Below are 113,839 nucleotides of genomic sequence, written 5' to 3'. Positions count from 1 at the left end.
GCGGCGTTCATGAGGCCCTCCTCAGGCAGGAAGCGCTTGAGCGCGCCGAGCATGCCGTTCTCCGTCACGGCGTCCGCGTACTTGTGCGCGTACGGCATGCACGGTTGGAACGTGAAGTCGGCGTACCGCGTCGGGTCGAGCCGTACCCGCTCCGCGACCTCGGCGATCCGGTCGTGCGTGGTGCACATGAACGAGGTGATGCCCTCGTCGTACGCGACGTCGAGCACGTCCATGATCGCGCCGGTGTCCTGGAAGCGCATGGCCTGGGCGCGCGCCTTCTCCTCCGACATGTGGTTGACGCCGAAGAACTGGTTGTCTCCGAACAGGAGCCGGGGAAGCTTCGGGGCAGCGGTCGCGGCCGCGCCGGTCTGGGTCTCTACGCTCGTCGCCATGGGAGGAGGCCTTTCTTCTTCGCGACGGGAGCGGGTGCGGCCGTCGCGGCTCGGGTGGACGGGCCTGCCGCCGCGTCGATGGTGAGGAGTTCGAGGACGTGGTCGGTGGCGGCCGCGCTGGTGAAGGAGTTCGTCCCCAGCACGGCGCCCTCGACGACCCGGGTGACGAAGTGGTCCAGCTGTGCGCTGTACTCCTCGCCGCGCAGGTAGTACCAGACCTCGTCGGTGAGCTCGGTGGTGTACTTGACGTTCCAGCCGGTCTCGTAGCCCTCGATCTCGGGCGCGGTGTCGCGCAGGTAGACCTGGCATTCCTGCCGGTCCGCGTGGATACGACCGGCGGTCCCGGTGATGGTGATCTGCGTGGTCATCTTGCGGTAGGACTCGTCCGACCAGTTGACGGAGAGCTGCGCGCTGACGCCGGCGTCGAAGAACAGGGTCGAGAAGACCTCGTCCTCGGTGTGCTCGGAGAACACGCTGCCGAGGACCGTGCCGCCGACGCCGATCGGCTCGCCGGCGTACCAGGTGAGGAGGTCGACCGGGTGGGCGGCGTAGTCGTACAGGCAGCCACCACCCTCGTTGCGGTTGCTCCGCCAGGTGGAGCCGCGCGACTTCAACACGACGGGACCATAGGCCTCCGCCTGGATGTGCGTGACGCGACCGATGGCACCGAGGTCGAGCAGACGCTTGACCTCGCGGAACGCACCCACGAAGCGGTTGTGGTACCCGACCTGGGTCACGACGCCGCGACGCTCGGCGAGTGCGGCGAGTTCATCGGAGTCGGCCGCGCTCAGGCTGAGCGGCTTCTCGCAGAAGATGTGGAGACCGCGCTCGAGCACCGACTTCACCATGGGTGCGTGGAACTTCGTCGGCGTCGCGATGATGACCGCGTCGAGCTCGACCGAGGCCAGCATCTCGTCCACCGAGGTGAAGGTCTTGAGGCCGGTGTACTTGCCGAGGACGTCGAGGATGTAGCCGGTCGAGTCGACGACCGCGTCGACGCTCACCCACGGGTGGGCCTTGATCATGGCGAGGTGGGAGAGGCCCATCTTGCCGAGACCGATCACGCCGACCCGCACGCGGGCCGTCTCGATGGGCACTTCCGCGGCCGGGGCGTTCGTTTCAGACACGTGCGACACGTGCACCTCCAAGGTAGGTCTGCAGGACGGTTTCGTATTGGCCGGCGACGTGCTCCCAGGTGAACTCCTCGGCGTGCCGCGCGGACGCGGCGGAGGACAGGGCGGCACGGCGGGCGGGGTTCTGGAGCAGCTCGCCGATCCGTGCGGCGGCATCACGGGCGGTGGTGAAGTAGAGGGCGCCGTCGCCGGCGACCCATCGGTTGTACGGGTTGTCGTGGGCGATCACGGCGTTCCCGGCGGCCATCGCCTCGACGAGCGAGGGGTTCGTGCCGCCCACGGTGTGCCCGTGGAGGTAGCCGAGCGCGTGGAATCGGAGGGCGGCGAGCTCCTCTGGGTCGTAGACCGACCCGACGAACGCGACCTCGTCACTCGCGGCGTCGAGGACGGCGCGGTGGTACGGGTCCGTCTCCGGGGTGTAGGTGCCGAAGACGGCGAGGGTGACGCCACGTCGTTCGGCCGAGAACGCCTGCACGAGCTCCAGGATCGTGTTCTCCGGGATCGGGCGGCAGATCAGCGTCAGGTACTCCCCCGGCGTCAGCCCGTGGGCCGTCAGCGGTGCGACCGGTGCCGAGTCGACACGGTGTGCGCCGTAGGTGATCGTCGTCAGCTTCGACCGCTTCGCCTTCTTCGCGAGGTAGGTCTCGATCTCGGGGTGGTCGGCGATGAGCGTGTTCCCGACCCAGCACGCGATGCGTTCGTTCACGTAGAGGATCGCCTGCTTCATGAACCCCCAGCGCGCCCGTGACCATTCGATGCCGTCCATGTTGATGACGTTCGGGATGCCCTTGAGGCGCTGCAGGACGTTGAAGACGGCGGTGTTGTAGCCGAACGTGAGGCAGACGTCGTCGAACCGCGAGGCGTGTCTGATCGACTTCAGGTCGAACAGGGAGGTGCCCTTCCACCCATCGGGGCCGACGGGGATCGTCACGCGTTCGATGCCGCGCCACTCGTCCTCGACGATCGGTCCGTCGCCGTCGGACTGGCAGTAGACGATGACGCGCCACCCCTGATCCCGGAGGAAGACGGCGATGTTCTCGGCTGCCGTCTCGAACCCGCCGTAGGCCGCCGGGATCCCGTGCGTGCCGAGGATGCGAACCGTCGGCTGCCCCTGACGCCGTGCAGCGTTGTCCCCCATCGAGCTTCTCCTCATCGCTCCAGGCGCCGTTCGGGCGGCGCGGACACGAAGCGTGTCTCGGCTGGAATGCTGAAGAGCCTACCGCCCAACATTCGTCGGAAAACGGGAAAATCGCGCCCTGCGTACCCCCAAAGACAGGGGTAGTGATGACCCTCGAACCGCTACCGCGTGAGGGCTTCCACGGCGGCGCCGAACCGCTCGACCGAGCGCTGGACGGACCGCAGGGTCGTCCGGTGCGCCCGCTTGCCGAGGTTGTGTCCGTCGGCGATGTCGAGCGGGTCGACGTCGCTCCCGAATCGCGCGAACAGCCCGGTGCGCTCCGGCTTCGGCGCAGGAGCGAGACCTCGACGGGCGTTGAGCAGGGCCGCCAGGTCGGACAGACGCTGGTCGGCCGTCGTGCCGGCACCGGGGCGCCAGGTGGCGATCGCCTGGTCGGGCGCTTCGGCCAGCGCTGCCGCCTCGCGGAGGGTGAAGACCTTCGAACGGGCCTCGGGAGAGAGTTTGGCGAGGGCGGAGCGCTCGGCGCGGCTCGCGGTCAGCACGAGCCCAGCACCACCGATCATCGACTTGGTGACGCGGCGTGCACGATGAGCTGGCGCCTTCGGTCCCTCCGACGGCAGGCCGAGGACCTCGGCCGCGTCAGCGCACATCTCGTGCCCGCGACTGACCTCGATGCCGGCGCTCGAACAGACGAGGCGGTCGAAGCCGGGAATGGTCGAGAGTCGGGCTTGGAGGAGCTGTTCCGCGAGCGGGGAGCGACAGACGTTGGCACTGCACACTACGAGGATCCGCGCCATGACGTCCTTCGGTTTTCGCTCGGGGGAAGAATTCCGACAATCGTAGCGTGAGCGCCACACCCCCTTGACCGACACCGAAGGAGACCGTCCTGAACCCCGTCGAACGGGGGTCATCCGCGGGGGTGGACACCCTCGGACTGGGGGTCATCAAACAGCCCGTACCCCCCTGAGTGGGGGCGTCTTTCCCCTGATAAACCCGAAAATCGTCGGTACGCTGAGGTGTTGGGTGTCAACAAACCAGGGGGAGTCAGATGGATCTCGGCGACTACATCGCAACGCTGCGCAAGCAGTGGATCGTCATCGTGGTGCTCGCACTCGTCGGCGCGACCGGAGCCTACGTGTTCGCACAGACGATGGCACCGCAGTACCGTTCCACGACGAGCGTGTTCGTGACCACCGAGGCCGGCAACTCCACGACCGAACTGGTCCAGGGATCCACGTACGTGCAGAACCTCGTGCAGTCCTACGCCGTCCTCGCGTCCTCCCCGATCGTGCTCGAGCCGGTCATCAACGAGCTCGGCCTCGACATGAGTGTCCAGGACCTCGCGGAGTCGGTCAGCGCCGATGCGCCCCTCAACACCGTGATCGTCGAGATCTCCGCGGTGTCGACCAGTGCCGAGCAGGCGCAGAGCATCGCGGCGGCCGTAGCGAACTCCCTGTCCTCCGCGGTGGACGGCATCTCCCCGAGGGACGATCAGGACCGCCCCGCCGTCCAGCTCACGATCATCGCACCGGCCAAGCTCCCCATCTTCGCCTTCGCGCCCAACACCAAACTCCTCGTCGCCGGCGGCGGACTCGGCGGCCTGCTGATCGGCGTGCTGTACGCCTTCGGCCGGGAGCTCCTCGACACGAGGATCCGGTCGCTGCGCGAGCTGCAGCAGGTCTCCGACACCCCCGTCCTCACGACGGTCGCCCGCACGCGGAAGGGTGAGCTGCCGACGCAGGCGATGATGCGGAACCCGAACGGCATGATCGCCGAGGGCTTCCGGAGTCTCGCGACGAACCTCAGTTTCGCCGACGTCGACGAACGGATCACCTCCGTCATCGTCACCTCCGCACTCCCCGGTGAGGGCAAGAGCACCGTCGCGCTCGGCCTCGCCCTCGCGATGACCGAACGCGCACCGCGCGTCCTCCTCATCGACGCCGACCTCCGCCGCCCCTCGATCGCCGGCTACACGCAGATCGAAGGCGAAGTCGGCCTGACCAGTGTCCTCGTCGGCGACATCACCCTCGAGGAGGCCGTGCAGCCCTGGGGTCGGGGCAACCTCGACGTCCTCGCCTCCGGTGGGGTGCCGCCGAACCCGAGCCAGCTCCTCGCCTCCGACGCGATGCGCCAGCTGGTTGACCGCGCCAAGGAGTCGTACGACTTCGTCATCATCGACACCGCGCCGATCATCCCGGTCACCGACCCGCTCTGGCTCACGCACATGACCGACGGTGCGATCGTCGTGTCCCGGTACAAGTCCACCCGCCGCCAGCAGCTCCACCGCGCGCTCGAGACGCTCGACGGCGCGAACGCCCGCACCATCGGGCTGGTCCTCAACGGCCTCAAGCAGGACGAGACGAGTTCCTACTACCGCTACAACTCGTACCGGTCGGCTCCCGACGCCGTCCCGCTCGGCCCCGCCGCGACGGGAACGGCCGTCCCCGCGGCGAACGACTCGGCGCGCACGCCCTCCATGGCCGGCCGCTGAGCCGCTGCCCGACGACGCGCCCGAAGGGACCGACGAACGATGCCAACACCCGCTCGCCTGAGCCATCCCCGCGCCAGGCTGTACGAGGTCGTCCGCACCGCGCACCTCGAACGCGCCCGTGAACTGGCGCCTGCGAGCATCGTCTACCGTCGTCGCCGCTACGACTTCGATCCGAGCGTCGCTCCGGGCGTCGAGCTCGTCCAGGCCGAGCCGATGGCCGCAGCACGGCTGCTCGTCCGCTCCGGCGTGACCGCGCTCGAGGTCAACGAGCCGCTCCAGCTGTCCTCCGCCATCGCCACCCTCAGCACCCTGGTCGCCCTCGACCTGCGAGGACGCCTCCGGGGAACACGGCCGCTCGTGGTGACGTACGCCATCGAGAACCTCGACCCGATGGTCGCGCGTCCCGCCCGCCTGCGGTCCCGCGTCAAACTCCGGGCGCAGCGATGGGCCGCCGGTCGCGTGTGGCGTCGTCTCGACCGCATCGTCTACGGGACGACCGGGGCCCGCGACCTGCACGCCCGGGTCCTTCCGGCGCGACGCGACCTCGAGTCCACGGTCATCGAAGCCCTGCCCGCGCCCATGCCGGCTCGGAGCGACGTCGTCCGGGACCCCGTGCAGATCGTCTTCCTCGGAGCCCTCGTCGGGCGAAAGGGCTTCCCCCTGCTCGTCGAAGCCTGGTCGACCGTCCTGCAGCGCGAACCGCGCGCCTCCCTCGTCATCCTCGGCTCCGGCGAGCTCGAGCCCGCAGCGACCGCGCTCAGCGACCGCCACCCGTCGGTCACCTTCCACCGCGACCCGGCACGCTCCGTGATCTTCGACACCCTCGCCGCGAGCCGCACGCTCGTCCTGCCGTCCCAGCCGCGTCCCGACTGGCGCGAGCAGGTCGGCCTGCCGATCGTCGAGGGCCTCGCCGCCGGCTGCCTCGTGGTGACCACGACGGAGACCGGCATCGCCGGCTGGCTGGACGAGCACGGCCACCGGGTCGTCGAGCCGGGGGACGACGCGGTGGCACTCGCCGAGGCCATCCTCGCGACGATCGCCAGCACCCGGACCCCGGAGGACGTGCTCGCGGACCTTCCCGCCCGTGACGGCCGTCTTGCCGCCGACACCTGGCTGTTCCGTGACGCCGGCGGTGATCGCTGATGGCGCGCGGCAGGGGCGGCATCTGGGCCTCCGTCAGCCAGACGGCCATCGCGAAGATCTTCGTGATGGGGCTCTCCGGCGTCCTCGGCATCTTCACGAGCCGGATGATCATCGAACACTTCGGCTCCGGCGCCTACGCCCAGTACGGGCTGCTGACGAGCCTGCCGGCCCTGCTGCCGTTCGCCGACCTCGGCATCGCCGCCGTCGTCATCAACGCCATCGCCGGATCCGACGACCCGAAGCGCGACCTGCAGGTGCGGCGTTCGATCGTGACGGCGTTCCGGATCCTCACCGTGTCGGGCGCGGTCATCATGCTCGTCGCCATCCTCATCACCGTCCTCGACCTGTGGCCGGCGATCCTCGGCAACGGCCTCGCACCCGACGGCGGCAGCGTCGCGGCGTTCCTCTGCCTCGCGACGTTCGGACTCGTCCTGCCGATGACCGTCGGTCAACGCATCCTCATCGGGGTCGGCAAGACGAGCACCCAGGTCGCGACGCAGGCGATCGCCGCTCCGGCGATCTTCCTCGGCGTGTGGCTCTTCGTCGTCACCGGGTTCGACGGCGGCTCCTTCGTCGCCGTCCTCTCCTACGCCGCGAGCGGGATCGTCGCCGCCGTCTGCCTGGTACTTGCCGCGCGCTCGATCAGCCCGCAGGTCTGGCAGGCGATGAAGGAGGTGCCGAGGCTCCGCAGCGCTCCGGGCGTCCCCGCGTTCGCCCTCGCCTGGCCGATGGTCGTCCAGATGATCGCGTTGCCCATCGCCATGCAGACCGACCGGTTGCTGCTCAGCCACCTGACGACCGGACCGGAACTCGCCCAGTACAACCTCGCGACCCAGCTCTTCGGCCTCGTCATCCAGACGATCGGTGCGGCCGGGCTGGCGCTGTGGCCGATCTATGCGAAGGCGCGGTCCGCGAAGCGCGTCGAATCGCCACTCGTCCCGACGCTGTGGTTCCTCGGCGGCGGGCTCGCCCTCGCGGTCGTCCTCGCGGCGATCTCCCCGTGGATCGCCGGGTTCGTCTCCGACGGCGAGATCACCCTCGGTTGGCCGATCCTCGTCTCCTACGTCGTCTTCGTCGCCCTCCAGGCCGCGAAGTACCCGGTCGGGATGTACATGACGGACGCGAAGGGCCTCCAGTTCCAGGTCCTCCCCATCCTGTTCATGGTGCCGCTCAACCTCGGCCTCTCCTGGGTGCTCATCCCCGTCCTCGGGGCCGCAGGTCCCATCGTCGGATCCGCGGTCGCCGTCGCGATCTGCCAGGTCGTCCCGAACCTCTGGTACGTCCAGCGCGACCTCGCGAAGCGACGCCGGCTCGCTGCGGAAGCGGAGCCCGTCGATGTCGCTCAGTGACCCGAAGACGAACCTGGACCCGAAGACGAACCTGGACCCGAAGACGAACGCGGGCCCGAAGGCCGCCGCCGTCCCGCGGTGGCGCGCGGCGCGGCCCCGTCCCGCATCACCCGGCGTCGTCGGAGCACCCGCGGACGAGCGGCTCGAACCGCTCCCCGTCCTCCGACCACCGACCGATCCGACCATGGCGACGGTCCACCGCATCATCGCCATCGTGTTCCTCGTGCTCCTCGGCGCTCGCCTCCAGGTCTTCCAGGGCTTCACCGTGGGCTTCGGTGTGGCCCTGATCCTGCTCCCCCTCTGGGTGGGCGAGCTCCGGAGGTACCGCGGCGGGGTGGTCCTGCTCCTCGGAGGGATCGCTGCAGCGGTGTCGGGGCTCTGGCTCACGGCCGCCATGGCCGACGACCACCAGACCGGCCAGGGCGTCGCCATCGGCGCGACCATCGTGCTCCTCGGCCCGCTCGTGTCGGTCGCGTGCATCGTCTGGACCCGGACGGTGCTGACGCCGTCGCACATCATCGTGTTCTACGGCCTCGGGCTGCTCGTCCGTGCCGTCATCGCCGGCCCTGGCGGTACCGCCTACATGTCGAACGTGTGGAAGTTCCAGTACTCGGTGCCGTTGACCGTGATCCTGCTCGGACTGGCCCTGGCCACCCGCCGCCGTTGGATCGAGGTCGCCGTCGTGGCCGCGCTCGCAGCCGTGTCGATCCTCAACGACTCGCGGTCGCTGTTCGCGATCCTGCTCCTGACCCTCTGCCTCGTCGCCTGGCAGATGCGCTCCGCCGGCAAGAGCCGCAAGGCGTCGACCGCCCGGGTCATCATCGGCATCGGCATCGCCGCGGCGTTCGTGTTCAACATCGGCCAGGCCCTCCTCCTCGACGGGGTGTTCGGCGCGGAGACCCAGAGCCGCACGGTCGCGCAACTCGACCAGTCGGGATCCATCCTCCTCGGCGGACGACCGGAGCTCGCCGCGACCGCCACCCTCTTCCTCCACCAGCCGACTGGGTACGGGAGCGGCACCTACGCCTCCCTGAGCGACGTGCTGGTCGCCAAGACCGGCATGGCCTCCATCGGGTACGACCCGAACAACGGCTACGTCGAACGCTTCATGTTCGGGACCGGGTTCGAGGTCCACTCCACCATCGGCGACCTCTGGGTCCGCTTCGGCCTCATCGGGCTCGCCCTGGCCGTGCTGATCGCCTGGCTGACCATCTACGGCCTCGGGCACGGCATCGCACGACGCAACGCGAGCGCTGTCGTCATCTTCCTGGGGGTGCGGACCTGTTGGGACCTCTTCTTCAGTCCGCTCTACAGTTCCGTCCCGACGCTCACCCTGTTCCTGGGGCTCGCCCTCATCCTGAAGGTCGGCACCGACGGCCCGACGGCGGGACGACCCCCGGTCCTCGCGTCCGAGCACCGCCGGGGAGACACAGCATGACCGGACCCGTGCGTTCACCCGAGCGGATCGGCATCGTCGTCGTGAACTACGGCGACCCCGCACTCCTCGAGCAGAACCTCGCGACCCTGACCCGCGCCGTACCCGGCCTCCGGACCGTCGTCGTCGACAACTACTCCTCCCCTGCCGCACGCGACGCCGTCACGCGGCTCGCCGACGCGGAGCGCTGGGATCTCCTCCTGCCCGACGACAACCTCGGGTTCGGTGCCGGTATGAACCTCGGCGTCGCCCGGGCGATCGGACTCGGCGTCGAGCAGGTGCTGCTCCTCAACCCGGACGCATCCCTCACGCCCGAGGCGCTCGACGTGCTCTCGCATCGTTGCGCTGAGCAGCCGATGACGATGCTCGCTCCGCGGATCGAGCGACCGGACGGCAGCCTCTGGTTCGACGGGGTGGATCTGTACCTGCACGACGGGACGATCCGATCGCGGAGACGACGCGAGGACCACCCAGGGGCAGCCGTGGCGCCCTGGTTGAGCGGCGCCTGTCTCATGCTGAGCGTGGAACTCTGGGCGCGCACCGGCGGCTTCCACGACGCCTACTTCCTCTACTGGGAGGACGTCGACCTGTCGCACCGAGTGGTCGCCGTCGGCGGTTCGCTGGCCGTCGTCGAGGAGGCCACCGCGGTCCACGACGAAGGCGGCACCCACGACCGCTCGGACGCCGCCTCGGCGCGTGCCAAGTCGACGACCTACTACTACTTCAACATCCGGAACCGACTCCTCTACGCGGCCGAGCACCTCCCACCGGCCGAGGTGCGGGCCTGGAGACGCTCGACCATCCCCGTGGCCTGGTCCGTGCTCCTGCAGGGAGGTCGTCGGCAGTTCCTCAGCACCCGCAGCCCGCTCCGTGCGGGTGTCCGCGGGGTCGTCGACGGGCTCCGGCTCTCGAAGGCCGCCGCGCGCGGTCGCTGACGTACACCGTCACGCACGCAGGCCGTCGCCTCGGCGTCGCCGCTGCGATGAACGCCTCCCCGCACGTCGAACGGCCGGTCATCCCGAAGGACGACCGGCCGTTCGTTCGCGGTGGACTAGACCGTCGGCTGGACGAGGTACTCGTCGAACCGGGCGATGATCGGTCCGTTGGTCGCGGTGCCCGAGATGTACTGGCTCAGTCCGACGGTGCCGGCAGCCTGCAGCGCCGCCGTCGAGTCGACACTCGTCAGCTGCCAGTTCGTCGGTTCCGTCGTCCCGGCGGCCCAGACCTTCGCGCGCACCGTGGTGGGCGAGGTGCCGAACACCTGCAGCCGGACCTGCAGCTGCTGGCCGGGGACGTACACGAGGTCGGCGATGTTGACCGCGGACAGCGTGGTCCCGCCCTGCAGGAGCTGCAGCTGCACCCCGCTGTTCGAGCGGATCCAGACCCGCGCCGCGTAGTTCGCCGAACCGACCTGACGGCCGATCACCGAGACGTAGTTGCCGCCGCCGGTCGGTCCCTGATCGAACGAGACCTTCACGCTGCTGTCGGAACTCGTCTGGCTCACGCCGTTGAGCGTGGTGGCCCGGGTCTGGCCGGCCGGGGTCGTGATCACGGCCTTGCCGTCGGCGAGGCTGAACGCGGACGGGTTGTTCGCCGGTGTCCAGGCGCCACCCGCCTCGGCCGTCCCCCAACCGGCACCGGCCGGACGCTCGAAGGCGTCCTGCGCGGTGGCCGGGGTGACCGGGGGCACGACGACCGTTCCGGCCACGGTGACCTGCTTCTCGGTCATCGCGGTGGCACCGGCGTTGTCGGTCACGGTCAGCGTCACCGTGAAGGTGCCGTCGGCCGCGTACGTGTGGCTCGCGGTCGCTCCGGTGGCGGTGGCCCCGTCTCCGAAGTCCCAGGCGTACGCGGTGACGGTGCCGTCGGTGTCGGTGGATCCCGACCCGTCGGTCGTCAGGGCGAGGCCGGTCACGCTCGTCGTGAAGGCGGCGGTCGGTGCGACGTTCGGCGGCGGCGCCTGCACCGTGACCGTGCTGGTCTTGGTGGCGGAGGCTCCCGCGTTGTCGGTCACGGTGAGCTTCACCGGGTAAGCCCCGGCGGCCGCGTAGGCGTGGCTCGTGGTGACACCCGTCCCCGAGGCGCCGTCTCCGAAGTCCCAGACGAAGGACGCGATGGAGCCGTCCGAGTCGGTCGAGGTCGAAGCATCGAAGGAGGCGCTCAGGAACGTCGCCGCCTGCGTGAACGCCGCGGTGGGCGGCACGTTCGCCGGCGGGGCCGTGACCGAGCCGGAGGGCTGCGCGATCAGGTTGCCGAAGCGCGTCACGACGGTGCCGCCGGTGGCAGTCCCCGAGATGTACGAGCGGAGGCTCACCGAGCCGGCCGCCTGCAGCGATGCGGTGCTGTCCGTGGCCGTGAGCTGCCAGGCCGCGGGCTCCGTGGATCCGATCGCCCAGACCTTCGCCTTGAGCTCGGTCGGCGAGGTCCCGACGGCCTGGAAGCGGACCTGCAGCTGGGTGCCGGGCAGGTAGTTCAAGCCGTCGATGTTCACCGCCTTGAGGATCGTGTTGCCGTTCATCAGCTGCAGCTGCACGCCCTGGTTGTTCCGGATCCAGATCCGCGCGGCGTAGTTGTCGGCTCCGACGACGCGGCCCATGACCGAGGCGTAGTTTCCGCCACCGGTGGAGCTCTTGTCGAAGGACAGGCGGACCTGCGTCTCGGTGTCCGTGGCGCCGACCGTGGTCAGCTTGGCGGTCCGGGTCAGGCCGACCGCGGTCGAGATGAGACCGCTGCCACCTGCGACGGAGTAGTTGGACGCCGCATCGAGGGTCCAGGCCCCTCCCACATCGGCGGAACCCCATCCGCCGGTGACCGAGCGGGCGAAGGTGTCCTTCGCCAGCACGGTCGCCGCGGGCGGAGCGACGACGGTCACGGACTGCGAGGTCGTCGTGCTGGCCCCACCGTTGTCGGTGACCGTCAGCGCGAGCGTGTACGTCCCGCCGGCGGCGTAGGCGTGAGCGGCCGTCGCACCGGTGTTGGTCGCGCCGTCACCGAAGTTCCAGGCGTACGCGGCGATGGTGCCGTCGGGGTCGCTCGACGCCGAGCCGTCGACCGTGACCGTGAGGCCCGTCGCGGTCGGCGTGAACGCGGCCACCGGCGGCTGGTTCACGGGGACGGTCGTGACGACCGCCTGGCTCGCCTCTCCGAGGAGCCCCTTGTCGTCGGTCACCGTCAGGTGCACGGTGAACGAGCCGGCGGCGGCGTACGTGTGGCTCGGGTTGACGCCGGTCCCGTTCGTGCCGTCGCCGAAGTCCCAGGCGTACGAGGCGATCGTGCCGTCCGTGTCGACGGAGGCGCCGGCGTCGAACTGGACGCCCAGCGCGTTGACCGCTGCGGTGAACGACGCCGTGGGGGCGACGTTCGGTGCGACGACGGTCGCCGGGTGCTGCAGTGTCCCCGTGCCGCCGCGGTTGTCGGTCACGGTGAGGGTCACCGTGTAGGTTCCGGCTGCCGCGTAGGCGTGGTCGGCCGTCACCCCGGTGCCGGTGGTGCCGTCGCCGAAGTCCCAGGCGTAGGTCGCGATGGTCCCATCGGTGTCGACCGAGCTCGAAGCGTCGAAGTGCGCGGTGAGGTCGGTGTTCGTGACGGCGAAACCGGCGGTCGGAGCGACGTTCGGCAGGATGCCCAGGCCGAGGTCGTGGTGCTGGGTGACCTGCGCCGACGTGAGCGGCTGTGCGTAGACGGCCACCTCGTCGATGCGTCCGCTGAACGTGCCGGCGGTCCCGCCCCACGTCGTGTCGGAGCCCACACGCCAATACCCGGTGTAGTCCTGGGCGCTCGTCTGCGGGTTGGTGCCCTGGAGCACACCGTCGACGTAGAGCTTCATGCCCGCCGAGGACTGCTCGGCCACCACGTGGTGCCAGGCGCCGTCGTTGAACGCGGCGGGCGTCGTGATCGTGTTGGTCTGGCCCGTCCAGGTCCCGAAGGTCAACTGACCGCCGTTCTCCATGTAGACGTGTCGGTCGTAGCCGCCCGATCCGCCCTGCTGGTTGGCGCCGAAACCGATGATCTTCCCACCGTTGGTGGTCGTGGTGTTGAACCACGCCTCGAGCGCGTAGCTCGTCGGGTTGGAGTAAGCGGTGTCGCTGGCGACACCCGAACCATCGGGACCGAACTGCGCGGAGCGGTTCCCGGCGACGCCGGCGAGCGCACCGTTCTGGTCCTTCGCGACGGCACCGTAGTAGGTCGCGGGGCCGTCGTTCCGGCCCGAGTCCTTCGCCGTGGTGCCGGTCGTCTCATCGAAGCGCCAGTAGGACGTCGGATCGAGGTTGAACACCGCGGCACCGTACGCGTCGGTCGGAGCGGCCGGGACTGGCGAGGTCCGGCCGGAGGCCACGTAGTGGTTCACGATCGTGTCGCGGTCGAGGACCGTCGGGTAGATCGCGGTGTCGTCGATGGCGCCGGCGAAGTAGTCGCTCGAGCGCGAGCCCGGCCAACCACCGAGGTTGTCGCCGCCGACCCGCCAGTAGCCGGTGAAGTCCTGGCCGCTCGTCGTGTCCGTGCGGCTGTCGAGCTTCTTGCCGTCCACGAACAGCTGCATGCCGTTCGCACCGAGCGTTGCGACGACGTGGTGCCACTCGCCGTCGTTGTAGGCCTTCGAGGACTGCACGGTCCGGACGGAGCCCGGGTAGACGCCGAACATCAGGCGCCCGTCGTTGTTCATGAAGATCATGCGGTCGTAGTTGCCGGAGGTCCCGGTCGACGACCCACCGAACCCGAGGATCTTGCCACCGCGGTCGGTGGTCGTCTTGATCCACGTCTCAGCGGTGAAGGTGTTCGGCGCCTTCTGCGCCGTCGTCGTCGAGGCGGCGCTGTCGCTCGTGCCGGCGAACGTCGTCGCGGTCGTGTTCGAGCCGATGATCGCGCCCGCCGTCCCTCGCGTCGTGTTGCTCGTGAGCGTCAGGTCGTCGCCCGTGGCCCAGTCGTAGCCGGCGGTGCCGCTGGCTTCGCCGAGCGGCCAGAACGACGTGGGACCGGACGCGAGGACCGCCTGCGCGTACGCGGACGTCGAGCCGTCGGCGGACACGGTCACCGGGACGTTGTCGCTCATCGTCGAGTTGCCGAGCGGGTCGGTCACCTTGACGCGGTAGTTGACGGTCGTCCCCGGTGCGAGGCCGCTGTCGGTGTACATGAGGTTGCTGACCTTCCAGAAGGTCGAGCGGACGGACTTCGTCATGATCGGCGTGGCCGTCTGGTTGTTGCGGATCAGCTCGTACTTCAGGAGTTCGTTGTCGCGGTCGTTGTTCGTCTTCCAGGAGACGCGCACGGTGCCGCTGGCGAGGGAGATCGCGGTGATGGGGAAGGCGCTCCCCTTGAGCTTCGGACCCTCGAGGTTCGGTGCGACCGCCTTCGTCGCGAACCGGACCAGTCCCTGCTGCGACTTGTTGTTGACGGCGAGGAACTCTCCGCCGTAGACGACGTAGTTCGTGCTCGCGGCGACGCTCCACGGACCCTGGTTCTGGTTGGTCGCGGTACCCGGGGTGAAGTCCGGGAACCAGCTCAGGATGCTCGGCGTCGGCTGACCGGCGTAGTTGTAGTAGCCGTACGGGTCTGCCGTGGCCGTGCCGGTGGTGGTCTTCGAGAACGCCAGTGCGTTCTGGAAGGTCCACGGCTGCGTCTGCGGGAATCCGCCGATGTTCCCGCAGTAGTGCGGGTGGCCGGCGATGTAGACGGCGTCGCCGTGAGAGGCGACCGAGTAGGAGTCGCCGTGGCAGTCCTCGACCCAGTTCATGTCGCCGTTCGCCCAGCCGGCGTTGAAGGCACCCTCGAGGTTGCCGCCCGAACCGAAGACGTAGCCGGTCCCGTAGACGTTGTTCGCGTCGCTCGTGAGCGAGTAGATCGCGGCGTTCGCGCCACCGTTGCGGATGAGGCCGTTGACGTTCCACGGGAGGAGCGCGCCGGCGGTCGCGTCCACGGCGCCGAGGCCGTAACCGGGATTGCTGCTGCCGTTGAGTGTCGTGAAGGCGCCACCGAGGATCACCTTGGACTGGTCGGGCGCGATCGCGAGGGCGCGGACGACGCCACCCTCGGTGACGGGAGCCCAGGGCAGGAGAGCACCGGCGTTGGTGAACGCAGCCGCTCCCTTGCGGGTCTGGCCGGCCGCGTTGGTGAAGCCTCCACCGACGTACACGGTGCTGTTCGTGGCCGCGACGCTGTAGCCGATGTAGTTGAGGATCGGAGCGAAGGACTTGAGGGCGCCCGTCGCCGTGTCGAACGCGGCGATGCGCGAGCGGTCCTGCCCGTTGACCTTCGTGAAACTACCGACGACGTAGAGGGTCTTACCGTCCGGCGAGGCCGTCACGGCCTTGACCTCTGCGTTGAGGACCGGAGCGAAGGAGTTGATGAGCACGCCGGTGGTGAGGTCGTAGGCGAGCAGGTAGGTGCGGTCGACCTCGCCGACGCCGGCCGCGTTGCCGGCCGGACGGGCCTTGGTGAAGGTTCCACCCGCGTAGACGGTGTTCCCGACGACGACCTGCGACCACACGGTCTTGTTGATCTGCACCGTGGGAAGCGCGTCCGCCGAGACGGTCGACGCCTCGCCTGCACCCTGGGGGACCGTGTCGGCCACCGCCGGAGCCGCCGTGGCGGTGAACGTGAGGAGCGCGGCGAACACCGCACCGATCACGCCGAGTGCCAGGGGCTTCTTCAGCTTGGACGGGACGCCGCGGGCGTCGTTGCGGCTCGGCGCGTGCGCGCTCGGTCGATCCTGGGATCGCAGAAATCTGGACACGGGTTCTCGGGTTTCGCTGGAGGCGGGCTCGGGGCGCGACAGGGCTCCGCGGACGGGCCGAGGGATGCGATCGTGTTTCGGATCCACGATCGCCGGCCAGGTGCAGGGGTGCCTCGCTCGTGAACCATAACGCGGGGGGCATCAGGGGCGTCACCCCCAAAACAGGTCCGATTTCCCGGGGATCCTGCGGGGGTCAGCGTGGATCCGGATCGGGTCAGCGGGGAGCGGTGACCTGGAACACGGCGGCGGGGACGCCGGCCTGGTAGTCGACGATGATCGTGACGTCGTCCCGCTGCTCGACGGGCACCGTGTACACGAACGTCGCGGTGGCGGTGTCCCCCGCCGCGACCTCCGACTCGAAGGGCACAGCACCGGGTTCGGTGAGGGGCTCCGCGGGCACGCGGTCGGCGCCGGAGTACGCGGTGACCACGACGGTGCTGAGGTCGATGCTCGCATCACTGTCGTTCACGATCGTGACCGTGAACCGGACCGCCGGTCCCGCGGTCTCACCGGGTGCGTTCGCCTCACCGTCGACGGCCTCGAGCGCGCCAAGGCTGACGGTCACGCCGCTGACGATCTCGACCGGTGCGTCGCCGGCGACCGGGTCGCGCTCGGGAAGTGCTTCGGCCGGGTCGGTGATGATCGGACTCGGCGTAGGAGTGCCCGTGATGGCCGGCGGATTCACGACGTCGCCGGTGCCGACACGGTTGGCGTTTACCGCGAACACCACGACCACGGCCACCACCGCGACGACGACCGCTGCGAGCACCGAGATGACGACCGCCCGGCGTCGGCGCCTCGGGTCGGGCGTGCTCGACGTGGGGATCTGCTGCTCTGCTGCCGGCTCGCTCACGCCCGTACCTCTCCTCGACGACGGCCACCCGGCGCTCGATGCCCCGAGTGTACTGCCTCGGCTCCATGCGCAGCCTCGTCCGGCTCGCGACCTCGGCCGCCGCTCATGTCACAATGGCTCACACCACCCGACGCCTCCCCGATCTCGCAGCGGACCCTCGGACGCCGGAAGGCTCCGACGAACGCCGAGCGCGACCGATGCACCCGAGCACCGACCCCTGGAGGGTTCATGAGCGGACACCTGACCGTCCTGCAGCAGTTCCCCGTGCCACGCCCGACGACGAACCCCTATCTCGTGATGCTGGCCGACCACCTCCGCGCGGTCCCCGGGGTCTCGGTGCAGAACTTCAGCTGGAGGGGCGCGCTCCTCGGGCGGTACGACGCGTTCCACATCCACTGGCCCGAGATCCTCGTGTCGGGACACACCCCGCTGAAGCAGTTCCTCCGTCAGTGCCTCACCGTGCTGCTCGTCATCCGGCTCGCGATCACCCGGACCCCGATCGTCAGGACGGTACACAACGTCGAACTCCCGCAGGGCATCTCCCGGGTCGAGGTCGCGCTGCTCCGCTTCATCGACCGACGCACGGACTTCCGGATCACGCTCAACGAGACGACGACCCTGCCCGAGAACCAACCCTCCCTCCTGATCCCCCACGGCCACTACCGTGAATGGTTCGCCCGTCACCCGCGCGCGGCACAGCAGGGCGGTCGGTTCGGCTACTTCGGCCTCATCCGCCGCTACAAGGGTGTCGAGACCCTCATCGAGGCGTTCCGATCCGCGGCGGCCACGACCCGAGGACTCTCGCTCCGCGTCGGCGGCAAACCGTCGACCACCGAACTCGCCGACACCCTGACAGCGCTCGCGGGCGAGGGAGACGACGTCCTCCTCGACCTCCACTTCCTCGGTGACGACGAGCTCGTGGACATCGCGACCTCGTCGGAGCTCGTGGTCCTCCCGTACCGGTTCATGCACAACTCCGGCAGCACCCTCGCCGCCCTGTCACTGGACCGCCCGGTGCTCGTGCCGGACAACGCCGTGAACCGGCTCCTCGAAGCCGAGGTCGGGCCCGGCTGGGTGCATCGGTTCTCCGGTGAGCTCGACGCCGAGGCACTGCTCTCGGCGATGGAGCACGTCCGCGCCTCAGCGCGCGGCCAGGTGACGTTCATCGACCGCGATTGGGACCTCGGAGCCGCACGGCACGTCGAGGCCTACCGACGAGCGATCGCCGCGCGACGCGGAACTCCGGCGCCCACGGTCGGGGCCGCGCGATGACCGAGTCGTCCGCCGGCAGACCCGACGCCCGCACGGCCGAGGTCCGCCTCGTCGTCGGCATCCTCACCTTCCGACGCCCGGCGACCCTCGCCGCGAGCCTGCCGAAGGTGCTGGAGCAGACCCGGTGGCTCCGCGACGCCGACGCGTCCGTCGTGAGCACCGAGGTCCTCGTGATCGACAACGACCCCGCGGCGAGCGCCCGGGAGGTCGCCGGTTCGACGCCCGGCGTCCGCTACGTGGTGGAACCCACACCGGGCATCGCGGCGGCACGGAACCGCGCGCTCTCGGAGGCGGACCAGGCGGAGCTCCTCGTCTTCATCGACGACGACGAGGAACCGGGCGAGCACTGGCTGCTCCCGATCGTCGAGACGTGGCGGGCGACGGGCGCTGCGGCGGTCATGGGCCGCGTGCAGTCGCACCTGCCGGAGGGCACCGACCCGTGGGTCGTCGCGGGTGGGTTCTTCGACCGCGTGCAGCGCACGACGGGCACCGTCATCGGCGAGGCCGCGGCGGGCAACCTGCTCCTGGACCTCGACCAGGTGCGGGCACTCGGCGTGCGGTTCGAGTCGAAGCTCGAACTGGGCGGTGGTGAGGACACGCTCTTCAGCAAGCACCTCGTCCGGCGGGGTGGGCGGATCGTCTGGTGCAACGAGTCCGTCACCCACGACTTCGTCGAACGGGACCGCGCGACGAAGCGCTGGGCGTTGCAGCGCGCGTGGAGCCATGGCAACACCAGGATCACGGTGGAGCGGTACTTCGCGGCAGGACGTCGTGACCGGACACGGATCCGCGTCGTCGCGGCGGTCGGCGGTGCCGCTCGGGCCGCGGTCGGTGTGGCACGTTCCGTGTTCGGAACGCTCACCGGCTCGCTCCATCACCGGGCGCGTGGCGCGCGAGCCATCCGGAAGGGCGGCGGCATGTTCGTCGGCGCCTTCGGCGTGGTCTTCCGGGAGTATGCGCGGGACGAGCGGTCATGAGCAGTCTCGGAGCACGGCTCAAGGATCGCGTGAAGCGGTCACTGCCGGTCCTGGGCTCGATCATCGAGGTCGAGACGGCCACCCCGACCGTCGTGTTGACCTACGACGACGGGCCGCATCCGGTCGGCACGGACGGCGTCCTCCGATCCCTCGCCGACGCCGGGGCGACCGCCACGTTCTTCGTCCTGCTGAGCAGCGCTCGCCGTCACCCGGAGCTCATCCCGCGGATCACCGCGGAGGGGCACGAGATCGCGTTGCACGGTGTCGACCACCGTCGTCTCACGGCGTTCACCGCCGAGGAGGTCACCCGTCGCACCGTCGACGCGAAGCACGAGCTCGAGGACCTCGCCGGCACGCCCGTCCGATGGTTCCGGCCGCCGTACGGCGCGCAACATCTCGCGACCTGGCGCGCCATCCGTCGGGCCGGTCTCGAATCCGTCCTCTGGTCGGCGACCACCTGGGACGCACGTGCGGTGGCCTCCGAGAAGCGCGTCGCCCACGCCCTGTCCGACTGCCGCCCCGGCACGATCCTGCTGGCGCACGACGCCTTCGCCGGCCCGGCCGACGGTGTCGACGACGGAGCCGAGCCCGAGGTCGACCGTGGGGCGCTCATCGCGACCCTGCTCACCGAGTTCCGGGCGCGCGGCTGGGTCGGTCGGTCCCTCGCCGATGCGCTCGTGCAGGGGCGCCCGGTGAAGAGCGCCGTCTTCTCCTCCTGACACTCGGCAGAGCTGCGCGGGGATCGCCCCTGCGCCCCGTCCGGGTGGCACTCGAAAGTGGACTCGGCAAGCGCTGATGACCCTCATAGGCTCGCAAGAGGCCCGATGGATGTGCCGAATGCCGGAGTCGATCCCGACGGCCCCGTGCGCACACCACCACGAGCATGCCAGGGGGCAGACCATGACGGATCGCAGTGCAGTCGGACGCGTCGGCTACGCAGCAGGCGCCTTCGACCTCTTCCACGTCGGGCACCTGAACATCCTCCGTCACGCCAAGAGCGCGTGCGACTACCTCATCGCCGGGGTCGTCTCGGACGAGCTGCTGCGCACCCGAAAGCGCATCGAGCCCATCGTCCCGCTGACCGAGCGTCTCGAGATCGTCCGCCACATCGGCTTCGTCGACGAGGCCGTCGAGGAGACCTGGGAGGACAAGCTCCAGGCGTGGGAAGCGCTCCGGTTCGACATCTTCTTCAAGGGCGACGACTGGCGCGGGACCGCCGAGGGCCTCCGGCTCGAGGCGGAGTTCGCCAAGGTCGGCGTCGAGGTCGTCTACTTCCCGTACACGATGAGCACCTCGAGCACGGCACTCCGCCGTGCACTCGCCCAGCTCGAGGAGCAGCGCGAGCTCGACACGACGCTCGTCCAGGCCTGACACCCGAGCTCCCCGCCGTCCGTCCCGCCGCCGCGGCCGCGCTCCCGTTCGCCACGACAGCGAGGTACTGTTGGACGGATCGACTCACAGGGCGGTGGACACATGACGAAGGCTCGGCAGGCGCTGCTCGCACGCCTCACCGGTTCACTCCCCGTCCACGGTTCGATCGTCGGTGTCGCCACCGAGGAGCGCACGGTCGTCATGACCTACGGCGACGGCCCGAGCCCCGACGGCACGCCAGGGGTCCTCGACGCCCTCGCCGAGGCCGGCGCGACCGCCACGTTCTTCGTCCTCGTCGGCCGCGCGCGGAAGTACCCGGAGCTCCTCGAACGCATCGTCGCAGGTGGGCATGAGCTCGCCCTGCACGGCGACGACCACGTACGCCTCACCGACTTCTCCGAGGAGGTCGCCTACCGGCGCACCCTCGCGGCGAAACAGGAGCTGGAGCAGTTGAGCGGCCAGTCGATCGAGTGGTTCCGGCCGCCCTACGGCTCACAGAGCATCGAGACGTGGCAGGCCGTCAAACGAGCCGGTCTGCAGACGGTGCTCTGGACGGCGACCGCCTGGGACGTCAAGGACGTCGGCGAGCACGAGCGCGTCGCCCACGCCGTTCGGCACTGCCACCAGGGCTCGATCCTGCTCGCCCACGACGGCTTCGCCGGCCCGGCCGACGGCGTCGACGACGGTCCGGAGCCCGAGGTCGACCGCGGCGCGCTCGCAGCCGAGCTGCTGAGCGGCTTCGCCCGCGAGGGTCTCGTCGGCCGGTCGCTCGGCGAGGCCCTGCGCGTGGGCAAGGCCGTCCGCCGGGCACGCTTCACGGAGTGATCACCCCCGGTCCCTGAACCGACTCCGGTCCCTGAGCCGACCCCGGTCCCTGAGCCTGTCGAAGGGCGTCGTCAGGGACCGGAGCAGCCCCTCAGTCCTTCGCGAAGCGGTCCGTCGCATCGATGAGTGCCGACAGGATGCCCGGCTCGTCGAATGCGTGCCCCGCGTCGGGGACGATCGTGAAGTCCGCTTCCGGCCAGGCCCGGTGCAGGTCCCACGCGGTGAAGACCGGGGTGCACATGTCGTAGCGGCCCTGGACAATCACGCCGGGGACCCCGGCGAGCTTGCCGGCATCGCGGATGAGCTGCTCGGGTTCGAACCAGCCCTTGTTCGTGAAGAAGTGGTTCTCGATGCGCGCGAACGCCACCGCGAAGTGCGGGTCGGTGAACCGGGCGACGGTCTCCTCCTGCGGGAGCAGGGTGATCGTCGAGGACTCCCACCGCGACCAGGCGACGGCCGCCGGACCGTGGACGGCCGGGTCCTCGTCGAACAGGCGGCGGTGGTAGGCCTCGATGAGGTGGCGGCGCTCGCCGACCGGGATCGGCTCGAGGTAGCCCTCCCACAGGTCGGGGAAGACCGCGGAGGCACCACCCTCGTAGAACCAGTCGAGCTCGGCGTCGCGCAGCGTGAAGATGCCCCGGAGCACGAGCTCGGTGACACGCTTCGTGTGTTTCTGCGCATACGCGAGCGCGAGCGTCGAACCCCAAGAGCCACCGAACACCATCCACCGCTTGATCTTCAGCGCTTTCCGGAGGACCTCGAGGTCGGCGACGAGGTGCCAGGTGGTGTTGGTCGACAAGTCGGCCGCCGGATCGCTCGCGTGCGGGGTGCTCCTGCCGCAGCCGCGCTGGTCGACGAGGACGATGCGGTACCGCTTCGGGTCGAAGAGTCGACGGTGGATGGGGCTCGTCGCGCCACCCGGGCCACCATGGAGGAACACGACGGGCTTGCCGTCGGGGTTGCCGGAGGTCTCCCAGTACAGCGACTGCCCGTCGCCGACGTCGAGCATGCCGGTCTCGTACGGCTCGATCTCGGGATACGGCTCACCCATACGGTCCACTTCCTCCTGTGTTCACGACACGTGTCTCATCTAGCATGCCGCACCCGGCACGCCGGTCAGAGCTGGTCGGCCGACACCGAGAAGGTGTCGCACGCGGACGGACCGGACTGGTAGCCGGTCATGAACCAGCGCTGCCGCTGCTCGGCCGAGCCGTGGGTCCACGCCTCGGGGTTCACCTGGCCGGTCGCGGCCTCCTGGATACGGTCGTCACCGACGGCGGCCGCAGCGCTCAGGGCGTCGTCGATCTCCTGCTGGGTCACGGGCTTCAGGAAGGCGACCCCCTTCGCATCCTCGGTGTCCGATGCCGCGGCGACCCAGGCACCGGCGAAGCAGTCGGCCTGGACCTCGATACGCACGGAGTCGGAGGCCGGACCCGTGCCGCTGCGGTCGGCGCGGTCCATGATGCCGGTGAGCGCCTGGATGTGGTGCCCCCACTCGTGGGCGACGACGTACATCTCGGCGAGCGGTCCGCCCGAGGCGCCGAAGCGGTCGCGCAGTTCGGCGTAGAAGCTGGTGTCGATGTAGATGGTCTGGTCCGGCGGGCAGTAGAACGGGCCCGTGGCGCTCGTGGCGGCACCGCAACCCGTGTTCGTCTGCTGGTCGAAGATGATGAAGTCCGCCGGCGAGGTGTAGTCGGCGCCGAGCGCGGGCAGCTCCTCGGCCCAGTAGGCGTCGAGCGACGAGTAGGCACCGCCCATGCGGCAGTCGACGTTCGCGTTCGCGTCGGCACCTGTCTGGCATTCGTCGGAGAGCTGGCTCTCCTCCTGCTGGCCCCCGCCGATGCCGCCGCCGCCGAGGATGCCCGAGACGTCGACCCCGAGGAACTGCGAGATGAGCGCGATCACGATGACGCCGACCGCACCGCCACCGACGGCGATGCCGGTCGTGCGGCCCCGTCGCTTGACCTTGTTCCCGCTGATGTCGGCGTTGTCGTTGAACGTCATGTCGGCACCCTATCGCGCGGCGCGAGGTGAGGCATATCGTCGCCGGACCCTTGCGCGGACGACGATGTGCCTCCCGTCAACCGCGCGTGGTCAGCGGGACTTCTTCGTGAGCGTCTTCTCGTCGACGGGTGCGTCGCCCGAGGCACGGAGCTCGGCGAAGTAGTCGGCGGCCTCCTGCTGGCGCTGCGCCTCCTGGCCGGTCGCGATGGGTGCGCGCACATGCTCGGGGGCGAAGCCGAACGCTTCGACGAGGTCGAGGGCGTGCGGACGCAAGCGGGCGATGAGGCGGTCGACGTAGGCGCTGACGGCCTGGCCGCGCTGCGGGGAGAGGCGCCCGTGGATGAGGTACCAGGCAAGGTGCTTCTCGATGAGCGAGAGCCCGAAGAGGTCGTGCACCCAGGTCAGCACCTGCTTGGTGCCGGGGTCCTGGATCTGCTCGACACCCTCGGTGAACGCCTCCCACTGGAGGAGCTCGCCATGAGCGCGCGCCGCCTCGATGAGCTCGTTCTGGTGCGCGTTGAACAGGTCGGACGCGGCTTGCTTGGAGAGCTTGTTCGCTCCGCGCAGCTTCGTCGCGACCTCGGCGATCATCGACTCGACGCGCTCGGTCAGCAGCTCGCGCTGGACGTTCGTGTCGCGCAGCTGGCTCACCGAGCGTGCGGTGGACCCGAAGTCCTTCACGGTCTGCGCGAGGCTCCGGAGTCCACTGCTGTGCACGGCGCGGTCGGTCGCCTGCTCGACGACGTAGCGGGCGAGCGCACCGGCGTCGACCTTCGCGAACTTCCGGCTGTAGTCGGTGAGGAGGCGCTTGGCGACGAGCTGCAGCAGCACGTTGTTGTCGCCCTCGAACGTCGCGTAGACGTCGAGGTCGGCGCGCAGGCCGGTGAGGCGGTTCTCTGCGAGGAAGCCGTTGCCACCGCACGCCTCGCGCGCCTCCTGGAGCGTGTCGAGCGCGTGCCAGGTCGACAGCGGCTTGAGGGCCGCCGCGAGGGTCTCGAGGTCCTGACGGTCGTCGTCCGAGTCGGCCTTGCCGCTGAAGACCTCGTCGAACTTCACGAGCAGCCGGTCGTGGGCGAAGATCTGCGCGTAGGTCGTCGCGAGGCGCGGCAGGAGCCGGCGCTGGTGGCGCTGGTAGTCGAGGATGACCTCCTCCTGGGTGTCGCTGCCCGCGTTGAACTGCCGACGCTCACTGCCGTAGGTGATCGCGATCTGCAGGGCGAGGGCGGAGGCCGACGTCGCGGCTCCGTCGAGGGACACCCGGCCCTGGACGAGTGTGCCGAGCATGGTGAAGAAGCGACGCCCGGGGCTCGTGATGGGCGAGGAGTAGGTGCCGTCCTCGGCGACGTCGCCGTAGCGGTTGAGGAGGTTGGTGCGCGGCACGCGGACGCCGGTGAAGTGCAGCCGGCCGTTGTCGATGCCGTTGAGCCCGCCCTTCAGGCCGTCGTCCTCGCCGCCGATCCCGGGCAGGAATGCGCCCTCGTCGTCGCGGATGGGCACGTAGAAGCAGTGCACGCCGTGGTTCACGCCGTTCGTGATGAGCTGCGCGAACAGGGTCGCCGCCTTGCCGTGCACGGCCGCGTTGCCGAGGTAGTCCTTCCACGCCGCGCGGAACGGGGTGTCGATGACGAACTCCTGGGTCTCCGGGTCGTACGTCGCGGTCGTCGCGATCGAGGCGACGTCGGAGCCGTGACCGGACTCCGTCATCGCGAATGCGCCGGGGACGTCGAGGTTCATCGCGCCGGGCAGGAACGCGTCGTGGTGCGGCTCGGTGCCGAGGTGCAGGATCGCCGCACCGAAGAGGCCCCACTGGACACCGGACTTGATCTGAAGGGACGGGTCGGCGAGGACGAGCTCCTCGAACCCGGCGATGTTGCCGCCGTGGTCGTCGGCGCCGCCGAGGCGCTTCGGGAAGGCCTTAAGCACCTGACCGTTCTCGACGAGGAGCTTCAGCTGGTGGAAGACGCGGTCGCGGTGGTCGTCCATCGACTGGCCCTCGATGCGCTGCATCTCGGGCTTGGCTGCGAGTGCGCGCGACGCGAGACGGGCCTCCGGCCAGGTGCCGAGCAGCTGGTGCGCGAGCGCCGGGACGTCGATCCGCGCGTCGGACGGCGCCACCTCGACCGTCGCTGCCGTGGTACCGCTGACGCTCGTCCGGATCGCTGTGTCGACCATCGCTGTGTCCTGCCTTTCACCCATGAAAACCTCCCACAATGGTAGGACTGTCATAACGATGGGTGAAAGCGCCTGTGGGATGTGGACAAGGGCCCGCCCCATCGTCGTCGATCGACTTGGTCCTCCCCCACAGCTGTCGCAGGAAGCTCCCAGGGGCGGGTCACCCGTTGGCTGCGACGACCTCGATGAGGGCCGAACCGTAGGCGTCGAGCTTCTTCGCACCGATGCCGCTGATGCCGTCGAGCGCACCGAGCGAGTCGGGCTTCGCCGTCGCGACCTCGCGCAGCGTCGCGTCGCCGAAGACGATGTAGGCGGGGACGCCCTGCTCCTTCGCGACCCCGGCCCGCCAGGCACGCAGGGCCTGGAACAGCTCGGCCGCGGCCGGCTCGAGCTCGGCGTTCGCACTCGACGAGCGCGAGGACGACCTCGACGAGGAGCGGGCGGCACGTTCCGGCTCGCGACGCATGGCCACCGGTCGGTTCCCTGCGAGCACCTCGGCGCTCCCGTCGGTGAGGCCGAGCGTGCCGTACTCGCCGACGGTGGCCAGGAGGTCGCGTGCGAGCAGCTGACGGACCACGCCGCGCCACTCCTGGTCGCTGAGGTCCTCGCCGATGCCGAAGGTCGCGAGTTCGTCGTGCCGCTGCTGGGCGACGCGGTCGGTCCGCTTGCCGCGGAGGATGTCGATGATCTGCCCCGCGCCGAAGGACTGGTTGCGCTCGCGCTTCAGGCGCACGATCGTCGAGAGGAGTTTCTGCGCCGGCACGGTGCCGTCCCAGGTGACCGGTGGTTCGAGGCAGGTGTCGCAGTTGCCGCACGGCGTGGAGGGCTGACCGAAGTAGCGCAGCAGGTTGACCCGGCGGCAGTCAACGGTCTCGCAGAGGGCCAGCATCGCGTCGAGGTGGGCGCTGAGGTTGCGCTGGTGCGCGAGGTCGCCCGGTGATTCCGCGATCATGCGCCGCTGCTGGACGACGTCCTGCAGGCCGTAGGCGAGCCAGGCGATGGACGGCTCGCCGTCGCGCCCCGCACGGCCGGTCTCCTGGTAGTAGCCCTCGACGCTCTTCGGGAGGTCGACGTGGGCGACGAACCGGACGTCGGGCTTGTCGATGCCCATCCCGAAGGCGATGGTCGCGACGACCACGACACCGTCCTCGCGGAGGAAGCGGGACTGCGCAGCCGCTCGCACGGAGGCATCGAGTCCGGCGTGGTACGCCACGGCGTCCACCCCGTTGTCGCGCAGGAGCTGCGCCGTCTGCTCCACCGTCTTGCGGCTGAGGCAGTAGACGATCCCGGCGGTGCCGGCCGGCTGTTCCTTCACGAACGCGACGAGCTGCTTGCGGACCTCGTTCTTGCCGACGATCCGGTACTGGATGTTCGGGCGGTCGAAGCTCGAGACGAAGTGCTTCGCCTCGCCGAGGTGGAGCCGCTGCGTGATCTCCTGGTGCGTCGCCTCGGTGGCGGTCGCGGTCAGCGCGATACGCGGGACGTCGGGCCAGCGTTCGGCGAGCTCGCCGAGCATGAGGTAGTCGGGGCGGAAGTCGTGCCCCCACTGCGACACACAGTGCGCCTCGTCGATCGCGAGCAGGGCGATGGTGCCCTGGCCGAGGAACCGCCGGGTCGCCTCGGAGCTCAGGCGCTCGGGCGCGACGTAGAGGAGGTCGAGCTCGCCGGCGAGGTAGGCCTGTTCGACCCGCGAACGCTCAGCGGGATCCTGCGTCGAGTTGAGGAACGCGGCACGGACGCCGACGGCGAGGAGTGCGTCGACCTGGTCCTGCATGAGGGCGATGAGCGGGGAGACGACGATGCCGGTGCCCGGTCGGAGCAGGGCGGGGATCTGGTAGCAGAGGCTCTTGCCCCCACCCGTCGGCATGAGGACGACCGCGTCGCCGCCACCGGCGACCTGCTCGATGATCTGCTGCTGCTCGCCGCGGAACGCGTCGTACCCGAAGACGGTGTGGAGTGCCTCCTGCGCCGTGGCGAACTTCTGGCCGGCCGCACGGGCGGCCACCGGAGCCGCTGCGGGCGGAGCGCCTGGAGCGGACGCGACCGCTCCACTCCCCCACGCGACACCACCGCCGAGGTACGCGTCGTCGGGCGGTGGGGCGTCGAAGTCGTCGGGAGCGTCCGCGTCGTCCGGGATCCAGTCGGGTTCGGTGCTCCAGCTCATCCGTCGATCGTAGCCGCAGCAGCTGACACCCCGGTGCCCCTCCACAGGAACGGATCCGAAGAATTTCGCTCCTCTTAATGCGCGACCCCGTCCGACACGCGATCGGATCTTTTTCCAAACCACCCCCGTGGGGGCTCCGAAGTGTCATCGAGGGCCGGTTCTGAGAGGCACTCGACAACCGGTCCAAACCTCATCAAAGGAGAATCACATGCGTACCATCAAGCGAAACCACATGGCAGTGCTCGCACTCGCCGCCGTCGCGACCTTCGGCCTCGCAGCCTGTTCCAGCGGCTCCAGCTCCGACAGCGGTTCCTCGATGGAGCCGAGCTCCGCTCCCACCGAGTCGATGGCTGCAGACCCCGCAGCGGACCTCGTCGGCTCGGGCTGCGCCGCCTACGCTGACGCCGTCCCGGACGGTGCTGGCTCCGTCGCCGGCATGTCGGCCGACCCGGTCGCCGTCGCCGCGTCCAACAACCCGCTGCTGACCACGCTCACCGCTGCGGTCTCCGGCCAGCTGAACCCCGACGTCAACCTCGTCGACACGCTGAACGGCTCCGAGTTCACCGTCTTCGCCCCGGTCGACGACGCGTTCAAGAAGATCGACGCCGCGACGATCGACAGCCTCAAGACGCCTGAGGGCGCTGCGACGCTGACCTCGATCCTCACGTACCACGTGATCCCCGGCCAGATCGCTCCGTCCGACATCGACGGTGAGCAGACCACCGTCGAGGGTGGAACCGTCAAGGTCGAGGGCTCGGGTGACAACATCACCGTCAACGGTGCCAAGGTCATCTGCGGTGGCGTCAAGACCGCCAACGCGACCGTGTACCTCATCGACTCGGTGCTGATGCCGCCGGCAAAGTAGCCGACCGCGGGTTCACCCGCACGCTACACCGGTAACAACGGAACAGCCCCGTCATCCTCTCCAGGATGGCGGGGCTGTTCCGTTGTGTCGGGACCGGAACCCGCTCGCCCGATCCTCCCCCGGTCACTGAGCCTGTCGAAGTGCCCACGAAGCACATCGCCATCCGAGGACACCATCGACCGGAGCGCCCTTCGACAAGCTCAGGGACCGAAGCGTGTCACCTCCCCCGGTCACTGAGCCTGTCGAAGTGCCCACGAAGCACATCGCCATCCGAGGACACCATCGACCGGACCGCCCTTCGACAAGCTCAGGGACCGGACGGGGTGCGGCTCAGGGACCGGAACGGGTGCGGCTCAGGGACCGGAACGGGCGCGGCTCAGGGCGCGGAGGTGTCCGTGCCCTGGTCGTCCGAGGTCGGCTCCGGCTTCCGCCGGGTCACGAGCAGCACGCCGATGCCGGCGATCAGGACGACGCCGATCGCGCCGACGATCCACCACACATCGCCACTGAGCCCGCCAGCGGACGACTCCGGCTCGACGCCACCCGCCTCCGACGAGGGCTCGACCGTGGAGGCACCGCTCGTCGCGCACGCGGGCTTCGCACTCCCCACGGCGAGTTCCTGGCCCTCGGCCGGCGCCCACTCGAAGGTGTAGCTGCCCGACAGCGGGTGGCCGTCGGTCGAGACGAGCTGCCAGACGACGGTGTACTCACCCGCTTCACCGAGCTGCAGCGGCATGACGAGCGCAGGGCCGTTCACGGCTGCGCACGCGGTGCCGTAGTAGAGCCGCTCGTCGCCGGGACCGGTCACCTGGATCTGGTTGGACTGGCCGGCTTCCCCGAGGTCGAGCAGGTTGTCGTTCGTCGTGATGACGAGTTGCTCCGGCTGTTCGGTGATCGTCGAGCCCTCGGCCGGCGTCGTCGAGATGATGCTGTTGTGCGCTGAGGCCGGCTGGGCCACGGCGAGCACCGCCGCGACCGCGAGGAACGCGGTCGCGGCGGTGCCGACGAGACGGCGACGACGGGAGACCGTCATCAGGCCTGGCGCTTCGCGTCGGACGCTGCGCGGCGTGCGGAGGCAGCGATGACGATGCCGGCGGCACCGACGACGAGACCGGCGATGCCGAGCACGCGGCCCAGCACGTCGGTGGTGCCGGCGTCGGTCGAGGCAGCGGCCTCCGTGTGGTCGCCGTCACCGTCGTCGTCCATGGCAGCACCACCGTGGTGGTCGCCGGCCTCGGCAGCGGTCACGACCACGACCGGCGCCGGTGACTCGAGGTCGTCCTCGGTCTGACCGTCCTTCGCGACGTCGGTCCAGTCGGTCTGGCCGACCTCGCACGTCTGCGTCACGGGGAAGACGAGCGTCTTGCCTTCGGCGTCGGCCGGCAGCTGGACCTGGAAGGAGACGGTGTCGCGGTAGCCGTCGGCGAGCGGCGTCTTGGCCGTGTAGACGACCGTGCCGACGCGCTCGGCGAGCTGCTCACCGTGACTGTCGGTGATGGGCTTCGCGAGCGGGGCCATCTGCTTGTCGATGGTCCAGTTCGGGTTGACCGTCGGCGTCACGGCGTTGATCTCCTCGGGGATCTCGAAGGAGAGGCTCGTCGTGGGCGAGCCGTCGCAGCCGTGACCGACGGCGAAGCTCAGCACCGTGTAGGAGCCGGCGGCCGTGGAGGTCGGCGTGACGCTGACGTGGGCGCTGGCGGCGAGCGGTGCACCGACCGCGAGGAGCGCTCCGGCGCCGATGGCGATGGCACCGAGCACGGCGGGCTTGCGGAAGGTGGGGCGGGGGGTGGTTGCGTTCATGATCGTCCTGTCGACTGCTCCGCACGGCGTCGAGCGTGCGGAAAGGGGATGGTCACGCCGGATGGCGCGCCGAAGGGTGCTGCTGCGTCGGGGCCGACCGGCCACGCACTGCACCCGTCCCGGTCGGAGGGTGGTGCGTCGGTCAGGCGGCGGCGAACGCCGGCGGACCGCGGTGTCGCAGGTGGAGCAGGACCACCCCGAGGTTGCGGGGACGACGGTTGACGCGGACCCAGCGCACCCGGCGGGGCGCGGGGACGAGGTGCGTCGGTGCGGCACGGCGGGCGAGGATCCGGACGGTCAGGGCGGCGAGCGCGGCGAGCGTCGCGCGTTCGGCGAACAGGATGGCTGCGATGGTCGCGACGGCCGCGACGAGGTGCGCCGCCCACATCGTGGTGTCGCCGTGGGTGTGCGCCGCGGTGACGCCGCCGGACGCGAGTTCGACGACCCCGTGCCGGTGCCAGTTCGCGGGGCCGGTCGCACCGCCGGATGCGACCGTGGCACTGACGGTGCTCGGGACGAGGGTGAAGAGCGCGTGGTAGCCGAGCTGGCTCACGAGCACGGAGGCGACGACCCCGAGTGCGGTGATGCGGCGGCCGGCGAGGAGGACGCAGACCAGGACGGCGAAGGTGCCGCCGACCAGGAGGACGAACGCGGACGGTGCGGCGGCCCCGCCGATCGTGTGCGAGAGGGCTGCGGCGAAGGTGGCGAACGCGGCTGCGGCGGTGCCGCGGGCGACACGGGCCCACCGTTCCGTCATGCGATGCCTCCGGGAGAGCGAGCGGACCAGGTGTCGACGCTCGTGCACACAGCCTACCCGAGCATCGCCCTTCGACAGGCTCAGGGACCGGGGAGGGGGTGGTCAGGGACCAGGGAGCGGGCGCTCAGGCCCCGGTGTCGGCGACGAACAGCAGCACGATCGAGGCGATGGAGCAGACGACGCCGATGCCGAAGGTCACGCCGAACAGCAGCCGGAGCGCCCTCGTGTGATCGGCCGTCCGGCGGAAGCGTGCGCGCGACGGTTCCCGGCGGGCGTAGAAGACGTTCGGCTCCTCGGGGTCGCGGAGGGAGTCGAACTCCGCATCCGTGACGGGTCGTGAGTACAGCTCGGCCGCCTCGGTCATCCAGCGGACCTCGCGCCCCGGACCTCGATCGACGTCCTCGCCGCCCGCGTCGTCCGGCAGGTCCACGATGACCCCGTGCGTCTCCACCCAGCTGCCGTCCGCGGCCCGCGCGATGAGCATGACGAGCAGCACGACGACGGCGCTGCCGAAGCCGATCCAGGTGAAGACCTCGAAGACGAGGCCGAGGAGATCGTGGGGGTCCACGATCACATGCTATCCGGCGGGCGGACCCACGACCCGGACGGCCTCCCTCAGACGGACTCGGGTCGCTTCTGCCGCATGGGCTCGGCCGGCTGGTCCGGACCGTTCCAGACGCCGATGATGCCCCACGCGACCGCGGCGATCGGGACGGCGAGGACCGCGCCGACGATGCCGCCGAGGATGGTGCCGGCGGTCAGGGCGAGGAGGACGACGAGGGCGTGCAGCTTGAGCGAGCGTGCCATGACGACGGGCTGGAGGAAGTTGCCCTCGAGCTGGTTCACGAGCACGACGATGCCGACGACGATGAGGGCGGCGACCGGACCGTTGGCGACGAGCGCGACGAGGGCCGCGAGGATGCCGGCGGCGGTCGCTCCGACGATCGGGATGAAGGCGGTCAGGAACACGATGACGCTGAGCGGCAGCGCGAGCGGGACCCCGATGATCGCGAGGCCGATGCCGATGCCGATCGCGTCGACGGCCGCGATCGTGGCGGTGCCGCGCACGTACCCGCCGAGGGTGTCCACCGTCTTGCCGCCGATGCGCTTGGCGCGGTCGTACGCGGTTCCGGTGAAGGGACGGAGCAGGAACTCCCAGAGCCGCGGTCCGTCCTTGAGGAAGAAGAACAGGACGACGACCATGAGCACCAGGCCGGTGAGGAAGCTCGCCGTCGCGGAGACGCCGGCGAGCGCCCCGCTGCCGAACTGGCTCGAGGTGAGGAAGTCGACCGCGGTCTGCTTGGCGTCCTCGATCTGCTTCTCGTCGATGTCGAACGGCAGGGTGCCGAGCCAGTCCTGCAGCTGCCCGAAGCCCTTCGAGGCGGAGTCGACGAGGTCGTCCCACTGGCTGCGAACGGCCCAGACGATGAGCCATCCGATGCCGCCGAGGACGACGAGGATCGAGACGAGGGCGATCCAGGTGGCGAGGATCGACGGGAGCCCCTTCGACCGCATCCACCGCATGAGTGGGTAGATCGCCGAGGCGAGGATGAGTGCGATGACGACGGGGATCATCACGAGGGAGAGCTGGGTCAGCGCGAAGACGATCAGCGCGGCGACCGCGACGATGGCGAGCGTCTGGATGCTCCGGGTCGCGAACGTGCCGATGCGGTCGTGCCAGAGGCCGCGGGCGAGCGGTTCCGGTGCGTCCTCATGCTTGTCGAACAGGCCCATGGGATCCCCAATCTCGGCAGCGGCGGAGCCGGACGGGCCCCGCGCCCAGTCAACCACGTCGGTGCGGGCCGAGGTCAGGCCGAGCGGGAGTAGCGTTGTCCGTGATAAGGAGGCGCTCATGACGAGACTCGACGCCGACCCGGTCCCCAGCGTCTGCCACGCACCTGACGGATCCGGGACGAGACTCCTCGAGGCCCGCGAGGTCCCCCTCGGCGGTGTCCGCGGCCTGAGCGTCCATCGCACCCTCCCGCAGCGCGAGCTGCCGATGATCGGCGCCTGGTGCTTCCTCGACCGCTTCGACGAGGACCGCTCACTGATGCGCGTGCTGCCGCATCCGCACACCGGCCTGCAGACCGTGACGTGGCCGCTCGTCGGCGACATCCGCCACCGCGACAGCGTGGGCAGCGACGTGGTCGTCCGCCCGGGCGAGCTCAACCTCATGACGAGCGGTCGAGGCGTGTCGCACTCCGAGTTCTCGGTGGGCGAGGAGGCGGCCGCCATGCACGGCCTCCAGCTGTGGGTGGCGCTCCCGGAGGCCGCCGCCCAGGTGCCGGCCGCGTTCGAGCAGCACACGGACCTGCCCGTCCACCGCGCTCCAGGATTGGAGGCGACCGTCCTCGTCGGCACGCTGGGCGGCGTGACGTCGACCGCGACCGTCCACTCGCCCCTGCTCGGTGCCGACGTGACGCTCGAGGCCGACACCGTCGTCGAGGTGCCGGTGGATCCGTCCTTCGAGCACGGCGTCCTGGTGATCGACGGGGCGCTCGAGGTCGGCGGCGTCGAACTCGGCTCCGGCCCGTTGCTCTACCTGGCGCCCGGGAGCGATCGCCTCGAGCTCCGGAGCGCGACCGGTGCCCGCTTCGTGCTCCTCGGAGGGACGCCGTTCCCGGAGGAGCTGGTCATGTGGTGGAACTTCGTCGGTCGCAGCCACGAGGACATCGCGTCCGCCCGGGAGGACTGGGAGGCGGGGTCGCCGCGCTTCGGGTCGGTCGCCGGCCACGGCACGGACCGCATCCCTGCGCCGCCCTTGCCGAACGTCCGTTTGACCCCGCGCCGACGCTCGATCTGATCGCCCGGACGGGGCGCTCGGGACCCCGTTCCGAGCGGTGTCGGTCGGCGTCTCGACGGGCTGATAAAGGATAGGCTGTCCTCAGGAGATCGGCTGCTCGTGAAGGTGGGCTCATGCAACGTCTGAGTACGCGACTGCTGCTGACCTGCGCCGCCATCGGCGTCGGCGGCGGCCTCGTCTTCGTCGTCTCCGGGTACGTCGGCGGCACGATCTCCGCGACCGCCCCCGTGCTCTACGGCCTCATCATCGGCGTGTACTTCCTGCCGGGCGTCGTCTCGCAGGCGCTCCTCCGACGTGGTGGCGTGGCCCTCATGACCGGGCTCACCGCCGGCCTCGTCTCAGCGGCGTTCAGCCCGCAGTGGTTCTTCCGGTACTTCGGCACCGGCCTCGCGATCGGGCTCCTGCAGGAGATACCCTTCGCCGTGTCGCGTTACCGCGTCTGGAGGGCCTGGGTCTTCTACCTGGCAGCGGGCATCGCCGGACTCGTCTTCGGCGGCTCCGTGCTCGTCGTCCTCGGGATCGAGCACTTCGCGCCCCTCGCCCAGACGGTCTACATCGCGCTCTTCGTCCTCAGCCCGATCGCCTTCACCGCGCTCGGGCGGGCGGTCGCAGCGGCCCTCGCGAGAGCCGGTGTGGGGCGGTCCATCGCGAAACCCCTGCAGCGCGACCGCGGCTCGGCCGGCACGCGGGCCTGAGTGGACCCCGTACCGCCGACGCACCCCGCCACCGTCGTCCGGCGGATGCGCATCCGTCACGACGACCGCGAGGAGTGGACCCCGGACGACGTGTCGTTCCAGGTCGCACCCGGTGAAGTGGTCCTCCTGCTCGGGCCGAGCGGCTCGGGGAAGTCGACGCTCGCGCTTGCCCTCAACGGCCTCGTCCCCCATGCAGTCCCGGCCGAGTTCGAGGGTGCTGTGGTCACCGGCGGGCTCGACACGGCCACCTCGACGGTCGCGCAGTTGAGCGAGCACGTGGCGATGGTGTTCCAGGACCCCGACGCCCAGATCGTCACCGGAACGGTCCTCGACGAGGTGTGCTTCGGCCCGGAGAACCTCCTGCTCCCCGTCGAGGAGGTGCTGTCCCGCGCCGAACGCGCGCTCCGGCAGGTAGCGCTCTGGGAGCGCCGGGCCGAGAACCCCGACCGGCTCTCAGGCGGAGGCCGACAGCGACTCGCGATCGCCTGCGCCCTGGCCATGGGGAGCGACCTCCTCGTCCTCGACGAGCCGACGGCGAACCTCGATCCGGCCGGGATCGAGGAGGTCTACGCCGCCCTCCGCTCACTCGCCTCCGGACCCGACGGCGCCGGGAAGCGGCATGCGATCCTGCTCGTCGAGCACAACCTCGACGCCGCCATCGACCTCGTCGACCGGGTCGTCGTCCTCGATCGTGACGGGCGGCTCGCCTTCGACGGCCCGACCCGCGACGTCCTGCTCGGCCACCTCGACGAACTGCTCGCGATGGGTGTCTGGCTCCCGGTCGCGACGCTCGCGGCCCTGCGACTGCGGGAGGGCGGTGTCCTGCTGCCGGCCCTCCCCCTGACACCTGCCGAGCTGACCGCCGCACTCGACGCGACCGCACTGCCGGCGCTGCCGACAGCACCCGCCGCCCCGGTCACCGCCGAGCGGTCGGTGGCGGTCCGCGTCGACCGGCTCAGTGTCGAACGCGGTCGCGGCCGCCGGCGCACCCCGATCCTCCACGAGGTGAGCCTCGAGGTCGGGACGGGCGACTTCCTCGCGGTGATCGGGACGAACGGTGCCGGCAAGACGACCCTGCTCCAGGCGATCGCCGGGGTGGTCCGTCCTCCACGAGGGCGCATCGACGTCGGCGGGATCGACCCGGGGCGCAGCGACGTCCGGACGATCGCGGCGCACATCGGCTTCGTCTTCCAGAACCCCGAGCACCAGTTCATCACCCACACCGTCCACGATGAACTCGCGCACGGCCTGCGGATCCGGGGCGTCGACGACACCGAGATCGAGCGGCGCGTCGACGACCTGCTGCGGCGGTTCGGCCTGGAATCCGCACGCGACGTGCATCCGTTCCTGCTGTCCGGCGGCCAGAAGCGCCGGCTGTCCGTCGGGAGCGCCCTCATCGCCGGAGCTCCGGTGCTCGCGCTCGACGAGCCGACCTTCGGTCAGGACCGGGCGCGGGCGAACGAGCTCCTGGACCTCCTCGCCGGACTCAACGCGCAGGGCACCACGGTCGTCGTCGTGACCCACGACCTCCAGCTCGTCGCCGATCACGCGAGTCACGTCGCGGTGATGGCCGGTGGTCGCCTACTCGCCCACGACACGACCGCCGCGGTCCTCGACGACGACGAGCTCCTGCGCCGCGCGGGGCTCCGCCCACCACCGCTCGCCCAGGCGATGCGCTCGCTGGAGAACCACCCCGACTGGCGCCACCTGTCGAGACTCGACGACCTGCCCGGGGCGGCCGCCCGATGAGCGCCTCGACGATCGACCCGTACGCCTCGGGCACGGCACCGGCCGGTCGATTCCTGTACCGGTTGAACCCGCTCGCGAAGCTCGGCGCTCCGCTCCCGGTGATGATCCTGCTCGCGTTCACGAGGGACCCCGTCACGCCGGCGCTCTTCATCGCCCTCGCGGTCGTGGTCATCCTCGTCGGGGCCCGACTCACGCGGACGGTCGCCCTCCTGCTCTTCGTGGCGCTGCCGCTGCTCGTCTCGATCATGTCGTTCAGCTTCGGCCTGTGGACCGACCCGAGCCGCGTCGACCAGTCCGTCCTGCTGTTCCAGGTCGGCGACTACCGGTTCTTCCTCGGGGCGCTGCTCGTCGGCCTCGCAACGGCACTGCGACTCGCGGCCCTCCTCCTCCTCGCCTGCATCGGCGGCCTCACCTCGACCGGTCCTGAGTTCGTGCGCGCGATGATCCAGCAGCTGCACGTGCCCTACCGGATCGGGTACACGGCGCTCGCCGCCTACCGGTTCGTGCCGCGGTTCGGGCACGAGCTGGAGGTCATCCGTTCCGCCCACCGGGTCCGCGGCATGGCCGAGGGTCGCGGACCGATCGCCGCCGTCCGCCGGGCCGCCGGCACCGTCGTGCCGCTGCTGGCCGGTGCCATCCGTCACGCGGAGCGGGTCGCGCTCGCCATGGACTCCCGCGCGTTCGGCGCCCATCCGCAGCGGACGGAGCGGACCCGCATCCCGTTCCGCACCCGAGACTGGTGCTTCATGGTCGCCTTCTGGCTCGTGAGCGCCGCTCTCCTGTGGTGGAGCCTCACCGCCGGTCCGGGTCCCGTCATCCGGAACTGATCGTCCTGAGTCACCCGCAGCACTCGAACGTATGTTCTAATGGAGGCATGCGGTGGAGCGGACAGGAACTCGGGGTTGAGACGACGTCGGCGCTGCCGGGCCTCGCGAAGCTGAACAACCTCGTGCGCAGCGTCCAGACGCCCGAGTTCGCCGGGATCACCTTCCACGAGGTGCTCGCGAAGTCCGCACTCAACCGCGTGCCCGGCCAGTCCGTGATGCCGTTCGGGTGGACCATCAACCCCTATCGGGGCTGCTCCCATGCCTGCGTGTACTGCTTCGCCCGACCGACGCATTCGTACCTGGACCTCGATGCCGGGAAGGACTTCGACTCGCAGCTCATCGTCAAGGTGAACGTCGCCGAGGTCCTCGAGAAGGAGCTCGCGAAGGCGAGCTGGGGCAGGCACCCGGTGGCACTCGGCACGAACACCGACCCGTACCAGCGCGCCGAGGGCAAGTACCGCCTCATGCCGGGGATCATCAAGGCCCTCGCCGACTCGGGAACCCCGTTCTCGATCCTGACGAAGGGCACGCTGCTCCGGCGCGACCTACCCCTCCTGGCCGAGGTCGCTGAGCGCGTGCCGGTCGACCTCGCCATGTCGATCGCCATCTACGACGACGAGCTGCAGCAGTCGATCGAGCCCGGCACCCCGACGGCGGCGGCCAGACTCGCGACCGTCCGCGCCGCTGCCGACCTCGGCTTCGACGTCGGGGTCTTCATGATGCCGATCCTCCCCTACCTGACCGACACCGTCGACCACCTCGACCTCGCCCTGTCGCGCATCCGCGAGGCCGGCGCGAGCACCGTCCTCTTCTCGACCCTGTACCTGAAGGCCGGCGTCAAACCCTGGTTCATGCAGTGGCTGTCGCGGGAGCACCCCGAGCTCGTCGAGCGGTATACCTCGATGTACGCCGACGGCGCCTACGCCCCGAAGGAGTACCGGAAGTGGCTGGCCGCGCGCATCCGCCCGATGATCCGCGACCACGGGCTCGAGCGCGGCACCGAGGACCCGGCCACCGGGGGTGTCCGCTCGTCGGCGCTCGGCATGTTGCGCGACGGGTACGGCGAGCGGGCCGAGCTGCGGAAGCGCGTCCCGGAGTTCGTCACGACCGGCCTACAGGTCCAGCCGACCCTCTTCTGACCCGGAGCCTCAGGCGTCGGGGATGAGCCGCTTGCTGAGCAGCGCGACCTCGTCGGTGCCGTACCCGAGCGCCTCGTAGAACCCGATCACGCGGTCGTTGCCCGTCCGGACCATGAGGTTGATCTTCGGGCACCCGAGTCCGATGAGCAGGCACTCGGCCTCGGCCATGAGCCCCCGACCGAGTCCACCACCCTGCTGCGCCGGTGACACGGCCAGGTAGTGCACCCATCCGCGGTGGCCGTCGTACCCCACCATCGCCGTGCCGATGAGGGCGCCATCGGCATCCACCGCGACGAGGAACAGCTCGGGCTGCGTCGTCGACTTGCGCTCGATGTCTTTCGCCGGGTCGTTCCACGGTCGTGTGAGCCCCACGGTGTGCCAGAGGGCGATGACGGCGTCGGTGTCGGCTGGGGTGAACGGACGGATCTGCATCGTTCCAGTCTTCCGCAGCCGTCTCCCGTCCGATGCACAGGCACGCGTACGACCGCCGTCGATACAGTTGGTCACCCGAGCATCGACGAACGGACGCGTATGAGCATCGACCCTGGGCTGGAACCGGCCGACGACGACACCCGGTCGGACGACCAGCCCACGCCGATCACCGTCGACACCGGCAGCGGCCCGGTCACCGGACGCAGTGCGGGCGGTGTCTCCAGCTTCCTCGGCATCCCGTATGCGGCGGCGCCGTTCGGCGACGACCGGTTCCGCCTCCCCCAGCCGGTCGACCCCTGGGACGAGCCGCGCGACGCGACCCGGCCCGGCGCCACCGCACCGCAGGCCCCGTATGCCGGCGCGGTCGGCGACCTCCTCTCCACGGTGACCGTGCCGGGGAACGAGATCCTCAACGTCAACGTGTGGACACCGACCGAGCCGTCGACCGCCCTGCGCCCGGTGATGGTCTGGATCCACGGTGGCTCGTTCGTCCACGGCTCCAACGCGCTCGACGCCTACGACGGCACCGCATTCGCTCGCGACGGCGTCGTCCTCGTCTCCGTCAACTACCGTCTCGGGTCCGAGGGGTTCTCGGTGCTCGACGACGTCCCGCTGAACCTCGGCATCGCCGACCAACTGGCGGCCCTGACCTGGGTCCAGGACGAGATCGCCCGGTTCGGCGGCGACCCCGACAACGTCACCGTGTTCGGCGAGTCCGCGGGCGGCGCCTCGGTGGCGACGCTCCTCACCCACCCGGACGCTCCAGCCGTGATGCGGCGGGCGATCATCCAGAGCGGGCCGCTGGAGGCGCAGACGCGCGAGCGGGCGGGCCGCATCTCGAAGCTCATGGCGAAGGATCTGGGGGTCGCCACCACCCGAGCAGGCTTCCGACGTGTTCCACCGGAGGGGCTCGTGGCCGCGCAGGAGCGGGCCATGGCGGGCGGCAACCCGCTGAACGGCGGCGCCGGCTTCGCGGTCGCGACAGCCGCACCACTCGTACCGGACAGTCCGTTCGACGCGTTGCTCGCCGGACGGGCGGCCGGCATCCCCGTCCTCATCGGCAGCACGACGGAGGAGTACCGACTGTGGTTCGTTCCGACGGGACTCCTCCCGACGATCAAACGCGTCCATCTGCTCGCGGCACGCCTCAAGCTCGGGATCCCCGCGGCGACGGTCCGCACCTTCCGACGGAACCGTCCGAAGGCCTCGACCGGGGAGATCCTCGGTGCGATGGCGACGGACGTCCTGTTGCGCGTGCCACTCAACCGGGTCGCCGACGCGCGTGCAGCCGCGGGTGCGGACACGTGGGTGTACGAGTTCGCTTGGCGCAGCCCCGTCGGCGAGGACGGGCACGGTGCCCTCGGAGCCGCCCACGCGATGGAGATCGGCTTCGTGTTCGACCACCTCGACTCGCCGGAGGCCGTCCGGATGGCGGGCCCCTCGGCGCCGCAGTCGCTCGCGACCGCGATGCACGACGCGTGGGTCGCGTTCGCGAAGGCGGGCGACCCGGGCTGGCAGCGTTGGGACGCCACGCGCCCGGTCCGGACCTTCGACGGGGTCGACGATGCCGTCGTCCTCGCGCCGCGCGACGACGAACGCGCGGCCCTCACCCCCTGACACGCGAGAACGCCCGCCGAGCGTGAGCTCGGCGGGCGTTCCTGATGCGGTGCGGACTACGCGGTGGCGATGTCCTCGACGAGCTGGTCGCCGGGGGCGGCGTCGTCGAACGCGGCCTCGATCTCAGCGCGGTCGAGCAGTTCGGTCATCCGGCGGCGACGGGCCTTGGGGATGATCGTGACGACGCGACCGATCTTGCCGGCACGGCCGGTGCGGCCGGCACGGTGCAGGTACGTCTTGTACTCGTCCGGGGCGTCGGCCTGCACGACGAGCGTGATGTCGTCGACGTGGATGCCGCGGGCGGCGACGTCGGTGGCGACGAGCACGTTGACCCGACCCGAGGTGAGCTTCTCCAGGTTGCGCGTGCGGCGCGCCTGGTTGAGGTCGCCGTGGAGCGAGACGGCGGGGATACCCGCCATGCCGAGCTGCTCCGCGAGACGCTCGGCGTACGCCCGGGTGCGGGCGAACACGAGGGTCTTCTCGGTGCGGTTGACGAGCTCCTCGATGAGGCGGTCCTTGCCCTTGTGCTCCACCACCAGCACGCGGTGGTCGATCGTGGAGGACGCCTGGTCCTCACCGGCGACCTCGTGCACCGACGGGTTCGGGAGGAACTCGTTGACGAGGGCTGCGACACCCTTGTCGAGGGTGGCGGAGAAGAGGAGCTTCTGGCCGTCGGGCGCGGTGCGACGCAGGATGCGCTGCACGGGCTCGAGGAAGCCGAGGTCGCACATGTGGTCGGCCTCGTCGAGGACGGTCACCGTGACCTGCGAGAGGTCGAGGCGACCCTGCTCGATGAGGTCCTCGATGCGACCGGGCGTACCGACGATGATGTCGACGCCGCGCTGCAGTGCGCCGACCTGGCGACCCTGCGGGACACCGCCGTAGATCTGCGTGGTGAAGAGGCCGACGGCGCGCGCGATGGGCTGCACGGTGCGGTCGATCTGCAGGGCGAGCTCACGCGTCGGGGCGAGGATGAGGGCGCGGGGCTTGCGACCCGGCTTGCGGTTCTTGCCGCCACCGTTCTCCATGAGCTTCTCGACGAGCGGGGCACCGAAGGCGATGGTCTTCCCGGAGCCGGTGCGGCCACGGCCGAGTACGTCGCGGCCCGCGATGACGTCCGGGATGGTCGCCGCCTGGATCGGGAACGGGCTGTCGGCGCCGAGCTCGGCGAGGGCACGGACGATGTTGCCGCCGAGGCCGAGGCTCTCGAAGGTCACACCCTCGACGTCGCCGGCCTGGATCGCGTCGGCCTCGAGGCGCTCGAGCACCACGTCGTCCTGGGGCGTGTAGGAGCCGGCGTCGCGCTTCGGGTAGTAGTCGCTGCCACGGCCGGCGTCGGACGCGCCGCGGTCGTCGAAGGACCGCTTGGGGCGGTCGTCGAAGGACCGCTTGGGGCGGTCGTCGTACGAACGCGCGGGGCGGTCCTCGAAGGAACGCTTGGGACGGTCGTCGTACGAACGCGCGGGGCGGTCGGTGCGGTTCGCCTGACGCGGGTCACCCTGACGGGCCGGGCGGTCACCGTAGGACGGACGCTCGGTCCGCTCGCCACGGTTGTACGCGGGACGCTCGGTGCGGTCGCCGTAGGAGGGACGCTCCGTGCGCTCACCCCGGTTGTAGGCCGGACGCTCGTTGCGGTCGCCACCACGGTTGTACGCGGGACGGTCGTTCCGGTCACCGTACGAGGGACGCTCGGACCGCTCACCACGGTTGTAGGCAGGACGCTCGTTCCGGTCACCGTAGGAGGGACGCTCGGTCCGCTCGCCGCGGTTGTACGACGGCCGCTCGTTCCGGTCGCCGTAGGACGGACGCTCGGACCGCTCACCGCGGTTGTACGCAGGACGCTCGTTCCGGTCGCCGCCGCGGTTGTACGACGGGCGCTCATTGCGGTCACCGTACGACGGACGCTCGGACCGCTCACCACGGTTGTACGCAGGACGCTCGTTCCGGTCGCCACCGCGGTTGTACGCAGGACGCTCGTTGCGGTCGCCGTACGAAGGACGCTCAGTCCGCTCACCACGGTTGTAGGCGGGGCGCTCGTTGCGGTCGCCACCACGGTTGTACGTGGGACGCTCGTTGCGGTCGCCACCACGGTTGTACGCGGGACGCTCATTGCGGTCGCCACCACGGTTGTAGGCAGGACGCTCGTTGCGGTCGCCGCGGGGTGCGCGGTCGCCGCGCTCCTCCGACTCGAAGCGGGCGGCGCGCTCGGCACGCTCGTCTGCGTTCCAACGAGACTTCTGCGGCGCTCCACCGGCGTCGGGACGGTAGCCGCGGTGGCCTTCGCTCTTGCTGCCGGACTTCGCGCCGGGACGCGAACCGAAGGGCCGCTTGTTCTCGCCGTACTTGGACTTGGGGTCGAAGTTCTTGGCCGGGCGTTTGCCGGCGGGGGTGTTGTTCTTGGGCATGGAGAAATGCTTTCCGGGTTATAACTCGTTCGCATGAACAACCTGCATGACTCACACAGCGCCATCCGAAACCTCGGCTGCGCTGCGGCATGCTCATACCCGGGCGATCACTGGCCGGGGCCGTCCACATCATGTGTGTGTTCGCGGAGTTCTCTCCGACGAAACCGGCCCACCAGACTGACATAACCCTCCGCGGTACAAACGCGGTGTCTAGAGCCGACTCACCTACGTTACCCGATCCACCCTGAGAAGTCACGGAGCATCACTCCCAGGCAGGCGCGCGGCGGCGTGGCAGCATGGGTGCATGCCCAGCCCCATCGAGGATTACGCCCTCATCGGTGATTGCCACACCGCCGCGCTCGTCTCGTCGGAGGGCAGCATCGACTGGCTGTGCCTCCCCCGGTTCGACTCGCCGTCGATGTTCGGTGCGCTGCTCGGCACCGAGGACCACGGATGCTGGACGGTCCGGCCTGCCGATGCTCGGGCGACGGCGAGCCGCGCCTACCTCGACGACACCTTCGTCCTCGAGACCGTCTGGACGACCCCCGACGGCCAGGTGCGTGTGACCGACCTCATGCCCCACGGCGACCGCCGGGCGGATGTGGTCCGCCGGATCGAGGGGCTCAGCGGCACCGTCGCGGTCGACGTCGAGGTTCGCCTCCGCTTCGGGTACGCCGACGCGATCCCGTGGGTGCGGCAGCTCCCGGACGGATCCGGGATCGTCGCCGTCGCCGGCCCCGACGCCGTCGTGGTCCGGGGCGTGCACCTGACGGCGTCCGATCACGCCCACTCGGCGACCGTCGAGGTCTCCGCGGGCGACACCGTCGACCTCACCCTCACCTGGTACCCCTCGCACCGCGAGGTGCCGGACCCGGTCGACGTCGGCCCGCGCATCGACCACACGATCGCCTGGTGGCGCGACTGGGCGTCCCGCTGCGATCCCGCCGACGAGTACGAGGAGGCGGTCGTGCGGTCGCTACTCGTCCTCCGCGCCCTCACGCACGAGGACACCGGGGGCATCGTCGCCGCCGCGACCACGAGCCTGCCGGAGTCGTTCGGGGGCGTCCGGAACTGGGACTACCGCTACGTCTGGTTGCGCGACGCCTCGCTGACCCTCGAAGCCCTCATGCAGCACGGCTTCACCGAGGAGGCGCACGACTGGCGCAGGTGGCTCCTCCGGGCGATAGCCGGTGACCCGAACGACCTGCAGATCATGTACGGCCTCGCCGGCGAACGCCACCTCGTGGAGGAGGAGCTCGACAGCCTCCCCGGCTACCTCGGTGCCGCCCCCGTGCGCGTCGGCAACGGCGCCTACACGCAGTACCAGGGCGACGTCTTCGGGTCTGTGATGATCGCCCTCGACGAGGCGCGCTCGGTCGGTCTCGCGGACGACGACTTCTCGTGGAGCCTCCAGCGCGCGCTGCTCGGCGTCCTCGAGGAGCACTGGAACCGCCCCGACCGCGGCATCTGGGAGGTGCGGGGCGACGAGCAGCACTTCACCCACTCGCGCGCCATGATCTGGGCGGCGCTCGACCGCGGCGTCCGAGCGGTTCGCGAGCACGGCATGGACGGGCCCGTCGAACGTTGGGAGGCCCTGCGCGAGACCCTCCGCGAGACGATCGAGCGCGAGAACGTCGACCATGCACGCGGGTGCTACGTCCAGCATGCCGGGACGACCGAGGTCGACGCGTCGCTGCTCGTCCTCGCGCAGATCGGCTACGTGGCGCCCGACGACCCGCGCATGCTCGCGACGGTGGCCGCGATCGAGGAGGACCTCCTCCAGGACGGTCTGCTCCTGCGCTACCGCACGACGAGCGGGGTCGACGGTCTGCCGGGCGACGAGCACCCGTTCCTCGCGTGCTCGTTCTGGCTCGTGCAGCAGTACGCGGCCTCGGGCCGACTCGACGACGCCCGCGAGCTGATGGACCGGCTGCTGTCCTTCCGCAACGACCTCGGCCTGCTGTCCGAGGAGTACGACGTGCAGCAGGCTCGACAGGTCGGCAACACTCCGCAGGCGCTCTCGCACCTCACCCTCGTCCGAGCCGCCGACGCCATCGCCGCAGCCACCCCCTCCAGCCCGCGAACTGTCACCAAACGCTAGTCACGGGCCCCGGAACTAGCCTCAAGTGACAGTTCGCGGGCAGGTGGAGGGACGTCAGCGGGTGAAGCGGGCCTCGCGCTCGTCGGAGGCGGCGAGCGCTATCCGGGTGCGGAAGTTCTGCGAGACCTGCTCGGGCAGGGCATCGAGCGGGAACCACCGCGCCTCGGAGTTCTCGCCGTCAGCCGGATACGGCTCGCCCGACTCGTAGCGGCATCGGAACACGAGGTCGATGTACTGCGTGACGTCGCCGTTGTCGTAGACGTTCTGCGGGAGCACCTGCACCTGGGCGAGACGCTCGGCGACGGCGACCACGGCCGCCTCCTCGAGGACCTCGCGCTCCGCCGCGACCGCGGGCTCCTCGCCCGGGTCGATGATGCCGGTGACCGGCGTCCACGCCCCGTTGTCCTGTCGCCGGACGAGCAGGACCTCCGCCTCGGGCGTCCCGAGACCGCGCAGGACGACGGCGGTCACCCCCGTCAACCAGAGGGGCGCGTGCCCGATCCGCTCGCGGAGGGCCAGTACGAAGTCAGGAGTCGCCATGCCTCGACTCTACGGGGGCCACAGCGGGACACGAGATCGAAACACGAGTGCGGTCTACTGGGCGCATGGAACACGATCCCATCACCGTCTCGATCGAGCGACGCGTCAACCCGGCGTCGATCTCCGAGGCCACCATCTGGGTCCAGGCGGGCATCAACCTGGCGAACCGATACCCCGGCTTCCTCGGCTCCGGCTGGGTGCGCGCCGGCGCCGAGAGCGACGTCTGGTACATGCTCTACCGCTTCGCGGACGAACAGACGCTCACCGACTGGGAGGAGTCGAAGGAACGCGCCTGGTGGCTCTCGAGCGGCCGCGAGTTCATGGAGCAGTCCCGCGTCGAACGGCGCAGCGGGATCGAAGGGTGGTTCGACGCACCCGACGGCATCCTCCGCGTCGAGGAGGCCGAGCTCTCCGGCGACCCGGATCCGATCCCACCGGCACCGCCGCGCTGGAAGCAGGCGGTGAGCATCTGGTTGGGCTTCTTCCCGCTCAACCTCGTCTTCACCCTCCTCGTCACGGCGCTCGTGCCCGGTTGGGAACCGCTCGGCGTGTTCCTCCATGTGCTCATCTCGACGCTCATCCTGACGCCGATCATGACCTACTGGCTCCTGCCACTCGTGACGAGGCTGCTGCGGCCCTGGTTGACGGCTCCGCGACGAACCGGGCGCACCGCAGGCTGATCCGGCGCACTCGGACGGCGCTGCGACCTCAGACGTCCTCCGCCTTGGTCTGCTCTCGGAACTGGCTCGGGCTGAGACCGGTATGCGCGACGACCGCTCGACGGAGGTGCGCCTGCGAGTGGTAGCCGCAGCGGGCCGCGACCTCGGCGATCGACAGGCCCCGGTGGTCGGGGTCCGAGAGGAGGGCGAGCGCGAGCTGCACCCGCCGCTCGGCGATCTCGCCGGCGGCGCTCGTGCCCGAGCCTTCGAACACCCGTTGCAGGGACCTGGTCGACATGTTGAAGCGACGCGCCAGCGTCTCCGGTCGCAGCTCCCGCTCGGCGAAGGACGCGGCGATGTGCTCGATGATCCGGAGCCGGAGCGGAACCCGGCCGGCCTCACCCTCGGCCCGGAAGAGGTCGTTCTCCGCGTAGAGCGTCGCGAGCATCGTGTCGATCACGCGGCAGAGTCTGAGCTGTGCGGCGCCGCCGATCGGTTCGAACGCGGAGATGACCTCCACGAGGAACGCGGCGCTCCCCCGCAACAGGGGCGACGGCGCCAAGGGGCCGAGGGCGCTCGTCGGGGCGATGCCGAGGCGGCGAAGCGCACGCATCGGCACGAACACGTACAGATAGGTCGCGTGGTCGTGGATCGTCGTCCGATACGTCTCGGCGCCCTCCGTGAGCGTTCCGGTCCCGGGGAGCAGGTCGAGTTGCTGTCGTCCGTGGACCAGGCTGGCCGCACCCTCGATGAGCATCACGATCGTCGCGACCGGTTCATCGAGCCCGTAGGCGTCGGCGACGACGTCGAAGGTCCCGGACCCGACCGTGTTGCGATGGAGGACGTACTCGCCGAGCGTGATCGAGTCCACGGTCATCGAGAACCGATCGGGGTCCACCTCCACGAATCGCAGTGCGCCCGACGCCTCCTGCATCCCGGTCGCACCCTCGAACCGTCGTGTGGTCACGCGGCCGCGCGCAGGGAACCGACCGGACAGGCCATCATCAGGTGCGGGCATCATCGGACCCTTCGAAGAGTTCATCCACCCTCGCACAGGGTTCCGTCCGAATCGAGGGGTTGCCAGCCGCATCGCACGGTGGTCGGCGATACTGGACTGATGATCTCCGCTGACCTCGCCCGAGCGCTCCGCACCGCCGGCCTGCGCTGGACCCCCGAACCCGGCGACCGCTTCACCATCGACGGCGGCGAGCTCGCCGGCGACGTGTTCACGGTGAGCGAGATGACCGTCGAGGTGCACGAGCACCCGGGTGGCCGCAGCTTCGGCTTCAACGGCACGACCGAGTGGGCGTTGGACTCCGTCGACCAGGAGGAGACGCTCTGGCTGCCGTCGGAGCACCAGCTGCGCGCTCTGCTGCGCGGCTCGTTCCGGTCGCTCGAACGCGCGGTCTCCCCGGCTGCGCCGACCGACGGTGAGCCGACCCTCGACGACGAACTCGACGTCCTCCTGTCGTTGGGCGACGCCGAGGCGTACACCGTCGTGGTCGAGCTCGGCGGCGAACTGCGACGGTTCAGCGCCGCGACGGCGCCCGACGCGTATGCGACCGCACTGCTCGAGCTCATCCTGCGCTCGGTCGCCTGACCACGGTTCCGGAGCCGCCGCACCGCCCGCCCGCTCCGCCGAGCGCTCAGCGACCCCGGATCCGCCGCGACAGCTCGGCCGCCGCCGGGTGGATCTCGCGGGCCAACCACGCCGGGTCGAGCCCGGCATCGGCGTCGTAAGTGACCGCGATCGCCGCCGCCGGCCACCCCGTGTGGTCACGGACGACCACCCCGACACTCGCGAGACCGAGCGTCACCCCGCCGGCCTCGCGCGCATACCCGTCCTGCGTCGTCTGGGCGAGGACCTGGCGGAGTTCGCGGTACCGCTTCGGCCCGTGGCCGGTGCGGTCGACGAACGCCGCCTGGTCGGGGAACAGGGCGCGCAGCTGGCCGGCCGGGAGCGCGGCGAGGATCGCGCAGCCGCTGGCGGTCAGGTGAGCCGGGAGGCGCACACCGACGTCGGTGACGAGGTGCGGCCGACGCGGTGCCCGCTCGTCGACGATGTAGAGCACGTCCCGGCCGTGCAGCACGGCGAGATGCGCGCTCTCGCCCACCCGGTCGACCAGCTCGGCGAGCAACGGGCGCCCGAGCATGCTGAGCGGCTCCTGGCGCGCGTACCCGCCGGAGAGTTCGAAGGCGGCGACCCCGAGCCCGTAGCGACGGGCTTCGGGCAGGTGGACCACGAAGCCGTGTTCCTGCAGCACGCTGAGGAGGTGGTAGACCGTCGATCTCGGCAGGTCGAGTGCCGAGGCGATCGCCGCGGCCGGAAGCGGGCCGCGGGCGCCGGCGAGATGGCTCAGCACGCGCAGGGTGGCGTCGGCTGCCGGGACCTGACTCACCGTTGACCTCGTCTCCGCGGCTCGGACACGGCCGCCTGGTCGTCCATGTCTGTCATCCCAGACACGGACGACTCTACGCGCACCGCCGCGGTGGGCGCCCGGGTGTTCCATCGGAACATGGACATCCAGCCCGGCGCGATCCCGACCACCAGCGACCCGACGACCTCCGGTCGCTCGTATTCCGAACCCGCCGGCCCGACCTCGGTCTCCCTCGGCGCCGGGCCGCTGTCGATCGACGAGGTCGTCGCCGTCGCCCGGCACGGCGCACGGATCGACCTCGACGGCGCGGCCCTCGACGGTGTCGCCGCATCACGTCGGATCATCGAGGCGCTCGCCTCCGACCCCGAGCCCCACTACGGGATCTCGACCGGGTTCGGTGCGCTCGCGACCACGTTCATCGAGCCGACGCGCCGCGCGCAGCTGCAGGCGAGTCTCGTCCGCTCGCACGCCGCCGGCAGCGGCGAGGTCGTCGAGCGGGAGGTCGTGCGTTCCCTCATGACGCTGCGCCTCTCGACGCTCATGACGGGCCGCACCGGGGTGCGGGTGGAGACGGTCCGCGCCTACGCGGCGATGCTGAACGCCGACATCACCCCGGTCGTGCGCGAGTACGGGTCGCTCGGCTGCTCCGGCGACCTCGCACCCCTCGCGCACTGCGCGCTGGCGGTGATGGGCGAGGGCGAGGTGACCGATGCGTCCGGGCGCACGCGCTCCGCTGCGGAGGCGCTCGCGGACGCCGGCCTCCAGCCGGTACAGCTCGCCGAGAAGGAGGGGCTCGCCCTCATCAACGGCACCGATGGCATGCTGGGGATGCTCGCGCTCGCCGTGGACGATCTGCGGATGCTCTTGCGCACCGCCGACGTCGCCGCGGCGATGAGCGTCGAGGGCCTGCTCGGCACGGACGCCGTGTTCGCCGCAGACCTGCAGGCCCTGCGCCCGCAGGCGGGTCAGGCCGAGAGCGCCGCGAACCTGCGGTTACTGCTGGAGGGCTCCCCGATCGTCGCGAGCCACCGGGGCCCTGAATGCACCCGGGTGCAGGACGCCTACTCACTGCGCTGCGCCCCGCAAGTGCACGGTGCAGCCAGGGACACCGTCGACCACGCCGCGATGGTCGCCGAGCGGGAGCTCGCGAGTGCCGTCGACAACCCGGTGCTCACGCCGGACGGGCGGGTCGAGTCGAACGGGAACTTCCACGGCGCCCCGGTCGCCTACGTGCTCGACTTCCTCGCGATCGCCGTCGCCGATGTCGCGTCCATGTCGGAGCGCCGCACCGACCGCTTCCTGGACCGGAGCCGGAGCAACGGCCTCCCGCCGTTCCTCGCGCACGAGGTGGGTGTCGACTCGGGCCTCATGATCGCCCAGTACACGGCGGCCGGCATCGTGAGTGAACTGAAACGGCTGGCGCACCCGGCGTCCGTCGACTCGATCCCGTCCTCCGCGATGCAGGAGGACCACGTCTCGATGGGCTGGGCGGCGGCGCGGAAGCTCCGTCGGGCGATCGACGGTCTCGGCCGCGTGCTGGCGATCGAGGTCATGACGGCGGCCCGTGGCCTCGACCTGCGCAGCCCGCTCGAGCCGGCCGTCGGCACCGGGGCGGTGCTCCGCCGGGTGCGTGAGCAGGTCACGGGTCCCGGACCCGACCGGTTCCTCTCCCCCGAGATCGAGGCGGTCGCCGCGCTGGTGCAGTCGGGCGAGGTTGTGCGGGCGGTCACCGGCGCGGTCGGCGATCTCCGCTGAATCGGGCGTCACACGACGAAGCCCTCGGGCGCCGGTGACGGCGTTCCCGAGGGCTTCGTGTCGAGGGGCTCGAACCTCAGCTCATCGACCGAGCGGGAGGTGGTCGATCACGGCCACTGCGCGCGGCGGCGCTTCGGCCGTTCGGTGCCCGAAGACGGCTCAGTCCCGGGTGCCGGGTCGGCATCGGGCTTCGGCTCAGCGTCAGGCGTCGGCTGGGTGTCGCTCGTCGGGCTGGAGTCAGCAGGGAGCTCGGACTTCTCCGCCGCCTCAGCCTCTCCGGCCGGCTCCGTCTCCAGGATCGGCTCGGGCTCGGCGACCGGCTCAGCCGTCGCTTCCGGCTCAGGCTGCACCGCAGGGGCTGCGTGCTCGCCGGAATGAGCGACCTCGTCCGCAGGGCCTTCGGAGACCGCGTCGGGAAGGGTGATCGCCTCGGTGCGCGGCAGCTCGTCACCCGTCGCCACATGCGCCCCGTGCACCTCGTGGGCTTCGTGCGCAGCCGGGCGCGTCATCGGTCGATCCGCCGCCGGCTCAGTCGGCGCAACGACCGGCGGCTCGGGTGCGGCATCCGCCGGTTCCGCGTCAGCGGGAGTGGCGCCATCTGGAGCCGCGTCCACCGGAGCCACGTCCGCCGAGGCCGACGGAACGGATGCGTCAGGCACGCTCGGCGCGGTTGCAGCGCTTCCGCCACCGGCGCCGACGAGGACCGGCTCCTCCGCGGGGACAGTCGCGGCCCGCGGCCCCTCGATCGCGGCGACCGTGCGCGCCGTCGGCTTCGGCTCGGCTGCAGCCCGCCGCTGCTCGCGACGTTCGCGGAACCCCTCGACGAGGTTGTAGAGGGTGGGGAGCACGACGAGCGTCAGGATGGTCGAGGAGACGAGCCCGCCGATGACGACGATCGCGAGCGGCTGCGAGATGAAACCACCGTGTCCGGTGATGCCGAGTGCCATCGGGGTGAGGGCGAAGATCGTCGCGAGCGCCGTCATGAGGATCGGACGGAGCCGGCGTGCGGCACCGTGCTCGACGGCCTCGATCACCGTCATGCCGCGGCGCCGGTACTGGTTCACGAGGTCGACAAGCACGATCGCGTTCGTCACGACGATACCGATGAGCATCAGCACGCCGATGAGCGACGGTACGCCGAGCGGCACGCCGGTGATGATCTGGAGCCCGATCGCGCCGGTCGCGGCGAACGGTACCGACACCAGCAGCAGGAGCGGCTGCCGCAGCGAACGGAAGGTCGCGACCATGATGACGTAGACGATGAGGATCGCGGCGAGGAGCGCGAGGCCCAGCTGTCCGAACGCGTCGCTCTGCGATGCCGTGACACCCCCGAGGGTCGCCGTGGTGCCGGCGGGCAGCTTGACGTCGTCGATCGCCGTCTGCACCTCGGCGCTGGCGGTACCGAGGTTGTCGCTGCCCGGAGTCGCGCTGATCGTGGCTGAGCGCAGCCCCTTGACGGTCGAGATCGTCGCGGGTCCGTCGACCTGCGAGACCGTCGCGAGGGTGTCGAGGCGTCTCGGGCCGGTGGCCGTCGGGACCTCCGTCGCCGCGAGGGCGTCGACGGTGGTCGGCGGGTCCTGGGCGTCGACGTAGATGGTGAGCGTGGTGTCGTCGATGACGATGGATCCCACCGTCGTCGGCTGCATGAGCTGCGAGACGTACGCACCGAGCGCGACCTCGCTGAACCCTGCTGCGGCGGCGGCGTCGCGGTCGACGGCCACCTGGACGTAGGGCCGCGATTCGCTGAGGTTGCTCGTGACCTGGTCGATGCCGTCGAGGCCGGTGACGGCCTGCTTGATAGCGTCGGCGGCCTTCGCTAGATCGCTCTGCCGTGCGGAGGTGATGTCGATCTCGATGTCGCTCGACCCGCCGAAGCCCGCGGACGCGGCGACCTCGATCTCGCCGACGTCGTCGAGCCCGGACAGGTCCTTGCGGACCGTCTTCTGGAGTGCCGTCTGGTCGGCGTCTTCGCTCGTCGTGATCGAGTAGGTGATGGCTCCGCCACCGCCGCCCGAGAACGCGTCGCGCAACGAGCTTCCGCTCGACCCGATCGAGAGCTGGACGGTGTCGATGCCGTCGATGTCGCGCAGCTTCGTCTCGACCTGCTTCGCCGCCGCGTCCTGGGCGTCGAGGCTCGTGCCGACCGGCAGGGTCTGCGTGACCGTGAGGGTGTTCTGGCCGGAGTCACCGAGGAAGTTGGTCTTCATGAACGGCGTCAGCGCGAAGGTGCCGACGAGCACGAGCACCGAGAGCAGCAGGGTGGTGACCGAGTGCTTGAGGGTCCAGTGGATGATCGGGAGGTAGGCCTTCTGGAGCCGTGACGGCTTCTCGAGGTCGTCTTCGTCCTGCACGCTGACCCGGCGCTCGCGTCGGCTCCGGACCGGTCCGCTCGTCGCGTCGGAGGGCGCTTCCTCCGCTGCGGCTGCGGCTGCGAGGCGCTGGGCCTTCGGGGCGCGGAGGAACCAGTAGGCGAGCACGGGCACGATGGTGAGCGCGACGAGGAGCGACGCGAGCAGCGCGATCGTGACGGTGAGGGCGAAGGGTCGGAAGAGTTCTCCGGTGACGTCGCCGACGAACGCGATGGGCAGGAACACGGCCACCGTGGTGATGGTCGAGGCGGTGATCGCGCCCGCGACCTCCTGGACGGCGCTCAGGATCGACCCGGCGCGCTGTGCACCCGTGCGGTTGTCGCCGAACGAGAGGTGTCGCTTGATGTTCTCGATGACCACGATCGAGTCGTCGACCACGCGCCCGATGGCGATCGTCAGCGCGCCCAGCGTGAGGATGTTGAGCGAGTACTCGGCGACCTGGAGACCGATGAAGGTGATGAGCACGGACGTCGGGATGGAGATCGCCGTCACCAGCGTGGCCCGGACGTCGAGGAGGAACACGAGGATGATCAGCACCGCGAAGACGAGGCCGAGCAGGCCTTCCGTCGTCAGTGCCTCGATGGACTGCTCGATGTAGGGCGCCTGATCGAAGACGACGGTGAGCTTGGCGTCGGAGCCGATGGTCCGCTCGAGCTCGGGAAGGATGTCGCGCACGCCCTGCGAGACCTCGACGGTGTTCGCCGCGGGCAGTTTCGTGACGGCGATGGTGAGCGCCGGCTCGCCGTCGACGCGCGAGATCGACGTGATCGGGTCGTCGCTCAGGGCGACCGTCGCGACGTCGCCGATGGTCAGGACGGAGCCGTCGGCGGCGAAGGCGCCCGTGATCGGCAGGGCGGCGATGTCGTCGACCGAGGTGAGCTTGGTGCCAGTCTGCACGGAGAACGTCTTGTCGCCTTCGGTGATGTCGCCCGCGGGCTGCAGGGAGCCGTTCTGCTGCAGCGTCGTCCCGATGACCCGGCTGGTCTGCCCCGCGAGGGCCAGTTTGGCGTCGTCGGGGGTGATCGTGACCCGTTTGCCCACCTCGCCGACGATCGCCGCGTCGCGGACGCCGTCGACGTCCTTGATGTCGGGGACCACGGAGCTCGAGAGCACCTCGGCCAGGGAGTCCTGGTCGGCCGCGCCGGATACGGCGATCTGGATGACCGGGAGGTCGTCGATGCTGCCGCTGACCACCTGCGGGTCGACGGTGTCGGGCAGGGTCGACTTGATGCGGTTGATCGCCTGGGTGATCTTCTGCTCGGCGGTGGCGAGGTCCGTGCCGTAGGTGAAGGTCGCGCTGATGAGGCTCGAGTTCGTGCTCGACGTCGCCGAGGTGGACTCGATACCGGGCACGCCCTGGATCGCGGTCTCGATCGGGGTCGAGACGTCGTCGTTGACGACCTCGGGTGCCGCACCCGGGTAGCTCGTGACGATCGCGAGCTGCGGGAACTGGACCGACGGGATGAGCTCCTGCTTGAGGCCGCCCACCGCCAGGACGCCGAACACGGCGGCCACGATGGTGACGAGCGCGATCAACGCGCGGTTCTTCATGCTGAGGACGGAGAGCAGGTGCACGGAGCCGCTTTCGGTTGTTGCGAGAGGTGCGGACGCTGTAATTATGTCACCGCACACCCGTCCGACGGCGGTCTCGCGCGGAGGCTGGACACGGCACGCTCGAGCACTGCGTGTGGAGCGGTGTCACGCTCGTCGGCGACGAGGTCAGACGACGTCTTCGAGGTAGTCCAGAGCCGGCACGTGCCCGAACATCGCGGAGTGCCAGGTCTGCGTCAGCAGCTCGACCGCCTGCTCGGTCTGGGCCCACGGATAGCTGATCGGGATGCGAAGGTAGCGCTCGAACGCCCCGTCGATCCCGAACCGTGGCCCGGCGACGATCACGAGCCCGTGGCTGCGAGCCGCGAGCGAGAGCTGCGATGACGCGGCCTCGCCGAGGTTCACCCAGGTGGCGATCCCACCGTCGACCCGCGGCACGGTCCACTCGGGAAGGCGGTCGGCCAGGAGGTCGACGAGCCGGTCGCGGGTCTCGCCGAGCGCGACACCGCGCCGGGCGACGATGCCGTCCATCGCCGGCATCAATTGCTGGACGGTCAGCTGGTCGAGGATCGGCGTGCCGAGGTCGCCCAGCGAGCGTGCCGAGACGAGCTTCCTGATCGTGCCGCGCTCGGCCCGGATCCACCCGATGCGGAGGCCTCCCCAGATCGTCTTGCCCACCGAGCCGATCGTGATGATCGACGCCGGCGCGCCCTGGAGTGCGGCGAACGGGGTGCCGTCGAGGCCCTCGTCCGTCGGCCGGTCGATGTCGAGCTCGGCCGTGGTCTCGTCGATCACGAGCACCGTCCCGTGCCGCTCGGCGGCTGCGGCGACCCGTCGGCGGGTCTCGAGCGGCATCGACGCCCCGGTCGGGTTGTGGAAGTCCGGCATGAGGTACGCCATCGCGGGGCTCGTGCGCTCGAACCACTGCTCGAGTTCGCGGACGTCCCAGCCGGTCTCCGAGGAGACGGTCGCGGCGCCGAGCCTGGCCCCGGCCGCCCGGAGCGCCTCATAGGCGTGGGGATAGCTCGGCATCTCGACGAGGACGCGGTCACCTCGGCTGAGCAGGGTGCGCGCGATGAGGGCGATCGCGTGTTGGGCCCCCACGGTCACCATGATCTCGTCGGGGTCGGTGGGCAGCCCGCGCGCGGTGTAGCGGTCGGCGATGGCCTGCCGCAGCTCGGGCATGCCGACGAGGTCGTAGTCGAAGTCGTGCATGTACCGCGGCAGTTCTGCGGCGGCGGTGGCCACGGCGTCGATGATCTCGGGGCACGGCGGGACGGCCGCCTTGCTGAAGTCGAGGAACCCGCCCTGTGGCACGGGAGCCAGCGCAGTGGGCGCCGACGGCAGGAGGGTGACACTGCCCGAACCGCGGATGCTGCGGAGGTAGCCGGCCTCGCGCAGTTCGCGGTACGCCGCGGTGACCGTGGTGCGGCTCAGCGCGAGCCGATCGGCCAGTTCCCGCTCGGCCGGCAGACGGGTGCCGACCGGGATGCGTCCGTCGAGGACGAGGAGTCGGATGCGGTCGGCGAGACCGCGGTATGCGGGCGCAGCGGTCTTCCACTGCCCGAGCAGGGCGGCGAGCGATCGGGCACTCAGGGTGATGGAAGCCATTGAACCACGATACCCAGATTGGCCTCTAGCGCCAAAGCCAATCGTGCAATTGGATTGTCCACCATGACCCGTCGTGTGCTCCAACTCCTCATCGGCCTTTTCCTCTACGGCATCGCCATTGCGATGATCGTGCGCGGTGCGGTCGGCGTCGCCCCGTGGGACGTCCTCACCCAGGGACTCAACCTGCGGACCGGCCTGAGCTTCGGACTCATCACGATCATCGTCGGCGGGCTCGTGCTCCTCGCCTGGATCCCGCTCAAGCAGCGGCCGGGCGTCGGTACCGTCCTGAACGTCCTCCTCGTGGGGCCCTCGGCCGACATCGGGCTGGCGTTCATCCCCGCGGACCTCGACCTGTGGGCGCGCATCCTGCTGTTCGCCGGCGGACTGCTCCTCCTCGGCGTCGCCTCGGGCCTCTACATCGGCGGCAACTTCGGCCCCGGCCCGCGAGACGGCCTCATGACCGGCATCCACCGCGTCACCGGGTGGCCGATCTGGGTCGGGCGCACGGGTGTGGAGCTCGTGGTCCTCGGCATCGGGTGGCTACTCGGCGGGAACGTCGGCATCGGAACGGTGGTCTTCGCCGTGCTCATCGGCCCGATCTGCGGCTACACGATCCCGTTGTTCCGGATCGCTCCGCGGACGGAACACTCGACCACCGCCGTGGACGAGGCTGTGCTCGAGGGCGACACCCCGCCCTCGAAGCCGATCGTCGACTCCCCGGCCAACTGAAGCGCCCTTCGACAGGCTCAGGGTCCGGGAGCGACAGACTCAGGGACCGGATGTCCGGTCCCTGAGTCTGTCGAAGGGCCGATCCCTCAGGGCTTCGCCACCGCCACTGCGCCCGTGTGGTCGTCGACGCTCATCGTCGCCTCGTCGAACCGCGAGCGACCGGAGAGGACCTCGCCGACCTGCACCCGGTCGACCTCCTTCACCCACGTGCCGATGATGATCGTGGCGACCGCGTTGCCGGTGAAGTTCGTGAGCGCACGCGCCTCCGACATGAAGCGGTCGATGCCGACGATGAGGCCGACACCGTCGACGAGGTCGGGTCGGTTGGCCTGCAGGCCGCCGGCGAGGGTCGCGAGACCGGCGCCGGTGACGCCCGCGGCGCCCTTCGACGCGATGATCATGAACACGAGGAGCGAGATCTGCTCCCCGAGGTTCATCGGGACGCCCATGACGTCGGCGATGAAGATCGACGCCATGGTGAGGTAGATCGCGGTGCCGTCGAGGTTGAAGGAGTAGCCCGTCGGGACGGTGATGCCGACGACCGGCTTGGAGACACCGAGGTGCTCCATCTTCGCGATGAGTCGCGGCAGCGCGGCCTCGGAGGAGGAGGTGCCGACGATGAGGAGGTACTCGCGGCCGAGGTACTTCATGAGCTTGAAGATGTTGAAGCCCGTGGCGAGGCGCAAGACCCCGCCGAGCACGACGACGATGAACAACGCGCAGGTGATGTAGAACGCGATCATGAGCGTGGCGAGCCCGACGAGCGCGCTCGCGCCGGCGGACCCGGTCACGGCGGCGATCGCACCGAAGGCACCGATCGGCGCGATCCACATGATCATCGCGAGCACCCGGAACACGAGCGCCTGGATGAGCTTGATGCCGCGCAGGATCGGTTCACCCGTCGTCCCCATCTTCTGCAGGCCGAAGCCGACGAGCAGGGCGACGAAGAGGACCTGCAGGATGTTGCCGCCGGTCAGCGAGGACACGAGCGTCGTGGGGATGATGCCGAGGATGAACTCGGTCGTGCTCTTGGCCTCCCCCTCCACCTGGTAGCTCGTCTCGGCGAGGTTCAAGCCGGCGCCCGGCTGGATGAGGTTGCCGACGACGAGGCCGATCGCGAGGGCGAAGGTCGACATCACGATGAAGTACAGCAGCGCGAGCCCGCCGACCTTGCCGACGGTCGCGGCCTTCGCGATCGACCCGACGCCGATCACGATGGTGCAGAAGATGACCGGGGCGATCATCATCTTGATCAGCGCCACGAAGGCGTCGCCGATGGGTTTGAGTCCCTTCGCGAACTCCGGGGCGGCGAGTCCGACGACGATGCCGGCGAGCACCGCGACGATCACCGCGAGGTAGAGGTAGTGGGTCTTGTCCAGCCGTTTCAGGGAGGAGAGCGTCATTGCCATTCCGGATCCGTTTCGTCGGCCGCGTCAGTGCGGCAGCGGGTGGTCGATCGACCCATGCTGCGACCACGCCGGCGGATCGACCGGGTTGTGGTCGTAGTGACCGCTTGTGGTCGTACTGGTCGCGGTCGGCGACGCCTGTGGCCGTCGTCACCCCCGATACTTGAGGGGTCGACGCGACGGAGCAGACGGAGGTGACGCGATGGCCGGTCGGTCCAGGAGCATCGCCTCGCGGCTCTTCCTCGTACAGCTCGTCGCGGTCGTCGCGATGACGCTCGTCGCCGGAGTCCTGCTGTGGTTCCAGGCCCGCACCGAGACCGAGGACCGCGCGGTCGCGAAGTGCCTCGACGTCGCGAACGGCGTCGCGGACAACCCCTACGTCGTCGCGCAGCTCGGCTCGGATCGCCCGTCGGACGCACTCCAGCCCTACGCCGAGGCGCTCATGCGCGACACCGGTGTCGACTTCGTGACGATCATGGCTCCGGATCGCACCCGGTACACGCACCGCGAGCGCGACCAGATCGGCAAGCCGTTCATCGGCACGATCGGACCGGCGCTCGAGGGACGGACCTTCACCGAGACGTACACGGGCACGCTCGGCCCCTCCGTCCGCGCCGTCGCACCCATCCGTGACGACGCCGGCGAGGTCGTCGCCCTCGTCGCCGCAGGCGTCACGGTCAGCAACGTGTCCGAGACCTTCGAGACCCGGGTGCCGTGGTTGCTCGGAACGGCTCTGCTCGTGCTCGTCATCGGCGCGATCGGCTCCTGGACGCTCCGCCGCTACCTCGCACGGGTCACCGGGTCGCGCGGACCGGAGGACCTCGCCAGGATGTTCGACTACTACGAGTCGGTGCTCCACTCGGTGCGGGAGGGGCTCGTCCTCGTGGACCGCCACCGCCGTCTCGTGCTCGTCAACGACCAGGCGTCCGAACTGCTCGGGCTGCCCCTCGGCGAGCGTTCCCCGGGAGCGGCGCCGGTCGACGAGCTGCCGATCGACGCCGGCCTGCGCGAGCTCCTCGCGAGCGGACGCCAGGCCGTGGACGAGATCCACCTCACACGCGACCACGTGCTCGTCGTGAACCAGGAGTCGGCGGTCGGTCCGGGCGAGACGGCAGGCCCGCACCCGCGTGGGTGGGTGATGACGCTGCGCGACCACACCGAGATCGAACACCTGAGCGGCGAGCTGGCGTCGATGCGCACGATGAGCGACGCCCTGCGCGCGCAGACCCACGAGTTCGCGAACCGGCTGCACACGATCGTCTCGCTCATCGAGCTCGACCGGCGGGAGGAGGCGCTCGACCTCGCGGCGCAGGGACTCGGAGCGAGTCAGCGGTTGACCGACCGCGTGCTCGCGGCGGAACAGGAGCCGGTGATCTCGGCGCTGCTGCTCGGCAAGACGGCGCAGGCGGCCGAGCAGGGGGTCGAGCTGCACCTCGAGAGCGACCCCGCGCTCGGACGCGTGCGCGTCGACCCGGCCGTGATCGTCACCATCCTCGGCAACCTCATCGACAACGCGATCGACGCGGCGTCCGGCGATCGCCCCTGGGTGGAGGTCTACCTCGGGCAGGGGCTGCCGGACGACCTCGGCGCCGGGCGGTGCGACGACGCCGAGACGACGGAGCTCGTGATCCAGGTGACCGACAGCGGACCGGGCCTGCCCCCGGAGGCGCTCGACCTCGCGTTCGTACGCGGCTGGTCGACGAAGGAGCCCGGCCGATACGGCCGGGGGTTCGGTCTCGCGCTGGTCCAGCAGGCGGTGACACGGCTCGGCGGCACGGTCGAGGTCGTCCGCGAGCCCTCCTCGGCGTTCGTCGTGACGCTGCCGGCCGCGGTCGGCGTCCGGGACGAGGCAGGCACATGAGCGAGCGCATCCGGGTCCTGGTCGTCGAGGACGAACCGATCGCCCAGCAGGCCCACGCGTCATACCTGCGCCGCGTCGAGGGCTTCGAACTCGCCGCCGTGGCGGGCGATGCGGCCACCGCGATGCAGGCGCTGCGGGCAGCTGCGGCCCGCCGCTCCCCCGACGACCGGATCGACCTCGTCCTGCTCGACCTCAACCTGCCGGACGCGCACGGTCTCGAGCTCTGCCGACGCATCCGGACGGCGGGTATCGACGTCGACGTCATCGCAATCACCGCGGCCCGTGATCTCCGGATCGTCCGAGCGGCGGTCTCGGCGGGCATCGTCCAGTACCTCATCAAACCGTTCGCGTTCCCCGCGTTCGCCGACAAGCTGGAGGCGTATCGATCCTTCCGGCACACGATGTCGGCGGAGGGCTCGGTCGCGAGCCAGCACGAGGTGGACCTCACCCTCGCCACGCTGCGGGCGCCGTCCTCCCGCCCGCAGTTGGCGAAGGGACTCTCGGAGGACACCCTGCGGCTGGTCTCGGACCTCCTGCGCAACGCAGCGGCTCCGCTGTCGGCGAGCGAGGCGGCGGCGGCCGGGTCCCTGTCACGGGTGACGGCGAGACGCTACCTCGAGTACCTCGCCGAGACGGGCGCGGTGGAGCGGTCGCCCCGGTACGGCTCCCCCGGCCGCCCGGAACTCGAGTACCGCTGGCGCTGATGCCGCGCCGACCTCCCCCGCTCGGCGGAGACCGTCTCGATGACGGATCAGTCAGCCGACGGATGTCGGCTGAGCGGGTGGTTCCTAGGCTCGGAGCATGACCTCCTCGACGACATCCACCGCCCGCCCCGCGCTGATCGACCCCGTCATCATGAGTGCGATGACCGGCGCCGGAGTCGGCCTCGGGTTCGCCGTCGCCCTCGCCGTCGCGGCCCTGCTCGACGTCCCCTTCGGCCTCCCGCTCGCGATCGCCCTGCCGTCCTCGATGCTGCTCGCCGTCGGTGCCGCCATCCTCATCACCCGACGACGCAAGCGGGTCGGATGAGCATCGGACGGCCGCGCCCGGTCGCTGAGCTTGTCGAAGGGTCAGCTCGAGTACCACTGGCGCTGATGCCGCTGTGGTCTCCGCTGCCCTCGAGCACGCTGCCCGGTCCCTGAGCTTGTCGAAGGGTCAGCTCGGGTTCACGACCGCGTAAATCTGGTTCCAGTTCGCGAAGCCGGTGACCGGCTCATCCGAGCCGTTCAGCATGATGTCCTCGTCCACGGAGTTCGTCTCGCCGGTCGACGGATCGTAGATCTCGTAGACGCCGTCGTGGAAGCCGATGATGAGCACGTAATGCTGCGGGATGGTGTTGTCGCTCGGGCCGACGAGGAGCGGGACGGGCGTCCCGTCGTTCGCTGCCACCGCGGCCTCGGTGAGTGCTGCACCTCGGCCCGAGTCACCACCCAGGGCGTTGGTCCAGTCGATGTGGTAGTCGGTACCGGTGCGGTCGGATTCGGCGACCGCGCCGCCGGGTGCCGTGCCCGCGACGTTCGGGTAGTCGATGGGGCCGGGGAACAGGTCGTTCGCGCGGTCCTGGACGGCCTGCTGCAGGAACGTCATCCGATCCTCCGTGTCCAGACCGGCCGCATCGGCGAGGTCGAGACCCCGGAGGTAGTCGGGCACATGGCCGTCGAGGAACTCGCCGGTCTGCAGCCAGTAGGCGAGGAACGGGTCCGACTGGGCGGCGAGGGTGATGAGCGTCGTCGACCCGCAGGTCTTGTTGTTGTACTGGTCGAAGGTCTCGCCGTTCACCGTGGCGTCCCCGTTGTCGCCGACGCCGAGGTTCGTGAGCTCGTCGATCATGCGCTGGCGTTCGCCGGGGGGAGCGTTCTTGATCGCGTCGGCGAGGGCGAGCACGGAGGAACTGCCGGCGCCGGTGGCGATCGCACTCATGAGGAGGGCGCTGACGGCGGGGTCGCCGGACTCCTCCATCGCCGCGAGGATGCGCTCCCGTTCGTCGTCGCTCATCGCGTTCCAGTTCTGGACGTAGTTGGCCCACTCCGTCTCGGAGAGGACCGAACCGTCGGGGTCGCCGTTCGGGAACTGCGTCCGCGAGACGAGGACGTCCAGCCTCGTCTGGCCCACGGGCACCTCGACGCCGGCGAGCACGGCGTAGCCCTCGGAGTCCGACAGGGCCCGCTGCAGCGCCTCACCGGCCGCCCATGCGTCCTCGTAGGCTTCGTGGCAGACGGATACGCCGTCGAGGATCTGACCAGCTCCGCGGATGAGGTCCGAGATCACCCCGGCGACCTCTCCTGCTCCGGTGATCGGGTTCGTCATCGCCCACGGGTTCACGGAGATGTTCCCGATGGTCCGGTGGCCGTCGCGGATGCTGTCGGCACCCGGCTGGTGGGCGGTGCGCGCCGAGGTGATGGCGTCCGCGTAGTCTCGGAGGCCGCTGGCCCCGGATCGGAGCCCCTCGATCTCGGTGCCGACGAGGGTGTCGACGGACGCCAGGACCTGCGTCGCACTCGCGCCCGTCACCCCGACGAGGGCGTCCGGCAGGCTCGACCCGGTGACGGTGGAGAGCGTGGTCTGGATCGCCTCCGCGGCGAGCGCCGCGTTCTCGTACTGCTCCGCGAGCCCGTCGATGGTGGCCGGGTCACCCGGCGGCGGGGTGTCCGCGAACGTCGAGGATCTGGGGATGAGCCCGACCGCGCGATCGACGAACGAACCGATCGACGTGATGAAGCTCAACGGGTCGCCGCTCAACGAGCCGATGAAGGTGGCGAGCACGTCGATCTCGGCTGAGCTCTTGGTGCGGAGTTCGGAGAGGTTCATGGTCGGTCCTTGTTTCCGGTGGTGCTCCTGGTCGCGGCGAGGCCGGAGAGGAGCCGCAGGACGACGGTCTGCAGCTTGGCGACCGCGCGCAGTTCGGCGGCCGTCTCCGCACTGTCGGCTCCTCGGCGACGCGCGTCGAGGAGGGCGTCGAGCAACACCGCCCCCGCCTGCTCGTCCGTCAGCATGCCGGCGCCGAGGCCGATGACGGCGTCGAGACCGGCCGTGCGGACCACACTCGCGACCTGCTCGGTGACGCCGGCGGGGACGCCGGCACCTCGGAGTTCCGCGGCCAGCGACGCGACCCGCGCGCCGGTCTCGGCCCGCTCGGCCGCATCACGGCGGTCGGGCTGAGCAGCCGTGCATGTCCGGGCCGGCGGCGACGGCGCGGTCATGAGGCGTCCTCGGCGAGCGCCGCATCCGTACCGGCCATCGTGTCCGCGACGTTCTGCATCCACCGCGCGAAGTCGTCGAGCGTCTTGCCCGCCTCCGTCATTTCGGTCCGCCACGTCAGTTCGAAGGCGGCGGCGCTCGTGGCCACCTGCTCGTCGAGGAACGACGTGTCGAGGCACGTGGAGAAGATCCCCGTCGCGCTCGACGCCGCGCCGGCGACCGCTTGGACGACCGCCGCCAGGCCCGCATCGTCCACCTGCATCGTGCCGCTCATGGTTCCCCGCTCTCCGGTGCTGTTCGCGCTGCCCGGCCGATCCCGGTGATGCGCCTGATCCGATGGCTCCACCCTGTCCCAGCCGGCTCCCCAAGACGATGGGCAGCACTCCCCATAGCCCGGTGGGCGTCGGACCTGGCGCACGACGGGGCGTCGGTTACGGTGAGGGTGACGCGTCCACCCGGGCGCCGCGGAAGGGGCCGTCATGCAGCAGATCCATCGTCGCCTCGCGACCGTGTCGTCGACCATCCTCGTCGCGGCGCTCTGTTGCACGGGATGCGGCCTGTCGTCGACCCCCGTCGTGGCGGACGAGACCGACGATGCCCGGCTCACCGCGTTGGCCGATGATCCGCTCTTCGCGGAAGGCAGCGTCACCGGGCCACGGGTTCCGGACACCTCGGCCAACGTCAGTGTGCAACGCGGGGCGATCACGGTCGACGACCTCTGGCCGACGGACGTCACCGCGGAACCAGGAGTGAGCGGGCCCGCCTGGCCTGCCGCCACCGCCATGTTGGCCCAGCTGCGCGAGGCAGGTTGGCGACCGGTGGCCGTCTCCTGCGAGCTGGATCGGTCGTCCGGACTGGAGGGCGCGACGGTGTACGCCACGAAGGAGTTCGACGACTTCACCGCTGCGCTCGAGGCCGAGGTGAGGCCTCCGTCCTCGAAGCTCGTCGGGTACGTGCCCTTCCATGCGGAGGCCGACGACCCGTGGTCGGCGCGCTCGGAGGTCCCGGCCGGGTCGAGTTGCCTCGACGGCGACGGACCGCCGAGCGACGAGGGGTCCGTACCGGACGACCTGGCCATCGCTCCCTGGTACTGAGCGGTCGCCGATCCCAGGGTCGACTCAGGGTGATCCCGGAGGTTCCAGGGGTTGCCATGCACCGAGACGCGATATATCGTGAATTCCAGTTCAACGCGATATATCGCGATCACTCGGAAGGAACCGCACCATGGCACAGGAGAAGTGGATCATCGCTCCCGGCGAGAGCCGCATCATCGACCTCGAACTCGTGAGACGACTCAAGGTCGGCCTCATCGGCGGCCAGGTCGACATCATCGGACACGACGAGCCCGGCGCCCGCATCGAGGTGGGGGCCGTCACCGGCAAGGACCTCAAGATCACCATCGACGGCGACGTCGCCGAGATCGACCACCCGCAGCTGCGCTGGGACAACTTCCTCGAAGTGTTCTCGAACTTCGGCGCCAATCGCGCCACGGCCCAGGTCAGTGTCCTCGTCCCCCGCGACATCGCCCTGACGTTCGGTGTCGTCAGCGCCAGTGGACTGGTCGCAGGCCTCACCGCAGACGCCAAGCTCAACACGGTGTCCGGCGACCTCGTGGCCGACCGCATGACCGGGCGACTCGACCTCAACTCCGTGAGCGGCGAGCTCACGGTCCAGAACCACACGGGTCGCATCCAGGCGCACACGGTCTCGGGCGACGTCACCGTCTCCGGCGACATCACGCGCGCCTCGATCGACGGCGTCTCCTCCGACCTGCTCCTCGACATCCACGGTGCGTGCGAGCAGCTCGACCTGAACACCGTGAGCGGCGCGATCACGGTCCGCCTCGACGAGGAACTCGCCGCCCGCTACACCGCGAACTCGGTCGGCGGCCGCCTGGCGATCGACGGCGTCGTCCTCAAGGGACTGCGCGGCGGCGGGTACAACTCGCACACCGGCGCCCTGTCCGGACAGTTCGCCGAGGTGCGCATGAACACCGTCGGCGGCGCGGTGACCGTCCTCCGCCGCTCGGCTGCCGAGCCGGCACGCGCGGCCACCACCGCAGGGAGCGAGGCAGGCGCATGAGCCCCGTCTTCGCCCACGGCAGCCTGCGACTGTACCTCCTGAGCCTGCTCGACGAGTCGCCGAAGCACGGCTACGAACTCATCCAGGCGCTCACCGACCGGAGCGGTGGCACCTACAGCCCGAGCGCCGGCACCATCTACCCGCGCCTCGCGAAGCTGGAGGAGGAGGGGCTCGTCACGAAGACGAGCGACGGCCGGAAGACCGTCTACGAGATCACCGAGGCGGGCCGGGCGGAGCTCGCGGCACGGGCGGGTGAACTCGACGGCATCGAGGACCAGCTCACCGATTCCGTCCGCCGCATCGCCGACGAGGTCCGCAGCGGCGTCACGGCGGCCATGAAGAGCCTCCGGGCCGATCTCGCCTCCGCCGCGCGCGAGGCGAAGCAGTCCGCGAAGCCCGGTCCGAGCTGGACGTCGACCGCCGAGGAGAGCGCCGACCAGAAGGTGCAGGGTCGCCTGGCGCTCCACGAGACCGACGTGTCGATCAACGAGTTCCGGCAGGCGGTCCGAGCCGAACTCCGCGAGCACGTCGCCCGTGGGGGCGTGCTCGACGACGACACCGTCTCGGCCCTGCGTGCCGACCTCGTCGCCGTCCGCGACCGCCTGCGCGAGCGCCTGCAGGGCTGAGCGCCCCGACACGCAGGCCGAGACACAGAACCGCCCGACCCCTCACAGGAGTCGGGCGGTTCCGTCGGTACGGCGTGTGCGGTCGGCCTAGCGTGCCGCGCCGGCCAGCGAGCCCGTGGTCGCCGCGGAGTCGTAGATCACGCAGGTGACGAGCCGGTCGTCCACCCCGTTCCAGCTGGCCTCGGTCGGCGTGTAGTAGTTGAACTCGAGGCTGGAGTCCTCGTAGACGATCCCGACGAACGCCTGGAACTGCGCGTAGCACCCGTCGTCGGCCTGCTGCGTGACGGCCTCCTCGCCGGGCCACTCGTCGCCGGTCAGCGTGACCTCGCCGTACACCTCGTACTGGTGCGGCTCGGAACAGGGCACGGTCGGCACCTCCGTGACCTCGTCGGACGACGACTCGTCGTTCAGGCAGTCACCGACCGAGAGGGTGAAGACGTCCGTGGTGCCTCCACCGACGATCTCGCCGGACTGCGCATCCCGGGTCTCGGCGGGCTTCGGGAGGATGCCCTCCACGACACTGCAACCGGAGAGCGTCAGGGCCGCAGCGAGAGCGGCGAGGGCGAGCGGGAGGAGACGACGGCGAGCGGTCACGATGAGGGTCCTTGAGGTGGGTGTCGATCACGAGCGACTGTTCAGGCTCACAGCCAGCCAACAGCCGTCGATCAGGATATTGGTCGACCATCCGGGTCCGCCACTCCCCCGCTCGATGAACACTGCGTCACGGTCGGGTGACGATGCCTGTCCATCCAGCTCATCCCCGCTTGACTCCGGTTCCCGAAGGAGTAATATCGCCGCTCGTGACAACTGAGGGTCGAGAGCCCGGGACAGAACCACGATCGGCAAAACGCTGGTTGATCGGGGACCCGCTGCCGACCGAGAACCTGGAGGGCCAGCTCCTCCCCAAACGGCTCGCGCTGCCGATCTTCGCGAGCGACGCACTGTCGAGTGTGGCGTACGCGCCGCAGGAACTCCTCATGATCCTCACGCTCGGCGGGCTCGCCTTCCTGAGCTTCGCGCCGTGGGTCGCGGCGTGCGTCGTGATCCTGCTCGTCGTGGTCGTCGCGAGCTACCGGCAGCTCATCAAGGCGTACCCGTCGGGTGGTGGCGACTACGAGGTCGCCCACCGGAACCTCGGCGAGAAGGCCGGCCTCGTGGTCGCCTCCGCTCTCCTGGTGGACTACGTCCTCACGGTCGCCGTGTCGGTGGCCTCGGGCGTCGACAACATCATCTCCGCGATCCCCGGGCTGAACCCGTGGCGCGTCGAGCTGGCCGTCGGATTCGTCCTCGTCCTCATGGCCGTGAACCTCCGTGGCGTGCGGGAGTCGAGCAAGGCCTTCGCGATCCCCACCTACTTCTTCATCGCGAGCGTGCTCGTCATGATCGTCGCCGGACTCGCCCGCACGTTCATGGGCGACGCCCCGGTCGCGTCGAGCGCCGAGTTCACCGTGCAGGGCGAGAGCCTCACCCAGGCGGCGTTCATCCTGCTCCTCCTCCGCGCCTTCTCCTCCGGTTGTTCAGCACTCACCGGTGTCGAAGCCGTCTCGAACGGCGTCCCGGCGTTCCGCCGCCCGCAGATCAAGAACGCCCAGAAGACGCTGGTCCTCATGGGCGGCACCGCGATCGTGCTGTTCGTCGGCCTCACCGCGCTCGCCCTCATCTCACGCGTGCACTACGCCGAGAACGCCTGTCACCTCGAAGGGTTCGCGGACTGCGCGACGACGCCGCAGCCGAGCCTCATGGCCCAGGTCGCGACCGCGGTCTTCGGCGCGAACAGCATCCCGTTCTTCCTCATCCAGGCGGCGACCGCGTGCGTCCTGCTCCTCGCGGCCAACACCGCGTTCAACGGCTTCCCGCTGCTCGGCGCCGTCCTCGCGCGCGACTCCTACGCCCCCAAGTCGCTCAACACCCGTGGCGACCGCCTCGTGTTCTCGAACGGCATGATCATCCTGGGTCTCGCCGCATGCGCGATCCTCGTGGTGTACCAGGCGAACCTCACCCAGCTCATCCAGCTGTACATCATCGGGGTGTTCGTGTCGTTCACCCTCGGCCAGACGGGCATGGTGAAGCACTGGCTGCGGATGCTGCGGGAGGGCTGCGACAACCGCGGCTCCGTCTACCGGGGCCTCGCGATCAACGCGTTCGGCGCCCTGCTCACGGCGAGCGTCCTCATCGTCGTGACGATCACGAAGTTCACCCATGGCGCCTGGCTCGTCTTCGTGCTCATGCCGATCCTCTTCGTCCTCATGCTCGGCGTGAACCGCTACTACCGCGACGTCGAGAAGGAGGTCGAGGTCGACCCGACCACGACCTTCGGCGCGACCGGCGACCACGCGATCGTCCTCGTCGGCAAGATGCAGAAGCCGATCCTCAAGGCGCTGGACTACGCGATCGCCGCCAAGCACGACAGCCTCGAAGCGGTCCACATGTCGATCGATCCGGAGGCCACGAAGCTGCTCGAGCAGCAGTGGATCGAACAGAACATCCACGTGCCGCTCGTCATCCTCGAGTCGCCGTACCGCGAGTTCGCGATGCCGCTCGCGAAGTACATCAAGGCGCACCGTGCTGAGCACGGCGCCGAGGTCGTCACCGTCTACATGCCGCAGTACATCGTCGGGCACTGGTGGGAGAGCCTCCTCCACAACCGGCGGGCGTCGCGGATCCGCAACCAGATCATGCTCGTCCACGGCGTGACCGTCGCCCTCGTGCCGTGGCTGCTCGACTCCTCGGAGCTCATCTACGGACGTCGGTCACGGCCGCTGCCCGGCCAGGAACGACGTGGCGAGATCGTCCGCGTCAAGAAGCCGGTCGAGCGGAAGCCGCACATCGACCGCAACACGGGGCAGCCCCGCTCCTGATCGGCCACGCGCTCCGGCGCGGCGTGAGGGACGTGTCGCAGACTGACAGACTGGGGACATGTTCACCTGGGGTCTCTCGCTGCTGTTCCTCGCGGCCGTCTTCGGGACGCTGTCGATGGTCCGCCTCATCGCCGCGAACCCCGACTCGCCGCTGCCGATGTGGCAGGGCCGCCCGCAGCGACTCCCGCAGTTCACGATCATCCTGCGCGGCCTGTCGGGCGGACTCGGGGTCTTCGGGGTCTTCCTGCTGTGGTCGGAGATCGGCTTCTGGAGCATCCTGCTGCTCATCGTCGCCCTCGGGATCCCGATCGTGCTGAACCTCCGGCACAACCGCCGCTTCGAGGCATAGCCGCCGCGTCCGTTCGCCCATCTTCGGGCGAACGAGCGGCTAGGCGAGGAGCGAACCGAGCCCGTAGCCGACCAGGGCCGCGACGACCGACGCGACGAGCATGCCCAACGCGTTCGCCAGTCCGGCCCGGGAACGTCCGTCGTGGAGCAGCCGGACGGTCTCGACACTCGCGGTGCTGAACGTCGTGTACCCACCGAGCAGCCCGCCTCCGAGGACGAGCCGCCACGCCTCGTCGACGACCCCGCCGAGGGCCAGCGCAGTGACGAAGCCCAGCAGCAGCGACCCGCTGACGTTGATCACGGTCGTGCCCCACGGGTAGGCGCCGCCCACACGGGAACGGACGATGCCGTCGACGACGAAGCGGGCCGCGGCGCCCACACCGCCGGCCGCCGCGATCGCGAGGAAGAGCCAGGGCGTCACGAGCGGCCACCGCCGATCCGTCGGGCGAGGACGATGCCGCCCCAGCTCGCCAGGGCGCCCAGCACGACGCTCCCCACCGCGTACAGCACTCCCACGAGGGCGCTCCCCTCGATGAGGAGGACGCTGCTGTCGGCCGCGAGCGCGCTGTACGTCGTGAAGCCGCCGAGGACGCCGGTGCCGAGGAAGAGGCGGAGATCGCGTCGACGGCCGGCGTCGGGCCCGCGTCGGAGGAGCGACTCGAGGAGGAGACCGAGCAGGAAGGCGCCGACGACGTTGATGCCGAGGATGGCCACGGGGACACCACCGATGGGCGGGATCGCGAGGGAGATCGCCTCGCGGGCAGCCGTCCCGATCGCACCACCGAGCGCGACCATCGCGATCGTGGCGGGTTGGAGGTGCGGAGCCCGTGTCCCCGTCGGAGCGGCCGTCACCGCAGGTCGCCGGCGGAGGCGTCCCAGAGCGGTTCGTCGGTGGCACTCGGCGCGAGTGGGACCACGATCACCGGACGCGCCTGCCGATGGGCCAGCGTCGCGGCGACGGAACCGTTGAAGAACTCGAGGATGCCCTTCCGGAGGCCACGCTCCCGGGTCCCGACGATGATCGCCCGCGCGGACACCGAATCGGCGAGTCGGCCGAGGGCACGCGCCGGGTCCCCGGCGAGCTGGGTCAGCTCCCACGCGACGCCGGTCTCGTCGAGGAGACGATGCGCCGTCGCCTCCAGGCCGGGATCGGCGGGCTCCGGTTCGAAGTCGTGCAGATCGGCGTCGAACGGCAGCGACGTGACGGTGCCGTCGACGTTCTCGACCACGACGAACCGGCTCGCATCGACGTGGGCGAGGACGAGCCGGCAGGCGAAGGCCTGCGCGAACGACGCCGCCTCGACGAGGACGGAGTCGGGTTGCCCCGGCGTGACACCGACCACGATCGCGGTGGACCGTTGCTCGTCGCTCATGTCGTCACTCCCCCTTCGCGCGCTTCGCGGCGGCCTTGGCCGCCTGCTTCGTCGCCCGCACCTGCGCGAGTGACTCCGGATCGACGATGTCGGCGACGGACCGGAGGCTGCCGTCCTCGCCGTAGGGCGCCGAGGCCTTCCGCCAGTCGGCCGCGTCGAGCCCGTACTGCTTGCCGAGGAGCGCGAGGAAGATCTTCGCCTTCTGCTCGCCGAACCCCGGGAGGGCGAGCAGGCGCTTCAGGATCTCCGGGCCGTCGGGCGCGTCGCGCGTCCAGATCGCCTCCGCGTCGCCGTCCCAGTCGTCGACGATCGCGGCGCAGAGCCCCTGCACCCGGCCGGCCATGGAACCCGGGAACCGGTGCACGGCGGGACTCGTCTTGAAGAGGGAGGCGAACGCCTCGGGTTCTTCCCGCGCGATGGTGGCCGCGTCGAAGGAACCGAGGCGGTCGCTGATCTTCAGCGGGCCGGCGAACGCGGTCTCCATCGGCACCTGCTGATCGAGCAGCATGCCGACGAGGAGGGCGAGCGGGTCGGTCGACAACAGGCGGTCGGCGTCCGCATCTCCGGTGATGTGCAGGGTTCCGGTCATGGGTCCATCGTCCCACCACTCGGCGTCCTGGCCCAGCCCCGTTCCGTCGCGGTGTCGGCATCGGTGCCCGGCAGACCGTCTCCGTACGAGCGCCCCGTCCACGGGCGGCATGGTAAGCTCAACGCTAGTCTTTATCGTTCCCTGGTAGGCGAAAGCCCCGGACGCCCCGCAAGCGCGGCCGGTCAGAAAATCATGAGGGGGTCTCGCATGGGTCGTGGCCGTCAAAAGGCAAAGCACACGAAGATCGCTCGTGAGCTCAAGTCGTTCAGCCCGGACGTGAACTACAACGCGCTCGAGCGCGAGCTCACGGGGCACTCCGTCGACCACCCGGGCACGGGCGTCGACGAGAGCTACGACGACGAGATCGCCAAGTGGGCTGAATACGCCGAGAAGTACGCCGACGGTGAGGCGAAGGGCGCGTAGGCGCGCCCTTCGCACCGTTCCGGCGCGCCCCCGCATCGGCGGTTCGCCCTCGCTCCAGCACCTCGCGGCTGGGTGATCTCTCAGACGACTGTTGGCAAATGGAGTTCTCGCTGGGCGGAGACTAGCCTGGACGGATGAACACCGACGAGCTCCGCGTTGCCGCCAAGAAGCGCCTGAAGGCGCAGCACGATTTCAAGCAGTTTCTCGCCGTCTGGGGTGCGGTCTCCGTCCTCCTGATCGTCATCTGGCTCCTCACCGGCGCCTGGGGATACTTCTGGCCGATCTGGCCGATCTTCGTGATGGGCATCGCCCTGGTCTTCGTCGGACTCGACGCCTACGGTCCGCCCAAGCACATCACCGAGGACGCCATCGACGCCGAGGTCGCGCGCCTCGTGGAGCGGCAGCGGCAGCGCGCCGCCGCTCGTGAGGCCGCCTCGCAGCCGAACGCCACGCAGGCACCCTACGCCGGCCAGAGCGGCTACGAGCAGCACCCGTACCAGGCGGGCCAGACCGGCCAGGCGCCGGTGTACGACCCCGCACAGTACGGACAGACGACCGCCTACGACACCTCGCGGTACGCGGGTGGCCAGACGGGCGGCTACGGCACGCAGCAGACCCAGCAGGGCTCCCAGGCGACGCAGCAGTACGGCGCCTATCAGGCACCGTCGACCGAGGCTCCGACCCCTGAGGCTCCTGCAGCGGAGCCCACCTCGGACTGGGTGCGCGCCGCCGAGCCCACCCCGACCGAGCAGTTCGCCGCGGTCTTCTCCGGCACCGACCGAGCACCCGAGGCCGCAGCAGCGCCGAACACGTCCACCGAACCGGCCGAGTCGATCGTCCTCGAGTCGTCGTCGACGGGCGACGCCGAAACCGTCGCGGCCGCCGCCGACGAGACCGAGGCGCGCCTCGCGAGCGACGAGACCGGCCCCGCCGACACGACCGGACGCGACGAGACCGTGTCGGCCACTGCACCGGCCGCGGCCGTGAGGGCGCCCCGTACGTCGACCAGCCGGTCGACGACGACGCGTTCGACGACGGCCCGCAAGCCCGCCGCCAAGACGACCACGACGGCGACGGCCGCGGGCAGCACCGTCCGCAAGACGAGTTCGACGCGCGCCACCACCGGTTCGACGACGCCCAAGGCCGCAGCAGCCAAGACCACGACGCCGAAGGCCGCAGCCACGAAGGCACCGACGACGAAGACGACGGGCGCCGCAGCGAAGCCGGCCACCGCGAAGGCACCGGCGAAGCCGCGCACGACGAAGCCGAAGGCGGCCCCCGCGGCCACGTCGGCGCCGCTCGAGCAGCCCGGTGCGCCGGAGTAGCAGCCGGTTCCTGAACGACGAAGCGCGCGATCCCCTCGGGGCTCGCGCGCTTCGTCGTTCAGGCGGGACTCAGGAGAGCTGCGAGCGCTCCACCCACTCGAGGTACTCCTCGGAGACGGTGCCCGTGACGTACTCGCCGGTGAAACAGCTCATCTCGAGGTCGCTGATGCCGGAGCCCTCGAGGATCGCGGCCTTCATGTCGGCGACCTCCTGGTAGATGAGGTTGTCGGCGCCCAGCTCGCGGGCGATGTCGGGGATCTTCTTGCCGTGTGCGACGAGCTCCTGGCGGGACGGCATGTTGATGCCGTACACGTGGGGGTAGCGGACCGGCGGTGCGGCGGAGGTGAAGGTCACCTTGTTGGCACCGGCGAGACGCGCCATGTCGACGATCTCCTTCGACGTCGTGCCGCGGACGATCGAGTCGTCGACGATGAGGATGTTCTTGCCCTTGAACTCCGAGCCCATCGCGTTGAGTTTCTGACGGACGCTCTTCTTGCGCTGCGCCTGGCCCGGCATGATGAAGGTGCGCCCCACGTACCGGTTCTTGTAGAAGCCCTCGCGGTACTCGATGCCGAGCTTCTGGGCGACCTGCATGGCCGCTGGGCGGGAGGAGTCCGGGATCGGCATGACGACGTCGATGTCACCCATCGGCGTGTACTCGGCGATGGTGTCGGCGAGCCGGTTGCCGAGACGCAGTCGGGCCTCGTAGACCGAGATGCCGTTCATGACGGAGTCGGGGCGAGCGAGGTACACGTACTCGAAGGAGCACGGAACGAGCCGCGGGTTCTTCGCGCACTGCCGCGAGTACAGCTCACCTGACGCGGTGATGAAGACGGCCTCGCCCGGGGCGATCTCACGGACGATCTCGTAGCCGCCGGCCTCGAGGACGAGCGACTCCGAGGCGACCACCCAGTCGTTGCCGACCAGGCCCGTCTGGCGCTTGCCGAGGATGAGCGGACGGATGCCGAACGGGTCGCGGAAGGCGAGCAGGCCGTGACCGGCGATGAGGGCGATCGTCGCGTAGGAGCCTTCGACCCGCTCGTGCACGTTCTCGACGGCGTTGAACACCTGGTCGGGATCGAGGTCGAGACCGCTGATCTGTCCCTGCAGCTCCGTCGCGAGGACGTTGAGCAGCAGCTCGGTGTCGCTCGTGGAGTTCACGTGGCGACGGTCGACGTGGAACAGGTCCTTGCTGAGCTCGCGGGTGTTCGTCAGGTTGCCGTTGTGGATGAGGGTGATGCCGTAGGGCGCGTTCACGTAGAACGGCTGCGCCTCGCTCTCGTTGGCGGCGTCGCCCTTCGTCGCGTAGCGCACGTGGCCGAGGCCCATGTTGCCAAGGAGGGAGCGCATGTCGCGGGTGCGGAAGGCTTCGCGCACCTGGCCCTTGGCCTTGACCATGTGGAAGGTGCTGCCGTCGGCGGTGGCGATGCCGGTGGAGTCCTGACCGCGGTGCTGGAGGAGCAGGAGGCTGTCGTAGACCTGCTGGTTGGCAGGCTCGGTTGAGACGATGCCGACGATGCCGCACATGCGTGGGGACTCCTTGGGGTTCGTGCTGGGCGAGTGGCGGAACGGAGGAAGGTGGGCCGGAGCGGTGCGACTAGTCGCGGTAGGCGCCCACGAGGCGGACGGCACCGCCGTCGACCCCCTTGGCACCCTGTTCGAACGCGCTGAGGTCTGCGGCGTCGTCGCCGAGGTGCACGGTGCCGACCTGCCAGGTCGCGATCCCGTCGGCCTCGAGCGCCGCCATGACACCGGCGGCGACCGCCGGCGAGACCACGGCGAAGAACCCGACGCCCAGGTTCCAGGTGCCCTCGCTCGACTCGAGCGAGGATCCGGCCAGCGCGCTCAGCGTCCGGAACACCGGCGACGGGCTCCAGGTGGAGCGGTCGACCTCGGCCCAGGACCCCTTGGGCAGGACGCGCGCGAGGTTGGCGGCGATCCCACCTCCGGTGACGTGGCTGAGCGAGTGGACGCCACCCGCGAAGGCCGGGGCGTCGAGCAGCCGCAGGAGGGGCAGGGTGTAGAGCCGCGTCGGCTCGAGGAGCGCCTCGCCGAACGTCGTGCCGAGGTCGTCGCTGTGGTCGGCGTAGCCGACGCCCGCCTGGGCGAGGATGTGTCGCACGAGGGAGAAGCCGTTCGAGTGCAGGCCCGAGGACGCGAGTGCGAGGACGACGTCGCCGTCCTCGACACGGTGCTCGCCGAGGATGGCGTCCGCCTCGACCGCGCCGGTGCAGGCCCCGGCGACGTCGTAGTCGTCGACCCCGAGGAGTCCGGGGTGCTCCGCGGTCTCGCCGCCGATGAGGGCCGTGCCGGTGTCGGAGCAGGCCTGGGCGATGCCCGAGACGATCGAGGCGATGCGCTCCGGGTGGACCTTGCCGCAGGCGATGTAGTCGGTCATGAAGAGCGGCTTCGCCCCGACCACGACGATGTCGTCGACGACCATGCCGACGAGGTCCTGGCCGATGGTGTCGTGCTTGTCGATGGCCTGCGCGATCGCGACCTTCGTGCCGACGCCGTCCGTCGACGTCGCGAGGAGGGGCCGACGGAAGGCGGTGAGTGCCGAGGCGTCGAACAGGCCGGCGAACCCGCCGAAGCCGCCGAAGACCTCCGGACCGTGCGTCTTCGCGACGGCGGCCTTCATGAGCTCGACGGCGCGGTCACCGGCTGCCGTGTCGACACCGGCCTCCCGGTAGCTGGTGGATGAGGTCATGACCGTCCTGAACCTTCTGCGATGGGTGGATTCGGGGGGCCGGACTCACCTGGCTCGGCACTGACGGAACCGTTCGGTTCCGCGTCGGCCGCGGGGGTCCCGGCTGGATGCACGTCAACTCTATCCGCTGCGACGATCCGCGTCCGTCGCGCCATGGAGCGGTCGATGAGGAGACCGATGACGAGGGCGATCGCGCCGAAGACGACGACGCACACGAGCAGGAGGAAGCCGAACACCTGGGTGAGCGAGTAGTCGGCGCTCCCCGGGAACGCGAAGGTGAGGATGAGCGCGGCGATGATGCCGACGAAGGCACCGATGACGAGGAACCGCCAGTAGCGCGGCGACCGGCGCACCGAGACCGAACCGGAGGAGTACACGGTCGCGACCTCTGTGTCGGGCTCGGTCGAGCGCGTCGGACCGGTCGGTTCGGATGGGTGCTGAGCTTCCGGTGCTGGCTGCCCGGTGGCGTCTGTCATGCCTCCATTCTCCCCCACGATCCTGGGCATCGTGAACCGATGGTGAACGGCCGCGGTCGACGTGCCGACGGGTACGATCGAGCGGTGGACACGACGGGGACCGAGACGACCGATCCCGCTCCGATCCCTCCCGACGACACCCTGCTCGCGGCGGTCGAATCCGCCGCGGCCGACGCCGGGTTCACGCTCGAGCCGCAGCAGCTGGAGGTGGCGAGGCGTCTGGCGTCACTCCGGATCGGCGAGGATCGACCAGCGCACCTGTACCTGTGGGGTGCGGCCGGGCGGGGCAAGACCTGGCTCCTCGACGCGTTCTTCGCAGCGCTCCCGACGCATCGGAGGCGTCGCGCCCACTTCCACTCCTTCTTCCGCGGCCTGCACGCTGCGATCCACCGGGTCCGCACGGAGGCCGCCGACGCCGCTCGGGCGACGGGCGAACCGGGCGCCGGGTCCCGCGCGGCGGCCGGAGCGGTGACGAACGCGGTCGAGCAAGCGGTCGACGAACTGCTGGACGAGGTGGACGTCGTGCTCTTCGACGAGTTCCAGGTGCACGATCCCGGCGACGGCGCGCTCATGGTCCGGCTGCTCGAAGCGCTCTTCGCCCGACCGGTGACCCTGTTGACGAGCTCGAACTCCGCGCCGCAGGACCTGCTGCCGGACCCGGGGTACCACCACATCTTCGAACCCGGCATCGCCCTGATCGAAGCGAACATGCAGGTGCTCGAACTCGCCGGCTCGACCGACCACCGTCGCAGCTCCCCGGTCAGGCACGGCGACGGCTTCGCCCGCGGCAGCTGGTCCATCGCCGGCGAGTCCGCGGACGCCCACCTCGCGGCACTCGGCCTCCACCGTCCGGGGCCAGGCGAGGCGACGACGCTGACGATCAGTGGCCACACGTTCCAGGCAGCCGCCGCGCGCGACGGCGTCCTCTGGTTCGCCAGCGCCGAACTCATCGAGCGTCCGACCTCGGTCGGCGACTACCTCGCCTGGGCGGCGGACGACGGCCGGTGGGTCCTCGACGCCCTGCCCGAGTCCCACGCCCTCACCCGGGAGGCGCGCGCCCGATTCGTCCACCTCGTCGACGCCCTGTGCGATCTCGGCGTCGAACTCCACGTCGTGGCCGCCACCGACCGGGAGACCTTCATGACCGATCCCGCCCTCGGACCGGAGGGGTTCGCCCGCGACGCGGTCAGGACGCGCAGTCGGCTCGCCCTCCTCCGCGAGATCCACTGACGACCGCTCAGCTCCCGGCGAGCAGGGCCCGCTCGACGGCGCGGTCCAGTCCGACGGCGGGCCGGTCCGGACGCTGCGGCGCGACGCCGCCGAGTGCCTGCAGCCAACCCCAGGTGTCGGCGACGGTCTCGGCGAGCGGACGACGACGGAGCCCGGCCGCCATCGCGCGCGAGACGTCACCGTGATGCATCGCGTCGGCGTCCGGTCCGGTGGGGAGCCAGACGGGCAGTTGGGTCCAGGGCTGGATCCCGGCCGCGAGCACCCGCTCCTGATCCACCCAGCGGAGGGTCGCGCCTGACCCGGTCGCGGCGACGCAGGCGTCGAGCAGCTCCCCCAACGTCGTCGCCCGCGGCTCGCTGACGACGTTGAACGCACCACTCGCGCCCGTCGAACCGGCGGCGAGGAGGAAGGCCGCGAGATCCCGCGCGTCGATGTACTGGATGGGGTCGGAAGCGGCACCAGGGGCGAGCACCTCACCGCCCTCGGCGATCCGCGCCAGCCACCAGGGCAGTCGGCCGATGTTCTCGTGCGGGCCGAGGATGAGGCCGGCTCGCGCCAGGACCGCACGGTCGCCGAACGCCTGTGCGACGGCCAGCTCACCGCCGCGTTTGGCACGGGCGTAGTCCGCGAAGCCCTCGTCGTGAGCCGACCCGTCGACGACCGGCGCGTCCTCGTCGGCACCGGCGGGAAGCGGATCGGCGTAGACCGAACGACTGGAGACGTACACATAGGTCCCGACCCGGTCCGCCAGCAGCGCGGCCGCGTCGCGGACGGCGACCGGAGCCCACGACCAGGTGTCCACCGCGACGTCCCACGACCCGACCCTGAGCGCGTCGAGTCCGCCGGGCAGAGTCCGGTCGCCGTGCAGCACGGTGACCGCGTCCGACGGCGAGGACCGATTCGTACCGCGATGGAAGACGGTGACCTCCCAGCCGGCGGCGATGGCCTCGTCGACGACCGCTCGCCCGACGAACTCCGTCCCGCCCAGGACCAACAGTCGATTCGTGCTCATGCCTCCATCACAGCGCACGAGGTGGTGATGCACCACCCCGGTTCGCTGGGAGCAGCGAGCAGCGCGTCTGAGCGGAACGCTGTCCGGCGACTACTTGCGGCTGTGCTCCAGCGATCCGGCTCGCATGGCGGCCTCGTCGTTCAGGTCGACGCGGGAGGCCACGTAGTAGCTGCTCCACTTCGCCGCGTGGTACACGGGGTTCATGACGAACCAGTACGCCCGGCGCTTCCAGCCGTACTCCTTGTCGCGGACGATCCGCTTCGCGTCGCGGATCGCGCCGACGACGGTGTAGCCGATCTGCCGGGACCGACGGAGCCGCGCGACGGGCTTGCCGATCCGTCGGAGAGCCGTCGTCTCGTCGAAGATGCGTTTGCGGTACTCGTCGAGGGTGAGGTCGTTGGAGTGGATGACCCAGCCCCGCGGCGCGTAGGCCTTCCGCAGGCCGGCCGCGATGATGTCGGCACCGAACGCCATGTCCTCGGAGTACGGGAGGTCGCGGTACGGGATGTCGCCGAGCAGGAGCTCGCGGCGCGTGGCCGAGTTGACGTCGGAGTAGAACGCGAGGGCGTCGAGCAGCCCGCCGTTCCCGTCGGCGAAGCCGTCGTTCGCGAACACCGTCGTCCCGAAGTCCGGTCCGAAGTTGCGGAAGACGTCGTGGATCTCGTACTTCAGCAACGGGAAGCAGGTCGGCCGCGCGATCTGCTTGCCCATGACCGCGACGACGTCCATGCCGTCCGGGTCCAAGGGCGTGGTCAGCTCGTGCAACCAGCGGGAGTCGCCCGGGATCGCATCGTGCGTGAGGTACGCGACGTACTTGCCGCGGGCGAGACGGGCGGCGAGCTGGCGGGTCCGGCCGTGGCCGAACTCGCTGTTCGGGATGACGTGCAGCCGGACGTCCGGGTGGGCGGCGACGATGTCGAGCGTGCGGTCGGTGGAGCCGGAATCGATGACGAGGGTCTCGTACGTGCCGTCGTAGTCCTGCCCCTCGATCGCGGAGAGGATCTGTTCGAGGTACATCTCACCGTTGTAGGTGGGGATGACGATCGTCGCATCGAGCGTCGTCTCCGCCGGAGCGTCGAGCGGCTGTGCGTCGTCGGGACCGGCGTTCGCCGAGGGATCGATGTTGGAGGTCACCGCACCAATGTACCCGGACCGCGCCTGAAGCCGCCTCGGAGCGGAGGTGGTGGAGCGCCGGTCAGCGCGGCAGCAGCAGTGGCACGAGGCCCGTGAGATCCGCCCGCTGGCCGGACGCGTGCACCGTGCCGCCGGCCATCGCCGTGGTCCAGTCGATGCGGCCGGAGGCGAGCGCGAGCCAGGTCGGTGCGTCCATCTCGATGACGTTCGGCGGCGTGCCTCGGGTGTGGCGGGGGCCCTCGATGCACTGCACCGCACCGAACGGCGGCACCCGCACCTCGACGGTGTTGCCGGGCGCCCGCTCGACGAGGAGCTCCAACAGGTAGCGGACCGCGGTCGCCGTGTCCGTGCGCGACGCCGGTGCGTGCCCGAGCGCCTGCTCCAGGGCTGCTCGACCGACGGCGTCCGTGATCCTGGGTCTGGCCATGCATTCGAGGCTAGGCCATTGCGCCTTAAGCTAGACGGGTGAAGATCCTCGTCCTCGGTTCCGGTGCTCGCGAGCACGCCATCATCAAGGCTCTCCTCTCCGAAGAGGCCGGGCACCACATCATCGCCGCCCCCGGCAACGCGGGCATCGCGGGCGACGTGACCGTGGTCGGCATCGACCAGGAGAACCCCTCGATCGTGCGCGACTTCGCCCGGGACGAAGCCGTCGACCTCGTCGTCATCGGGCCCGAGGCCCCGCTCGTCGCCGGCGTGGCCGACAAGCTGCGCGCCGCCGGCATCCCGGTCTTCGGCCCCAACCGCTCGGCGGCCGCACTCGAGGGCTCGAAGTCCTTCGCGAAGCGGATCATGGACGAAGCCGGCGTACCCACCGGTCGCGCGGTCCGCGCCGAGGACCTCGACGCAGTGATCGCCGCGCTCGACGACTTCGGAGCCCCCTACGTCGTCAAGGCCGACGGCCTCGCGGCGGGCAAGGGCGTCCTCGTCACCCACGACCGCGATGCGGCCATCCAGCACGCCACCAACTGGCTCGGCTACGGCGGTGTCCTCGTCGAGGAGTTCCTCGACGGCCAGGAGGTCTCCCTCTTCTTCATCACCGACGGCGAGACGGTGCTCCCGCTCTCCCCCGCGCAGGACTACAAGCGGCTGCTCGACGGCGACGCCGGTCCGAACACCGGCGGAATGGGCGCCTACTCCCCGTTGCCCTGGCTCGACAACCGCTTCGGGAGCGAGACGGCCTTCGTCGACGAGGTCCTCGAGACGGTCGCCGTCCCCGTCGTGCGGCAGCTGGCGTCGGAGGGCAACCCGTTCCAGGGCCTCCTCTACGCCGGCCTCATCCTCACGGAACGCGGGATCCGCGTGATCGAGTTCAACGCGCGCTTCGGCGACCCGGAGACGCAGGTCGTCCTCCCCCGACTTGTCACGCCGCTGTCGGCGCTCCTGCTCGGCTCGGCCACCGGCACGCTCGGCGAGCAGCCGCGACCCGCGTTCGCCGAGGCGAGCGCGGTGACCGTGGTGCTCGCGAGCCAGAACTACCCCGAGACGCCCGTCACCGGCCGGAGCATCACCGGCCTCGACGCCGCCGTCGCCGTCGAGGGGGTCCACCTCGTCCACGCGGCGACGGCCGACGTCGACGGTGGCCTGGTCGCCACCGGCGGCCGCGTCCTCAACGTCGTGGCCCTCGGATCCACCTTTCCGGAGGCACGCGGACGTGCGTACGAGGCGCTGTCGCGCATCGAACTCGAGGGCGGTCAGTACCGCACCGACATCGCCGCACGCGTCTCCTGATCGCGGCCCGGATGAGCGCCGCAGCGGGAACGGGGTCGTCGGCCGTCGTCGAGAGTCACGACGGCACCAGACTGCACGTGGACGTGATCGGCGACGACACCCTGCCGCCCCTCGTCGTCCTCGCCGGCGGTCCGGCGCGCCACCCGGTCTACCTCGGTGATCTCGGCGGCCTGAGCACCAGGCGTCGCCTCATCGTGCTGCACCAGCGCGGGGTCGGACGGTCCGAGAGCGGATCGTCGACCGCTGCGGCGAGCTGGCCGGAACTCGCCGAGGACGTCGAGGCCGTGCGTCGCTGGCTGGACGTCGACCGCCTCGAACTCCTCGGGCACTCCGCCGGCACCCGCGTCGCCGTGAGCTACGCCGCGCGCTACCCGCACCGGCTCGACCGCCTGTGCCTCATCACGCCGCCCGCCACCTGGCTCGTCGACACGGACGACGACAGCGCGGAGATCATCGCCCGGCACGCGGCGGAGGACTGGTACCCCGGCTTCCTCGAGGCGCTGCCCGCGCTGCTCGCGGCGCCGGACTCCGCTTCGGGGAACCGGCTGTTCCCGGCGGTGGCGCCCATCGCCTGGGGCGATTGGGACGACACCGCCCGCGAACACGAGCGACTGGGCGCCTGGCATCCGGCCGCGCAGGACGCGTTCGTGCACACCCCGACGATCGACGAGGTCGAGGACATTCGTGACGCCCTCCGCACCGTGACGGCTCCCGTGCTCGTGGTCGCGGGCTCCGAGGACGGCCTGACGGGACTCGCGCCCGTCGTCGACCTCGCGAAGCGGTTCCCGCTCGGCCAGGCCATCGTGCTCGACGGGTGCGGACACTACCCCTGGGTGGAGCAGCCGCGATCCTTCGCCGCCGCCGTCCACGGCTTCTTCCCGATCGGCTGACCGGTGCGCAGCGTCGATCTGACGTTCGACGAGGCCCTCGAGGCCGCCGTCCGCGACCGCTGGCACGCGCTCCTCGACCTCGGCATCAGCAGTCTGGCCACGCATCGCGGTGCGAGCAACCGTCCGCACGTCACGCTGTCGGCCGGCGAGGACCTCGAGCTCACCGGGCGACCGGCCTTCGCGCCGTTCGCCGTCCGGCTCGGGGCTCCGCTGCTGTTCCCGCGTCGCTCGGGCGCCGTCCTCGCGCTCACGGCGATCCCCACGCACGAGCTGCTGGAGCTGCACGGACGTGTGGCCGGCGACGTCACCGGTGCCTTCGAGCACACCCGGCCCGGCGCCTGGACACCCCACGTCACGCTCTCCCGACGCGTCGCCGAAGAGCAGACCGCGGCGGCACTCGCCGTGCTCCGGTCGCTCGGCGACCTCCCGTCCGGGCTCGTCACCGGGCTCCGGTACTGGAACGGCGACACCCGGACGGTCACGGACCTCCTCGGCCCGTGACCGTCCGCTGTCGCCGTGTCGGCGGAGCCGCTACTCGGCTTCGGACCGGGCGGTCGCGGCAGCCGCGGCGACAGCAGCGGCCTGTCCGTGCTGGGTCTCCGGGGTCGACCAGTCGGCCGCCTTCGGCTTCTGGAAGAACAGGACCACGACCGCGCCCACGAGCGCGAGGCCTGCCGGGAGGAGCAACGACTGGGCCATGGCGGTGGTGAACCCGGCATGCAGGAACTCGGGCAGCTCGCCACCCGTCACCTCGCTCACCCCACCGGCCGCCCCACCGGGTGCAGCGGGCAGCTCGGCCGCGAGACGTCCCTGGATGAGCGCGGCGATGGCCGCACTGCCGAGGACGGCTCCGATCTGACGCGTCGTGTTGAACACGCCCGAGCCGGCACCGGCCTGGTGCTGTGGGAGCCCCCGGGTGGTGAGGTTGGAGACGGGGCCCCACATGAAGCCGTTGGCGAGGCCGAGGACGGCACTCGGGAGGAGCAGCATGAGGATCGGCTGCTCGGGCGTGAGGAGGATCGAGTACCAGCCGAGCGCGAGGGCCAGCAGGAGGAGCCCCGCGAGGGCGAACCACTTCGGGTTCACGCGGTCGATCGCCCGCCCGACAACGGGCGCGAGCCCGGCGGAGAGCACGGCCATCGGGACGAGCATGAGCGCGGACTGCGTCGGGGTCAGGCCGCGGACGGTCTGGTAGAAGAAGACGAGCGGCAGCGACATGCTCGTGATCGTGAACCCGATCGTCGAGATCGCGAGGTTGCCGACCGAGAAGTTGCGGTCGCGGAACAACGCCAGCGGGAGCAGCGGCTCGCCCTTCATGACGGCCTGCCACACGACGAACAGGCCGAGGACGACGACACCGGCGATGATGAGGCTCCACACGGTGATCGGACCGGTGATCGTGCCCCAGTCGTAGCTCTGGCCCTCCTGGATGCCGAACACGAGGAGGAACATCCCGAGCCCGCTCAGGACGACCCCGAGCACGTCGAACTTGTGCGGGTGCGTGGCGAGCGCGGGGACGTTGCGCCAGACCATGATGAAGCCGATGACACCGACGGGCACGTTGATGAAGAAGATCCACTCCCAGCCGAAGCCGTCGACGAGCACGCCGCCCAGGATCGGGCCGACGAGCGTCGCGACGCCAGCGGTCGCTCCCCAGAGGCCCATGGCCGCACCGCGGCGGTCCGGCGGGAAGATGCGCGTGATGACGGCCATCGTCTGCGGGGTCATGAGCGCCGCGCCGAGGCCCTGCACGACGCGGGCGACGATGAGCATCTCGATCGAGCCCGACAGGCCGCACCAGAGTGACGCGAGCGTGAAGACGACGAGGCCGATGAGGTAGAGGTTCTTCGGGCCGAAGCGGTCGCCGAGACGGCCCGTGATGAGCAACGGCACCGCATAGGCGAGCAGGTAGGCGCTCGTCACCCAGATGACGTTGTTGATGTCGGTGTCGAGGCCGCGCATGATCGCGGGGTTCGCCACGGACACGATGGTCGTGTCGATGAGGATCATGAAGAAGCCGATGACCAGGGACCAGAGCGCGGGCCAGGGGCGCACGGCCCCTGGCGTCGGACCGGAGACGCCCTGGGGAGGCGTGGTGGGGGTGGTGGACATGATGTCCCTTTCTGCACGGAGGACGGGTTCGCGTTCGGGACGCGAGGATGAGCGGGACCGCCGGCCGGACTGGTCGGTCGTCCCGGAGGTTCAGGTGGAGGGTGTCGGCTGAGCGGACACGGGCGGGGTCGCCGCCTGCTCGTGGAGTGGCGCTCGGGTCCCCGGCACGTGCCAGGCGAGTGCACCGTCGGCGATCTCGGCGAGGAGCGATTCGAGGTGGGCGATCTCGGCGCGCAGCATGGCGGCCGAGTAGGGGACGTTGATCCAGTACACGCGCGGGATCCCGCGCTCGAGCGCCCACGTCATGCGGCGATCGAGGTCGGCGAGCTCGGCCTGCTGCCGGAGGATGCGGGTCTCGAGCAGCATCCGCACCTCCTCGGCGCCCAGCTCGTGCGCCTCGGACAGCGCGAGTCCGAGCTCCGGGTACTCGTTCGTGGGGGTGCTGAGCAGCTCGCGCAGCCGCTCCCCCAGCAGGTGCCGGCCGAGGTCGGTGATCTCGAAGGTGGTGCGCTCGGGCCGGGCTCCCTCGCGGTCGGTCCCGGACGCGAGCACGAGGCCGTCGGCCTCGAGTCCGTAGACGGCGCGGTAGAGCGAGCCGGGGCTCACCTTGACGACGCGGTCCTCCTGGCGGTGGAGCGCGAGTTGGTACATCTCGTAGGGGTGCATGGGGCGCTCGGCCAGGTAGCCGAGCGCGGCGACGGCGAGCAGGCCGAGCGGCTTGACCTTGCCCATGACTCTCCCATCACTCCACGCGAACTATTCCGCATGGAATATACGCGTAACGCCCCGAGGTCGCAAGCCTCGGCGACCGACCCGGCCACCGCCGATGCACGATAATGAACGAGTGAGCGCACCCTCGGAGACCAACGCCTGGAACCACGTCTACTCGGGCAAGGTCCGCGACCTGTACGAGCCGGCCGCCGGGCCAGACGACCTCTTGCTCGTCGTCGCGAGCGACCGGGTGAGCGCCTTCGACCACGTGCTCGAGCCGGGCATCCCCGGCAAGGGCGATCTGCTCACCAGCCTGAGCCTCTGGTGGTTCGACCAGCTCCGCGACGTGCCGAACCACCTCGTGCCCGATCACGAGCTCGACGCCGCGGGTGTCGCGGTGTCCAGCATCCCGGCGGAGTTCGCCGGTCGGGCGATGCTCGTCCGCAAGCTCGACATGTTCCCCGTCGAGTGCGTCGTCCGCGGCTACCTCACCGGCTCCGGCTGGAAGGAGTACGTCGCGAACCGCACCGTCTGCGGCATCCCGCTGCCCGACGGCCTCCGCGACGGCGATCGCCTGCCCGAGCCGTTGTTCACCCCCGCGTACAAGGCGCCGCTCGGCGAGCACGACGAGAACATCTCGTTCTCCCGCATGGTCGAGCTCATCGGCGAGGACGACGCGGTCGCTCTGAAGGACCTGTCACTCGGCATCTACGAGACGGCATCACTGACGGCGGAACGCCACGGCGTCATCCTCGCCGACACGAAGTTCGAGTTCGGCCGCAACCCGGGGACAGGCGTCATCACGCTCGGCGACGAAGTGCTCACCTCCGACTCCAGCCGGTACTGGGACCGCGACGTCTACCTGACGAGCGACGACCCCACCGCACGCATGGCCAGCTTCGACAAGCAGATCGTCCGCAACTGGCTGGCCCACAACTGGGACCAGGACGACGCCTCGACGCCCACCCCGCCGACCCTGCCTGCCGAGATCGTCACGCAGACGGCAGCCCGCTACCGCGAACTCCTGGAGCGCCTCACCGGCAGCGGTCGCTGACCACCGAAGCCATCCGCATCGCGGAGGTGCGGGTCAGCTCGTCTTCCGACGGGCGCGGAGCCGAGCGTTGTCGGCCAGGATGGCCTGCGCATCGGGCAGCGGCCCTTCCGGCACGATGACGCCCATGAGCGTGGCCGTCTTCTCGAGTGCGTCGCGTGCATCGTCGGCCGCGAGCCGCGCCTCGACGAGATCGCATGAATCGTCACTGCCCACCTCGCTGCGGGTGCCGCTGCGCTCCACGAGCTCGCGCTGCAGGCGCTCCGCGGTGGCGTACATGCGCGTCAGCGTCCAGAGCGAGGTCCACGGGAGGTCGTCGCTCAGCCCGATGAGGTGATCGTTGAGCGGGTCGATCCACCGCGACGGCTGGTGCCCGCCGTCCAGGCGACGACGACGGTTGCGTCGTTCGGCCGACACGAGCAGGAAGACGGCGACGAGGATGGCACCGAGCAAGGCACCGACGACGTCGAGCCCGGGCACCCACTCCGGGTCGAAGCCGGGGAGCGACACTGACGAGCGTTCGTCGTGGACGAGTGACCACTCGACGAGCACGCCCACCGTCGCGCCGATGATGAAGCCGCTGAGCAGGAGGAATGCACCGAGCAGGAGCGTGATCCTCCGCCGCAGCTGGTGGCCGCGCTGTTGATCCTCGGTGAGCTCACCTCGTTCCGCGAACGGATCCACGACCATGAGGCGACCACCGACACGGACCACACCAGGGTGGCGAGTCGTGACCGTCATGGCCCGAGGATACCCCACAAGGTGGGTCATGCGGCGGGATTCACGAGCCGAGATCGGCGGAAATCCGCGGTGGATCGGCCGTCGTGACCCCCGGAATGGGGGCGCTCGAAGAGGTCACGTCGCCCTCGGACGCCGTCGCCGAGACCTCGACCGGATCCCGCGAGGCTCGCCGGAGGGTTCGAGCCGGCTCGCGTGACCTCCCGCGGGTCGTTCAGGGTCGGACACCGACGCGCGGGAAGGCGCCCGATGCAGCTGCGACGAGCGCCTCGTCGACGTCCTGCAAGGGGAACTCCGGGCCGACGAGTTCGGCGAACGGATACCGACGCCACGCACCGGTCAGGAAGTCGACCGCGCGTGCCAGATCCCGCGGTCGGTAGTTGTGTGCGCCGCGCACCGTGAGGAGGCGTCGGACGATCCGTTCGGCGTCGATGCCGAGCGGCGCACCGGGCGACACGCTGCCGACGAGGACCGCCGTCCCGCCGATCGACAGCGACGCGATGGCGGCGTCGACGGCACGGGCGTCGCCGGACATCTCGATGGCCACCGGGAAGCCCTCCACGCCCGCCGCCAGGTGCGCGGCGTCGAGGTGCTCGGCGGCGCCGACCGTGGGGTCGACGGTCGCGATGGCGCCGAAGCGACCGGCGAGCAGCCGGCGGGCGGGGTCCGGATCGCTCACGACGACGCGCGCCCCGGCATCGGTCGCGATGGCCGCGACCGTCAGCCCGAGCATCCCGGCGCCGGTCACGAGGACCGCCGTGCCGGGCAGATCGTGCCCGGCCGCATCCAGTGCGGCGATCGCGGTGGCCGTCGCGCAGGACGCCGGCGCGAAGACGGCGGCGGGCGGCGTCTCCCCCACGATCACGATGGCGGTGCCCTCGAGGAGTTCGACGTGGGTGGCGAATCCGCCGCTCAGCTCCCAGCCGCGGTGGACCCGGTCGTGCCCGTACTTCGCGAGCCGGCGGCACTTCTGCTCCAGGCCGGCGGAGCAGCGGTCGCAGACGCCGCAGCTCACGACGACCGACCACACGACCCGCATCCCCGCGACGAGGACCGTGCCGTCCACCGCGGTGACGGGGCCCCCGACCGCCACGACGCGTCCCACCTGTTCGTGCCCGAGGACGAGCGGCGTGGCGGCGTCACGGTGCCCGAGGACGGTGTGCACGTCGGAGCCGCACACGGTCGCCAGTTCCACCTCGACGAGGACGTCGCCCGGCCCGAGCGTCACCCCGGGCACCGCCATCGCCTGGTGCGGGTGCCCCGGCCCCTGCCAGACCATCGCGATCGGCGACGGTCTGATGAAGACGTCGTTGCCCTCGTGCGCGGTGAGCGTCGTGTGCATGGTTCCCCCGGTCGGTCGTTCAGTCGAGACCGAGCAGCGCGGGCAACTCGGCGATGCTCGTGATGATCTCGTCGGCGCCCGCCTCGAGCAGCGTCTCCTCGTCGTGTGCTCCGGTGAGCACCCCGACGACGAGCCCGGCGCCGGCGTTCACCCCGGACAGCATGTCGCTGGCCGTGTCGCCGACGACGACCACGGTGTCGACGGCGCTCGCACCGAACCGGAGGAGCGCCGTCAGCGGCAGGTCCGGCGCTGGACGCCCCCGACCGGCGTCGGCGGGCGACAGGGCGTCGTCGGCGAGTTCGGACCACCCGAGGCTCGCGAGGAGCGCGTCGCGCGTGGCGGGGGCGAACCCGGTGGTGAACACGACGCCCACGCCGAGCTCGCGGAGCCGCCGCACCGTGTCCTCGGCTCCGGCGATCGCCTCGACGCGCCCCTCGCCGACGAGTCGCTCGTAGGCCGCTTCGAAGGCGGCGTTGCCGGAAGCGGCTCGAGCCTCGTCGCCGTCGGTCAGCATGAGGAACACGTCGAGCTTCGACTGGCCCATCGTGTCGCGGACGAGCTCGATGGCCGCGTCGAGCGCGTCCTCGGTGTCGATGCCGATCGTCTCGGCGGCGACGCGGAAGGCGTCCTCGACGACGCCGTCGTCCGAGACCGTCGTCCCGGCGAGGTCGAGGACCACCAGTTCGAGCAGGAGGTCGTCCTCGTGCGCGTCGTCGAACCCGCCCTCCAGCTCGTCGAGGTCGGCGAGGTCGGTCTCCACGTCGTCGTCGAGGTCGGGCGCCGCGGTGCTGTCCTGCTGGGGTCGATCGATGCTGGTCACGAGAGGCCTTTCTGAAGGTGGGCTGATGCGGCACGGATGCTGGTCGGCTGCGCCGGCGAGAAGGTCGGGCCGAGGTGCTCGGCGACGGCCAGCTCGCCGAGCGCGGGTCCGGTGGTCATCCCGATGCCCGTGGTCGCGGCGACCACACGGACGCCCGGGGTCGGTTCGTCGATGAGCAACTCCTCCGGGGCGGTGGCGTAGACGCCCTGCCAGCGTTCGAGGACGTCGAGCCTGGTCCCGAACAGCGTGCGTCCAGCCCGCAGGAGTTCGTCGAAGGCGTGCTCGGACTGGAACGGGGAGACCGCTTCGCCGCGACTGTGGGTGTCGCCGAGGATGATCGAGCCGTCCGGCAACTGGGTCGCCATGAGGTTGACGTCGAGCGAGGCGAGCCCGGGGTGGTCCTGCTGCAACCGCTCACGGAGTGCCGGGATGGCGGGTGAGTCGGCGAATCCCGCGTAGCGCAGGAGCGACCACCCGGTCAGGAGCGGCGCCGGCATCGGCATCGGGAGTTCGGCGCGCGCCCGCACCATGTCGAGTGCGCATCGACGGACGACCGCCCGCTCGGCCAGCTCGGGGAGGAGCGTGTCGATGTCGTGGTTCACCGCGACCACGGTGAGGCCTGCGGCGATGACGCCGCGGCTGGTGTCGACGAAGCCGGAGCGTAGCCCCGTCACGGTCGTCCGGCGTCGGAACTCGACCCCGCGGCGTTCCAGGTACGCCGTGACGGCGCCCAGCGCCTGACGCGGGTTCACCTGGAGGTCGCGTGGCAGCCAGGCGCCGCCCACCACGTCGTCGGCACTGATCGGCACCTGCTGCAGGAACTCGGCCGTGTCGTACAGGCGGACGTCGGCCGCAGCTCCCGCCTGGGCACGGGACGCAGCGAAGTCCTCGAGGACGCGCAGCTCGTCGAGGTGCCGGGCGACCACGTGCGTGCCCGAGCGCCGGACCCACAGCCCAGCGTCCTGCTCGAGTCGCTGCCAGATCTCCGCCGAACGCGCGGCGAGGCGGGCGGCGAGCCCGGCCTGCGGCGTCGCGGCCAGATGACCGAAGTTGCGGACCGACGCACCCTGGGCTTCGGCCGAACGTTCGACGACCACGACCTCGGCACCGGCGTCCACAGCGGCGAGCGCCGCGGACAGCCCGACGATGCCGGCGCCGACGATCACGACGTCCGCGCGATCGGCCGAGGCTCCGAGCGAGCCGACGCCGAGGCCGACCCGCGGCGCCGACACCCCGCCGCTCATCCGTCGTCCGTTCACGAGAACACCCTCCGCATCCACATGGCGATGCCCTCGACGACGAGGACCACCGCGAGGATCATCAGCACGATGGCCGTGACCTGGTCGTAGTTCCCACCCTGGTCCGCCTGGATCAGGTAGTAGCCGATGCCGCCTCCGCCGACGATGCCGAGCATGGTCGCGGCGCGGATGTTCGTGTCGAGCGTGTAGAAGGTGTGCCCGACCAGTGCACGGGCGCCCTGCGGGAGCGTCGCGGCGGCGTAGACCTGTGGGCGCGTCGCGCCGACGGCGGTCAGCGCGCGTTCCGGTCCGGGCGCGACCTCCTCGAAGGAGTCCGCGATGAGCTTGCCGAGGAGGCCGATCCCGCAGATGCCGAGCGCGAGCGTCCCCGCCTGGGCCCCGAGCCCGGTGACCACGATGAGGAGGATCGCGAGGATGAGCTCCGGGATGCCGCGGATGCCGACGAGCGCGAACCGCGCGCCGGTGCGGACACCGCGGTTCGGGGCGACGTTCCGTGCGGCGAGGGACCCGATGACGATCGAGCAGACGAGGGCGATGAGGGTCGCCGCGAAGGCGATCGCCACGGTCTCGAACATCGCCTCGACCATCTGCTCCGTCGTGCGCATGCCGAACGACGGAGGCCAGAGTCGGACGAGGACGTCGGGGGCCTTGGCCCAGAACGTCACGAGGTCGCCCCACTGGATGTCGGACACGACGACGCCCCAGACCACGACCGCCACGGCGAGCCAGGCACCGACGGTGTCGCGGACGCGGGCCGGCGTCCACGGACGCTTCGCTGCAGCGACGATCCGGGACTCGGCGCTCGGAGAGGCGACCGTGCGGCTGCTCCCACCCGCCGCACGACGTGCCTCCCGGCCCGCGGCCACCCGACGCACGACGCGGTCACCGAGTCCACGTCCGGTCGGCTGCACCCCGAGCATCACGGTCCGCACGGTGCTCGACACGATCTCCATGACGACGCACAGCGCGAAGATGACGATCGCGAGTCCGATGCCGAGCGAGTAGTCGAGGGATTTGAACGCGAGCGACAGTTCACGGCCGAGGCCGAGGACGCCGACGTAGCCGAGCAGGACCGAACCGCGCAGGTTGATGTCGCCGCGGTGGAGGACCGTGGCCACCCAGGACGGCAGGACCTGCGGCAGGACACCCGAGGTGAACTCCTGCAGCTTCGAGCCGCCGGCCGCCCGGATCGCGAGTCGCGGCCCTTCGTCGACCTGCTCGATCGCGTCGGCGAAGAGCTTCGAGATCATGCCGACGGAGTGCAGCCCGATCGCGATGATGCCGGGCAGCGAGCCGAGCGAGAACATGAGCACGAGGATCATCGCGATGACGACGTCCGGCACGGCACGGCTGAGCACGCCGACGAACCGACCGACTGCGCGCCACGCCGGCCCTGGGGTCGTGTTGGCGGCCGCGAGGTACGCGACCGGGATCGACAGCACCGCGGCGAGGACGGTGCCGGAGATGACGATCCCCAGGGTCAGGGCGGTGAGCGACAGCAGTTCCCCGGGCGGCGGGAACGTGATCGTGCCCACCCGGTTGAAGAAGTTGACCGCGTTGCCCCAGCTCGCCACCATGTTCGGGATCGAGATCCCGACCTCGAGGAGCGAGTAGACCGAGAACGCGAGCAGCGCGATCAGCGTGAGCACCGCGGCGATCGTCTGCGGTCGGAGCCGACCGACGGGAACGGGTCCGGAGAGTCCTGGCGGGCGGCCGGCGGGCGGTGCCGCCTTCGCGGGTGCGGTGACGACCATCAGCGGGTCCCGCCCGGTCGACGGAGCTCGTCGGGCTCGCGGCCGTCGACATCGGCGTCGAACTCCCACTCCGGGTCGTCGGGCAGTTCGTCCTCGCCCACGCGCTCCTCGACACCGAGCAGGCCGCGGAGGTCGTCGTCGGGGTCGCCGAGCAGCTCGTCGGTCTCCAACTCCACCGCGATCGCCTGCAGCTCACGGGTGCTCGTCGCGACCCGGCCGTAGATCTCCATCACCTCGGTCTTCGACAGGCCGTCGGTCGTGGTGTCGAGGACCACCTCGCCGTGGCGGAGACCGACGATGCGGTCGCCCCAGGAGAGCGCGAGGTCGACCTGGTGCAGGCTGCACACGACGGTGAGTCCGCGGTCGATCGCGATCTCGCGGATGAGGGCCATCACCTGCTCGCTCGATTCCGGGTCGAGGGAGGCGACGGGCTCGTCGGCGAGGAGGATCTCGGGGTCCTGCATGAGCGCTCTGGCGATGGCGACGCGCTGCTGCTGACCGCCGGAGAGGGTGTCGGCGCGCTGGTAGGCGCGCTCGAGGAGCCCGACGCGGTCGAGGTGGCCGAGCGCCTTCAACTTCAGGGTGCGGCCGTAGCCGAGGATGCCGAGACGCGGTCCGCGGACGCCCGCCAGCGAACCGGTCAGGACGTTCTCGAGGACGGTGAGCGACGGGACCAGCTCGAACTGCTGGAAGACGAACCCGACGCGGGCGCGGAGCCGACGCAGGGCACGCTGTCCGAGGGCCGGCACCTCGTCACCGAGGACCGAGACGGACCCGGCGGTGGGCCGCTCGAGGCCGTCCAGGTGACGGAGGAGCGTCGACTTGCCGGAGCCGGACAGACCGAGCAGGACGACGATCTCACCACGACGGATGTCGAGGTCGACGCGCTGCAGGGCGACCGTCCGGTCGAAGCGCTTCGTGACCCCGCGCAGACGCACGAGCGGTTCCGCTCCGTCGGGTGCGTTGTGACGCGCCTGCTGCTCGGTGACGCTCATGGCTGCTGCCTCTCGTGGCTTGCGGATCATCGACGGCCGTTCCTGCCCTTCGACAAGCTCAGGAACCGCTTGTCGAAGGGCGGGACTGGCGCTCAGGTCAGGCCTGGCACTGCTTGGCGTTGGTCTTCTTGCAGATGTCGCGGATGGTGTCGTAGTACGCGTCGTCCACCGGCGAGGTGCCGTAGAAGGTCGCGCGGAAGGCGTCGCTGTCGGCGCTCTTCACGCCGGAGTCGATGATCTGGTCGATCGTGACCTCGGACAAGGCCTTCTCGAGCTTCTCCTTCACGTCGGCGGGCAGCGAGTCGGACTCGACGATCGGCGCACCGGGGACCATCGTGCGGTCGATGACCTTCACGCCGTCGTTCTTCTCGACCTCGGAGTCCTCGGCGAAGCCCGCCTCGCACTCGACGCCCTCGGCGGTCTTCGTCACCGAGACGTCGTGCTTGCCGGCGAAGACCGGGGTGATGTCCTTCTCGGGGTCGATGCCGGCCTCGAGCAGGTTGTAGCTCGGGAACAGGTACCCGGACGTCGAGGACGGGTCGACGAAGCAGACCTTCTTGCCCTTGAACTCCTCGATCTTCGTGATCGACGAGTCCTTCGGGACGATCGCCTCGGAGTAGTAGCCCGGCTCCTGCCCCTTGACGGTGATGATCGACGAGATCGGCGTGATCTTGGCCCCGTTGTTGAGCGCGGTCACGTAGGTGAAGCCGGAGAAGGAGGCGACGTCGATCTTCCCGGCCACGGCCGCCTCGATGAGGGCCGCGTAGTCGGTCGACTCGTGGTACTCGACCTTCTTGCCGGTCTCCTTGGCGATGTAGTCCATGAGCGGCTGGTAGTTGGTCTGCGTGTCGACCGAGTCGGGGACGACGCCGAAGACGAGGGTCTGGTCGTCGACCGCGAAGGTCCCGGCCGCGGCGGAACCGGTGTCGCTGGCGGTGGCGCTCGAGCAGGCGGCCAGGCCGATCGAGAGGAGGGCGGCGGCGCCGAGCGCAGCGACGCGGGTGAGGGAGAGCTTCATGTGCTGGGACGTACCTTTCAGAAGGACCGATGCACCCGCCCGCTCCGCGCGTGGCTCCGGTGGATCGGAACCGCGAGTGACCGACGCGGGCACTGCTGTGTGCCGTACGTGTGATCACGCTACGAGCGGCGCCCGAACAGGGCCGGGCTTCCCGGTGAACAGGAGGTGAAGCCCCGCGGAAGGATCGATCAGGCAAGCCACGGCCGTCGTCCACCGAGCCGCCTAGACTGCTGGAATCCGCCCATCCGAGCAGCAGAGCAGGTGAGTCGTTTGCCCCTCGACCCGATCTTCGTCGAACGAGCGCGGACGCACCGCGCCTACCTCATCTCGACCGCACTCGAGCAGGCGAAGGCTTTCTTCCTGCGGCCGAAGACGACCACCGTCGCGCGCCCGAAGCCCGCTCCCGCGGCGGACCCGAAGGCGACCTCCCCGAAGGCCGCCGGGCCGAAGGCGAAGCCCTCGAGCCCGACGGCGAAGGCCACCACCGCCGGACCCCGCCGCAAGAAGACGCGCGCACAGCACCGCAAGGCCGCGCGGAACTGGGACAAGAAGGAGCTCGCGACCGTCGGTGTCCCGGGCCCGGAGCTGCGCATCGAGGAGCACACGGTCCCCGTCGCCGGCTTCCCGGACGTCCGGATCCGGCTCTACCACCCGCCGACGGCCGACGGCGACCAGGCGGTGCCCGCGGTCCTGTCGTTCTTCGGTGGGGCGTTCCGCATCGGCGGGATCGACTACCCGACGACCGACGCGGGGTTCCGTCGTCGGGCGGCCGACGCCGGCGTGGTCATCGCCGCCGTCGATTACGCGCTCGCTCCCGAGCACCGGTACCCGACGCAGCTGGAGCAGGCCCACGCGGCGCTCGAGTGGCTGTTCGCCGAGGCCGCGACGCTCGGGATCGACTCGGGGCGGATCGCCGTCGCCGGGGTGTCCGCCGGCGGCAGCATCGCGGCTGCGCTCACGCTCGTGAACCGCGAACGCGGCCGACTGCCCATCCGACTCCAGCTACTCGAGGTGCCGGTCACGGACCTCACCGGCGGCCACATCGACCTCCGTCCCGTGCGGGAGATGGGGATCCCGAGGATCTTCGCGATCAAGGAGCTGCGTTCCGTCGCGAAGACCTACCTCCTCGATCGACGTCAGGCGAAGGAACCTCACGCGTCGCCCCTCCTCGCCCGGTCGCACGCGGACCTCCCCCGCGCCGTGATCCTCACGGCCGAGTACGACCCGCTCCGCGGCGACGGCGCGGCCTACCTCGCAGCGCTCCGGGCCGACGGCGTCGACGCGAGCGGGACGATGTACCTGGGCGCGACGCACGACACCCCCATCTTCGGCGGCGTGCTCCCTGCGGCCCGCCGCTGGCACGACGACGTCGTGACCGCCCTGCGATCGCTCCACGACGCGGACTGAGCCGGGTCGCCGCGCAGACCGGCTTCCCCTCGGGCTCGAAAGCTGGAATCGTGTCGGCATGGACGCCCACGACATCCGGAACGCCTACCTCGACTTCCTCGAACGGAACGGCCACGCGCTGATCAAGCGGGCGCCGCTCGTCCCGCGCGGCGACACGAGCACCCTGTTCAACGGCAGCGGGATGCAGGCACTCCTGCCGTACCTCCTCGGTGAGGAGCACCCCGAGGGGCGACGGTTGACCGACAGCCAGCCGTGCGTCCGCGCCCAGGACATCGAGGACGTCGGCGACAACCGGCACACCACCTTCTTCGAGATGCTCGGCAACTGGTCGCTCGGCGACTACTTCAAGGAGACGCAGATCCGGCAGTTCTTCACCTTCCTGGTCGACATCGTCGGGCTGGATCCGGAGCGGATCTCCGTCACCTGCTTCATCGGCGATCCCGCGAACGGCATCCCACGCGACGACGAGGCCGCGTCGATCTGGGCGTCCGTGTTCGCCGAACGCGGGGTCTCCAACGGGATCGCGGAGATCGGCTCCCAGGCCGACGGCGACGCCCGCGGGGTGCGGCCCGGAGAGCGGATCTTCTTCTACGACGGCGGCGAGAACTGGTGGTCCCGCGGCGGGTCACTCGAGGGCACCCCGATCGGCGACCCGTGCGGCCCCGACAGCGAGGTGTTCTACGACTTCGGCCCCGAGTTCCAGGATCCGTCCTACGGCCTCGCGCATCCCGCGAGCGACGGCGGACGGTTCATGGAGATCGGCAACCAGGTGTTCATGCAGTACCGCCGACGCGAGGACGGATCGTTCGAGGAACTCGCCAGACGCAACGTGGACTTCGGTGGCGGCCTCGAACGCATCGCCGCCGCGTCGATCGACTCCGACGACGTCTTCCGCATCTCGCTCCTGTGGCCCATCGTCGAGCGACTCCAGGAGCTGACCGGGAAACGCTACGAGGACGAGACCTCCGCCATGCGCATCATCGCCGACCACCTGCGGGGTGCGACCTTCCTGGCGGTGGACGGCGTGCGTCCGTCGAACAAGGAGCAGGGCTACGTCATGCGGCGGCTGCTCCGACGGGCGATCCGGCTCGCACTCTCGCTCGACCTCCACGAGAACTTCTTCGGCGAGATCGTGCCCGTCATCGCGGGATTGTACGCCGACGACTACCCGGAGGTGGCCGCCGCCCGCGACGAGGTCGTCGCCGTCCTCGTCAAGGAGGAGCAGTCGTTCCGACGCACGCTGGGCGCAGGCCTCCAGATGGTCCAGGGGTACGCCGGGCGGGTCATGACGGGACACGACGTGTTCCGACTGTCCGACACGAACGGCTTCCCGAAGGAGCTGACCATCGAGGAGGCCGAGCGCCTCGGCATCGAGGTCGCTTCCGACTGGGAGGCGGAGTTCGCCGCCGCGCTCGCGGAGCAGCGTGCGCGGTCCCGCGGGGCGACGCACCTCGGCGCCGCCGGCCTCCCGGGCGGCGACACCGCCTGAGGGTCGGCCTCCGCTCAGTCGCGCTTCAGCATGTCGATGCCGGCGCCGGCGAACTGCCGGAGCGTCGCGTCCGGCAGGAACGCGCGGGTGAGCGCCGCGGCGATCCGCGTGAGGTCGCCCTCGTCGCGGTACAGGAGGTAGATCGGCTCCGATCGCGGGTTGAACTTCTGCTTGAACCGGTGGAGGGACGAGAAGCCGTACACCGGCTCCAGGATGCCGCTGAGCTGACCCAGCAGGTGCGCGATGCGCCCCTCGTCGTCCTCCACCCGGTGCGCGAGCGGCGCGCCCGAGAGCGAGAGGATCTGCGCCCCCTCCTCGGCGAAGACCTTGGCCGAGGAGGCGATGAGGAACTCCATGACCGAACCGAAGCCCTCCTCGCGTCGCCGCATGAGGTCGAGCGTCCACCCGCGGTGCTCGCCGTCGGGGCCGAAGACCGGGAGCCAGCTGAGGAATCCGTCGACGTCGCCGTCCGGTGAGATCGCGAGTGCCAGACGGACCTCGGGGTCGTCGGCCTCCTGCAGGGTCCCGAGGGTGAACCGCATCTCCGGCAGACCCTTGTCGCCGACCCAGCCCTCGGAGATGGCGCGGATCTGCTGTCGGACGCCCCAGGTCTCGGCGGCGTAGGTGCTCATCCGGAAGACCATCCCCTCGCGCTCCGCCTTGTTGAGCGCCGTGCGGATGTTCGACCAGGCCTTGCCGGTGAACGCGAGACCCGGGAGGTCGACGATCGTGTCGTCGGCGATGATGAGGTCGCGCCATCCCTCGGGCATCGCGTCCTTCGTCGCCTGGCTGGAACTGAAGAAGCACGGGATGAGGGAGTCACGCTCGGCCGCCTGGACGAACTCCTCGACGCTGGCCTGGAGGTGCTCCGGCGGGCCGAGCGGGTCGGCGAGCACGATCGCGACGCCGGCGTGCTTCTGGTAGGGCACGAGGCCCACCGAGGTGCGGAAGTACTCCATGCCGTCCCACGTGGCCATCCAGGAGAGCGAGCCGCCGCCGTCGGTCCGGATGATCGCGCGGGCGTCGTCCGCCGACGGCAGGTCCTGCTGCTGCTTCCGACCGACGCCGAGCTGCCGGCGTCGGTGGGACGAGAACGCGCTGCGGGTCGCAAGGAGGTAGACGAGGAAGGCGAGCCAGAGCACGGACGTCGCCAGGAACACGTCGGTGTCGCCCCAGTCGATCGGGAGCTCGGCGGGGTCCAACGGAGACAGCGCCAGGTACAGGACCGCGACCAGGACGTTGAGGATCGCCCAGACGACGCTCAGCACCCAGGCCCAGCGGCGACCGAGCCGCAGGCCGTTGGCGACGACGATGATCACGATCGTGTCGATCGCGACGTCGAGCCACGGGCCCTCCGCCGGAGCGGTCGGACCGAACGGGCCGTTGGTCGGCACGAGCAGGGCGACGATCTGGACGACACCGAGGGCCACGCTCGTCGTGAACGCGAGCAGTCGGCGCTCGCGGACGCTGGCCCGCTGGATGCGGAAGGAACGGTTCACCGCGAGGACGAAGAGCACCGCGAAGGCGTGCTCGAGGTCCGCGAGCGAGCCGATGAAGAGGACCCCGATCGCGGCGTAGGACGCGACGATGATCCAGCCCCGCTGCCGCCAGGGCGAGGCGAAGAGCGACACACAGGCGGCGAAACAGGCCATCGTCCCGCCGGACGGACCGACGTCGAGCATCCCGGCGAGGCTCGTCGCCCACGGCCAGGGCAGCTGACTCGCGGCCCAGAGGAACCCGGCGGTGGCGAGGACGGCGGCGAGCTGACCGGCGGCGAAGGTGATGAGCGCCACCTTCGGTCCCCGCCACCACTCCAGCAGGCCGACCCAGGCGAACCCGATCACCGCGAACACGTAGGCCCAGGGCTCCACGACGAGGAACGTCCCGGTGACGGGGGTCCACCAGCGCCCGGCCTCGAAGGCGGGCAAGCCGTAGGCGACCGCGTCCCACCACGGTTGCGCCGTCGTCGACTCCCAGAGGCCACGCCCGACGACCCCGACGACGAGGACGACCAGCACCAGGGCGATCGTGACCGGCACCCGGCCGACCACCGTTCGTATCCTCATGCGCGCTGCCCCCTTCGTGGTTCCACGGAGCACACGCGCGCCGTGCGGTCGAGGCTACAGAACGGCCGCGTGGGACCGCAACGCGTCGCCGTCCGGCAGGCTGACCAGTGCGAGCCAGAGTTCGGCCCGAGCGGCGAAGGTGTCGAGGGGTCGCCCGAGCACCTGTTCGACCCGGGTGATGCGGTTGCGGAGCGTGTGTCGATGGATCCCGAGTCGCCGCGCGGCGGGCTCCCACTGACCGTTCGCCTCGAGCCAGCCGCGGAGGCTCGGCACGAGGTCGGAGCCCTCATCGCGGTCGACGCGGAGCACGGGCTCGAGCAGTTCCTCGGCCACGGCGGCGGCGCGGACGGGGTCGAGCAACCCTGCCATCCCCGCTGCGGCGAGCGCCCCGAACCGCACGACGGCCTCGCCGGCGGAGACGGCGTGCTCGTGTGCGGAGACCGCCTGGTCGATCCCCGTCGTCAGATCAGCGAGCGCGAGGGATCGCGAGAGGCCGAGCCGCCGTCCGGGGGCTGCCGCGATCGCCGCCTCGACCGCCCGATCGACGTCCGTCTCGGTGTCCCCGTCGGCCGCGGCGAGGAGGAGGACGGGCCGTCCGTCCTGCTCGGCGACGAAGAGCGAACCCGGACTGAGCGTCTCGGCCCGTTCCAGCTCGGTGAGGAGCGCCTCGCGCCCTTCGGTCGGCCCGGAGCAGACGCCGACACGAACCGCTCCGGTCGGCAACGGCGTACCGAGCTGTTCGGCGACCTCACGCGCCGCGGTGGTCTGTCCGGCGCGGAGCAGCTGCCAGACGCCGGTGCGCAGCGAGCGCCCAGCCCGTCCGAGCGCGCCGCCCTGCTCGAGGGTGAGCCCGGCGATGGCGACGACGGAGGTCACGACGCTCTGGGCCGCGGCGTCCAGGGGGCCGTCGGTCCCGGCGATGGCGAGGACACCTCGGAGGTCCCGACGCCGACCGAGGGTCTGGAGCGAGACCGTGCGGGTGCGGCTCGCGAGCGTCGCCCCCGACCGCTGTCCGCGGCTGAGGAGCATGGTGGCCTCGCCGGCCACCCGCTCCAGGAGGCGCTCGGTCTCGGGACCGGCGGTGGGCCCGTCGCCCGCGATCGCCACCGGGGTCGCATGCGCGTCGAAGAGCACGACCCAGGCACCGAGCGACCGAGCGAGTTCGGTGACGACGGCGGCCGTCGCGTCGGGGCGGAGCGCGGCGAACGCGATGGCGCGCTGGGCGCCCAGGGCCCAGGCGTCCCTCGCCCGCGCCGCCTCGGTGAGGAGGTCGGCCGCGTACCGGATGACGGCGATGAAGGGGGTTCGGTACGGGACCTCGATGAGTGGCATCCCGTTCGCCGCGCAGGCCTCGGCGAGTTCCGGCGGCGTCCCGGCCGTGATCACCTCAGTACCGAACCCCAGTCCGGCGACACCGGCGTCGGCGAGGCGGGCGACGTACGCCTCGACCTGCGTCGTCGACACCGCGGTCCCGAACTGCGTGCCCGTCGTGAGCAGCACCTGGTCGGCGAGGAGGAACGGCGTGGGGTCCGGCAGGTCGGACCCGGACACCCAGGCGACCTGCCGGTCGAGCGCGCCCTCGGTCCCGGCCACCACGAGCTTGAGACCGAGCGCACGGTGGTCGAGGAGGTCCTGCAGCGTCGGTGCCATGGCGAGAGTCTACGCACGGATGCCGGATCGTCCAACCGATGTCAGTTGCATGGACAGACTGTCGACTGCCTCGACGCGGACCGCTGCCTAGCCTGGGTGCACTGCTCGCGGACGACCTCGGCGCCCCCGCCGGACGCGGCAGCCGAAGGAGTACCGATGACGAGCAGCACCGCAGCCCCCGCGCCCTCCATCCTCGGCGGACCCTCGCTCCCCCAGGAACGTCGCCTCGTCACCGCCATCCCCGGACCGATCTCCGAGGAACTCATGACGCGGAAGCACGCCGCGGTCGCGTCCGGCGTCGGCACCACGATGCCGGTGTTCGCGGCCGGCGCGGGCGGTGGCGTCCTCGTCGACGTCGACGGCAACTCCCTGATCGACCTCGGGTCCGGCATCGCCGTGACCGGCGTGGGCAACAGCAACCCGCGCGTCGTCGAGGCCGTCACCCGACAGCTGCAGGAGTTCACCCACACCTGCTTCACCATCACCCCCTACGACTCCTACGTCGAGGTCGCCGAGGCGCTCAACCGCCTCACCCCCGGCGACCACGCCAAGCGCACGGCACTGTTCAACTCGGGCGCCGAAGCGGTCGAGAACGCGGTGAAGATCGCCCGCAGCCACACGAAGAAGCAGGCGGTCGTCGCCTTCGACCACGCGTACCACGGCCGCACGAACCTGACGATGGCCCTCACCGCCAAGTCCATGCCCTACAAGAGCGGCTTCGGCCCCTTCGCGTCCGAGGTGTACCGCGCACCGCTGTCCTACCCCTTCCGCGACGGCGGGCTCACCGGCCCCGAGGCGGCACAGCGCGCGATCACCCAGATCGAGAAGCAGATCGGCGCAGACAACCTCGCGGCGATCATCATCGAACCCATCCAGGGCGAGGGCGGCTTCATCGTCCCGGCGGATGGCTTCCTGCCGGCCCTGCTCGACTGGGCCCGCGCGAACGACGTCGTCTTCATCGCCGACGAGGTCCAGACCGGTTTCGCCCGCACAGGTGCGATGTTCGCGTCCGAGCACTTCGACATCGTGCCCGACCTCATCATCACCGCCAAGGGCATCGCAGGCGGCCTGCCACTCTCCGCCGTGACCGGACGCGCGGAGATCATGGACGCCCCGCACGCCGGCGGCCTCGGCGGCACCTACGGCGGCAACCCGCTCGCCTGTGTCGCCGCCCTGGCGGCCATCGAAGCGTACGAGGAGGAGGACCTCGCAGCCTCGGCCCGGGCGATCGAAACCCGTATCGTCGACCGCTTCACCGCGGCACAGGCCTCCGACCTCCGCATCGGCGACATCCGCGGGCGCGGCGCCATGATGGCGGTCGAGTTCGTCGACCCAGCCACCGGCGAGCCCGACGCCGCCCTCACAGCACGCGTCGCGAAGGCCGCCCACCAAGCCGGGGTCATCGTCCTCACCTGCGGCACCTACGGCAACGTGGTCCGCTTCCTCCCGCCGCTGACCATCCCCCTCGAGCTGCTCGACGAAGGACTCGACGTCGTCCTCGAGGCGCTGGCCGCGAACTGACGCCACGCCCGCCGGTTCCGCCCTTCGACAAGCTCAGGAACCGCCTGTCGAAGGGCAGGGACCGAGGCGGCCCCCGCCCTTCGACAAGCTCAGGGACCGATGTGGTCGTCCCCGAGCTTGTCGAGGGGCATGCACGCTGAAACACTGTGACCGACGGCACCGACACCACCAAGGAGCTCCACCCATGACCGACGCACGTGAAACCGATCTGCTCGCCAAGGTCCCGAACGGCCTGTTCATCGGAGGCGTCTGGCGCGACGCGACGGAGGGCGCCACGCTCGACGTGAGCGACCCGTCCACCGGCGACGTCATCAAGACGATCGCGGACGCCTCGGTCGCCGACGGCACCGCGGCCCTCGACGCAGCCGTCGCCGCTCAGGACGAGTGGGCGGCGACCGCTCCCCGCACCCGCTCGAACATCCTCCGGAAGGCCTTCGACCTCCTCCAGGAGCGCCGCGAGGAGTTCGCCCTCCTCATGACGCTCGAGATGGGCAAGCCGCTCGCCGAGGCGAACGGCGAGGTGACCTACGGTGGCGAGTTCCTCCGCTGGTTCTCCGAGGAGGCCGTCCGCATCTCCGGACGCTACGGGTCGAACCCCGAGGGCACCGGCATGATGACCGTCTCGCAGCACCCCGTCGGTCCGTGCTTCCTCATCACGCCGTGGAACTTCCCCCTCGCGATGGCGACCCGGAAGATCGCCCCGGCACTCGCCGCCGGCTGCACGGTCGTCGTCAAGCCCGCCGAGCTCACGCCGCTCACGACCCTGTACTTCGTGAAGCTGCTCGAGGACGCCGGTCTCCCCGCCGGCGTCGTGAACGTCATCACCACCTCCAGCTCCTCCGCAGTGTCCGGCCCGATCATCGCCGACCCGCGGCTCCGCAAACTGAGCTTCACGGGCTCGACGGCCGTCGGCCAGAAGCTCATCGAGCAGTCCGCGAAGAACGTCCTCCGCACCTCGATGGAGCTCGGCGGCAACGCCCCGTTCGTCGTGTTCGAGGACGCCGACCTCGACAAGGCCGTGGAGGGCGCGATGGCCGCCAAGTTCCGCAACATCGGACAGGCGTGCACCGCAGCGAACCGCTTCATCGTCCACCGCGACGTCGCGGACGAGTTCGCGAAGCGCGTCACGGACAAGGTCAACGCGTTCCGCATCGGTCGTGGCACCGAGGACGGCGTGACGATCGGCCCGCTCATCGACGACCGCGCGGTCACGAAGGCGAAGACCCTCGTGGGCGACGCCGTCGAGCGCGGCGCCGAGGTCCTCACCGGCGGCGAGGCCGTCGACGGACCGGGCACCTTCTTCCAGCCGACGGTCGTCACCGGGGTCGTGCCGGGGTCCGACATCCTCCGCGAGGAGATCTTCGGCCCGGTCCTCGCGATCGTGCCGTTCGACGACGAGGACGAGGCCGTGCGGCTCGCGAACGACACCGAGTACGGGCTCGTCTCCTACGTGTTCACCACCGACCTCGCCCGCGGACAGCGCATGATCGGCCGCCTGCAGACCGGCATGATGGGCCTCAACGTCGGCGTCATCTCGAACGCCGCTGCACCGTTCGGTGGCATCAAGCAGTCGGGTATCGGACGCGAAGGCGGGCTCGAGGGCATCCACGAGTACCTGTACACGAAGTACACCATGACGCCCATCGGCTGACCGCCTCGGTCGGCACAACGGAAACCGTCGCAGATCGTCGATCCGACCGGCGACCTCGCCATCCTCGGTTCCATCCGACCGCCGGATCCGCCATACTCGACTATCGGCGCCGGTCCCGAGCACCAGCCGACACCAGCACCACCCGGCCCCCGAGCACCACCCCGGTCGCCCGAGCACCACCCCGGTCCCTGAGCTTGTCGAAGGGCCACGAACAGGAAGACACCTCATGAGCGCTATCGAACGCGACGTCGTCATCATCGGCGCCGGGGCCTCCGGGCTCACGGCCGCCACCAAGCTCCGCGCGGCGGGCCTGTCCGTCGCCGTCCTCGAGGCGCGCGACCGCGTCGGTGGTCGCCTCTGGACGAACCACATCGACGGAGCCATGCTCGAGCTGGGCGGCCAGTGGGTCTCCCCCGACCAGACCGCGCTGCTCGCCACGCTCGAGGAGCTCGGGCTCGACACCTACTCCCGCTACCGCGAGGGCGACAGCGTCTACGTCAACGCCGAGGGCGTGCGCACCCGCTTCACTGGCGACATCTTCCCCGTCGCCGAGTCGACCGCGGCCGAGATGGAGCGACTCATCACCCTGCTCGACGAGCTCGTGGAGCAGGTCGGCGTCACCGAGCCGTGGGCGCACGCCCGGGCGAAGGAGTACGACCGCATCTCGTGGAGCGCCTGGCTCGCCGAGCAGACGGACGACGTCGAGGCGCGCGACAACATCGCCCTCTTCATCGCCGCCGCGATGCTCACGAAGCCCTCCCACTCCTTCTCGCTCCTGCAGGCGCTCCTCATGGCGGCGTCCGCCGGCAGCTTCACCCACCTCGTCGAGGCCGACTTCATCCTCGACAAGCGCGTCGTCGGCGGCCTGCAGCAGGTCCCGATCAAGCTCGCCGAGGCCCTCGGCGACGACGTCCACCTGTCCTCGCCCGTGCGTCGCCTCGAGTGGTCCGACGCCGGCGTCTCGGCCGAGGCGGACAGCGTGACGGTCAACGCGCGGTACGCGATCGTCGCCGTCCCGCCGAACCTCTACTCCCGCATCGACTTCCAGCCGCCGCTGCCGCGCCTCAGCCACCAGATGCACCAGCACATGTCGCTCGGGCTCGTCATCAAGGTCCACGCCGTGTACGAGACGCCGTTCTGGCGTGAGGACGGCCTGTCGGCCACCGCGTTCAGCCCGTACGAGCTCGTCCACGAGGCCTACGACAACACCAACCACGAGGACCCGCGCGGCACGCTCGTCGGGTTCGTCTCGGACGAGCGCGCCGACGAGGTCTTCAAGCTGAGCGCCGAGGAGCGCCGCGAGCGGATCCTCACCTCGCTGTCCCACTACTACGGCGAGCAGGCCCTCTCGCCGGTCGTCTACTACGAGAGCGACTGGGGCAGCGAGGAGTGGACGCGAGGCGCGTACGCAGCGAGCTTCGACCTCGGTGGCCTCTCGCGCTACGGCGCCATGCAGTCGACGCCGGTCGGTCCGATCTTCTGGTCGACGAGCGACCTCGCCGCCGAGGGCTACCAGCACGTGGACGGCGCGATCCGCAAGGGCGCCGACACCGCCGAGGCGATCATCGCCCGCCACCAGGCGTAAGCGTCTCCGACCTCCTCGGTCCCTGAGCCTGTCGAAGGGCGCTCCGCTCCCCGACCACAGCCCGCTCCCCGCCCTTGTCGAGCGGGCACCCCCGTCGATACCCTGCACCAACGAAACACCCGCACACCGCCGTGCATCCTGGTCCCGGTCCCTGAGCTTGTCGAAGGGCGCACCCGATCGAAAGCGAACACCAGATGAGATACATCGTTGGCTACACCGATACTCCGGCGGGACGCGACGCGCTCGCGCTCGGCATCCGGATCGCTCGGACCACCGGCGCCCGGCTCGACATCGTCCTCGTGCTCGCGAACGAGGAACGCCCGACGATCACCCCGGCCGATCCCGGCTACGAACGGTTCCTCCGTGAGACGGCCGAACGCTGGCTCGCCGAGGCGCTCGACGCGGTCCCAGCCGACATCACGGCCAAGACGCACCTCGTGTACGACGAGTCGTTCGCGGAGGGCCTCTTGGAGGCCTCCCGCATCCTCGAGGGCGGGCTCATCATCATCGGTGCGGCGCGCGGCGGACTCCTCGGCCGGTTCACGCTCGGCAGCGTCGCGAACACGCTCCTGCACTCGGCGGTCGTCCCGGTCGCCCTCGCTCCGGTCGGTAGCCGCGACCTCCTCGAAGCGCAGCCCACCGGCGGCACGGTCAGCCGGATCACCTGCGCGATCGGCACCCGGGCCGGCGCGCACCAGCTGCTCGACGCGGCCATCGTCGTCGCCAAGAACGCGGTCATCCCGCTCCGCCTGGTCTCGCTCGTCGCACTCGACCAGCCGGAGGGCGCCGAGCACCCCGAAGCGACCGCCCGGGCCGAGTCTCACGCGGCGGAAGTCCTCGCCTACGCGACCGAGCACCTGCCGAAGGACATCGACGTGACCACCGAGATCGCCTCGGGCACCCGCATCGAGGACGCCGTCTCGCACCTCGAGTGGAAGCCCGCGGAGATCGTGCTCGTCGGTTCCAGCCGACTCGCCACCCCCAAGCACCTCTTCCTCGGCTCCACGGCAGCGAAGATGCTGCGGGAGCTCCCCGTACCCATGGTGGTCGTGCCCCGCGACTCCGTGCTGACCCTCGGAGACCCGACATGACTCCTCCCGAAACCACTCCCCCGCGCGACGTCGCCCACCCCGAGACCACCGCGACGGGCGCCCTCTCCAAGAAGGGCCTCGGCGCCGGCACCGTCGGCCTCGTCGGCGCGATCGTCATCGGCATCTCGTGCATCGCCCCGGCGTACACGCTGACCGGTGCCCTCGGTCCGACCGTCGCGGAGGTCGGCACCCACGTGCCGGCCATCTTCCTCGTCGGCTTCATCCCGATGCTGCTCGTCGCCTTCGGCTACCGGGAGCTCAACAGCCGCATGCCGGACTCCGGCACCTCGTTCACCTGGGCGACGCGCGCGTTCGGCCCGTGGGTCGGTTGGATGGCCGGTTGGGGCCTCATCGCCGCGACCATCGTCGTGCTCTCGAACCTCGCGGGCATCGCGGTCGACTTCTTCTACCTGATGCTGTCGCAGATCTTCCAGAACCCCGACATCGCCGGCCTCACGTCGAACCCGTTCATCAACGTCATCACCTGTCTGGCGTTCATGCTCGGGGCGACGCTCATCTCCTATCGCGACATGCAGACGACGCAGAAGCTGCAGTACGTGCTCGTGGGCTTCCAGTTGCTCGTGATGGTGCTGTTCGGCATCGTCGCCTTCGCGCACGTCGCGGGCGGTGACGCGTTCGACGCCCTCCCGATCTCGCTCGACTGGTTCAACCCGTTCGCCGTCGGGTCGTTCAGCGCCTTCGCCGCCGGCCTCTCGCTCTCCATCTTCATCTTCTGGGGTTGGGACGTCACGCTGACGATGAGCGAGGAGACGAAGGGGTCGAGCTCGACGCCAGGCAAGGCCGCCACGGCCACGGTCGTCATCATCGTCGTCCTCTACCTGTTCCTGTCGGTCGCGCTCATCAACTACGCGGGCGTCGGCGCCGGCGAGTTCGGGCTCGGCAACGAGGACATCCAGGGCAACGTGTTCTTCTCGCTCGCGGGGCCCATCCTCGGTCCGCTCGCGATCCTCGTGTCGATCGCGGTGCTGTCGTCCTCGGCCGCCTCGCTGCAGTCGACGTTCGTCTCCCCCGCGCGGACCCTGCTCGCGATGGGGCACTACGGCGCGCTGTCGCCGAAGTTCTCGAAGGTGCACCCGAAGTTCTTCACGCCCGGCTACGCGACGATCGTCTCGAGTGTCGTCGCGTCGGTGTTCTACGCGGTCATGCGCTTCATCTCCGAGGACGTGCTCTGGGACACGATCACGACCCTCGGCATGATGATCTGCTTCTACTACGGCCTGACGGCGTTCGCGTGCGTCTGGTACTTCCGGAAGCAGTGGTTCTCGAGCGCACGGAACTTCTTCTTCCAGTTCTTCTCCCCGCTCGTCGGCGGTCTCATCCTGGGCGTGCTCTTCTTCACCACGATCATCGAGAGCGCCGACCCCGACTACGGCAGCGGGTCGAACATCGGCGGTGTCGGGCTCGTGTTCATCCTCGGCATGATCATCATCGTGGCGGGCATCGTCATCATGCTCATCCAGGCGAAGCTCCGACCGGACTTCTTCCGCAACAAGACGCTCGCCCGCGGCATCGCCGGCGACGCGAACGAAGCGGACGCCGCCCTCCCGGAATGACCCGCTGACCACGACGCCCGTCCGACGCACCTCGTCGGACGGGCGTCGTGCGCTCGGCGCTAGACTGTTCGCATCCCCGCCGCGTCGCAACGAAAGAGACCTCCGTGCCGACCATCGTCGTAGAAGTCATGCCGAAAGCCGAACTGCTGGACCCCCAGGGCAAGGCCGTCGCCGGCGCCCTCGCGCGTCTCGGCAAGAGCGAGTTCACCGATGTCCGCATCGGCAAGCGCTTCGAGCTCACGGTCGACGGCCCCATCACCGACGCCACGCGCGCCACGGTGCAGCAGATCGCCGACGACATCCTCTCGAACGCCGTGATCGAGGACGTCGTGGCCATCCACTACCCCAAGGGCTCCGAGGCATGACGACCCGTATCGGTGTCATCACCTTCCCCGGTTCGCTCGACGACCGCGACGCCCAGCGCGCGGTCCGCATGGCGGGTGCGGAGCCCGTCGCGCTCTGGCACGGCGACCACGACCTCCAGGGTGTCGACGCCGTCATCCTGCCGGGTGGCTTCAGCTACGGCGACTACCTCCGCGCCGGCGCGATCGCCGCAGTCTCGCCGATCATGACCGAGCTGAAGGACGCCGCCGGCAAAGGCATGCCGATCCTCGGGATCTGCAACGGCTTCCAGATGCTCGTCGAGGCGCACCTGCTGCCCGGTGGCCTCATCCGGAACGCCCACCAGCAGTTCATCCGTCGCGACCAGCTGCTCACGGTCGAGAACGCCGACACCGCCTGGACCCACCAGTTCTCGAAGGGGCAGGAGATCACCATCCCGCTCAAGAACGCCGACGGCGGCTACATCGCCGACGCCGAGACCCTGGCACGTGTCGAGGGCGAGGGCCTGGTCGCCTTCCGCTACGCGGGCGTGAACCCGAACGGTTCGCTCGACGACATCGCCGGCCTCACGAACCCGGCCGGCAACGTCGTCGGGCTCATGCCGCACCCCGAGCACGCGATCGAGCCGGGCTTCGGTCCCGACACCCCGCTCGCCATGCGCTCCGGTGTCGACGGTCTCGCCTTCTTCACGAGCGCCGTGCAGGCCCTCCAGGCGGTCTAGCCAACACACGTCGTTTCCACGCCCGTCCCGATCCGTCGGGGCGGGCGTGTTGCGTCGGTGGAGGGAATCTGCAGTGCCGCCCAGGTCCCTGAGCCCCGCCCCGGTCCCTGAGCCCCACCCCGGTCCCTGAGCCCCAATCCAGTCCCTGAGCCCCAATCCAGTCCCTGAGCCCCAGTCCGGTCCCCGAGCCCCAATCCGGTCCCTGAGCTTGTCGAAGGGCGGCCCGCACCACCGGCTACCATCGACACTGGTCGGACCAATCGAGGGGGCAGCATGGCGGAGCCGCTCGAAGCGCTCGTGGCGAGGCTCGTCGAACTGGCCACGCCGGAGCCCGGCACCACCGCGCGGCGCCTGCCTCCGGAACGCGAGCTCGGCGAGGCACTGCAGATGAGCCGCGGCGCCCTTCGCGAACAGCTCGCAGTCCTCGAACGGCTCGGCTTCCTCCACCGCACCCAGGGTCGGGGCACCTCCATCGACGCTCCGGGCGACGACTTCGTCCGCAGTTGGTTCACCATCTCCCGTCAGCTGGGCTACCTGTCCGACGATCAGTTCGCCCGCTCGCGCATGATGCTGGAGGAGACCGTCGCCGAGGCGGCGGCCGGGCTCGTCACCGACGAAGCGGTCGCAGTGCTGCGCGACGACGTCGACCGCATGATCGCCGCGACGCTCGCCGGGGATCACGATGCGGCGCTCGAGGCCGACGTCGACTTCCACAGCCGACTGAACGCCATCGTCGACGACCCGATCTTCCGACTCATGCACGAGGGCTTCAGTCACGTGCTCCGCGAGACGATCCGGCAGCGTCGACTCCGCGCGATCGAGGTGGAGCAGCCGGACGAACGAGGCGTCCGTCGGACCGACAGCGTGCACTACGCCGTCGTCGACGCCCTGGCCGCTCGAGACGCCGAGGGCGCCCGACGCGCGATGCGCCAGCACTTCGAGGACTGGTTGCAGCTCGAAGCCGACGACGGCGCGAGCTGACGCTTCGCGACCCCGACGCCGTCCGGGCAACCTCAACCGGTCCCTGCGCCTGTCGAAGGGCCCGCGGAACACCCGCCGAACCCGGCAACGCCCCTTCGGTCCCTGAGCCTGTCGAAGGGCACTCGTCGGCACCTCGACACGCTCAGTGACCGGAAGAGGTGCACGCGGATTCCTTCCGGACCCAGAGCAACCCCCTCCGGTCCCTGAGCTTGTCGAAGGGCCCACGGGAGAACCCCGCGAACCCGACATACCTCCTCCGCTCCCTGAGCTTGTCGAAGGGCACACGGGAGAACCCCGCGAACCCGACATGCCTCCTCCGCTCCCTGAGCCTGTCGAAGGGCCCACGGGAGAACCCCGCGAGTCCGGCATGCCTCCTCCGGTCCCTGAGCTTGTCGAAGGGCACACGGGAGAACCCCGCGAATCCGGCATGCCTCCTCCGCTCCCTGAGCCTGTCGAAGGGCACTCGAGGACATTTCCACAACCGGGCCGACTCAGCATCTGGAATGTCAGTGGTCCATGATGGACTTGTTCCATGACCGAGACCACCGCCTCCGCAGTTCGAGCTGGCGACGAGTGCGCCGCGCGCCTCGCGGAGTTCTCGGACCATTACGCGGACATCCAGCGGCGTCGCGCCAGCCTGGACGCCGAGGAGGCTCGGCTGCTTGCTCGGTCTGCCGCCTACGCGGACGCCTTCGCAGACGTCACGGTCCCGGCGATCTTCCCGCCCGCGGAACGGCAGGCGCTCTCGCGCCGCTCCACCTGCGCAGCCCTCGCGATGGCGACCCGAACGCCCGAGCGGACCGTGCAGCGGGCGACGAACGACGCCGAGCGCCTCGTGAACGACGCGCCCGCCGTGCTCGCCTCGCTCGAGGCCGGCCGTATCTCGGCGCGGCACGCACAGACGATCATCGACCAACTCACTGACGTGCCGACCGCGGGGCGGCCGGTGTTCCTCGCTGAGGTCCTGCCGGTCGCGGAAGAGTCCACCAACGCGAACCTCCGCAAGCGCGCCCGCACGCTCCGCGAGCGACTCCACCCCGAGTCCATCACCGCACGCGCTCGGCGGCCGGAGGCCGACCGCCGCGTCGAGTTCGAGCCCGCCGCCGACGGCATGGCGTGGGTGCACCTCTTCACGACGGCACCGATCGCGCAGGGCATCGCGGAGCGCGTCGAGGCGGCCGCGGCGGAGTCACGCAACGCCGGCGACACTCGCACCTGCGCTCAGCTGCAGGCAGATGCCCTCGCGGCGCTCGCGCTCACCGGGGTGACCCCGGAAGATGTGATGACGAGCCCGGTCCTGCCGCACCCGATCGAGGTCCAGGAGCACATCAAGCCCACCGTGCAGATCACCGTCCCGGCGCTCAGCATGGCAGGTGCCAGCGACGCCCCGGCCACGCTCGACGGGTACGGTCCGATCGATCCGGAAACCGCTGCACGTATCGCGGTGAACGCACCAAGCTTCACCAGGATCCTCGTCCAACCGGAAACGGGTGCGGTGCTCTCCGTTGGGCGGAACCAGTACCGGGTTCCGGCCGATCTGCAACGCGCGGTGCGGTTGCGGGACGGCACCTGTCGGGCACCTGGGTGCGGGCGGCGCGCCAGGGCCTGCGACCTCGATCATTCGGTCGCCTGGGAAGACGGCGGGACGACGGATGTCGGTAACCTCGCCTGTCTCTGCCGACATCACCACCGGATGAAGCACCTGCCCGGCTGGAACCTCGACCACGGGCCCGGCGGGGTCCTCGAGTGGACGACACCCGACGGGAAGCAGTATCGGACGAAACCCGATCCCGCGCCGTTCTGACCCCCGCCGGCACCTGCGCCTGTCGATGGGTTCTTCGTGGGCACTTCGACAGGCTCAGTGACCGGGAGAGGTGTACCCAGAACCGATTCGGTACCCGAGCCTGTCGACGGGGTCCTCGTGGGCACTTCGACAAGCTCAGCGACCGGGCTGGACTGTGCTCACACGCTTTCGGTCCCTGAGCCTGTCGAAGGGCAGTCGAGCCGCGCCACCTCGGTCACCGGGCCGGGGCCCCCGAATCACCCTCGATCGCTGAGCTGCGCGCACGGGGCCCGTCGACGTGTCAAAGGATCCTCGGGGGGCATTTCGACAAGCTCAATGGCCGGAAGGAGCCGCGTACCCCGTGTCGACGGGCAGCCGGGCGTCCACCACCGGGCGCTTGCCCGCGTCGACACCGGCAGCTACGATTGGTCCAACCAATCCACCGGAGGACGCCATGGCATCGACGCCACAGCCCGCACACACCATCACCTTCGTCGGCATCGGCGCGATCGGCCTGCCGATGGCCACCCAGCTCGCCGCGGCCGGCCACCGGGTAACGGGCGTCGACCCCTTCCCCGCCGCACGGGAACGCGCGGCCGACGCCGGCATCAGCGCGGTCGAGTCGATCACCGAGGCGCCGCAGGCCGACACCGTCGTGGTCATGGTCGCGACGCCCGACCAGCTCGCCGAACTCGTCACCCTCGCCCTCGCCGACACCGATCCCGCCGGCCAGACCTGGATCATCATGAGCACCGTCGGCCCCGCCTCGGTCGTCGAGCAGGCCGCCCGTCTCGAAGCCGCGGGCGCAGCGGTCGTCGACGCACCGGTCACCGGCGGCGTGGCACGCGCCAGCACCGGCGAGCTCACCATGTTCGTATCCGGATCCCCCGCCGCCACCGCGGCCGCAGCGGAGCCGCTCGCCGCCCTCGGCACAGCCAGGATCGTCGGCGAAGCCATCGGCGACGGCCAGGCGATCAAGGTCGTCAACCAGCACCTCTGCGCCGTGCACATCGCCGCTGCCGCCGAGGCCCTCGCCCTCGCATCCTCGCTCGGGCTCGACCCGGCGGCCGTCCTCCCCCTCGTCGAGTCCGGTGCGGCCGCGTCCTGGATGCTGTCGGATCGCGGACCTCGCATGCTGCAGGACACCGATGCCCCGGTGATGAGCCGCGTCGAAATCTTCGTCAAGGACACCGGCCTCGTCGCCGATGCGGCGAGCGCCGCCGGAGCCGCGACCCCCGTCCTCGACGCGGCGCGCGAACGCTTCCTCGCCGCTGCGGCGTCCGGCCTCGGCGCACGCGACGACTCCCGCGTGATCGAGACCTACCAGGAGCCCCACGCATGAAGACCCTCATCCTCGACGACGACCCCACCGGCACGCAGTCGGCCTCCGGCGTCGACGTCCTGCTGGAGTGGGACGCCGACCTCATCGAGCAGGCCCTCGGCGGAGCCGACGCGGTCTACCTGCTCACCAACACCCGCGCCGTCCGGGAGGACGAGGCCGTCGCGCTCCTGGAACGTACCCACGAGCAGGCGGCGGAGGCCGGCCGTCGTCTCGGAGAACGCATCCACATCGTCCTCCGAGGCGACTCGACCCTGCGCGGGCATGTGTTCCCCGAGACCGCCGTCTTCACCGGGGACCGCAGCGTCATCGTGTTCGTCCCGGCCTTCCCGGAGGGCGGGCGCACGACGATCGACGGCACCCACTACGTCCGGATCGGTGACGAGACACTGCCGGCCCACGAGACGGAGTACGCCCAGGACCCCGTGTTCCCGTTCCGCTCGGGACACCTGCCGGACTACGTGCGCGAGCAGTCCGGGCGGGAGACCGCCCACTTCGGTCTGGCGGGTCTTCGCGACGGCGCCGCCGAGTTCCGTGCAGCTCTCCGTGACGCCGCTCCCGGAACGGTGCTCCTTCCGGACGCGGAGACGGGAGACGACGTCCGGATCATCGCGCAGGCCATCACGGCGGCCTGGGCCGACGGAGCCGACGTGGTCGTCCGGTCCGCGTCCCCCCTCGCTGCGGCCATCGCGGGCGTCGAGAGCGACGGCCTCCTCCCCTCGCCGCTCGTCGCGAAGCCGGTCGCCGCGCTCCTCGTCTGCGGCTCCCACACCATCGGTGCGACGCGACAGCTTGCGCCCGTCGAGGCGGCGTTCGGCCCCGCCGAGATCGTCCCCACGAGCGACGCCCTCCAGGATGCCGCCGCCACCGGACGGGCCGTGGCGGACGCCGCTCGAGCGCGACTCACCGCGACGGGGTTCGCCGCGATCTCGTCCGAGCGGGAACGAGACGCCTCGCACAACACGCTCGACCACGGCGAGCGGGTGATGATCGCGCTGACGTCGGCGACCGCCGCGCTCCGACGATCGGTGGAGGTCGTCGTGTCGAAGGGCGGCATCACCTCCGCCGAGGTCGCCCGGGTCGGACTCGGCGCCAGGCGCGCACGCGTCCTCGGGCAGGTACTGCCCGGGGTCTCGGTGTGGAGCGTGGTGACACCCGAGGACGAGGAGAAGCTCTACGTGGTCGTCCCGGGGAACGTCGGCGACCCATCGACGCTCGTGGACGTCCTTGCGGCACTCGGCCGGACCGCCTAGCGTCCGAGGATCTCCGACGCGTTGTGGTCGATCCACGCCATCAAGGGCATCAGGTGCTCGTTGAGGTCGCGACCGCGGTCACT

Annotated in this window: 100 protein-coding genes (2 of these 100 running past the window's edge); 50 read left to right on the top strand and 50 right to left on the bottom strand. The window is 70.3% G+C overall.

Annotated features, from left to right (window positions below; translation table 11 throughout):
* The 4 genes from ACQG07_RS12435 to ACQG07_RS12420 all read right to left on the bottom strand — a co-directional run.
* Positions 1–392, bottom strand: the 5' end (the start) of a protein-coding gene (locus tag ACQG07_RS12435; protein ID WP_192004583.1) for a hypothetical protein. It extends 526 nt beyond the left edge of the window; only the first 392 of its 918 coding nucleotides appear in the window; its start codon is at positions 390–392; its stop codon lies off the left edge, out of view.
* Positions 377–1,519 (bottom strand): Gfo/Idh/MocA family protein, encoded by a 1,143-nt coding sequence (locus tag ACQG07_RS12430; RefSeq protein WP_202939102.1) that lies wholly within the window; start codon positions 1,517–1,519, stop codon positions 377–379. The genes ACQG07_RS12435 and ACQG07_RS12430 overlap by 16 nt, the downstream gene beginning before the upstream one ends.
* A complete protein-coding gene (locus ACQG07_RS12425) occupies positions 1,512–2,663 on the bottom strand; it encodes a DUF1972 domain-containing protein (RefSeq protein ID WP_426738440.1) in 1,152 nt (383 codons plus the stop codon). Before ACQG07_RS12425 ends, ACQG07_RS12430 begins: the two co-directional genes overlap by 8 nt.
* 161 nt (positions 2,664–2,824) lie before the next feature.
* The gene (locus ACQG07_RS12420) at positions 2,825–3,460 is read right to left on the bottom strand and encodes a hypothetical protein (protein ID WP_426738439.1); all 636 of its coding nucleotides are present in this window, start codon (positions 3,458–3,460) and stop codon (positions 2,825–2,827) included.
* A gap of 251 nt (positions 3,461–3,711) precedes the next feature.
* On the opposite strand from ACQG07_RS12420, the gene ACQG07_RS12415 reads away from it, so the two are divergent.
* The 5 genes from ACQG07_RS12415 to ACQG07_RS12395 are packed head-to-tail and all read left to right on the top strand — an operon-like array spanning position 3,712 to position 10,016.
* Positions 3,712–5,154, top strand: a complete 1,443-nt coding sequence (locus ACQG07_RS12415) for a polysaccharide biosynthesis tyrosine autokinase (protein WP_426738438.1) — start codon at positions 3,712–3,714, stop codon at positions 5,152–5,154.
* Between the two features lie 39 nt (positions 5,155–5,193).
* Positions 5,194–6,297: a glycosyltransferase family 4 protein gene (locus ACQG07_RS12410; protein ID WP_426738437.1), complete on the top strand. Its 1,104-nt coding sequence runs from the start codon at positions 5,194–5,196 to the stop codon at positions 6,295–6,297.
* The gene (locus tag ACQG07_RS12405; protein ID WP_192004579.1) at positions 6,297–7,646 is read left to right on the top strand and encodes an oligosaccharide flippase family protein; all 1,350 of its coding nucleotides are present in this window, start codon (positions 6,297–6,299) and stop codon (positions 7,644–7,646) included. The genes ACQG07_RS12410 and ACQG07_RS12405 overlap by 1 nt, the downstream gene beginning before the upstream one ends.
* Positions 7,633–9,084: a hypothetical protein gene (locus tag ACQG07_RS12400; RefSeq protein ID WP_426738436.1), complete on the top strand. Its 1,452-nt coding sequence runs from the start codon at positions 7,633–7,635 to the stop codon at positions 9,082–9,084. The genes ACQG07_RS12405 and ACQG07_RS12400 overlap by 14 nt, the downstream gene beginning before the upstream one ends.
* Positions 9,081–10,016, top strand: a complete 936-nt coding sequence (locus tag ACQG07_RS12395; RefSeq protein WP_137242276.1) for a glycosyltransferase — start codon at positions 9,081–9,083, stop codon at positions 10,014–10,016. The genes ACQG07_RS12400 and ACQG07_RS12395 overlap by 4 nt, the downstream gene beginning before the upstream one ends.
* Positions 10,017–10,132: 116 nt before the next feature.
* Here ACQG07_RS12395 and ACQG07_RS12390 read toward each other — a convergent pair whose 3' ends face one another.
* On the bottom strand, positions 10,133–15,811 hold the full coding sequence (locus tag ACQG07_RS12390) for a PKD domain-containing protein (RefSeq protein ID WP_426738435.1): 5,679 nt from the start codon (positions 15,809–15,811) through the stop codon (positions 10,133–10,135).
* Positions 15,812–16,025: 214 nt separating this feature from the next.
* Positions 16,026–16,664, bottom strand: a complete 639-nt coding sequence (locus ACQG07_RS12385; RefSeq protein WP_079705119.1) for a hypothetical protein — start codon at positions 16,662–16,664, stop codon at positions 16,026–16,028.
* A gap of 228 nt (positions 16,665–16,892) precedes the next feature.
* Between ACQG07_RS12385 and ACQG07_RS12380 the strand changes: the two genes are divergently transcribed.
* From ACQG07_RS12380 to ACQG07_RS12360, 5 genes are all read left to right on the top strand, one after another.
* Positions 16,893–17,936: a glycosyl transferase gene (locus ACQG07_RS12380; RefSeq protein ID WP_426738434.1), complete on the top strand. Its 1,044-nt coding sequence runs from the start codon at positions 16,893–16,895 to the stop codon at positions 17,934–17,936.
* Positions 17,933–18,913, top strand: a complete 981-nt coding sequence (locus ACQG07_RS12375; protein ID WP_079705117.1) for a glycosyltransferase family 2 protein — start codon at positions 17,933–17,935, stop codon at positions 18,911–18,913. The genes ACQG07_RS12380 and ACQG07_RS12375 overlap by 4 nt, the downstream gene beginning before the upstream one ends.
* Entirely contained in the window at positions 18,910–19,632 is a 723-nt protein-coding gene (locus ACQG07_RS12370) for a polysaccharide deacetylase family protein (RefSeq protein WP_426738433.1), read from the top strand. Before ACQG07_RS12375 ends, ACQG07_RS12370 begins: the two co-directional genes overlap by 4 nt.
* 181 nt (positions 19,633–19,813) lie before the next feature.
* Positions 19,814–20,284: an adenylyltransferase/cytidyltransferase family protein gene (locus ACQG07_RS12365; protein WP_079706219.1), complete on the top strand. Its 471-nt coding sequence runs from the start codon at positions 19,814–19,816 to the stop codon at positions 20,282–20,284.
* Positions 20,285–20,386: 102 nt separating this feature from the next.
* On the top strand, positions 20,387–21,109 hold the full coding sequence (locus tag ACQG07_RS12360) for a polysaccharide deacetylase family protein (protein ID WP_274499420.1): 723 nt from the start codon (positions 20,387–20,389) through the stop codon (positions 21,107–21,109).
* Between the two features lie 91 nt (positions 21,110–21,200).
* Here ACQG07_RS12360 and pip read toward each other — a convergent pair whose 3' ends face one another.
* From pip to recQ, 4 genes are all read right to left on the bottom strand, one after another.
* On the bottom strand, positions 21,201–22,160 hold the full coding sequence (gene pip / locus ACQG07_RS12355; protein ID WP_192018718.1) for a prolyl aminopeptidase: 960 nt from the start codon (positions 22,158–22,160) through the stop codon (positions 21,201–21,203).
* A 65-nt stretch (positions 22,161–22,225) separates the two neighbouring features.
* Positions 22,226–23,113, bottom strand: coding sequence for a KPN_02809 family neutral zinc metallopeptidase (ypfJ, locus tag ACQG07_RS12350; protein ID WP_079705113.1), 888 nt, complete (start codon positions 23,111–23,113; stop codon positions 22,226–22,228).
* A 90-nt stretch (positions 23,114–23,203) separates the two neighbouring features.
* Positions 23,204–25,285, bottom strand: coding sequence for an acyl-CoA dehydrogenase (locus ACQG07_RS12345; protein ID WP_274499419.1), 2,082 nt, complete (start codon positions 25,283–25,285; stop codon positions 23,204–23,206).
* Between the two features lie 160 nt (positions 25,286–25,445).
* A complete protein-coding gene (gene recQ, locus ACQG07_RS12340) occupies positions 25,446–27,449 on the bottom strand; it encodes a DNA helicase RecQ (RefSeq protein WP_274499418.1) in 2,004 nt (667 codons plus the stop codon).
* Positions 27,450–27,657: 208 nt separating this feature from the next.
* On the opposite strand from recQ, the gene ACQG07_RS12335 reads away from it, so the two are divergent.
* Positions 27,658–28,314: a fasciclin domain-containing protein gene (locus ACQG07_RS12335; RefSeq protein WP_079705110.1), complete on the top strand. Its 657-nt coding sequence runs from the start codon at positions 27,658–27,660 to the stop codon at positions 28,312–28,314.
* 376 nt (positions 28,315–28,690) lie between these two features.
* Here ACQG07_RS12335 and ACQG07_RS12330 read toward each other — a convergent pair whose 3' ends face one another.
* From ACQG07_RS12330 to ACQG07_RS12310, 5 genes are all read right to left on the bottom strand, one after another.
* Positions 28,691–29,347, bottom strand: a complete 657-nt coding sequence (locus tag ACQG07_RS12330) for a copper resistance CopC family protein (RefSeq protein ID WP_426738432.1) — start codon at positions 29,345–29,347, stop codon at positions 28,691–28,693.
* On the bottom strand, positions 29,347–30,114 hold the full coding sequence (locus tag ACQG07_RS12325; protein ID WP_124768700.1) for a YcnI family protein: 768 nt from the start codon (positions 30,112–30,114) through the stop codon (positions 29,347–29,349). Before ACQG07_RS12325 ends, ACQG07_RS12330 begins: the two co-directional genes overlap by 1 nt.
* A gap of 142 nt (positions 30,115–30,256) precedes the next feature.
* Positions 30,257–30,871, bottom strand: coding sequence for a hypothetical protein (locus ACQG07_RS12320; protein ID WP_274499416.1), 615 nt, complete (start codon positions 30,869–30,871; stop codon positions 30,257–30,259).
* A gap of 124 nt (positions 30,872–30,995) precedes the next feature.
* Entirely contained in the window at positions 30,996–31,439 is a 444-nt protein-coding gene (locus tag ACQG07_RS12315) for a hypothetical protein (RefSeq protein WP_426738431.1), read from the bottom strand.
* 47 nt (positions 31,440–31,486) lie between these two features.
* A complete protein-coding gene (locus ACQG07_RS12310; RefSeq protein ID WP_079705105.1) occupies positions 31,487–32,605 on the bottom strand; it encodes an AI-2E family transporter in 1,119 nt (372 codons plus the stop codon).
* 118 nt (positions 32,606–32,723) lie between these two features.
* Between ACQG07_RS12310 and ACQG07_RS12305 the strand changes: the two genes are divergently transcribed.
* The 5 genes from ACQG07_RS12305 to ACQG07_RS12285 all read left to right on the top strand — a co-directional run bounded on the left by ACQG07_RS12305 (position 32,724) and on the right by ACQG07_RS12285 (position 38,084).
* Complete coding sequence (locus tag ACQG07_RS12305; protein ID WP_426738430.1) at positions 32,724–33,674, top strand: pirin family protein; 951 nt, start codon at positions 32,724–32,726, stop codon at positions 33,672–33,674.
* Between the two features lie 113 nt (positions 33,675–33,787).
* Complete coding sequence (locus ACQG07_RS12300) at positions 33,788–34,369, top strand: ECF transporter S component (protein WP_079705103.1); 582 nt, start codon at positions 33,788–33,790, stop codon at positions 34,367–34,369.
* Positions 34,370–34,414: 45 nt separating this feature from the next.
* Complete coding sequence (locus ACQG07_RS12295) at positions 34,415–36,118, top strand: ABC transporter ATP-binding protein (RefSeq protein ID WP_426738429.1); 1,704 nt, start codon at positions 34,415–34,417, stop codon at positions 36,116–36,118.
* The gene (locus ACQG07_RS12290; RefSeq protein WP_426738428.1) at positions 36,115–36,945 is read left to right on the top strand and encodes an energy-coupling factor transporter transmembrane component T family protein; all 831 of its coding nucleotides are present in this window, start codon (positions 36,115–36,117) and stop codon (positions 36,943–36,945) included. Before ACQG07_RS12295 ends, ACQG07_RS12290 begins: the two co-directional genes overlap by 4 nt.
* A 47-nt stretch (positions 36,946–36,992) precedes the next feature.
* A complete protein-coding gene (locus ACQG07_RS12285; protein WP_426738427.1) occupies positions 36,993–38,084 on the top strand; it encodes an Rv2578c family radical SAM protein in 1,092 nt (363 codons plus the stop codon).
* A gap of 9 nt (positions 38,085–38,093) precedes the next feature.
* Here the strand turns inward: ACQG07_RS12285 and ACQG07_RS12280 are convergent, their stop codons facing one another.
* Positions 38,094–38,516 (bottom strand): GNAT family acetyltransferase, encoded by a 423-nt coding sequence (locus ACQG07_RS12280; RefSeq protein ID WP_426738426.1) that lies wholly within the window; start codon positions 38,514–38,516, stop codon positions 38,094–38,096.
* A gap of 99 nt (positions 38,517–38,615) precedes the next feature.
* Between ACQG07_RS12280 and ACQG07_RS12275 the strand changes: the two genes are divergently transcribed.
* Positions 38,616–40,133, top strand: coding sequence for a carboxylesterase/lipase family protein (locus tag ACQG07_RS12275; protein ID WP_426738425.1), 1,518 nt, complete (start codon positions 38,616–38,618; stop codon positions 40,131–40,133).
* Between the two features lie 56 nt (positions 40,134–40,189).
* Here the strand turns inward: ACQG07_RS12275 and ACQG07_RS12270 are convergent, their stop codons facing one another.
* Positions 40,190–42,538: a DEAD/DEAH box helicase gene (locus ACQG07_RS12270; protein ID WP_426738424.1), complete on the bottom strand. Its 2,349-nt coding sequence runs from the start codon at positions 42,536–42,538 to the stop codon at positions 40,190–40,192.
* Between the two features lie 244 nt (positions 42,539–42,782).
* Between ACQG07_RS12270 and ACQG07_RS12265 the strand changes: the two genes are divergently transcribed.
* A complete protein-coding gene (locus ACQG07_RS12265; protein WP_256386834.1) occupies positions 42,783–44,639 on the top strand; it encodes a glycoside hydrolase family 15 protein in 1,857 nt (618 codons plus the stop codon).
* 54 nt (positions 44,640–44,693) lie between these two features.
* Here ACQG07_RS12265 and ACQG07_RS12260 read toward each other — a convergent pair whose 3' ends face one another.
* Positions 44,694–45,179 carry an NUDIX hydrolase gene (locus ACQG07_RS12260; protein ID WP_124768689.1) on the bottom strand — a complete coding sequence of 162 codons (486 nt, stop codon included), beginning with the start codon at positions 45,177–45,179 and terminating at the stop codon, positions 44,694–44,696.
* A gap of 65 nt (positions 45,180–45,244) precedes the next feature.
* On the opposite strand from ACQG07_RS12260, the gene ACQG07_RS12255 reads away from it, so the two are divergent.
* On the top strand, positions 45,245–45,859 hold the full coding sequence (locus tag ACQG07_RS12255; protein ID WP_274499406.1) for an antibiotic biosynthesis monooxygenase: 615 nt from the start codon (positions 45,245–45,247) through the stop codon (positions 45,857–45,859).
* 28 nt (positions 45,860–45,887) lie between these two features.
* On the opposite strand, the gene ACQG07_RS12250 is transcribed toward ACQG07_RS12255, so the two are convergent.
* Positions 45,888–46,856, bottom strand: coding sequence for an AraC family transcriptional regulator (locus ACQG07_RS12250; RefSeq protein WP_426738423.1), 969 nt, complete (start codon positions 46,854–46,856; stop codon positions 45,888–45,890).
* A 99-nt stretch (positions 46,857–46,955) separates the two neighbouring features.
* Here ACQG07_RS12250 and ACQG07_RS12245 point away from each other — a divergent pair, with 99 nt between their 5' ends.
* The gene (locus ACQG07_RS12245) at positions 46,956–47,438 is read left to right on the top strand and encodes a hypothetical protein (protein ID WP_064294230.1); all 483 of its coding nucleotides are present in this window, start codon (positions 46,956–46,958) and stop codon (positions 47,436–47,438) included.
* Positions 47,439–47,484: 46 nt separating this feature from the next.
* Here the strand turns inward: ACQG07_RS12245 and ACQG07_RS12240 are convergent, their stop codons facing one another.
* Complete coding sequence (locus ACQG07_RS12240) at positions 47,485–48,237, bottom strand: IclR family transcriptional regulator (RefSeq protein WP_079705092.1); 753 nt, start codon at positions 48,235–48,237, stop codon at positions 47,485–47,487.
* A 117-nt stretch (positions 48,238–48,354) separates the two neighbouring features.
* On the opposite strand from ACQG07_RS12240, the gene hutH reads away from it, so the two are divergent.
* Positions 48,355–49,971, top strand: coding sequence for a histidine ammonia-lyase (gene hutH, locus ACQG07_RS12235; RefSeq protein ID WP_426738422.1), 1,617 nt, complete (start codon positions 48,355–48,357; stop codon positions 49,969–49,971).
* Positions 49,972–50,078: 107 nt separating this feature from the next.
* Here the strand turns inward: hutH and ACQG07_RS12230 are convergent, their stop codons facing one another.
* Together ACQG07_RS12230 and ACQG07_RS12225 are read right to left on the bottom strand one after the other, a co-directional pair.
* Positions 50,079–53,915, bottom strand: coding sequence for an efflux RND transporter permease subunit (locus tag ACQG07_RS12230; RefSeq protein WP_426738421.1), 3,837 nt, complete (start codon positions 53,913–53,915; stop codon positions 50,079–50,081).
* 144 nt (positions 53,916–54,059) lie between these two features.
* Positions 54,060–55,502, bottom strand: coding sequence for a PLP-dependent aminotransferase family protein (locus tag ACQG07_RS12225; RefSeq protein WP_159877738.1), 1,443 nt, complete (start codon positions 55,500–55,502; stop codon positions 54,060–54,062).
* Positions 55,503–55,565: 63 nt separating this feature from the next.
* On the opposite strand from ACQG07_RS12225, the gene ACQG07_RS12220 reads away from it, so the two are divergent.
* The gene (locus ACQG07_RS12220) at positions 55,566–56,231 is read left to right on the top strand and encodes a YczE/YyaS/YitT family protein (protein WP_064294226.1); all 666 of its coding nucleotides are present in this window, start codon (positions 55,566–55,568) and stop codon (positions 56,229–56,231) included.
* 86 nt (positions 56,232–56,317) lie between these two features.
* Here ACQG07_RS12220 and ACQG07_RS12215 read toward each other — a convergent pair whose 3' ends face one another.
* Positions 56,318–57,640, bottom strand: coding sequence for a cation:dicarboxylate symporter family transporter (locus ACQG07_RS12215; RefSeq protein WP_086474609.1), 1,323 nt, complete (start codon positions 57,638–57,640; stop codon positions 56,318–56,320).
* A gap of 199 nt (positions 57,641–57,839) precedes the next feature.
* Here ACQG07_RS12215 and ACQG07_RS12210 point away from each other — a divergent pair, with 199 nt between their 5' ends.
* From ACQG07_RS12210 to ACQG07_RS12200, 3 genes are all read left to right on the top strand, one after another.
* A complete protein-coding gene (locus tag ACQG07_RS12210) occupies positions 57,840–59,498 on the top strand; it encodes an ATP-binding protein (protein ID WP_426738420.1) in 1,659 nt (552 codons plus the stop codon).
* Positions 59,495–60,202, top strand: a complete 708-nt coding sequence (locus tag ACQG07_RS12205) for a response regulator (RefSeq protein ID WP_426738419.1) — start codon at positions 59,495–59,497, stop codon at positions 60,200–60,202. Before ACQG07_RS12210 ends, ACQG07_RS12205 begins: the two co-directional genes overlap by 4 nt.
* Positions 60,203–60,299: 97 nt before the next feature.
* Positions 60,300–60,527, top strand: coding sequence for a hypothetical protein (locus tag ACQG07_RS12200; protein WP_124768682.1), 228 nt, complete (start codon positions 60,300–60,302; stop codon positions 60,525–60,527).
* Between the two features lie 126 nt (positions 60,528–60,653).
* Here the strand turns inward: ACQG07_RS12200 and ACQG07_RS12195 are convergent, their stop codons facing one another.
* From ACQG07_RS12195 to ACQG07_RS12185, 3 genes are read right to left on the bottom strand one after another with little or no spacing between them, the layout of a single operon-like run.
* Complete coding sequence (locus ACQG07_RS12195; protein ID WP_426738418.1) at positions 60,654–62,306, bottom strand: hypothetical protein; 1,653 nt, start codon at positions 62,304–62,306, stop codon at positions 60,654–60,656.
* Entirely contained in the window at positions 62,303–62,698 is a 396-nt protein-coding gene (locus ACQG07_RS12190) for a hypothetical protein (protein WP_124768680.1), read from the bottom strand. Before ACQG07_RS12190 ends, ACQG07_RS12195 begins: the two co-directional genes overlap by 4 nt.
* On the bottom strand, positions 62,695–62,970 hold the full coding sequence (locus ACQG07_RS12185; RefSeq protein ID WP_124768679.1) for a hypothetical protein: 276 nt from the start codon (positions 62,968–62,970) through the stop codon (positions 62,695–62,697). Before ACQG07_RS12185 ends, ACQG07_RS12190 begins: the two co-directional genes overlap by 4 nt.
* A 205-nt stretch (positions 62,971–63,175) precedes the next feature.
* On the opposite strand from ACQG07_RS12185, the gene ACQG07_RS12180 reads away from it, so the two are divergent.
* The 3 genes from ACQG07_RS12180 (at position 63,176) to ACQG07_RS12170 (ending at position 65,404) form a co-directional block, all read left to right on the top strand.
* On the top strand, positions 63,176–63,790 hold the full coding sequence (locus ACQG07_RS12180; protein WP_274499399.1) for a hypothetical protein: 615 nt from the start codon (positions 63,176–63,178) through the stop codon (positions 63,788–63,790).
* Positions 63,791–63,920: 130 nt separating this feature from the next.
* A complete protein-coding gene (locus tag ACQG07_RS12175; protein ID WP_274499398.1) occupies positions 63,921–64,778 on the top strand; it encodes a DUF4097 family beta strand repeat-containing protein in 858 nt (285 codons plus the stop codon).
* Positions 64,775–65,404 carry a PadR family transcriptional regulator gene (locus ACQG07_RS12170; protein ID WP_124768676.1) on the top strand — a complete coding sequence of 210 codons (630 nt, stop codon included), beginning with the start codon at positions 64,775–64,777 and terminating at the stop codon, positions 65,402–65,404. Before ACQG07_RS12175 ends, ACQG07_RS12170 begins: the two co-directional genes overlap by 4 nt.
* An 87-nt stretch (positions 65,405–65,491) precedes the next feature.
* Here the strand turns inward: ACQG07_RS12170 and ACQG07_RS12165 are convergent, their stop codons facing one another.
* On the bottom strand, positions 65,492–65,998 hold the full coding sequence (locus ACQG07_RS12165; protein ID WP_229940073.1) for a septum formation family protein: 507 nt from the start codon (positions 65,996–65,998) through the stop codon (positions 65,492–65,494).
* A 260-nt stretch (positions 65,999–66,258) separates the two neighbouring features.
* Here ACQG07_RS12165 and ACQG07_RS12160 point away from each other — a divergent pair, with 260 nt between their 5' ends.
* Together ACQG07_RS12160 and ACQG07_RS12155 are read left to right on the top strand one after the other, a co-directional pair.
* The gene (locus ACQG07_RS12160) at positions 66,259–68,262 is read left to right on the top strand and encodes an APC family permease (RefSeq protein ID WP_249406893.1); all 2,004 of its coding nucleotides are present in this window, start codon (positions 66,259–66,261) and stop codon (positions 68,260–68,262) included.
* 58 nt (positions 68,263–68,320) lie between these two features.
* A complete protein-coding gene (locus tag ACQG07_RS12155; RefSeq protein ID WP_064294214.1) occupies positions 68,321–68,611 on the top strand; it encodes a hypothetical protein in 291 nt (96 codons plus the stop codon).
* 39 nt (positions 68,612–68,650) lie between these two features.
* On the opposite strand, the gene crcB is transcribed toward ACQG07_RS12155, so the two are convergent.
* From crcB to ACQG07_RS12135, 4 genes are read right to left on the bottom strand one after another with little or no spacing between them, the layout of a single operon-like run.
* Entirely contained in the window at positions 68,651–69,031 is a 381-nt protein-coding gene (gene crcB / locus ACQG07_RS12150; protein ID WP_274499395.1) for a fluoride efflux transporter CrcB, read from the bottom strand.
* The gene (locus tag ACQG07_RS12145) at positions 69,028–69,405 is read right to left on the bottom strand and encodes a fluoride efflux transporter FluC (RefSeq protein ID WP_192004791.1); all 378 of its coding nucleotides are present in this window, start codon (positions 69,403–69,405) and stop codon (positions 69,028–69,030) included. Before ACQG07_RS12145 ends, crcB begins: the two co-directional genes overlap by 4 nt.
* 53 nt (positions 69,406–69,458) lie before the next feature.
* Positions 69,459–69,983 carry a universal stress protein gene (locus ACQG07_RS12140; RefSeq protein WP_192004545.1) on the bottom strand — a complete coding sequence of 175 codons (525 nt, stop codon included), beginning with the start codon at positions 69,981–69,983 and terminating at the stop codon, positions 69,459–69,461.
* 4 nt (positions 69,984–69,987) lie between these two features.
* Positions 69,988–70,572, bottom strand: a complete 585-nt coding sequence (locus ACQG07_RS12135; protein WP_426738417.1) for an HhH-GPD-type base excision DNA repair protein — start codon at positions 70,570–70,572, stop codon at positions 69,988–69,990.
* A 207-nt stretch (positions 70,573–70,779) separates the two neighbouring features.
* Between ACQG07_RS12135 and ACQG07_RS12130 the strand changes: the two genes are divergently transcribed.
* Both ACQG07_RS12130 and ACQG07_RS12125 read left to right on the top strand, forming a co-directional pair.
* Complete coding sequence (locus ACQG07_RS12130; RefSeq protein WP_064294210.1) at positions 70,780–70,995, top strand: DUF3073 domain-containing protein; 216 nt, start codon at positions 70,780–70,782, stop codon at positions 70,993–70,995.
* Positions 70,996–71,129: 134 nt separating this feature from the next.
* Positions 71,130–72,320: a 2TM domain-containing protein gene (locus tag ACQG07_RS12125; protein WP_426738416.1), complete on the top strand. Its 1,191-nt coding sequence runs from the start codon at positions 71,130–71,132 to the stop codon at positions 72,318–72,320.
* Positions 72,321–72,389: 69 nt separating this feature from the next.
* Here ACQG07_RS12125 and purF read toward each other — a convergent pair whose 3' ends face one another.
* From purF to ACQG07_RS12110, 3 genes are all read right to left on the bottom strand, one after another.
* A complete protein-coding gene (gene purF / locus ACQG07_RS12120; RefSeq protein WP_085511828.1) occupies positions 72,390–73,847 on the bottom strand; it encodes an amidophosphoribosyltransferase in 1,458 nt (485 codons plus the stop codon).
* 70 nt (positions 73,848–73,917) lie between these two features.
* Positions 73,918–75,030 carry a phosphoribosylformylglycinamidine cyclo-ligase gene (purM, locus tag ACQG07_RS12115; protein WP_191940497.1) on the bottom strand — a complete coding sequence of 371 codons (1,113 nt, stop codon included), beginning with the start codon at positions 75,028–75,030 and terminating at the stop codon, positions 73,918–73,920.
* On the bottom strand, positions 75,027–75,506 hold the full coding sequence (locus ACQG07_RS12110; protein WP_426738415.1) for a DUF2273 domain-containing protein: 480 nt from the start codon (positions 75,504–75,506) through the stop codon (positions 75,027–75,029). Before ACQG07_RS12110 ends, purM begins: the two co-directional genes overlap by 4 nt.
* Positions 75,507–75,590: 84 nt before the next feature.
* Between ACQG07_RS12110 and zapE the strand changes: the two genes are divergently transcribed.
* Positions 75,591–76,736, top strand: coding sequence for a cell division protein ZapE (gene zapE / locus ACQG07_RS12105; RefSeq protein WP_426738414.1), 1,146 nt, complete (start codon positions 75,591–75,593; stop codon positions 76,734–76,736).
* Positions 76,737–76,743: 7 nt separating this feature from the next.
* Here the strand turns inward: zapE and ACQG07_RS12100 are convergent, their stop codons facing one another.
* From ACQG07_RS12100 to ACQG07_RS12090, 3 genes are all read right to left on the bottom strand, one after another.
* A complete protein-coding gene (locus tag ACQG07_RS12100; protein ID WP_274499388.1) occupies positions 76,744–77,748 on the bottom strand; it encodes an NAD-dependent epimerase/dehydratase family protein in 1,005 nt (334 codons plus the stop codon).
* Positions 77,749–77,838: 90 nt separating this feature from the next.
* Positions 77,839–78,882: a glycosyltransferase family 2 protein gene (locus ACQG07_RS12095; protein WP_274499387.1), complete on the bottom strand. Its 1,044-nt coding sequence runs from the start codon at positions 78,880–78,882 to the stop codon at positions 77,839–77,841.
* Positions 78,883–78,943: 61 nt separating this feature from the next.
* On the bottom strand, positions 78,944–79,309 hold the full coding sequence (locus ACQG07_RS12090) for a sterol carrier family protein (protein WP_274499386.1): 366 nt from the start codon (positions 79,307–79,309) through the stop codon (positions 78,944–78,946).
* 38 nt (positions 79,310–79,347) lie between these two features.
* Here ACQG07_RS12090 and purD point away from each other — a divergent pair, with 38 nt between their 5' ends.
* The 3 genes from purD to ACQG07_RS12075 are packed head-to-tail and all read left to right on the top strand — an operon-like array spanning position 79,348 to position 82,004.
* Positions 79,348–80,613 (top strand): phosphoribosylamine--glycine ligase, encoded by a 1,266-nt coding sequence (purD, locus tag ACQG07_RS12085; RefSeq protein ID WP_426738413.1) that lies wholly within the window; start codon positions 79,348–79,350, stop codon positions 80,611–80,613.
* Positions 80,614–80,624: 11 nt separating this feature from the next.
* Positions 80,625–81,503: an alpha/beta fold hydrolase gene (locus ACQG07_RS12080; RefSeq protein WP_426738412.1), complete on the top strand. Its 879-nt coding sequence runs from the start codon at positions 80,625–80,627 to the stop codon at positions 81,501–81,503.
* 3 nt (positions 81,504–81,506) lie between these two features.
* Positions 81,507–82,004 carry a 2'-5' RNA ligase family protein gene (locus ACQG07_RS12075; protein ID WP_426738411.1) on the top strand — a complete coding sequence of 166 codons (498 nt, stop codon included), beginning with the start codon at positions 81,507–81,509 and terminating at the stop codon, positions 82,002–82,004.
* Positions 82,005–82,034: 30 nt separating this feature from the next.
* On the opposite strand, the gene ACQG07_RS12070 is transcribed toward ACQG07_RS12075, so the two are convergent.
* Complete coding sequence (locus ACQG07_RS12070; protein ID WP_426738410.1) at positions 82,035–83,615, bottom strand: MFS transporter; 1,581 nt, start codon at positions 83,613–83,615, stop codon at positions 82,035–82,037.
* A 90-nt stretch (positions 83,616–83,705) separates the two neighbouring features.
* Positions 83,706–84,347 (bottom strand): PadR family transcriptional regulator, encoded by a 642-nt coding sequence (locus ACQG07_RS12065; protein ID WP_079705064.1) that lies wholly within the window; start codon positions 84,345–84,347, stop codon positions 83,706–83,708.
* 94 nt (positions 84,348–84,441) lie between these two features.
* Between ACQG07_RS12065 and ACQG07_RS12060 the strand changes: the two genes are divergently transcribed.
* Entirely contained in the window at positions 84,442–85,380 is a 939-nt protein-coding gene (locus ACQG07_RS12060; RefSeq protein ID WP_274499381.1) for a phosphoribosylaminoimidazolesuccinocarboxamide synthase, read from the top strand.
* 33 nt (positions 85,381–85,413) lie between these two features.
* Here ACQG07_RS12060 and ACQG07_RS12055 read toward each other — a convergent pair whose 3' ends face one another.
* From ACQG07_RS12055 to ACQG07_RS12025, 7 genes are all read right to left on the bottom strand, one after another.
* Positions 85,414–86,118 carry a hypothetical protein gene (locus ACQG07_RS12055; RefSeq protein ID WP_137242324.1) on the bottom strand — a complete coding sequence of 235 codons (705 nt, stop codon included), beginning with the start codon at positions 86,116–86,118 and terminating at the stop codon, positions 85,414–85,416.
* A 211-nt stretch (positions 86,119–86,329) separates the two neighbouring features.
* Complete coding sequence (locus ACQG07_RS12050; protein ID WP_191940487.1) at positions 86,330–87,457, bottom strand: zinc-binding dehydrogenase; 1,128 nt, start codon at positions 87,455–87,457, stop codon at positions 86,330–86,332.
* 19 nt (positions 87,458–87,476) lie between these two features.
* Positions 87,477–88,277 (bottom strand): HAD family hydrolase, encoded by an 801-nt coding sequence (locus tag ACQG07_RS12045; protein WP_274499380.1) that lies wholly within the window; start codon positions 88,275–88,277, stop codon positions 87,477–87,479.
* Entirely contained in the window at positions 88,274–89,536 is a 1,263-nt protein-coding gene (locus ACQG07_RS12040; protein ID WP_426738409.1) for a TIGR03364 family FAD-dependent oxidoreductase, read from the bottom strand. The genes ACQG07_RS12045 and ACQG07_RS12040 overlap by 4 nt, the downstream gene beginning before the upstream one ends.
* Entirely contained in the window at positions 89,533–91,290 is a 1,758-nt protein-coding gene (gene phnE / locus ACQG07_RS12035) for a phosphonate ABC transporter, permease protein PhnE (protein ID WP_274499378.1), read from the bottom strand. Before phnE ends, ACQG07_RS12040 begins: the two co-directional genes overlap by 4 nt.
* Positions 91,290–92,285 (bottom strand): phosphonate ABC transporter ATP-binding protein, encoded by a 996-nt coding sequence (gene phnC / locus ACQG07_RS12030; protein WP_426738408.1) that lies wholly within the window; start codon positions 92,283–92,285, stop codon positions 91,290–91,292. Before phnC ends, phnE begins: the two co-directional genes overlap by 1 nt.
* Before the next feature lie 97 nt (positions 92,286–92,382).
* Complete coding sequence (locus ACQG07_RS12025; protein WP_159877690.1) at positions 92,383–93,303, bottom strand: phosphate/phosphite/phosphonate ABC transporter substrate-binding protein; 921 nt, start codon at positions 93,301–93,303, stop codon at positions 92,383–92,385.
* 261 nt (positions 93,304–93,564) lie between these two features.
* On the opposite strand from ACQG07_RS12025, the gene ACQG07_RS12020 reads away from it, so the two are divergent.
* Both ACQG07_RS12020 and ACQG07_RS12015 read left to right on the top strand, forming a co-directional pair.
* Positions 93,565–94,710: an alpha/beta hydrolase gene (locus ACQG07_RS12020; RefSeq protein ID WP_426738407.1), complete on the top strand. Its 1,146-nt coding sequence runs from the start codon at positions 93,565–93,567 to the stop codon at positions 94,708–94,710.
* A 58-nt stretch (positions 94,711–94,768) separates the two neighbouring features.
* On the top strand, positions 94,769–96,199 hold the full coding sequence (locus ACQG07_RS12015; RefSeq protein WP_274499375.1) for an alanine--tRNA ligase-related protein: 1,431 nt from the start codon (positions 94,769–94,771) through the stop codon (positions 96,197–96,199).
* A 14-nt stretch (positions 96,200–96,213) separates the two neighbouring features.
* Here the strand turns inward: ACQG07_RS12015 and ACQG07_RS12010 are convergent, their stop codons facing one another.
* Both ACQG07_RS12010 and ACQG07_RS12005 read right to left on the bottom strand, forming a co-directional pair.
* Positions 96,214–98,265: a bifunctional lysylphosphatidylglycerol flippase/synthetase MprF gene (locus ACQG07_RS12010; RefSeq protein ID WP_229940060.1), complete on the bottom strand. Its 2,052-nt coding sequence runs from the start codon at positions 98,263–98,265 to the stop codon at positions 96,214–96,216.
* A gap of 54 nt (positions 98,266–98,319) precedes the next feature.
* Positions 98,320–99,915 (bottom strand): PucR family transcriptional regulator ligand-binding domain-containing protein, encoded by a 1,596-nt coding sequence (locus ACQG07_RS12005; RefSeq protein ID WP_426738406.1) that lies wholly within the window; start codon positions 99,913–99,915, stop codon positions 98,320–98,322.
* Between the two features lie 156 nt (positions 99,916–100,071).
* On the opposite strand from ACQG07_RS12005, the gene gabT reads away from it, so the two are divergent.
* From gabT to ACQG07_RS11965, 8 genes are all read left to right on the top strand, one after another.
* Positions 100,072–101,436 (top strand): 4-aminobutyrate--2-oxoglutarate transaminase, encoded by a 1,365-nt coding sequence (gene gabT, locus ACQG07_RS12000; RefSeq protein WP_426738405.1) that lies wholly within the window; start codon positions 100,072–100,074, stop codon positions 101,434–101,436.
* 184 nt (positions 101,437–101,620) lie between these two features.
* Positions 101,621–103,087, top strand: a complete 1,467-nt coding sequence (locus tag ACQG07_RS11995; protein WP_079705051.1) for an NAD-dependent succinate-semialdehyde dehydrogenase — start codon at positions 101,621–101,623, stop codon at positions 103,085–103,087.
* A gap of 226 nt (positions 103,088–103,313) precedes the next feature.
* Positions 103,314–104,672 (top strand): flavin monoamine oxidase family protein, encoded by a 1,359-nt coding sequence (locus tag ACQG07_RS11990; protein WP_138946360.1) that lies wholly within the window; start codon positions 103,314–103,316, stop codon positions 104,670–104,672.
* A 194-nt stretch (positions 104,673–104,866) separates the two neighbouring features.
* The gene (locus ACQG07_RS11985) at positions 104,867–105,763 is read left to right on the top strand and encodes a universal stress protein (RefSeq protein WP_192018782.1); all 897 of its coding nucleotides are present in this window, start codon (positions 104,867–104,869) and stop codon (positions 105,761–105,763) included.
* Positions 105,760–107,337 (top strand): APC family permease, encoded by a 1,578-nt coding sequence (locus tag ACQG07_RS11980; RefSeq protein ID WP_426738404.1) that lies wholly within the window; start codon positions 105,760–105,762, stop codon positions 107,335–107,337. Before ACQG07_RS11985 ends, ACQG07_RS11980 begins: the two co-directional genes overlap by 4 nt.
* Before the next feature lie 104 nt (positions 107,338–107,441).
* Positions 107,442–107,702 (top strand): phosphoribosylformylglycinamidine synthase subunit PurS, encoded by a 261-nt coding sequence (gene purS / locus ACQG07_RS11975; RefSeq protein WP_426738403.1) that lies wholly within the window; start codon positions 107,442–107,444, stop codon positions 107,700–107,702.
* Complete coding sequence (purQ, locus tag ACQG07_RS11970) at positions 107,699–108,400, top strand: phosphoribosylformylglycinamidine synthase subunit PurQ (RefSeq protein WP_064294181.1); 702 nt, start codon at positions 107,699–107,701, stop codon at positions 108,398–108,400. The genes purS and purQ overlap by 4 nt, the downstream gene beginning before the upstream one ends.
* A 273-nt stretch (positions 108,401–108,673) precedes the next feature.
* Positions 108,674–109,381 (top strand): FadR/GntR family transcriptional regulator, encoded by a 708-nt coding sequence (locus ACQG07_RS11965; RefSeq protein WP_137242335.1) that lies wholly within the window; start codon positions 108,674–108,676, stop codon positions 109,379–109,381.
* A gap of 142 nt (positions 109,382–109,523) precedes the next feature.
* Here the strand turns inward: ACQG07_RS11965 and ACQG07_RS11960 are convergent, their stop codons facing one another.
* Positions 109,524–109,844 (bottom strand): hypothetical protein, encoded by a 321-nt coding sequence (locus tag ACQG07_RS11960; protein ID WP_426738402.1) that lies wholly within the window; start codon positions 109,842–109,844, stop codon positions 109,524–109,526.
* A gap of 69 nt (positions 109,845–109,913) precedes the next feature.
* Here ACQG07_RS11960 and ACQG07_RS11955 point away from each other — a divergent pair, with 69 nt between their 5' ends.
* The 3 genes from ACQG07_RS11955 (at position 109,914) to ACQG07_RS11945 (ending at position 113,756) form a co-directional block, all read left to right on the top strand.
* Entirely contained in the window at positions 109,914–111,185 is a 1,272-nt protein-coding gene (locus tag ACQG07_RS11955) for a DUF222 domain-containing protein (RefSeq protein ID WP_426738401.1), read from the top strand.
* 433 nt (positions 111,186–111,618) lie between these two features.
* Complete coding sequence (locus ACQG07_RS11950; RefSeq protein WP_426738400.1) at positions 111,619–112,506, top strand: NAD(P)-dependent oxidoreductase; 888 nt, start codon at positions 111,619–111,621, stop codon at positions 112,504–112,506.
* Entirely contained in the window at positions 112,503–113,756 is a 1,254-nt protein-coding gene (locus tag ACQG07_RS11945; protein ID WP_426738399.1) for a four-carbon acid sugar kinase family protein, read from the top strand. Before ACQG07_RS11950 ends, ACQG07_RS11945 begins: the two co-directional genes overlap by 4 nt.
* Here ACQG07_RS11945 and ACQG07_RS11940 read toward each other — a convergent pair.
* Positions 113,753–113,839: the end of a winged helix-turn-helix transcriptional regulator gene (locus ACQG07_RS11940; RefSeq protein WP_064294176.1), read on the bottom strand. 285 nt of this gene lie beyond the right edge of the window; the window shows 87 of its 372 coding nt (coding positions 286–372); its start codon lies beyond the right edge, outside the window; the stop codon is at positions 113,753–113,755. The genes ACQG07_RS11945 and ACQG07_RS11940 overlap by 4 nt on opposite strands.

The sequence above is a fragment of the Plantibacter sp. 2H11-2 genome (genome assembly GCF_050031945.1).
Classification (GTDB): Bacteria; Actinomycetota; Actinomycetes; order Actinomycetales; family Microbacteriaceae; genus Plantibacter; species Plantibacter auratus.
This window is presented reverse-complemented; position numbering and strand designations above follow the sequence as displayed.

What these genes read in the sequence shown, in the direction of transcription:
- ACQG07_RS12245 (WP_064294230.1), top strand. Translation starts at nt 46,956, where the DNA reads ATGATCTCCGCTGACCTCGCCCGAGCGCTCCGCACCGCCGGCCTGCGC.
- ACQG07_RS12135 (WP_426738417.1), bottom strand. Translation starts at nt 70,572, where the DNA reads ATGACCGGAACCCTGCACATCACCGGAGATGCGGACGCCGACCGCCTG.
- ACQG07_RS12280 (WP_426738426.1), bottom strand. Translation starts at nt 38,516, where the DNA reads ATGCAGATCCGTCCGTTCACCCCAGCCGACACCGACGCCGTCATCGCC.
- phnC (WP_426738408.1), bottom strand. Translation starts at nt 92,285, where the DNA reads ATGAGCGTCACCGAGCAGCAGGCGCGTCACAACGCACCCGACGGAGCG.
- ACQG07_RS12090 (WP_274499386.1), bottom strand. Translation starts at nt 79,309, where the DNA reads ATGGCCAGACCCAGGATCACGGACGCCGTCGGTCGAGCAGCCCTGGAG.
- ACQG07_RS12225 (WP_159877738.1), bottom strand. Translation starts at nt 55,502, where the DNA reads ATGGCTTCCATCACCCTGAGTGCCCGATCGCTCGCCGCCCTGCTCGGG.
- ACQG07_RS12185 (WP_124768679.1), bottom strand. Translation starts at nt 62,970, where the DNA reads ATGAGCGGCACGATGCAGGTGGACGATGCGGGCCTGGCGGCGGTCGTC.
- ACQG07_RS11950 (WP_426738400.1), top strand. Translation starts at nt 111,619, where the DNA reads ATGGCATCGACGCCACAGCCCGCACACACCATCACCTTCGTCGGCATC.
- ACQG07_RS12425 (WP_426738440.1), bottom strand. Translation starts at nt 2,663, where the DNA reads ATGGGGGACAACGCTGCACGGCGTCAGGGGCAGCCGACGGTTCGCATC.
- phnE (WP_274499378.1), bottom strand. Translation starts at nt 91,290, where the DNA reads ATGGTCGTCACCGCACCCGCGAAGGCGGCACCGCCCGCCGGCCGCCCG.
- ACQG07_RS12180 (WP_274499399.1), top strand. Translation starts at nt 63,176, where the DNA reads ATGCAGCAGATCCATCGTCGCCTCGCGACCGTGTCGTCGACCATCCTC.
- hutH (WP_426738422.1), top strand. Translation starts at nt 48,355, where the DNA reads ATGGACATCCAGCCCGGCGCGATCCCGACCACCAGCGACCCGACGACC.
- ACQG07_RS12220 (WP_064294226.1), top strand. Translation starts at nt 55,566, where the DNA reads ATGACCCGTCGTGTGCTCCAACTCCTCATCGGCCTTTTCCTCTACGGC.
- ACQG07_RS11985 (WP_192018782.1), top strand. Translation starts at nt 104,867, where the DNA reads ATGAGATACATCGTTGGCTACACCGATACTCCGGCGGGACGCGACGCG.
- ACQG07_RS12055 (WP_137242324.1), bottom strand. Translation starts at nt 86,118, where the DNA reads ATGACGGTCACGACTCGCCACCCTGGTGTGGTCCGTGTCGGTGGTCGC.
- ACQG07_RS11990 (WP_138946360.1), top strand. Translation starts at nt 103,314, where the DNA reads ATGAGCGCTATCGAACGCGACGTCGTCATCATCGGCGCCGGGGCCTCC.
- ACQG07_RS12405 (WP_192004579.1), top strand. Translation starts at nt 6,297, where the DNA reads ATGGCGCGCGGCAGGGGCGGCATCTGGGCCTCCGTCAGCCAGACGGCC.
- ACQG07_RS11945 (WP_426738399.1), top strand. Translation starts at nt 112,503, where the DNA reads ATGAAGACCCTCATCCTCGACGACGACCCCACCGGCACGCAGTCGGCC.
- recQ (WP_274499418.1), bottom strand. Translation starts at nt 27,449, where the DNA reads ATGAGCTGGAGCACCGAACCCGACTGGATCCCGGACGACGCGGACGCT.
- ACQG07_RS12025 (WP_159877690.1), bottom strand. Translation starts at nt 93,303, where the DNA reads ATGAAGCTCTCCCTCACCCGCGTCGCTGCGCTCGGCGCCGCCGCCCTC.
- ACQG07_RS12395 (WP_137242276.1), top strand. Translation starts at nt 9,081, where the DNA reads ATGACCGGACCCGTGCGTTCACCCGAGCGGATCGGCATCGTCGTCGTG.
- ACQG07_RS11965 (WP_137242335.1), top strand. Translation starts at nt 108,674, where the DNA reads ATGGCGGAGCCGCTCGAAGCGCTCGTGGCGAGGCTCGTCGAACTGGCC.
- ACQG07_RS12130 (WP_064294210.1), top strand. Translation starts at nt 70,780, where the DNA reads ATGGGTCGTGGCCGTCAAAAGGCAAAGCACACGAAGATCGCTCGTGAG.
- ACQG07_RS12410 (WP_426738437.1), top strand. Translation starts at nt 5,194, where the DNA reads ATGCCAACACCCGCTCGCCTGAGCCATCCCCGCGCCAGGCTGTACGAG.
- ACQG07_RS12325 (WP_124768700.1), bottom strand. Translation starts at nt 30,114, where the DNA reads ATGAACGCAACCACCCCCCGCCCCACCTTCCGCAAGCCCGCCGTGCTC.
- ACQG07_RS12110 (WP_426738415.1), bottom strand. Translation starts at nt 75,506, where the DNA reads ATGACAGACGCCACCGGGCAGCCAGCACCGGAAGCTCAGCACCCATCC.
- ACQG07_RS12010 (WP_229940060.1), bottom strand. Translation starts at nt 98,265, where the DNA reads ATGAGGATACGAACGGTGGTCGGCCGGGTGCCGGTCACGATCGCCCTG.
- ACQG07_RS12420 (WP_426738439.1), bottom strand. Translation starts at nt 3,460, where the DNA reads ATGGCGCGGATCCTCGTAGTGTGCAGTGCCAACGTCTGTCGCTCCCCG.
- ACQG07_RS12360 (WP_274499420.1), top strand. Translation starts at nt 20,387, where the DNA reads ATGACGAAGGCTCGGCAGGCGCTGCTCGCACGCCTCACCGGTTCACTC.
- ACQG07_RS12300 (WP_079705103.1), top strand. Translation starts at nt 33,788, where the DNA reads ATGCAACGTCTGAGTACGCGACTGCTGCTGACCTGCGCCGCCATCGGC.
- ACQG07_RS12065 (WP_079705064.1), bottom strand. Translation starts at nt 84,347, where the DNA reads ATGGGCAAGGTCAAGCCGCTCGGCCTGCTCGCCGTCGCCGCGCTCGGC.
- ACQG07_RS12290 (WP_426738428.1), top strand. Translation starts at nt 36,115, where the DNA reads ATGAGCGCCTCGACGATCGACCCGTACGCCTCGGGCACGGCACCGGCC.
- ACQG07_RS12335 (WP_079705110.1), top strand. Translation starts at nt 27,658, where the DNA reads ATGCGTACCATCAAGCGAAACCACATGGCAGTGCTCGCACTCGCCGCC.
- ACQG07_RS12145 (WP_192004791.1), bottom strand. Translation starts at nt 69,405, where the DNA reads ATGGTCGCGCTCGGTGGTGCGATCGGGACGGCTGCCCGCGAGGCGATC.
- ACQG07_RS12050 (WP_191940487.1), bottom strand. Translation starts at nt 87,457, where the DNA reads ATGCACACGACGCTCACCGCGCACGAGGGCAACGACGTCTTCATCAGA.
- purF (WP_085511828.1), bottom strand. Translation starts at nt 73,847, where the DNA reads ATGTGCGGCATCGTCGGCATCGTCTCAACCGAGCCTGCCAACCAGCAG.
- ACQG07_RS12005 (WP_426738406.1), bottom strand. Translation starts at nt 99,915, where the DNA reads ATGGCACCGACGCTGCAGGACCTCCTCGACCACCGTGCGCTCGGTCTC.
- pip (WP_192018718.1), bottom strand. Translation starts at nt 22,160, where the DNA reads ATGGGTGAGCCGTATCCCGAGATCGAGCCGTACGAGACCGGCATGCTC.
- ACQG07_RS11980 (WP_426738404.1), top strand. Translation starts at nt 105,760, where the DNA reads ATGACTCCTCCCGAAACCACTCCCCCGCGCGACGTCGCCCACCCCGAG.
- ACQG07_RS12125 (WP_426738416.1), top strand. Translation starts at nt 71,130, where the DNA reads ATGAACACCGACGAGCTCCGCGTTGCCGCCAAGAAGCGCCTGAAGGCG.
- ACQG07_RS12285 (WP_426738427.1), top strand. Translation starts at nt 36,993, where the DNA reads ATGCGGTGGAGCGGACAGGAACTCGGGGTTGAGACGACGTCGGCGCTG.
- ACQG07_RS12330 (WP_426738432.1), bottom strand. Translation starts at nt 29,347, where the DNA reads ATGACGGTCTCCCGTCGTCGCCGTCTCGTCGGCACCGCCGCGACCGCG.
- ACQG07_RS12175 (WP_274499398.1), top strand. Translation starts at nt 63,921, where the DNA reads ATGGCACAGGAGAAGTGGATCATCGCTCCCGGCGAGAGCCGCATCATC.
- ACQG07_RS12345 (WP_274499419.1), bottom strand. Translation starts at nt 25,285, where the DNA reads ATGGTCGACACAGCGATCCGGACGAGCGTCAGCGGTACCACGGCAGCG.
- ACQG07_RS12195 (WP_426738418.1), bottom strand. Translation starts at nt 62,306, where the DNA reads ATGAACCTCTCCGAACTCCGCACCAAGAGCTCAGCCGAGATCGACGTG.
- ACQG07_RS12170 (WP_124768676.1), top strand. Translation starts at nt 64,775, where the DNA reads ATGAGCCCCGTCTTCGCCCACGGCAGCCTGCGACTGTACCTCCTGAGC.
- ACQG07_RS12295 (WP_426738429.1), top strand. Translation starts at nt 34,415, where the DNA reads ATGCGCATCCGTCACGACGACCGCGAGGAGTGGACCCCGGACGACGTG.
- ACQG07_RS12140 (WP_192004545.1), bottom strand. Translation starts at nt 69,983, where the DNA reads ATGAGCGACGAGCAACGGTCCACCGCGATCGTGGTCGGTGTCACGCCG.
- ypfJ (WP_079705113.1), bottom strand. Translation starts at nt 23,113, where the DNA reads ATGACGTTCAACGACAACGCCGACATCAGCGGGAACAAGGTCAAGCGA.
- ACQG07_RS12275 (WP_426738425.1), top strand. Translation starts at nt 38,616, where the DNA reads ATGAGCATCGACCCTGGGCTGGAACCGGCCGACGACGACACCCGGTCG.
- ACQG07_RS12415 (WP_426738438.1), top strand. Translation starts at nt 3,712, where the DNA reads ATGGATCTCGGCGACTACATCGCAACGCTGCGCAAGCAGTGGATCGTC.
- purM (WP_191940497.1), bottom strand. Translation starts at nt 75,030, where the DNA reads ATGACCTCATCCACCAGCTACCGGGAGGCCGGTGTCGACACGGCAGCC.
- ACQG07_RS12015 (WP_274499375.1), top strand. Translation starts at nt 94,769, where the DNA reads ATGGACGCCCACGACATCCGGAACGCCTACCTCGACTTCCTCGAACGG.
- ACQG07_RS11955 (WP_426738401.1), top strand. Translation starts at nt 109,914, where the DNA reads ATGACCGAGACCACCGCCTCCGCAGTTCGAGCTGGCGACGAGTGCGCC.
- purQ (WP_064294181.1), top strand. Translation starts at nt 107,699, where the DNA reads ATGACGACCCGTATCGGTGTCATCACCTTCCCCGGTTCGCTCGACGAC.
- ACQG07_RS12370 (WP_426738433.1), top strand. Translation starts at nt 18,910, where the DNA reads ATGAGCAGTCTCGGAGCACGGCTCAAGGATCGCGTGAAGCGGTCACTG.
- ACQG07_RS12320 (WP_274499416.1), bottom strand. Translation starts at nt 30,871, where the DNA reads ATGACGGAACGGTGGGCCCGTGTCGCCCGCGGCACCGCCGCAGCCGCG.
- ACQG07_RS12070 (WP_426738410.1), bottom strand. Translation starts at nt 83,615, where the DNA reads ATGTCCACCACCCCCACCACGCCTCCCCAGGGCGTCTCCGGTCCGACG.
- ACQG07_RS12080 (WP_426738412.1), top strand. Translation starts at nt 80,625, where the DNA reads ATGAGCGCCGCAGCGGGAACGGGGTCGTCGGCCGTCGTCGAGAGTCAC.
- ACQG07_RS12400 (WP_426738436.1), top strand. Translation starts at nt 7,633, where the DNA reads ATGTCGCTCAGTGACCCGAAGACGAACCTGGACCCGAAGACGAACCTG.
- gabT (WP_426738405.1), top strand. Translation starts at nt 100,072, where the DNA reads ATGACGAGCAGCACCGCAGCCCCCGCGCCCTCCATCCTCGGCGGACCC.
- ACQG07_RS12190 (WP_124768680.1), bottom strand. Translation starts at nt 62,698, where the DNA reads ATGACCGCGCCGTCGCCGCCGGCCCGGACATGCACGGCTGCTCAGCCC.
- ACQG07_RS12255 (WP_274499406.1), top strand. Translation starts at nt 45,245, where the DNA reads ATGGAACACGATCCCATCACCGTCTCGATCGAGCGACGCGTCAACCCG.
- ACQG07_RS12215 (WP_086474609.1), bottom strand. Translation starts at nt 57,640, where the DNA reads ATGGCAATGACGCTCTCCTCCCTGAAACGGCTGGACAAGACCCACTAC.
- ACQG07_RS12260 (WP_124768689.1), bottom strand. Translation starts at nt 45,179, where the DNA reads ATGGCGACTCCTGACTTCGTACTGGCCCTCCGCGAGCGGATCGGGCAC.
- ACQG07_RS12310 (WP_079705105.1), bottom strand. Translation starts at nt 32,605, where the DNA reads ATGGGCCTGTTCGACAAGCATGAGGACGCACCGGAACCGCTCGCCCGC.
- ACQG07_RS12250 (WP_426738423.1), bottom strand. Translation starts at nt 46,856, where the DNA reads ATGCCCGCACCTGATGATGGCCTGTCCGGTCGGTTCCCTGCGCGCGGC.
- ACQG07_RS12380 (WP_426738434.1), top strand. Translation starts at nt 16,893, where the DNA reads ATGAGCGGACACCTGACCGTCCTGCAGCAGTTCCCCGTGCCACGCCCG.
- ACQG07_RS12155 (WP_064294214.1), top strand. Translation starts at nt 68,321, where the DNA reads ATGTTCACCTGGGGTCTCTCGCTGCTGTTCCTCGCGGCCGTCTTCGGG.
- ACQG07_RS12210 (WP_426738420.1), top strand. Translation starts at nt 57,840, where the DNA reads ATGGCCGGTCGGTCCAGGAGCATCGCCTCGCGGCTCTTCCTCGTACAG.
- ACQG07_RS11995 (WP_079705051.1), top strand. Translation starts at nt 101,621, where the DNA reads ATGACCGACGCACGTGAAACCGATCTGCTCGCCAAGGTCCCGAACGGC.
- ACQG07_RS12365 (WP_079706219.1), top strand. Translation starts at nt 19,814, where the DNA reads ATGACGGATCGCAGTGCAGTCGGACGCGTCGGCTACGCAGCAGGCGCC.
- ACQG07_RS12305 (WP_426738430.1), top strand. Translation starts at nt 32,724, where the DNA reads ATGACGAGACTCGACGCCGACCCGGTCCCCAGCGTCTGCCACGCACCT.
- ACQG07_RS12060 (WP_274499381.1), top strand. Translation starts at nt 84,442, where the DNA reads ATGCACGATAATGAACGAGTGAGCGCACCCTCGGAGACCAACGCCTGG.
- ACQG07_RS12200 (WP_124768682.1), top strand. Translation starts at nt 60,300, where the DNA reads ATGACCTCCTCGACGACATCCACCGCCCGCCCCGCGCTGATCGACCCC.
- ACQG07_RS12205 (WP_426738419.1), top strand. Translation starts at nt 59,495, where the DNA reads ATGAGCGAGCGCATCCGGGTCCTGGTCGTCGAGGACGAACCGATCGCC.
- ACQG07_RS12270 (WP_426738424.1), bottom strand. Translation starts at nt 42,538, where the DNA reads ATGCCCAAGAACAACACCCCCGCCGGCAAACGCCCGGCCAAGAACTTC.
- ACQG07_RS12375 (WP_079705117.1), top strand. Translation starts at nt 17,933, where the DNA reads ATGACCGAGTCGTCCGCCGGCAGACCCGACGCCCGCACGGCCGAGGTC.
- ACQG07_RS12100 (WP_274499388.1), bottom strand. Translation starts at nt 77,748, where the DNA reads ATGAGCACGAATCGACTGTTGGTCCTGGGCGGGACGGAGTTCGTCGGG.